This window comes from Pseudomonas sp. HD6515, assembly GCF_024971855.1.
Classification (GTDB): Bacteria; Pseudomonadota; Gammaproteobacteria; order Pseudomonadales; family Pseudomonadaceae; genus Aquipseudomonas; species Aquipseudomonas alloputida.
The window spans coordinates 112,536-223,688 of the sequence record NZ_CP079828.1; the positions used below are offsets into that span (position 1 = coordinate 112,536).

The 111,153-nt window shown below is 55.3% G+C and carries 114 protein-coding genes and 8 pseudogenes (1 of these 122 cut by a window edge); 41 read left to right on the forward strand and 81 right to left on the reverse strand.

All coding sequences use genetic code 11. The features are described 5' to 3' along the window. The 4 genes from KW568_RS29535 to KW568_RS29550 form a co-directional block, all read left to right on the forward strand. Nucleotides 1-290: the 3' portion of a hypothetical protein gene (locus tag KW568_RS29535; RefSeq protein WP_004575525.1), read on the forward strand. The gene continues 10 nt to the left of window position 1, outside the view; only the last 290 of its 300 coding nucleotides appear in the window; its start codon lies off the left edge, out of view; its stop codon occupies nucleotides 288-290. A 96-nt stretch (nucleotides 291-386) separates the two neighbouring features. Then, on the forward strand, nucleotides 387-983 hold the full coding sequence (locus KW568_RS29540; protein ID WP_004575524.1) for a hypothetical protein: 597 nt from the start codon (nucleotides 387-389) through the stop codon (nucleotides 981-983). A gap of 114 nt (nucleotides 984-1,097) precedes the next feature. Beyond that, on the forward strand, nucleotides 1,098-1,337 hold the full coding sequence (locus KW568_RS29545) for a hypothetical protein (protein ID WP_004575523.1): 240 nt from the start codon (nucleotides 1,098-1,100) through the stop codon (nucleotides 1,335-1,337). Continuing rightward, nucleotides 1,334-1,582 (forward strand): hypothetical protein, encoded by a 249-nt coding sequence (locus KW568_RS29550; RefSeq protein WP_004575522.1) that lies wholly within the window; start codon nucleotides 1,334-1,336, stop codon nucleotides 1,580-1,582. Before KW568_RS29545 ends, KW568_RS29550 begins: the two co-directional genes overlap by 4 nt. A 251-nt stretch (nucleotides 1,583-1,833) precedes the next feature. Here the strand turns inward: KW568_RS29550 and KW568_RS29555 are convergent, their stop codons facing one another. After that, complete coding sequence (locus KW568_RS29555) at nucleotides 1,834-2,175, reverse strand: hypothetical protein (protein ID WP_004575521.1); 342 nt, start codon at nucleotides 2,173-2,175, stop codon at nucleotides 1,834-1,836. Between KW568_RS29555 and KW568_RS29560 the strand changes: the two genes are divergently transcribed. Continuing rightward, nucleotides 2,168-2,380, forward strand: a complete 213-nt coding sequence (locus KW568_RS29560) for a hypothetical protein (protein WP_016487018.1) — start codon at nucleotides 2,168-2,170, stop codon at nucleotides 2,378-2,380. The two genes, KW568_RS29555 and KW568_RS29560, sit on opposite strands and share 8 nt — an antisense overlap. A gap of 538 nt (nucleotides 2,381-2,918) precedes the next feature. Here KW568_RS29560 and KW568_RS29565 read toward each other — a convergent pair. Both KW568_RS29565 and KW568_RS29570 read right to left on the reverse strand, forming a co-directional pair. After that, nucleotides 2,919-3,467, reverse strand: coding sequence for an N-acetyltransferase (locus KW568_RS29565; protein ID WP_004575518.1), 549 nt, complete (start codon nucleotides 3,465-3,467; stop codon nucleotides 2,919-2,921). Nucleotides 3,468-3,487: 20 nt separating this feature from the next. Then, a complete protein-coding gene (locus KW568_RS29570; protein WP_004575517.1) occupies nucleotides 3,488-3,844 on the reverse strand; it encodes a hypothetical protein in 357 nt (118 codons plus the stop codon). Nucleotides 3,845-3,967: 123 nt separating this feature from the next. On the opposite strand from KW568_RS29570, the gene KW568_RS29575 reads away from it, so the two are divergent. Further along, nucleotides 3,968-4,507, forward strand: a complete 540-nt coding sequence (locus KW568_RS29575) for a hypothetical protein (RefSeq protein WP_004575516.1) — start codon at nucleotides 3,968-3,970, stop codon at nucleotides 4,505-4,507. 182 nt (nucleotides 4,508-4,689) lie between these two features. Here the strand turns inward: KW568_RS29575 and KW568_RS29580 are convergent, their stop codons facing one another. From KW568_RS29580 to KW568_RS29605, 6 genes and pseudogenes are all read right to left on the reverse strand, one after another. After that, complete coding sequence (locus KW568_RS29580; protein WP_080634931.1) at nucleotides 4,690-5,274, reverse strand: nucleotidyltransferase family protein; 585 nt, start codon at nucleotides 5,272-5,274, stop codon at nucleotides 4,690-4,692. A gap of 22 nt (nucleotides 5,275-5,296) precedes the next feature. Further along, nucleotides 5,297-6,838, reverse strand: a pseudogene (tnpC, locus tag KW568_RS29585) (IS66 family transposase). Nucleotides 6,839-6,901: 63 nt separating this feature from the next. Continuing rightward, the gene (gene tnpB / locus KW568_RS29590) at nucleotides 6,902-7,237 is read right to left on the reverse strand and encodes an IS66 family insertion sequence element accessory protein TnpB (RefSeq protein WP_004575513.1); all 336 of its coding nucleotides are present in this window, start codon (nucleotides 7,235-7,237) and stop codon (nucleotides 6,902-6,904) included. After that, nucleotides 7,234-7,554 carry an IS66-like element accessory protein TnpA gene (tnpA, locus tag KW568_RS29595; protein WP_004575512.1) on the reverse strand — a complete coding sequence of 107 codons (321 nt, stop codon included), beginning with the start codon at nucleotides 7,552-7,554 and terminating at the stop codon, nucleotides 7,234-7,236. Before tnpA ends, tnpB (KW568_RS29590) begins: the two co-directional genes overlap by 4 nt. Before the next feature lie 120 nt (nucleotides 7,555-7,674). Beyond that, nucleotides 7,675-8,643: an HNH endonuclease signature motif containing protein gene (locus KW568_RS29600; RefSeq protein WP_232435431.1), complete on the reverse strand. Its 969-nt coding sequence runs from the start codon at nucleotides 8,641-8,643 to the stop codon at nucleotides 7,675-7,677. A 51-nt stretch (nucleotides 8,644-8,694) separates the two neighbouring features. After that, nucleotides 8,695-8,892, reverse strand: a complete 198-nt coding sequence (locus KW568_RS29605) for a hypothetical protein (protein ID WP_004575510.1) — start codon at nucleotides 8,890-8,892, stop codon at nucleotides 8,695-8,697. A 589-nt stretch (nucleotides 8,893-9,481) separates the two neighbouring features. Here KW568_RS29605 and KW568_RS29610 point away from each other — a divergent pair. Then, complete coding sequence (locus tag KW568_RS29610) at nucleotides 9,482-9,667, forward strand: AbrB/MazE/SpoVT family DNA-binding domain-containing protein (RefSeq protein WP_154670346.1); 186 nt, start codon at nucleotides 9,482-9,484, stop codon at nucleotides 9,665-9,667. A gap of 629 nt (nucleotides 9,668-10,296) precedes the next feature. Here KW568_RS29610 and KW568_RS29615 read toward each other — a convergent pair. Then, nucleotides 10,297-10,698, reverse strand: a complete 402-nt coding sequence (locus tag KW568_RS29615; protein ID WP_004575506.1) for an antitoxin Xre-like helix-turn-helix domain-containing protein — start codon at nucleotides 10,696-10,698, stop codon at nucleotides 10,297-10,299. Between the two features lie 104 nt (nucleotides 10,699-10,802). Beyond that, nucleotides 10,803-12,473 carry a TnsD family Tn7-like transposition protein gene (locus KW568_RS29620; protein ID WP_080634930.1) on the reverse strand — a complete coding sequence of 557 codons (1,671 nt, stop codon included), beginning with the start codon at nucleotides 12,471-12,473 and terminating at the stop codon, nucleotides 10,803-10,805. 628 nt (nucleotides 12,474-13,101) lie between these two features. On the opposite strand from KW568_RS29620, the gene KW568_RS29625 reads away from it, so the two are divergent. Continuing rightward, nucleotides 13,102-13,434 carry a DUF2790 domain-containing protein gene (locus KW568_RS29625; RefSeq protein WP_004575503.1) on the forward strand — a complete coding sequence of 111 codons (333 nt, stop codon included), beginning with the start codon at nucleotides 13,102-13,104 and terminating at the stop codon, nucleotides 13,432-13,434. Here the strand turns inward: KW568_RS29625 and KW568_RS29630 are convergent. Then, a complete protein-coding gene (locus tag KW568_RS29630) occupies nucleotides 13,412-13,651 on the reverse strand; it encodes a co-regulatory protein PtrA N-terminal domain-containing protein (RefSeq protein ID WP_080634929.1) in 240 nt (79 codons plus the stop codon). The two genes, KW568_RS29625 and KW568_RS29630, sit on opposite strands and share 23 nt — an antisense overlap. Before the next feature lie 385 nt (nucleotides 13,652-14,036). On the opposite strand from KW568_RS29630, the gene flgB reads away from it, so the two are divergent. Further along, nucleotides 14,037-14,450 (forward strand): flagellar basal body rod protein FlgB, encoded by a 414-nt coding sequence (gene flgB / locus KW568_RS29635; RefSeq protein ID WP_004575502.1) that lies wholly within the window; start codon nucleotides 14,037-14,039, stop codon nucleotides 14,448-14,450. A gap of 30 nt (nucleotides 14,451-14,480) precedes the next feature. Here the strand turns inward: flgB and KW568_RS29640 are convergent, their stop codons facing one another. From KW568_RS29640 to KW568_RS29655, 4 genes are all read right to left on the reverse strand, one after another. Beyond that, on the reverse strand, nucleotides 14,481-14,681 hold the full coding sequence (locus KW568_RS29640) for a heavy-metal-associated domain-containing protein (protein ID WP_004575501.1): 201 nt from the start codon (nucleotides 14,679-14,681) through the stop codon (nucleotides 14,481-14,483). Between the two features lie 111 nt (nucleotides 14,682-14,792). Next, complete coding sequence (locus KW568_RS29645; RefSeq protein WP_080641049.1) at nucleotides 14,793-17,150, reverse strand: heavy metal translocating P-type ATPase; 2,358 nt, start codon at nucleotides 17,148-17,150, stop codon at nucleotides 14,793-14,795. A gap of 2 nt (nucleotides 17,151-17,152) precedes the next feature. Then, the gene (locus KW568_RS29650) at nucleotides 17,153-17,398 is read right to left on the reverse strand and encodes a DUF2933 domain-containing protein (protein WP_004575499.1); all 246 of its coding nucleotides are present in this window, start codon (nucleotides 17,396-17,398) and stop codon (nucleotides 17,153-17,155) included. Between the two features lie 93 nt (nucleotides 17,399-17,491). Then, on the reverse strand, nucleotides 17,492-18,028 hold the full coding sequence (locus KW568_RS29655) for a plastocyanin/azurin family copper-binding protein (protein WP_004575498.1): 537 nt from the start codon (nucleotides 18,026-18,028) through the stop codon (nucleotides 17,492-17,494). A 102-nt stretch (nucleotides 18,029-18,130) separates the two neighbouring features. On the opposite strand from KW568_RS29655, the gene KW568_RS29660 reads away from it, so the two are divergent. Continuing rightward, nucleotides 18,131-19,111 (forward strand): IS5-like element ISPa41 family transposase, encoded by a 981-nt coding sequence (locus tag KW568_RS29660; RefSeq protein ID WP_003117291.1) that lies wholly within the window; start codon nucleotides 18,131-18,133, stop codon nucleotides 19,109-19,111. Nucleotides 19,112-19,366: 255 nt separating this feature from the next. Here the strand turns inward: KW568_RS29660 and KW568_RS29665 are convergent, their stop codons facing one another. Both KW568_RS29665 and KW568_RS29670 read right to left on the reverse strand, forming a co-directional pair. Beyond that, a complete protein-coding gene (locus tag KW568_RS29665; protein WP_004575497.1) occupies nucleotides 19,367-19,720 on the reverse strand; it encodes a co-regulatory protein PtrA N-terminal domain-containing protein in 354 nt (117 codons plus the stop codon). A gap of 164 nt (nucleotides 19,721-19,884) precedes the next feature. Next, the gene (locus KW568_RS29670) at nucleotides 19,885-20,865 is read right to left on the reverse strand and encodes an IS5-like element ISPa41 family transposase (protein ID WP_014003920.1); all 981 of its coding nucleotides are present in this window, start codon (nucleotides 20,863-20,865) and stop codon (nucleotides 19,885-19,887) included. A 232-nt stretch (nucleotides 20,866-21,097) separates the two neighbouring features. On the opposite strand from KW568_RS29670, the gene KW568_RS29675 reads away from it, so the two are divergent. Together KW568_RS29675 and KW568_RS29680 are read left to right on the forward strand one after the other, a co-directional pair. Beyond that, nucleotides 21,098-21,787 carry a heavy metal response regulator transcription factor gene (locus KW568_RS29675; RefSeq protein WP_004574648.1) on the forward strand — a complete coding sequence of 230 codons (690 nt, stop codon included), beginning with the start codon at nucleotides 21,098-21,100 and terminating at the stop codon, nucleotides 21,785-21,787. A gap of 280 nt (nucleotides 21,788-22,067) precedes the next feature. Then, nucleotides 22,068-22,418: a DUF3147 family protein gene (locus KW568_RS29680; RefSeq protein WP_004574646.1), complete on the forward strand. Its 351-nt coding sequence runs from the start codon at nucleotides 22,068-22,070 to the stop codon at nucleotides 22,416-22,418. Between the two features lie 32 nt (nucleotides 22,419-22,450). Here KW568_RS29680 and KW568_RS29685 read toward each other — a convergent pair whose 3' ends face one another. Then, nucleotides 22,451-22,777 carry a DUF2790 domain-containing protein gene (locus KW568_RS29685; RefSeq protein ID WP_003253458.1) on the reverse strand — a complete coding sequence of 109 codons (327 nt, stop codon included), beginning with the start codon at nucleotides 22,775-22,777 and terminating at the stop codon, nucleotides 22,451-22,453. Between the two features lie 107 nt (nucleotides 22,778-22,884). After that, nucleotides 22,885-23,292, reverse strand: a complete 408-nt coding sequence (gene cadR, locus KW568_RS29690) for a Cd(II)/Pb(II)-responsive transcriptional regulator (protein ID WP_004364961.1) — start codon at nucleotides 23,290-23,292, stop codon at nucleotides 22,885-22,887. Between the two features lie 95 nt (nucleotides 23,293-23,387). On the opposite strand from cadR, the gene KW568_RS29695 reads away from it, so the two are divergent. The 5 genes and pseudogenes from KW568_RS29695 (at nucleotide 23,388) to KW568_RS29715 (ending at nucleotide 28,937) form a co-directional block, all read left to right on the forward strand. Continuing rightward, nucleotides 23,388-24,284, forward strand: coding sequence for a cation transporter (locus KW568_RS29695; protein WP_004574643.1), 897 nt, complete (start codon nucleotides 23,388-23,390; stop codon nucleotides 24,282-24,284). 3 nt (nucleotides 24,285-24,287) lie between these two features. Beyond that, nucleotides 24,288-24,800, forward strand: a complete 513-nt coding sequence (gene lspA / locus KW568_RS29700) for a signal peptidase II (protein WP_004574638.1) — start codon at nucleotides 24,288-24,290, stop codon at nucleotides 24,798-24,800. A gap of 21 nt (nucleotides 24,801-24,821) precedes the next feature. Then, nucleotides 24,822-26,111, forward strand: coding sequence for an ISL3-like element ISPpu12 family transposase (locus KW568_RS29705; protein WP_004574636.1), 1,290 nt, complete (start codon nucleotides 24,822-24,824; stop codon nucleotides 26,109-26,111). Nucleotides 26,112-26,847: 736 nt separating this feature from the next. Then, nucleotides 26,848-27,522 (forward strand): annotated as a pseudogene (locus KW568_RS29710) (heavy metal response regulator transcription factor). Next, a complete protein-coding gene (locus KW568_RS29715; protein WP_004576010.1) occupies nucleotides 27,519-28,937 on the forward strand; it encodes a heavy metal sensor histidine kinase in 1,419 nt (472 codons plus the stop codon). Before KW568_RS29710 ends, KW568_RS29715 begins: the two are co-directional and overlap by 4 nt. A 58-nt stretch (nucleotides 28,938-28,995) precedes the next feature. Here the strand turns inward: KW568_RS29715 and KW568_RS29720 are convergent, their stop codons facing one another. From KW568_RS29720 to KW568_RS29735, 4 genes are all read right to left on the reverse strand, one after another. Further along, nucleotides 28,996-29,583, reverse strand: coding sequence for a hypothetical protein (locus KW568_RS29720; RefSeq protein WP_004576009.1), 588 nt, complete (start codon nucleotides 29,581-29,583; stop codon nucleotides 28,996-28,998). A gap of 166 nt (nucleotides 29,584-29,749) precedes the next feature. After that, nucleotides 29,750-31,204: a glycosyltransferase family 39 protein gene (locus KW568_RS29725; protein WP_004576008.1), complete on the reverse strand. Its 1,455-nt coding sequence runs from the start codon at nucleotides 31,202-31,204 to the stop codon at nucleotides 29,750-29,752. After that, on the reverse strand, nucleotides 31,198-32,181 hold the full coding sequence (locus KW568_RS29730; RefSeq protein WP_024718166.1) for a glycosyltransferase family 2 protein: 984 nt from the start codon (nucleotides 32,179-32,181) through the stop codon (nucleotides 31,198-31,200). Before KW568_RS29730 ends, KW568_RS29725 begins: the two co-directional genes overlap by 7 nt. Continuing rightward, nucleotides 32,147-32,566: a GtrA family protein gene (locus KW568_RS29735; RefSeq protein ID WP_004576006.1), complete on the reverse strand. Its 420-nt coding sequence runs from the start codon at nucleotides 32,564-32,566 to the stop codon at nucleotides 32,147-32,149. The genes KW568_RS29730 and KW568_RS29735 overlap by 35 nt, the downstream gene beginning before the upstream one ends. Nucleotides 32,567-32,886: 320 nt before the next feature. On the opposite strand from KW568_RS29735, the gene KW568_RS29740 reads away from it, so the two are divergent. Next, nucleotides 32,887-33,867, forward strand: coding sequence for an IS5-like element ISPa41 family transposase (locus tag KW568_RS29740; protein ID WP_014003920.1), 981 nt, complete (start codon nucleotides 32,887-32,889; stop codon nucleotides 33,865-33,867). 243 nt (nucleotides 33,868-34,110) lie between these two features. Further along, on the forward strand, nucleotides 34,111-34,785 hold the full coding sequence (locus KW568_RS29745) for a heavy metal response regulator transcription factor (RefSeq protein WP_042132657.1): 675 nt from the start codon (nucleotides 34,111-34,113) through the stop codon (nucleotides 34,783-34,785). 237 nt (nucleotides 34,786-35,022) lie between these two features. Here KW568_RS29745 and KW568_RS30980 read toward each other — a convergent pair. After that, nucleotides 35,023-35,565: pseudogene (locus KW568_RS30980) on the reverse strand (hypothetical protein). Nucleotides 35,566-36,032: 467 nt separating this feature from the next. Here KW568_RS30980 and istB (KW568_RS29755) point away from each other — a divergent pair. From istB (KW568_RS29755) to KW568_RS29765, 3 genes and pseudogenes are all read left to right on the forward strand, one after another. Further along, a pseudogene (gene istB, locus KW568_RS29755) lies at nucleotides 36,033-36,542 on the forward strand (IS21-like element ISPre4 family helper ATPase IstB); the annotation flags it as partial. Nucleotides 36,543-37,199: 657 nt separating this feature from the next. Further along, nucleotides 37,200-37,535 carry a DUF2790 domain-containing protein gene (locus KW568_RS29760; RefSeq protein WP_028700053.1) on the forward strand — a complete coding sequence of 112 codons (336 nt, stop codon included), beginning with the start codon at nucleotides 37,200-37,202 and terminating at the stop codon, nucleotides 37,533-37,535. A 216-nt stretch (nucleotides 37,536-37,751) separates the two neighbouring features. After that, the gene (locus KW568_RS29765; protein ID WP_004576072.1) at nucleotides 37,752-39,077 is read left to right on the forward strand and encodes an OprD family porin; all 1,326 of its coding nucleotides are present in this window, start codon (nucleotides 37,752-37,754) and stop codon (nucleotides 39,075-39,077) included. Between the two features lie 401 nt (nucleotides 39,078-39,478). Here the strand turns inward: KW568_RS29765 and KW568_RS29770 are convergent, their stop codons facing one another. The 5 genes and pseudogenes from KW568_RS29770 to KW568_RS29790 form a co-directional block, all read right to left on the reverse strand. After that, entirely contained in the window at nucleotides 39,479-39,940 is a 462-nt protein-coding gene (locus KW568_RS29770) for a DUF411 domain-containing protein (RefSeq protein WP_259539373.1), read from the reverse strand. Between the two features lie 98 nt (nucleotides 39,941-40,038). Next, nucleotides 40,039-41,019 carry an IS5-like element ISPa41 family transposase gene (locus KW568_RS29775; RefSeq protein WP_003117291.1) on the reverse strand — a complete coding sequence of 327 codons (981 nt, stop codon included), beginning with the start codon at nucleotides 41,017-41,019 and terminating at the stop codon, nucleotides 40,039-40,041. A gap of 199 nt (nucleotides 41,020-41,218) precedes the next feature. After that, nucleotides 41,219-42,259 (reverse strand): copper resistance protein B, encoded by a 1,041-nt coding sequence (locus KW568_RS29780; protein ID WP_028700055.1) that lies wholly within the window; start codon nucleotides 42,257-42,259, stop codon nucleotides 41,219-41,221. Continuing rightward, on the reverse strand, nucleotides 42,231-42,479 hold the full coding sequence (locus KW568_RS29785; RefSeq protein ID WP_146018932.1) for a hypothetical protein: 249 nt from the start codon (nucleotides 42,477-42,479) through the stop codon (nucleotides 42,231-42,233). The genes KW568_RS29780 and KW568_RS29785 overlap by 29 nt, the downstream gene beginning before the upstream one ends. A 12-nt stretch (nucleotides 42,480-42,491) precedes the next feature. After that, nucleotides 42,492-44,144: pseudogene (locus KW568_RS29790) on the reverse strand (copper resistance system multicopper oxidase); the annotation flags it as partial. Between the two features lie 86 nt (nucleotides 44,145-44,230). On the opposite strand from KW568_RS29790, the gene tnpB (KW568_RS29795) reads away from it, so the two are divergent. Next, nucleotides 44,231-44,590: an IS66 family insertion sequence element accessory protein TnpB gene (gene tnpB, locus KW568_RS29795; protein WP_010954006.1), complete on the forward strand. Its 360-nt coding sequence runs from the start codon at nucleotides 44,231-44,233 to the stop codon at nucleotides 44,588-44,590. An 18-nt stretch (nucleotides 44,591-44,608) separates the two neighbouring features. Next, the gene (locus tag KW568_RS29800) at nucleotides 44,609-46,141 is read left to right on the forward strand and encodes an IS66-like element ISPpu13 family transposase (RefSeq protein WP_029885958.1); all 1,533 of its coding nucleotides are present in this window, start codon (nucleotides 44,609-44,611) and stop codon (nucleotides 46,139-46,141) included. A gap of 43 nt (nucleotides 46,142-46,184) precedes the next feature. Here the strand turns inward: KW568_RS29800 and KW568_RS29805 are convergent. From KW568_RS29805 to KW568_RS29870, 14 genes and pseudogenes are all read right to left on the reverse strand, one after another. After that, nucleotides 46,185-46,331 (reverse strand): annotated as a pseudogene (locus KW568_RS29805) (multicopper oxidase domain-containing protein); the annotation flags it as partial. A gap of 189 nt (nucleotides 46,332-46,520) precedes the next feature. Next, nucleotides 46,521-47,322, reverse strand: a pseudogene (istB, locus tag KW568_RS29810) (IS21-like element helper ATPase IstB). Next, nucleotides 47,315-48,805 (reverse strand): IS21 family transposase, encoded by a 1,491-nt coding sequence (gene istA / locus KW568_RS29815; protein ID WP_080574871.1) that lies wholly within the window; start codon nucleotides 48,803-48,805, stop codon nucleotides 47,315-47,317. The pseudogene istB (KW568_RS29810) and the gene istA overlap by 8 nt, the downstream one beginning before the upstream one ends. 101 nt (nucleotides 48,806-48,906) lie before the next feature. After that, the gene (locus KW568_RS29820) at nucleotides 48,907-49,092 is read right to left on the reverse strand and encodes a hypothetical protein (RefSeq protein ID WP_004575968.1); all 186 of its coding nucleotides are present in this window, start codon (nucleotides 49,090-49,092) and stop codon (nucleotides 48,907-48,909) included. A 105-nt stretch (nucleotides 49,093-49,197) separates the two neighbouring features. Further along, nucleotides 49,198-51,084, reverse strand: a complete 1,887-nt coding sequence (locus KW568_RS29825) for a phosphoadenosine phosphosulfate reductase family protein (RefSeq protein WP_004575969.1) — start codon at nucleotides 51,082-51,084, stop codon at nucleotides 49,198-49,200. A gap of 301 nt (nucleotides 51,085-51,385) precedes the next feature. After that, nucleotides 51,386-52,270 carry a hypothetical protein gene (locus KW568_RS29830; protein WP_016487012.1) on the reverse strand — a complete coding sequence of 295 codons (885 nt, stop codon included), beginning with the start codon at nucleotides 52,268-52,270 and terminating at the stop codon, nucleotides 51,386-51,388. A 142-nt stretch (nucleotides 52,271-52,412) separates the two neighbouring features. Next, entirely contained in the window at nucleotides 52,413-52,976 is a 564-nt protein-coding gene (locus tag KW568_RS29835; RefSeq protein WP_169739411.1) for a hypothetical protein, read from the reverse strand. A gap of 415 nt (nucleotides 52,977-53,391) precedes the next feature. Further along, nucleotides 53,392-53,646, reverse strand: coding sequence for a hypothetical protein (locus KW568_RS29840; RefSeq protein ID WP_016487010.1), 255 nt, complete (start codon nucleotides 53,644-53,646; stop codon nucleotides 53,392-53,394). 121 nt (nucleotides 53,647-53,767) lie between these two features. Further along, nucleotides 53,768-55,165 (reverse strand): replicative DNA helicase, encoded by a 1,398-nt coding sequence (dnaB, locus tag KW568_RS29845; RefSeq protein ID WP_004575970.1) that lies wholly within the window; start codon nucleotides 55,163-55,165, stop codon nucleotides 53,768-53,770. A gap of 58 nt (nucleotides 55,166-55,223) precedes the next feature. Next, entirely contained in the window at nucleotides 55,224-56,753 is a 1,530-nt protein-coding gene (dnaB, locus tag KW568_RS29850) for a replicative DNA helicase (protein WP_004575971.1), read from the reverse strand. A gap of 163 nt (nucleotides 56,754-56,916) precedes the next feature. Beyond that, complete coding sequence (locus tag KW568_RS29855; RefSeq protein WP_004575972.1) at nucleotides 56,917-57,171, reverse strand: hypothetical protein; 255 nt, start codon at nucleotides 57,169-57,171, stop codon at nucleotides 56,917-56,919. Between the two features lie 228 nt (nucleotides 57,172-57,399). Then, nucleotides 57,400-57,930, reverse strand: a complete 531-nt coding sequence (locus tag KW568_RS29860; protein ID WP_004575973.1) for a GIY-YIG nuclease family protein — start codon at nucleotides 57,928-57,930, stop codon at nucleotides 57,400-57,402. A gap of 33 nt (nucleotides 57,931-57,963) precedes the next feature. Continuing rightward, the gene (locus KW568_RS29865) at nucleotides 57,964-58,347 is read right to left on the reverse strand and encodes a hypothetical protein (protein WP_004575974.1); all 384 of its coding nucleotides are present in this window, start codon (nucleotides 58,345-58,347) and stop codon (nucleotides 57,964-57,966) included. Between the two features lie 811 nt (nucleotides 58,348-59,158). Continuing rightward, entirely contained in the window at nucleotides 59,159-59,461 is a 303-nt protein-coding gene (locus KW568_RS29870) for a hypothetical protein (protein ID WP_016487007.1), read from the reverse strand. 142 nt (nucleotides 59,462-59,603) lie between these two features. On the opposite strand from KW568_RS29870, the gene KW568_RS29875 reads away from it, so the two are divergent. Then, the gene (locus KW568_RS29875) at nucleotides 59,604-60,005 is read left to right on the forward strand and encodes a hypothetical protein (RefSeq protein ID WP_016487006.1); all 402 of its coding nucleotides are present in this window, start codon (nucleotides 59,604-59,606) and stop codon (nucleotides 60,003-60,005) included. Between the two features lie 148 nt (nucleotides 60,006-60,153). Here KW568_RS29875 and KW568_RS29880 read toward each other — a convergent pair whose 3' ends face one another. Then, nucleotides 60,154-60,921, reverse strand: coding sequence for a hypothetical protein (locus KW568_RS29880; RefSeq protein ID WP_016487005.1), 768 nt, complete (start codon nucleotides 60,919-60,921; stop codon nucleotides 60,154-60,156). A 359-nt stretch (nucleotides 60,922-61,280) separates the two neighbouring features. Here KW568_RS29880 and KW568_RS29885 point away from each other — a divergent pair, with 359 nt between their 5' ends. Further along, nucleotides 61,281-62,660 (forward strand): hypothetical protein, encoded by a 1,380-nt coding sequence (locus KW568_RS29885; RefSeq protein WP_004575976.1) that lies wholly within the window; start codon nucleotides 61,281-61,283, stop codon nucleotides 62,658-62,660. Between the two features lie 299 nt (nucleotides 62,661-62,959). After that, nucleotides 62,960-64,219: a hypothetical protein gene (locus KW568_RS29890; protein ID WP_004575977.1), complete on the forward strand. Its 1,260-nt coding sequence runs from the start codon at nucleotides 62,960-62,962 to the stop codon at nucleotides 64,217-64,219. A 56-nt stretch (nucleotides 64,220-64,275) separates the two neighbouring features. On the opposite strand, the gene KW568_RS29895 is transcribed toward KW568_RS29890, so the two are convergent. Beyond that, complete coding sequence (locus KW568_RS29895; RefSeq protein ID WP_004575978.1) at nucleotides 64,276-64,518, reverse strand: hypothetical protein; 243 nt, start codon at nucleotides 64,516-64,518, stop codon at nucleotides 64,276-64,278. Between the two features lie 346 nt (nucleotides 64,519-64,864). Between KW568_RS29895 and KW568_RS29900 the strand changes: the two genes are divergently transcribed. Next, the gene (locus tag KW568_RS29900; protein WP_231995378.1) at nucleotides 64,865-65,251 is read left to right on the forward strand and encodes a hypothetical protein; all 387 of its coding nucleotides are present in this window, start codon (nucleotides 64,865-64,867) and stop codon (nucleotides 65,249-65,251) included. A gap of 84 nt (nucleotides 65,252-65,335) precedes the next feature. On the opposite strand, the gene KW568_RS29905 is transcribed toward KW568_RS29900, so the two are convergent. The 7 genes from KW568_RS29905 to KW568_RS29935 all read right to left on the reverse strand — a co-directional run bounded on the left by KW568_RS29905 (nucleotide 65,336) and on the right by KW568_RS29935 (nucleotide 69,272). Beyond that, complete coding sequence (locus tag KW568_RS29905; RefSeq protein ID WP_146048268.1) at nucleotides 65,336-65,818, reverse strand: hypothetical protein; 483 nt, start codon at nucleotides 65,816-65,818, stop codon at nucleotides 65,336-65,338. Nucleotides 65,819-65,977: 159 nt separating this feature from the next. Then, entirely contained in the window at nucleotides 65,978-66,958 is a 981-nt protein-coding gene (locus KW568_RS29910; protein ID WP_012315195.1) for an IS5-like element ISPa16 family transposase, read from the reverse strand. Between the two features lie 65 nt (nucleotides 66,959-67,023). Beyond that, nucleotides 67,024-67,281 (reverse strand): hypothetical protein, encoded by a 258-nt coding sequence (locus tag KW568_RS29915; RefSeq protein WP_138985814.1) that lies wholly within the window; start codon nucleotides 67,279-67,281, stop codon nucleotides 67,024-67,026. 6 nt (nucleotides 67,282-67,287) lie between these two features. Beyond that, nucleotides 67,288-67,740 carry a hypothetical protein gene (locus KW568_RS29920; RefSeq protein WP_016487001.1) on the reverse strand — a complete coding sequence of 151 codons (453 nt, stop codon included), beginning with the start codon at nucleotides 67,738-67,740 and terminating at the stop codon, nucleotides 67,288-67,290. Nucleotides 67,741-67,758: 18 nt separating this feature from the next. After that, nucleotides 67,759-68,274: a hypothetical protein gene (locus tag KW568_RS29925; RefSeq protein ID WP_004577598.1), complete on the reverse strand. Its 516-nt coding sequence runs from the start codon at nucleotides 68,272-68,274 to the stop codon at nucleotides 67,759-67,761. A gap of 12 nt (nucleotides 68,275-68,286) precedes the next feature. Next, nucleotides 68,287-68,529, reverse strand: coding sequence for a hypothetical protein (locus KW568_RS29930; RefSeq protein ID WP_004577599.1), 243 nt, complete (start codon nucleotides 68,527-68,529; stop codon nucleotides 68,287-68,289). 11 nt (nucleotides 68,530-68,540) lie between these two features. Further along, on the reverse strand, nucleotides 68,541-69,272 hold the full coding sequence (locus tag KW568_RS29935) for a hypothetical protein (protein ID WP_004577600.1): 732 nt from the start codon (nucleotides 69,270-69,272) through the stop codon (nucleotides 68,541-68,543). A gap of 1,087 nt (nucleotides 69,273-70,359) precedes the next feature. On the opposite strand from KW568_RS29935, the gene KW568_RS29940 reads away from it, so the two are divergent. The 3 genes from KW568_RS29940 to KW568_RS29950 are packed head-to-tail and all read left to right on the forward strand — an operon-like array spanning nucleotide 70,360 to nucleotide 72,525. Beyond that, nucleotides 70,360-71,154 (forward strand): hypothetical protein, encoded by a 795-nt coding sequence (locus KW568_RS29940; RefSeq protein WP_024717476.1) that lies wholly within the window; start codon nucleotides 70,360-70,362, stop codon nucleotides 71,152-71,154. 1 nt (nucleotide 71,155) lies between these two features. Further along, nucleotides 71,156-71,857: a hypothetical protein gene (locus KW568_RS29945; RefSeq protein ID WP_004577602.1), complete on the forward strand. Its 702-nt coding sequence runs from the start codon at nucleotides 71,156-71,158 to the stop codon at nucleotides 71,855-71,857. Continuing rightward, nucleotides 71,854-72,525: a PP2C family serine/threonine-protein phosphatase gene (locus tag KW568_RS29950; RefSeq protein ID WP_004577603.1), complete on the forward strand. Its 672-nt coding sequence runs from the start codon at nucleotides 71,854-71,856 to the stop codon at nucleotides 72,523-72,525. The genes KW568_RS29945 and KW568_RS29950 overlap by 4 nt, the downstream gene beginning before the upstream one ends. 176 nt (nucleotides 72,526-72,701) lie before the next feature. On the opposite strand, the gene KW568_RS29955 is transcribed toward KW568_RS29950, so the two are convergent. The 11 genes and pseudogenes from KW568_RS29955 to KW568_RS30005 all read right to left on the reverse strand — a co-directional run bounded on the left by KW568_RS29955 (nucleotide 72,702) and on the right by KW568_RS30005 (nucleotide 81,043). After that, nucleotides 72,702-73,550: a hypothetical protein gene (locus tag KW568_RS29955; protein WP_004577604.1), complete on the reverse strand. Its 849-nt coding sequence runs from the start codon at nucleotides 73,548-73,550 to the stop codon at nucleotides 72,702-72,704. A gap of 479 nt (nucleotides 73,551-74,029) precedes the next feature. Beyond that, nucleotides 74,030-74,851, reverse strand: coding sequence for a hypothetical protein (locus KW568_RS29960; protein WP_231995376.1), 822 nt, complete (start codon nucleotides 74,849-74,851; stop codon nucleotides 74,030-74,032). A 160-nt stretch (nucleotides 74,852-75,011) separates the two neighbouring features. Next, a complete protein-coding gene (locus tag KW568_RS29965) occupies nucleotides 75,012-75,245 on the reverse strand; it encodes a hypothetical protein (RefSeq protein ID WP_004577606.1) in 234 nt (77 codons plus the stop codon). A 95-nt stretch (nucleotides 75,246-75,340) separates the two neighbouring features. Further along, complete coding sequence (locus KW568_RS29970; protein ID WP_004577607.1) at nucleotides 75,341-75,985, reverse strand: hypothetical protein; 645 nt, start codon at nucleotides 75,983-75,985, stop codon at nucleotides 75,341-75,343. 106 nt (nucleotides 75,986-76,091) lie between these two features. Next, a complete protein-coding gene (locus KW568_RS29975) occupies nucleotides 76,092-76,277 on the reverse strand; it encodes a hypothetical protein (RefSeq protein ID WP_004577608.1) in 186 nt (61 codons plus the stop codon). Between the two features lie 11 nt (nucleotides 76,278-76,288). Then, nucleotides 76,289-76,630: a hypothetical protein gene (locus KW568_RS29980; protein ID WP_004577609.1), complete on the reverse strand. Its 342-nt coding sequence runs from the start codon at nucleotides 76,628-76,630 to the stop codon at nucleotides 76,289-76,291. Nucleotides 76,631-76,828: 198 nt separating this feature from the next. Beyond that, nucleotides 76,829-77,170 (reverse strand): hypothetical protein, encoded by a 342-nt coding sequence (locus KW568_RS29985; protein WP_004577610.1) that lies wholly within the window; start codon nucleotides 77,168-77,170, stop codon nucleotides 76,829-76,831. Between the two features lie 174 nt (nucleotides 77,171-77,344). After that, a pseudogene (locus KW568_RS29990) lies at nucleotides 77,345-78,907 on the reverse strand (DNA cytosine methyltransferase). A gap of 253 nt (nucleotides 78,908-79,160) precedes the next feature. After that, complete coding sequence (locus KW568_RS29995) at nucleotides 79,161-79,478, reverse strand: hypothetical protein (RefSeq protein WP_004577611.1); 318 nt, start codon at nucleotides 79,476-79,478, stop codon at nucleotides 79,161-79,163. Nucleotides 79,479-79,679: 201 nt separating this feature from the next. After that, on the reverse strand, nucleotides 79,680-79,898 hold the full coding sequence (locus KW568_RS30000) for a hypothetical protein (RefSeq protein WP_016486995.1): 219 nt from the start codon (nucleotides 79,896-79,898) through the stop codon (nucleotides 79,680-79,682). 254 nt (nucleotides 79,899-80,152) lie between these two features. Next, nucleotides 80,153-81,043: a hypothetical protein gene (locus tag KW568_RS30005; RefSeq protein ID WP_169739407.1), complete on the reverse strand. Its 891-nt coding sequence runs from the start codon at nucleotides 81,041-81,043 to the stop codon at nucleotides 80,153-80,155. Between the two features lie 1,355 nt (nucleotides 81,044-82,398). On the opposite strand from KW568_RS30005, the gene KW568_RS31280 reads away from it, so the two are divergent. Beyond that, on the forward strand, nucleotides 82,399-82,746 hold the full coding sequence (locus KW568_RS31280) for a DUF5623 domain-containing protein (RefSeq protein WP_169739408.1): 348 nt from the start codon (nucleotides 82,399-82,401) through the stop codon (nucleotides 82,744-82,746). A gap of 108 nt (nucleotides 82,747-82,854) precedes the next feature. On the opposite strand, the gene KW568_RS30010 is transcribed toward KW568_RS31280, so the two are convergent. The 8 genes from KW568_RS30010 to KW568_RS30045 form a co-directional block, all read right to left on the reverse strand. Beyond that, nucleotides 82,855-83,217 (reverse strand): hypothetical protein, encoded by a 363-nt coding sequence (locus tag KW568_RS30010; RefSeq protein ID WP_004577615.1) that lies wholly within the window; start codon nucleotides 83,215-83,217, stop codon nucleotides 82,855-82,857. Between the two features lie 540 nt (nucleotides 83,218-83,757). After that, nucleotides 83,758-84,363 carry a hypothetical protein gene (locus tag KW568_RS30015; RefSeq protein WP_004577617.1) on the reverse strand — a complete coding sequence of 202 codons (606 nt, stop codon included), beginning with the start codon at nucleotides 84,361-84,363 and terminating at the stop codon, nucleotides 83,758-83,760. Then, the gene (locus KW568_RS30020; RefSeq protein ID WP_004577618.1) at nucleotides 84,356-85,018 is read right to left on the reverse strand and encodes a hypothetical protein; all 663 of its coding nucleotides are present in this window, start codon (nucleotides 85,016-85,018) and stop codon (nucleotides 84,356-84,358) included. The genes KW568_RS30015 and KW568_RS30020 overlap by 8 nt, the downstream gene beginning before the upstream one ends. Before the next feature lie 48 nt (nucleotides 85,019-85,066). Then, nucleotides 85,067-85,531, reverse strand: a complete 465-nt coding sequence (locus KW568_RS30025) for a DUF2726 domain-containing protein (RefSeq protein WP_004577619.1) — start codon at nucleotides 85,529-85,531, stop codon at nucleotides 85,067-85,069. Nucleotides 85,532-85,910: 379 nt separating this feature from the next. Next, a complete protein-coding gene (locus KW568_RS30030; RefSeq protein ID WP_004577620.1) occupies nucleotides 85,911-86,312 on the reverse strand; it encodes a hypothetical protein in 402 nt (133 codons plus the stop codon). 33 nt (nucleotides 86,313-86,345) lie between these two features. Then, the gene (locus KW568_RS30035; RefSeq protein ID WP_004577621.1) at nucleotides 86,346-88,217 is read right to left on the reverse strand and encodes a UvrD-helicase domain-containing protein; all 1,872 of its coding nucleotides are present in this window, start codon (nucleotides 88,215-88,217) and stop codon (nucleotides 86,346-86,348) included. Between the two features lie 30 nt (nucleotides 88,218-88,247). Beyond that, the gene (locus tag KW568_RS30040) at nucleotides 88,248-88,538 is read right to left on the reverse strand and encodes a hypothetical protein (protein WP_004577622.1); all 291 of its coding nucleotides are present in this window, start codon (nucleotides 88,536-88,538) and stop codon (nucleotides 88,248-88,250) included. A 1,661-nt stretch (nucleotides 88,539-90,199) separates the two neighbouring features. Then, nucleotides 90,200-90,727 (reverse strand): hypothetical protein, encoded by a 528-nt coding sequence (locus KW568_RS30045; RefSeq protein ID WP_004577623.1) that lies wholly within the window; start codon nucleotides 90,725-90,727, stop codon nucleotides 90,200-90,202. Between the two features lie 223 nt (nucleotides 90,728-90,950). Between KW568_RS30045 and KW568_RS30050 the strand changes: the two genes are divergently transcribed. From KW568_RS30050 to KW568_RS30070, 5 genes are all read left to right on the forward strand, one after another. Next, nucleotides 90,951-91,295: a hypothetical protein gene (locus tag KW568_RS30050; protein WP_259539108.1), complete on the forward strand. Its 345-nt coding sequence runs from the start codon at nucleotides 90,951-90,953 to the stop codon at nucleotides 91,293-91,295. A 309-nt stretch (nucleotides 91,296-91,604) separates the two neighbouring features. Further along, entirely contained in the window at nucleotides 91,605-92,150 is a 546-nt protein-coding gene (locus KW568_RS30055; RefSeq protein ID WP_004577629.1) for a hypothetical protein, read from the forward strand. Between the two features lie 403 nt (nucleotides 92,151-92,553). Continuing rightward, on the forward strand, nucleotides 92,554-92,703 hold the full coding sequence (locus KW568_RS30060) for a hypothetical protein (RefSeq protein WP_154670349.1): 150 nt from the start codon (nucleotides 92,554-92,556) through the stop codon (nucleotides 92,701-92,703). Between the two features lie 162 nt (nucleotides 92,704-92,865). Further along, nucleotides 92,866-93,150, forward strand: a complete 285-nt coding sequence (locus tag KW568_RS30065) for a hypothetical protein (protein WP_004577630.1) — start codon at nucleotides 92,866-92,868, stop codon at nucleotides 93,148-93,150. A 24-nt stretch (nucleotides 93,151-93,174) separates the two neighbouring features. After that, entirely contained in the window at nucleotides 93,175-94,335 is a 1,161-nt protein-coding gene (locus KW568_RS30070) for a hypothetical protein (RefSeq protein ID WP_004577631.1), read from the forward strand. An 86-nt stretch (nucleotides 94,336-94,421) separates the two neighbouring features. On the opposite strand, the gene KW568_RS30075 is transcribed toward KW568_RS30070, so the two are convergent. Next, entirely contained in the window at nucleotides 94,422-94,790 is a 369-nt protein-coding gene (locus KW568_RS30075; RefSeq protein WP_004577632.1) for a histone-like nucleoid-structuring protein, MvaT/MvaU family, read from the reverse strand. A gap of 109 nt (nucleotides 94,791-94,899) precedes the next feature. Between KW568_RS30075 and KW568_RS30080 the strand changes: the two genes are divergently transcribed. Further along, nucleotides 94,900-95,223 carry a hypothetical protein gene (locus KW568_RS30080; protein WP_004577633.1) on the forward strand — a complete coding sequence of 108 codons (324 nt, stop codon included), beginning with the start codon at nucleotides 94,900-94,902 and terminating at the stop codon, nucleotides 95,221-95,223. 39 nt (nucleotides 95,224-95,262) lie between these two features. On the opposite strand, the gene KW568_RS30085 is transcribed toward KW568_RS30080, so the two are convergent. Further along, nucleotides 95,263-95,880, reverse strand: a complete 618-nt coding sequence (locus KW568_RS30085; protein ID WP_004577634.1) for a hypothetical protein — start codon at nucleotides 95,878-95,880, stop codon at nucleotides 95,263-95,265. Between the two features lie 307 nt (nucleotides 95,881-96,187). On the opposite strand from KW568_RS30085, the gene KW568_RS30090 reads away from it, so the two are divergent. The 3 genes from KW568_RS30090 to KW568_RS30100 all read left to right on the forward strand — a co-directional run bounded on the left by KW568_RS30090 (nucleotide 96,188) and on the right by KW568_RS30100 (nucleotide 98,717). Next, nucleotides 96,188-97,003, forward strand: a complete 816-nt coding sequence (locus KW568_RS30090) for an HDOD domain-containing protein (RefSeq protein WP_004577635.1) — start codon at nucleotides 96,188-96,190, stop codon at nucleotides 97,001-97,003. Nucleotides 97,004-97,019: 16 nt separating this feature from the next. Beyond that, nucleotides 97,020-97,676 (forward strand): hypothetical protein, encoded by a 657-nt coding sequence (locus tag KW568_RS30095; RefSeq protein ID WP_004577636.1) that lies wholly within the window; start codon nucleotides 97,020-97,022, stop codon nucleotides 97,674-97,676. Between the two features lie 111 nt (nucleotides 97,677-97,787). Then, nucleotides 97,788-98,717 (forward strand): hypothetical protein, encoded by a 930-nt coding sequence (locus KW568_RS30100; protein WP_004577637.1) that lies wholly within the window; start codon nucleotides 97,788-97,790, stop codon nucleotides 98,715-98,717. Between the two features lie 7 nt (nucleotides 98,718-98,724). Here the strand turns inward: KW568_RS30100 and KW568_RS30105 are convergent, their stop codons facing one another. The 7 genes from KW568_RS30105 to KW568_RS30135 all read right to left on the reverse strand — a co-directional run bounded on the left by KW568_RS30105 (nucleotide 98,725) and on the right by KW568_RS30135 (nucleotide 110,828). Further along, a complete protein-coding gene (locus tag KW568_RS30105) occupies nucleotides 98,725-100,008 on the reverse strand; it encodes a RepB family plasmid replication initiator protein (RefSeq protein WP_004577638.1) in 1,284 nt (427 codons plus the stop codon). A gap of 1,793 nt (nucleotides 100,009-101,801) precedes the next feature. Then, complete coding sequence (gene ltrA / locus KW568_RS30110) at nucleotides 101,802-103,151, reverse strand: group II intron reverse transcriptase/maturase (RefSeq protein WP_020415617.1); 1,350 nt, start codon at nucleotides 103,149-103,151, stop codon at nucleotides 101,802-101,804. A 492-nt stretch (nucleotides 103,152-103,643) separates the two neighbouring features. Then, complete coding sequence (locus tag KW568_RS30115; protein WP_004574778.1) at nucleotides 103,644-104,111, reverse strand: hypothetical protein; 468 nt, start codon at nucleotides 104,109-104,111, stop codon at nucleotides 103,644-103,646. Nucleotides 104,112-106,416: 2,305 nt separating this feature from the next. Next, on the reverse strand, nucleotides 106,417-107,340 hold the full coding sequence (locus KW568_RS30120) for a ParB/RepB/Spo0J family partition protein (RefSeq protein ID WP_169739405.1): 924 nt from the start codon (nucleotides 107,338-107,340) through the stop codon (nucleotides 106,417-106,419). Nucleotides 107,341-107,450: 110 nt separating this feature from the next. Then, nucleotides 107,451-108,572, reverse strand: a complete 1,122-nt coding sequence (locus KW568_RS30125; RefSeq protein ID WP_004574780.1) for a ParA family protein — start codon at nucleotides 108,570-108,572, stop codon at nucleotides 107,451-107,453. A gap of 436 nt (nucleotides 108,573-109,008) precedes the next feature. Further along, on the reverse strand, nucleotides 109,009-110,160 hold the full coding sequence (locus KW568_RS30130; RefSeq protein ID WP_004574781.1) for a tyrosine-type recombinase/integrase: 1,152 nt from the start codon (nucleotides 110,158-110,160) through the stop codon (nucleotides 109,009-109,011). Then, nucleotides 110,157-110,828, reverse strand: coding sequence for a hypothetical protein (locus tag KW568_RS30135; protein ID WP_169739404.1), 672 nt, complete (start codon nucleotides 110,826-110,828; stop codon nucleotides 110,157-110,159). The genes KW568_RS30130 and KW568_RS30135 overlap by 4 nt, the downstream gene beginning before the upstream one ends. Between the last annotated feature and the right edge of the window lie 325 nt (nucleotides 110,829-111,153).

Sequence of the window (111,153 nt, forward strand, 5' to 3'; positions counted from 1 at the left end):
ACAAAAGCGCCATGTCCACCTACCGAGCACTGCTCGAGCAAAACCCAGGTAAAGCGCTGCGCCTCGACAAAGAGGACGGCGGCGAGGCCGTGGCGATCATCGACGGCGACTTGTGCTGCCTGCCGCTCAATCCCGACAACACTGTTGATCCCAACAAGGTCACTGACCTTATGCAAGAGGCATGGTGCGACGGCGGCTGGCACGGGGCTCACGCCGAAACACAGGATGCCATCGACAACCCGATCTTCATCGACATCAGCACCGTGATCTGGGGCGGTTCGGACAGCTGATACCTACCACGGTGAAGATACCATTCAGTGGCCAGGCATCCACTTGCGAAGGCCGGCAGTCCAAACGTGCTTTCAACACCCACTCCGAGGTAAACAATGCCCTTACGTTCACAACAAGCCTGGTGCCTCGTTGTCGCAATCTGCACCGTGGTGTTCTACATTTTGCTGTCTGCCTATACCGCAGACTTGGCGAACCCCCGGCCCATTTTTTGGGGCATTCTTCTTAGCTACGGTTACCGCGTGTATTCCTCCGTGCGCTATGACCTTCACGCGCAGTCAGCCAAGGAAGTGGGCCTACTTTCAATTGCAGCAATGACTGCTGTAGCCCTGGCGATGTTTCTTCGTCCGCTGGCACTCCAAGCGGTGTTTGCCTTCGAACGCGACCCTGAAGCGACAGAGGTCGTCGCTGCGTTCAAGGAGTACTTCGTGGTCGTGCACAACCCTGTATTTGGTATCCCTGCCTTTTTCATCGGGTTCTACATGGCAACGATCAGAGTACTGCGCATGCTTGGGAAGCGATTACCGATTCTCGCCTTCCCGCGAAGTACCTTTGAGATGTATGGGGCCTACTATGCGGCGGCTCATCCGCTGTTATCAGACGAGGCTCAAGACGCCATTCACTCCCGCGCCAGGCGCATCCTGGCGCAGACCGAAGGCTTCTACAAAGGCCCGTCCCCAAACAAGCTCCTCTAGACTGCCGGAAGCCGGCGTTGCGGTTTCAGGAGTGCATGGCAGCCTGTGCTCGCAGCGGCATTTGCAAGTAGCTGCTGCAGCGGTACTTGGCTTTGATTCTGAAGGGTACGAACCATGGCAAACATGAAATGGGTCCGCAAAAACTATGGCGTGCCGGCCAAACGCGGCATGCGGGTCCTGTACACCGGCTGCGGCAAGCGGGAGTACGGTACGATCCGCAGCGCTGCGAGCGGTGGCCACCTCAACATTCAGCTCGACGGTGTGCGCCACACCATGCCGTTTCACCCAACCTGGGAGCTGCACTATCAGCCTGACGAGCTCGCCCAAGCTGCGGGGGCGGGGACGCCGACATGACCGGCCGCACCCTGTTCACTGCAACCGAGGGTGGTGATCAACTGCGCATCGAGTTGCACAATCGAAGCCACTTGCCGTTCACTCTTACCTGCAGCACGCGCCATAACGGCAGCCCCGCCTGGCTGGAATTGCCCCGACGCTACGCCAGCGCTCGCGGTGCCAAACTGGCCGCTACCAGCATCATTGGCAGCGGAATCAACTGGCACGCAGTACCTGCGCAACCAGCAATAGGAGAAGGGAAATGAGGATTCTTGGACGGCCAGTGGATTGGTAGCACTGAAATCTGATTACTGGGAAAACCTGCAGATTCGGCAAGCTTATGCCGAATCCGGGTGCCGTAGACCAGCGGCAGCCCACAATCTGTTACTTCATGACTCACGGGGGAGCACTCAATGTCAGCGCAATTACCTTTTCAAGTTCATATCTCGCTCAACGTGTATGGCACGAGCCCTGAACACGTCCAGCAGGCACTCAAAGAAGCCTGCGACGAACTGCTTCAAGGAAGCACCGAAAGCAACGCCGTAAGGGCTGACCAGAAGGCCGGGTTCACTTTCAAGCCGAATGAATGCCGCGGGACACGCTTGATCTCACGCTTGATCAAGTCTGCTATCTGCTTTTCACACACCACCAGCAACTCGAGGGCTTCGAACGCATCGCAGGCGTCCCAGATCGAATCGAAAGCGGCGAGCCACTGCCAACGGGTTGCGAGCCGATAAGCACCCGACCGTTCAACAGCATTGAGCGCCGCCTGCAGGGCCTGCGGCCAATTCGATGCGGAAGCAAGGGCAGCGTTGAGCGCTGGATTGCGGCGTAGCCGCCAGAGTGGACAAATGACCATGGCAGCTGAGAAGCCAAGGGTACGAGTAGCAATCGCGTTCGCGCCTAACTTTGCGTCAGGCCTGCTCCAGAATACAGAAGCGAGCCATCAACAGCCCGGCACCACCTTGACCGAAGCAGAGATCACGATTGTCCAGGAGGAGTTGGAGCGGATCAGTCAGCGCCTTCAGGCGACGGTCAATCAAGATGCCCTCGCTTTGGCATAGGCAGCTGGCCAGACAATTGCTACTACCGCCTGTTGTGCGATGGGCAAAAACGATGAAAATTGCTGGTACCGCCTAACACCAGGCCATGCGCTGGGCTTATGCGTTAGAAAGGCGCGGCTTTCGCGCCAAGACAAGGAAATAATCAATGGTAGCGAAAAAGGAATGTTACTGGTTGAGACACCAGTGGGTGGACAGTGGCGGGGGCGTGGCGGATGTCTATGAGCGTAACCAACATTGCTCTCGATGCGATACCACACGGGTATACCGTGATGGGGTAACGGTCGATGAGCCCGGCAAGTTGAAGTACGTCGTGCTGATTGGCGGTGCGATCATGTTAGCCATAGGAGCTCTATCCATGGCCTACGGCACGCACTAGCGTGGCCTGGATATGGGCTGCGCCTGGTCAAGGCAAACAACGGCCGCCTCCAGCAGCTGGCCGCGCCGATCAGCATCAGCTGACGCCCGGCTGCACCAGGTGGCGCAGTTCGTAATGATTGCCGAGGGCACTCACCAGATTTGCGTGGGTGCCCGGCCTTAGCTAGTCGCTGTTCAACTGGCCGGCAGATAGCTTAGCGGCCTCCCCTTCCCAGTATTCACGGTTGAGACGCTCTGCGTCGGTCTCCGATACCAGATGCTGCCAGCGCTGCTGTTCGACTTCTTGCTCTCCAGTTCGTAAGTCGCGGGTGAGGGTGACGCCGGCGGCGGCGAAGCGCTTTCGCACTTTGGCCCAGAAGCCGTGCGACCTCATGACCTCGTACAGCGGCGTTAATGGCAGTTGATTCCGTGACCATAAAAGCCACAATGCCACCTGGCCGAAGCCTCGTCCTTGGTACCTCGAATTGATCTCGATATCGTAAATGTAGAGGCGATCCTGCAGCGGGCTGAAGCCATACCAGACCCTCCCAATGTGCTCGCCCTGATGCTGGATGGCCGCGTCGATATCCGGGCCTGGGAAACAGAAATTGCCGCGTACGGGCTCACTGCGATCGATGACCAGTTGCAATGCCCTCGCCTGGACATCCAACAGGGCTCCCTGACGGCGCTGGAAGAAGTCGCGAATCGGGTCGAAGGTCATCTGGTCACTCATGACGAAGGGCCTTTGCAGGGTCAGACCGCGCGGTTGATGTAACGCTCTGGCTCAACATGATCGGAACCAAACCGCTCCACCGCCAAGAACCACCAGTTCCCTTTGCGCTTTCCAGGACCCGATGCCCTGACTTCACCGGCCTCGAGGCCACGGGGCTTCTGATACACCACCTGGTCACCGACTACCAGAACCTTGGCCGGGAGACGCTCCACCAGGTAGCTGTTGCCAGCGGGGTCGCTCATCGCGATCCAAAGCCGTTCGCCGCAGGTCAGGCAGGTCCAAGTGCTCGCGTTGACCGCGCTGCGATCGAGACCGCTCGTAGCGCAGCCGGCACAGCTGTAACTTTGGTCATACAGATCGGCGATGCGAAACGACATAGATTGCCATCCTTGGGTGATTGTAACGGCGAGCACTTTATCAGCTGCGAAAGCCACGGGGCACCTTCAGCACCTAACCTATTGCAGGTAGTATTTGCTGCCCTACTCCACCCCCAGAACCCTATGACTGAAGAACTAAAGGCCACAAACCCAGCCGGTGCCCACCCGCTCCAGGCAGTGATCGATGAGCTGATGGCTGCCGAGGTTCGCGTCACTGGGTGCGAGAACGCCTACAAGCTGCTGTACAAGCTCTGCAAGCTCAAGGGCATGCAGATGAACGGCTCCGCGGGTACGGCCGCGGGGAATGGCGGTATCAGTAAGACAAAGGTGGTGACCCAGGCCCGTCAACTGCTCAAGGAATACCTGTCCACCGGGCTCATCGTTTTGCCCGCCCACATCAAGGGGAAAGGCTCAGAGCACAAGTACAAGCACGATGGGGATCCCGAGGCGGGCAGAAACTTCAACCGTGAGGGATGGCGGGCACCTCTCCCGCCTAAGCCGAAGCGAACGAAGCCCGCAAAGGACCAGTCTCTCGGCGGAATCCAGTCCGGCCAAAAGCAGGCCCGCAAGACCCTCGCCAACGTCCGCAAGATGGCAACCATCGAGGCTTACGCCAAGGAGCACAGCTGCACAATCACCCAGGCGATGATCGCGCTAATGTGATCGGGCGTACCAAGACCGCTAACTAATCGCCGGCAGCGCTTTTGGTTTCAATAGCCTCGTCGATCTCACGCCCCATCTCGTCGACGCTCACTCCCGTCATTTCCGCGACCCTGCCTGCGTAGTAGCCCCAACGCTGCGCATCATAGTAGAGAGCAGAGAGCGCTACAGTCGTAAGCGTCCGGTTAAGTCACCTTGACGCAAGGTCTAGGAGATAGCCCCGAGAGCGTAAGCATTGGCCAAATCTTCAACCAGTTTTTGGACGTGACGCGGTCTTGATAGATAGCATTTTTATCCGTAGCGAACCTTCCTGCTGGCCGGATTATCAAGTCAAAAAGATCATCAAAGCCCAACGGCGCAGCGATTTCATATGTGCCGTCCTCCCGCAGTCTTATCGCTAGTGCTGTGGCAGTTTCTGGCCAGTAACGCATTGCATCGGTCGCCGACTGATAGGGCTCATCGCCGTTCTGAACATGCATTCTCGCTTGGTTTTTCACAGACCACAGTACGTTCGGGTCTAGGTCTCTGAGGGCTGCCTCTAGGGCTTCATCTTGCTCGGGTGTGCAACGTGTGGCATCAAACCAGATGACATCAACGTCTGTTGAGACCGTAGATGAGCTGCGACCGTGCAGATGATCCCAAACCGCGTTTCGGACGAAACCTGCTCCTATCCAGCAGTCGGGCAAGTTCAAGGAGCGCACTATTTCGAGCATCCTACGCCGAATGGGGTCATCCGAAATGATTGCTTGGATTGTCGAGCTATTGTCCACTTGGAAGATCACCCCGTTGAAGCTAGGCCTGCACCCACTGATGCGGCAGCAGCTGCCCAATCTCACTTGCCCGCTGTGTCGGCAGAAGCCGCGTCAGCACATCTTTGAGATAGGCATACGGATCATGCCCGTTCATGCGCGCCGACTGGATCAAACTCATGATCGCAGCCGCTCGTTTACCACTGCGCAGCGACCCGGCAAACAACCAGTTCGAGCGCCCGAGTGCCCATGGCCGTATCTGGTTCTCGACTTGGTTGTTGTCGATGGGCACAGCCCCATCGTCCAGGTAGCGCGTCATCGCTACCCAGCGTTTCAGGCTGTAATCGAGGGCTTTAGCTGTGGCTGAGCCGTTGGGCACCAGGTCGCGCTGAGCCAACATCCAGTCATGCAGTGTTTTGCTGATCGGTACCGCCAGTTCCTGACGTATTCGCCAACGATCTTCATCACTCATGTCCCGCGCCTGGCGTTCGATCTCGTACAAGCCGCTTATCGAGTGCAGCGCTTGTTGGGCCAACTGACTTTTGTTCGCAACATGCAGATCGAAAAACTTGCGGCGGGTGTGGGCCATGCAGCCGATTTCAGTGATGCCTTGCTCAAAACCAGCTTTGTAGCCAGCGAAGTCATCGCAGACCAACTTGCCGTTCCAGTCGCCCAGGAAGTTGCGCGCATGTTCGCCCGCACGGCTTGGGCTGAAGTCGTATACCACGGCTTTGAACGCCGAAAACGGCGTGCTGCTGTAGGCCCAGACGTAGGCCCGATGGGTTTTCTTCTCGCCTGGCGCAAGCATTTGAACCGGTGTTTCGTCAGCGTGAATCACGCCCTGCTTCAGCACCGCTTCTCGCAGAGCATCGACCAGCGGCTGGAGTCGCACTCCGGTCTGTCCGACCCACTGGGCCAAGGTCGAACGAGCAATTGCCAGCCCGGCGCGGCCGAAGATGTTCTCCTGCCGATAGAGCGGCAAGTGATCAGCAAACTTGGCCACCATGACGTGGGCCAGCAAGCCTGCGGTCGGAATACCTTTGTCGATAACCTGCGCCGGCACCGGCGCCTGAGTCAGAGTTTCGCACTGACGGCAGGCCCATTTGCCACGCACATGTTGCTCGACCGTGAACACGCCTGGCGTGTAATCCAGCTTTTCGCTGACATCTTCGCCGATGCGCTGAAGTTGGCAGCCACAGGCACAACACTGGGTGCTTTCTGGCTCGTGACGAATCACCGTGCGTGGAAACTGTGGCGGCAATGGGGCACGTTTCGGCGATTGCCGTGGCTCGGCCTGTGACGAAGCGGGAAGAAGCTGTTTCAGCTCGGCCTCGATCGCTTCAAGGTCTGTATCGAGCAGGTCATCCAGCAAGCTGCCTTGCGCCGGGCTGATTTGCTCGCTGCGCTTGGCAAACTTGTGGCGTTTGAGCAGGGCGATTTCGAACTTGAACTGTTCGATGAGGATCTCATCGTTCTGGATCTTCCTGCTCATCGCCTCGACCTAGGACTGCAACTGCAACGCCTGTGCCGCCAAGGCACGAAGCTGTTCCGGAGTCATCTGGTCGAGGTTGGGCGAGAAAGTCATGCCGCCGATTGTGCCAGAGCAGGCGCAGAACGACGACAAGCAGACCGGCCAAATGGCCGGCGGTTACAGCATGCTGATCACACCGCCTGCGCCGACGCGCTGCCACGGCAGGCCCAGCACCAAAGCCTGGAGTTGTTCGCTGTCGAGTTCGACCTCGCAGCCATGGCGAATGCCGGGCCAGTGGAACTTGCCTTGATTCAGCCGCCGCGCTGCAAGCCAGACGCCCACGCCGTCATGCACCAGCACTTTCATTCGATTAGCCCGGCGATTGGCGAACAGATAAGCGCAGTGCGGCTTCGCCGCACCGAACACCGCGATCACTCGGGCCAATGCCGTTTCGGTGCCGGCGCGCATGTCCATCGGCTCGGTGGCCAGCCAGATCGCATCGATGCGGATCATTGAGCGACAGCCCGAATGAATTGTGCGCAGCCCTCAGGATCCGAGGCTGGCCATTTCACAGTTATCAATTGCCCGGCCATGGGCACCTCAATGATCACTGACGAATCGGCTGGCCGTTTAGGTGCGGCCTTTAACGGAACAAATGCCGGTAGCGAGGTTGCTGCGGGCTGGTCTCGAAAGAGCGGCATCCATTTGCGGATGACGTTGGCATTGATGCCGTGGCTGATGGCGACACTGGACACCGTTGCGCCAGGTTGCAGGCATTCCCGCACGACTTGGGCTTTAAATGGTTTCGGATAAGAGCTTCGTTGGCGCATGGAAATCCTGGCGATAAGGGTGATCGCGTCCGCTTAAAAATACGCGGACACCATCGCCCTTAATGCTGGAGTTCGGAAGGTGAGTTCGCCGGACGCTTACCTACAGTCTGCAGAAGCCGTTCACGCTCGAAACTGGGACGCGTACTCCAGAAGCCGCTGGTTCAGTTCATCTCGATTCTCGCCATAGTGAGCTTCTCGATGACAATTCGGGCATAGCGCTACGCAGTTGTAGAATCGATCCGACACGTCGGCACCTAGCACGTGGTGGACGTCCAGGAAGCCAGGAAATGATCGACTTTCAGTGCATCGCTCACAGCGGTACCGAGCTCGTTCCAGAACCGCCAGTCGTACCTTAGGGTCTCGTTTCACGTGAGACCTAACGGTGCTCACCCTCTCCCCCAAGTCACGGCCTAACGCTGAATAGTCCGGCATCGGGCAATCGTCGAAGGTGTCGTCCGGGTCATGTGATTTCAGGTGGAACCCAACCAGCTTGGCGAGATCGACAACACCTGGCCATTGCCACAACACATCCGCGACCTGGTGGGTATCCGGCATCCGATCATCCTGAAGCCACAGAGTTGGACTTTTCCCGTTCTGGGCATGGTTCTTCGTGATGCTTCCTTTCAGCCCCCTGCGTAGGAGCTCATCGCTCACCTCTCGCTGCCGATTCCAGATCGGATGCAACGCACCTATCGGGATGAGGGCCGCATAAACCACGGTCTCGCCGTCACGCTGAAATAGCAAATTGTGGGTGATGCCCTGGGCGAGGTCTCTGTCCTTCACATATTCCAAGGTGGCGTCCCAGCCACCAGGCCGAAGACTTGCAGTCAACTGCGCCGCAGAATACTTCTGCTCATTCTGGTTGCGACCATCACGCCGCCAGCACAGGCGCACCCGAGCTTTAACGTCATCACCATCAGGGGTGTGGAAAGACACAATCTGCTGGAATGCTGCGCCAGTGGGGATCAGGCGAGCTTCGGTCACCACGAAGCCGCAGGCTTCCAGGAATGGCCGCACAGTTGCGCGGGAGCGCTGTTCAGCCGCGAGGCTTTCTGAGCCTCGGAACTGACGGGGTGATGACTTGGACAACGATACTCTCCAACAGACACCTTGATTGGCACTACTTCATGGTCCGACTTCCTAGCTGCTCGGGCCGTTGGTTGATACAAGCTGCTCCAGGGCAGACCGGGGCCCGCTGGCGAGCACCGACAAACGAAGCGTTGAGCTTGTGTGCGTCTCTTCCATGCCGCGCAGCTTCCCAAGGCGGTAGCCGCAGTTGAACACCATGCACGTCAGCAGCAGGCCACCTACCACATACAGAGTCGTCTCGATTGCCATACCGGTTTCCTATAATTCCAAGCTGCCAGCCAAAAGTGACAGCAGATTGTCTTTTTCGGCAATGTCGTTCGGCTGCGATTTGACGATTTTCTTCAGGACTGCGCGATGCTCGGGCGATCTGCTAACCACTTCTTGAGCATGTTTTCTCGTGTTGCTCAAAACAGCTTCACGCCGAAGCGCTTCACGGCCCCGCGCCCAGCAGGCAAGACGATGTGCCCAGTTCCGATAATGGGTCCTCACCAACGCCATTTTGTATGCAGCTACAGCGCTGCTAACCTCGCCTTCGACTGGATCGGTGGGGGCTCGCAATATAGTTTGACACAGAGCCCACTGAAATTCGCGGCCTCCAGCGATAAGGCCTACCGCTGCGATCGAATCATAGTTTGACACAAGCAGATGCCCCATCGAAAAAAGGCACCCCGTTGCGCGGAATATAGTTTGACACAACCAGCGACAAGCCCGCTCAAAGCGACCTCACCTGTGGCCATGTACCGCACGCCAAGTCGCCCCATCGCCGTTCGGTAGCGTGGTGATCATTGAATAGGCCTGTGGGTGTACGATGGCACAGGTGAACCCTTCGAGACCCCTCATGGCCCAATCAGCGCGCACGACGGTCAAATGTCAGGACCCTGGTGATGGCTCGGGGGATGTGATCGTGGAGTTACCCCCAGACATCCTGAAAGAGCTGAGCCTTGCCGTGGGCGACAAGCTCAGCATCGAGATTGTCGACAGCGTGATCGTGCTGAGGCCAATCCGTGATCCTAATCCAGGCTAACCGCTGACTGTGCCTGACCGGTCTCAGCCAAAGCAGTTTGTGCACGGTCTTCAACCATCTCGACCAATTCAAAGTGTTTGGGGACTCGCGCTTCAGCCAGTCACTCGGCACGAAATGGTGATTCAGGTGCACAATAGTGCTCTGACCATCACCAAATGCACAGAGCATCACGTTCATCTCAGTCTCGTCACCTGCCATCGCCGACGGCACGAACACCCCACCGCCGTCACTTACGCCGAAGGATCGTCGCCACTCGGAGAAACGCTTTCCATCTGAGACCAGTGAGCTCATCGGCCCGGAAAACCTCTCAGGGCTTGGTGTTCGAGCTGACCTTCCAAGAGGCAGACGATGGCGGTGCGTCGAACAAGGTCACCATGCGCTACAGCTATGACCTCAACCGACACCTGGTGCTTGTGGAACAAAAAGTCGCGGCCAAGCGATTCAGCGTTCAATGGGATCGTGCAATCGCCGTCCAAGAGCGGTTGGGCAAGCTTGAAGCACTGCTCTCTGAGCGACTGCCTCAGGAAAGGTCGCCGCGATCCTTTCAACCATGCCCCAAGACTACATGGCGCTCGCTCCTCGCCTGAAGTTAGTCGCCTAACCCGCCTCCCCCTCACTGCGGCTGCTCATCATCCAGCCATGATCTCGCCGCAGTGGATCTGCTCGATGCGCCGATAGGTCTCATACAGAGAGATCAGGTCTCCTTGGGCCATGATCTCCAGAGCAGTTCGCCCTTCAAAGAAAGGGTTGGCATTCCTGAAGCTTGGAAAGCCCCTCACGTTGTCCTGGTTGCTGAATGCAGCCCTCAAAGAACCGTGGATACCGATGACAAGCCCGATCCGCTGCTGCTGATCGAGGTCTAGCCTGCGCCCACACTCCCGTCCCTGCGCAGCGCGACGGAACGTCGACGGGGAAATCCGCAGGATTCTGCAGGCTTGCCCTGGAGTTGCTCGCCAGGATTTGATGATTCGAAGCGCGACCTTCAGACCGACCGAACACTGCTCCCCGGTAAGGCACTGACTGATGACCATGGCCTCAACTCCTACACTTTTTCTTAGCTTACTGCTGAACATGAACCCGATCAAAGTCACGGACTCATGTGCAGAATAGAAAGTGCTCAACTCACGATTTTTAGTTACGCCTTGTCTGGCTTATTGCGGTAGTACGCATTACCACCGAGGACCACATTAAAACCTGGAGGTCCCTGCCAGTCTCGAAATACACCCGTCGACTTGAGTAAGGCCTCAGGATCTACTCCATTCTTTTCGAAAGCATCTAAATCCCATTCAAATAAACTGACGATCGCTTGAAAAGCTGAAAAAGGGACGGTAGAGACAGCTCTAAGACTTCCGCCGCCTATTGGAAGCTTAAGTTTCGTCATATCGTCAATGGCACAAATTATCCTCCTGAGTCGAAAGTGCCAAACAGATTCAAGCAGCGATTCGGCCTGCTGAGCGGCAAGAGGAAATCTGCGCTTACGTATTAGTGCATCCCCCGGCAAGGAAACAGGAAGTAGTTTTTGCAGATTACTAAAATTGACGCGCTTCTGGCCCCTGGAAATTTGATACATGTCCTCCGCCCCCTTCAACAGGATGGCGACAAATGCGCTGTCTCGGGAATCAGTGGCATCCTCGGCCTCAGTGGGTGCTGGGGTTGGCGTGGTGAGCTTGCGCAGCAGCCAAGGTTTATCGTTCTCGTAAAGCCACTTGGTGGCCTTATAGGCGTTGCTCCAGAGGTACTCCAGGCTTGCATGCCCTCGAATTGCCAGCAGGGTTTCGACTTTCTGACGGAACTGCGCCTCTTTGCCGGGTTTTGGCTTTTCATCCAGAGCACGTAGCCTGACACCTGCCACACCCTGAAGAATATGCTCCTTCTTCAGCGCATGCTCAAACTCTTCAGCGCTACCAAACAGGTGCTGCGCAATGATCAAATGCCGAGAAAGGGGCATGTCCACCTGATCTTTGTGCTGAGTAAACCTTATCCACTGGTTGTATTTCCCTGCTGCATAGGCATTATCCATCTGCGAAAGGGATTCATCACCATATTTATCACGAATACTGTCGAACAGCTTCGCGGTGCCTGTAAACTTTCCATGTACGAACCCTCGTTTCTTGCACTGCCTAATATACGTCGAACAAAGAGTCTCACTGCTTTGCGGTGGGATATTGCGCTGGAGGAGTTCATGTGCAAACTCTGCAAATTTCCTTTCGTGATGAGCGCCCTTGCTCACAACCGCCGGACTGAGCACGCTCCAACCGCATACACAGGGCTCTGAGAGAACCGGCAGCAACCGAAGCTTTCGGAAGAACGGCAGGGAGCATTTCGGGCATGCATGCATCAGGGAATCGCCATGACGCCAGCAGACGTACACACCTGGCAAATGGTGTGACCGATGCCAATACGCATACCCCAACTCAAGAAAGTCCTGCTCTACGCACGAGCGGCAAAGCTTTGCCTTGCCATGGACCGTTATCTCTCGGCGAGGAACGCGGGCAACCCCAGAGAAACTGAGCCCTGGATTGCCGGCTTCCGCTCCTTGGCTTACGCCCAGAAACGGCCTATAGGCGGGAAAGGTAGTATTCGTGCTGACGAGATCATCCAGATTCCTCGCCGTTTCACCAGGCAATCTGGCAGCGAGCACGTCAATTTGCTTGGGTAACATGCCTACGTTGAAAGGCTCCGAGCCAAACAGATCGCGGAAAGTCTCCCTAGCGGTTCTGTTACCTGAAAGGAAGTGATAGCGCGTGATGCGGGAATGCAGCATCTCGTCCGGCATAGACATAGGAAAAAACAGAAGATCAGACATCAGTTACCGACTTACAAGGTAGGGCTCGGAAAGGACGCACATCCAGTGATCGGCCTACTTGTAACACACTCAATCCTGTATCAGGGTCAGGACTTTTGAAAATTTACACAAAGAATGACGGCATATAGCCACTACACTTTCACATTTCCTCAACAGATATCTCATCATATATCTATCCGATACTGATCACGTATACATCAGGTATTCCGGGGGCTGGAGGGTGATCCAGCACGTTAGAATACCCTCACACTTTCTCGCAAAAAGTACGCTTCCATAAACGTCCAATTTTCTCCATCTGGCCAGGTCAATTTCCGGCCGGTTTGACGAATGCGAGGGCGGTGGCCACGTCACTTGGTGACGGCCGCTGACGCGCAGCAGCGCCGCCGGCGTCTGGTCTCTCATCCTTCGGTGCCGGCCAACGTGTACCAAAGCCGCGTACCAGGTATCGGTTGGTGCGGTCGAACTCATACTCGCTGTGAAACTCACCTGGGCGGAACGAGACCAGCCGTATGTCATAGAGCCGCGTGACAGCATCACCGATCGGACTTACAAACATGTAATTCCCGGATCACGTGGATGACAGCTCCCAGTCGGTAAGCTTCACTCATGTCTTCATGGAGTAACAGAAATGAACACCGCTAAAAGCATTGCCGCCCTCATGCTCGTAATCGTCTCCTCATCCGCTTTAGCTGAAGGAGGATCTGATCGCTTACACGGAAAGATGATTCAGGCAAATGAGCAAGCAATGCGTGCCTACGCCGCTGCCAATGGAAAAAAACCACCTGAAGTGATCCATTATCGCTACGGAATGAAACTGGATGTGGCGAGAGTTATCAGTATGACTTCGCTCAAAGGTAGCTGCGACGTGATGCCGACACAGATGAATTACGAGGACTCAACAGGTGAGTTGAAAATCCTCGAATATCGCTCTGCTGGAATTAACTGTAGAGGTCAAAACTGACCGAAGGGACAGGGTAAGTCTTGGAGTCCATCGCCTTGGCTTTGCTTTCAGCGACGGGAGGTTGGGCATTTTGCGTTTGAGCTACTCGGTACGATTCCATCGAATTATTCCTGGCCACTTCCATGCGTGCGAAAGTCCGGTCACCACCGCCTTCAGCCATAGCCAAAGAAGAGACGGTCAGAGCCGCGATGACGAACAAGGTTTTGATAGGGTTCATTTGGGGGACCTCGGATGATTATTGGTAACCCCTGAATCCACATCAATCGTTGACTCTTGGGGGGTGAGCTTGAGGCTCAATAGGACTATAAGACTCATCCCCTGTCAGGAAGCTTAGGCCAATATTACAGTTGTGTCAGGTTGCGATATTTCTCTTGACATACAGAGTGATTAGTCCGTAAGGTCTAAGCTATCCAACGACACATAACCTCCATCCACCATCTAAAATTTACCTGTGCGGTGTTGTAAGTTTCCGGTCACTGCACGATGGCGTGGCGTTTTTGAGTTTTCGCTGAAATCATACCTCGACTCGGACGCACTACGTTAAGCACTTGAGTGTTCGATAGGTGGGAATTAAATGGCAGCGTAACTATAGGTGGCCACCGGTGAGTATCAATTTTGAAAAAGCGCTTGGCTCCGCAGAAAGAGCATTACTTTTTCGCAGCCAACGAGCTGAGGTACTTAGCAATAATATCGCTAATGCCGACACTCCTAACTTTAAGGCCAGAGACTTGGACTTTTCTGCTGTACTGGCTAGCCAAACAAAAGGAGGTTTGGCTACTCCGTTCTCTTTAAAAACAACAAACCCAAAACATATTGCCGTAAACGAATTAGTAAGTGATATTCACGGCGGTGCTTTGCTTTACAGTACGCCGAACCAACCTTCCATTGATCAAAATACTGTGGATCAACAGGTCGAGGTCGCAAAGTATACGGAAAATGAAATTCATTTCGAAACCGCCTTTACTAGATTAAATGGAGCATTTAAGGGGCTACTTAAAGCTCTGCGAGGTGAATAATAAACTTTACCCAGCGAGGGAATCAGCGCCTCAGGCGCTGATTTGGGAAGGGAAACCGAGTGCTTCGACAGTTTTACGGACCTGCTCTGGTTTTTCGCTGCTTTCAACGCTTACCTTACCTGCCGCGCGATCCACGGAAATCATAGCCTCGCTGTCCAGTGACTGAATTGCTTTGGTGATTTTGCTGACGCAGCTACCGCAACCAATGCCTGATAAGTTTAAGACGAACATGGTTATTCCTCTTGTGCTGAGCGGTCTATTTTCACCGCAACAACAGGATCAACGTTGACACGACGGTAAGGTCAAGAGTTATGTATAGCGGGCTGCGAGCATCGGTTACGCTCAATCAATTCGGGTATTCCTCAGCCTCAAAGCATTGAAAACTACAGACGCAGAACTGACGCTCATGGCTAACGCAGCAATCATTGGAGACAGAAGGTGCCCCGTCAGTGGATAGAGCAGGCCTGCGGCGAGGGGAATACCCATTGAGTTGTAAAGGAAGGCGAACCCCAAGTTTTGCCGCATGTTTTTTACCGTTGCAACCGAAAGTGCCCGTGCCCGTAAAATCCCCATCAGGTCGCCTTTTACCAGCGTGAGCTGCGCGCTATTCATCGCGACGTCAGTCCCTGTACCCATGGCAATGCCCACATCTGCTCGCGCCAAGGCCGGTGCGTCGTTGATACCGTCGCCGGCCATGGCAACCTTTCGACCGGATTGCTGGAGGTCCGCCACCAGGCGCTCTTTGTCCTGAGGTTTCACTTCACCATGAACCTCTTCAATACCCATCTCCTTGGCGACAGCACGTGCGGTGGTGAGCCCGTCTCCCGTGGCCATGATGATTTTTACGTTATCAGCCTTAAGCTTGGTGACTGCTTCTTTAGAGGTCGGTTTTATCGGGTCTGAGACCGCCAGTAATCCTGCCAAGACCCCGTCAACTGCTAGATAGATGATGCTGATGCCTTCAAGGCGCAACAACTCTGCACGGTCTTGTAAGACCTTTGTGCTCACGCCGGCAGCTTCCATCAGTGCAGTGTTGCCCAGCTGTACTTTCTTGCCATCAACGAGGCCACTGACTCCGATCCCCGATCCGGACTCAAACGATTCAGGCTTGGTGAGCGCAACATTTTCAGTTCGGGCGTGATCGACGATGGCATGAGCTAAAGGATGTTCGCTGCCTTGATCAAGGCTAGCGGCCAGTTGAAGCACATCGTGTGAGTTGAAATCGGGTGTGGCCTCCACACTGTGAAATACCGGCCGTCCCTCTGTCAGGGTCCCCGTTTTATCGACAATCAGTGTGTCGATCTTGCAAAGGTTTTCAATGGCACTGGCATCCCTGAACAGCACACCCATACTGGCGGCTTTACCTGTCGAAACCATGATCGACATGGGCGTTGCGAGACCCAGTGCACAGGGGCAAGCGATGATAAGTACGGCAACAGCGTTTATCAGGCCGAAGACCCAGCTGGGTTCCGGACCGAATAGCCCCCAGCCTAAGAGTGTCAGCAACGCAATCGCGATAACCCCCATCACAAAGTAGCCGGCAATCGAGTCGGCCATTCGTTGCATTGGCGCCTTGGAGCGTTGGGCTAGAGCGACCATTTGTACTATCTGCGACAGCATGGTGTCGGCGCCGACCTTTTGCGCCTTCATCACCAAGCTTCCATGAGTATTAAGCGTGGCGCCGATCAAACTATCCCCTGCTCTTTTCATTACCGGCACAGGTTCACCAGTGAGCATGGATTCATCCACCGCACTTTCTCCCTCGAGTACAGAGCCATCAACTGGCACTTTTTCACCAGGTCTGACCCGCAAATGGTCTCCCAAGTGAACATGGGTAAGAGGAATGTCTTCCTCCTGACCATCAGCGTTGATCTTGCGTGCAGTTTTGGGAGAAAGGCCTAGAAGGGACTTAATGGCGGCGGAGGTTTGTGAACGTGCTTTGAGCTCAAGAATTTGCCCAAGCAAGGTGAGCGAGATGATGACCGCAGCGGCTTCGAAGTAGACGCCGATGCGTCCATCTTGCATGAAGGTGGTGGGAAAACTTTGGGGAAATAGGGTTGCCGCGATGCTGTAAAGATACGCTGCGGCAGTACCCAAACCTATCAGTGTCCACATATTTGGACTGCGATTTCTAACAGCTGCTATGGCCCTTACAAAAAAGGGCCAACCTGCCCATAAGGTGACCGGCGTCGCAAGAGCAAACTCGATCCAGTTTTGAACCGAACCATGGAAGAGTTGTAATGAATGGCCCGCCATGGCTAGAACGGTCACTATCACGGTTAAAGGCAGAGACCACCAAAAGCGGCGCGTGAAATCACGGAGCTCGGTTTTGTCAACGTCATCAAGCGCGGGCATGACCGGCTCTAATGTCATGCCACATTTAGGGCAATTGCCGGGCCCTGGCTGTCTTATTTCCGGGTGCATAGGACAGGTAAACTCAGTGGCTACCTGTAGCGCGGGCTCTATAGCGGCGCTGCTGGGTTCAGCGCTGGGATGATTACCAATGTAGCGTTCTGGATCTGCCCGAAATTTCTCTTGGCATTTCTGGCTACAAAATTGATACGTCTGTCCTTGGTAAGACTCGCCAAATTTACTTGGAGGTGTAACCGCCATACCGCACACCGGGTCACGTAGATCACCGTCATGGGGCGAGGCAGCGTGGGCGGGACCGTGATCGTGGTGGCTCGGTGTAGTGGGCATAGCTATTTCTCTTCCTTGTTGGTTCCTGCCTGATCGCCATGGGCATGTCCGCCATGTCCATGCCCAAAAAAATGCATCAATGGACAGATCAACAGGATGAGGTAGGGCAAATACGGATAAACGTGGGTGAAATGTTCCCGCACCCCGTAAAAGGCACCGATCGCAACGAGCATGATCAGTACAACGCCTGTTTTGCGCCTCCAAAATGGTGGGGAGGTGCCTCCAGCCGGATGCTGATGGTTATCCATGATCTAGACCCGTTTGTGAGCGTGTTGCTCTGATCTCTGCCTCAGAGCATAGCGAACTCTTGCGTCGACGCGGTTTTAACGGTCGGTTCAGGCTTACTTCAAGTCAAATTGACCGACCATCCCCGACTGGTAATGACCTGGCACGTTGCAGGCAAATTGAAGTCCAGTTGTGTTGTTGAAGGTCCAGATCAACTCCTTGGTTGCCCCTGGCTCGATCAGCACGCTATTCGGGTCGTTGTGTTCCATTCCAACCATCTTCATGCCTCCCATGCTATGGCCCATATTGCCCGACATTTTTCCAGTTCCGGTGGGTGTAAGCGTTCCATTCTGGAACATGCTCGCCATTTCTTTTTGGTGCGCCGCGTGAGCAGCGGCTTGGCCGATATTGAACTCGTGCAGCAACGCCCCTTTGTTGTGAAGTACAAAGCGAACCGTTTCACCGGGCTTTACGTCGACGCTTTTAGTTTTGAAGAAAATATCACCCATCTCCACATCAACCGTGCGAGTGACCTCTGAGGCGACTCCAGGCTGACCGATATCCTCTTTCCCATGACCTACGCTGGCCATCGCCGTAGCGCCGAGGAGTAGGGTGATTGCCGCAATAACTGGACTAATGAGCTTAGTTTTCATGGTGACCTCGAGAGCAAGTGGAAAACACTAGCTATGCTAAGGAATCTCCGAACAAGCCTTCAGTTATGCGAGAATCCCCGCAACACCTGATCCGAGCCGCCCATGAGCCAGATGAGCTTTTCCGACTTTGAGTACGCCGGCAAGCGCAAGCAAACCCGCCGAGAGCGCTTCCTCGCCGAAATGGATCAGGTGGTGCCCTGGGCAGGCCTGCTGGAGCTGATCGAACCGTTCTACCCCAAGGCCGGCGGCGGTAGAAAACCCTATCCTCTGGAAACCATGCTGCGCATCCATCTGTTGCAGAACTGGTTCTCCCTGAGCGACCCGGCCATGGAGGAAGCGCTCTACGAAATCACGCCCATGCGCCAGTTCGCACGCCTGACGCTGAGCGCGCCAATCCCCGAAGACACCACGATCATGAACTTCCGGCACTTGCTGGAGAAGCATCAGCTCGCACCGGCAATCCTTGCGGTCATCAATGGTTATCTGCAGGAAAAAGGCCTGTCGCTGCGCCAAGGCACCATCGTCGATGCCACCATTATTCATGCCCCCAGCTCGACCAAAAATAAAGAAGGCAAGCGTGATCCCGAGATGCACCAGACCAAGAAAGGCGGTCAGTATTTCTTCGGGATGAAGGCGCACATCGGTGCCGATGTCGAGTCCGGCCTGGTGCATCACGTCCATGGCACCGCTGCCAATGTGGCCGATGTCACGCAGGTGGCTGAACTGCTGCATGGCGAAGAAAACGCCGTGTATGCAGATGCCGGTTACACCGGTGTCGAAAGGCGCGAAGAGCATGAAAATCGGGGGGTGATCTGGCAGATTGCAGCGCGTCGCAGCACCTATTCCAAGCTGAACCAGCGCAGCGTACTGTACAAAGCCAAGCGCAAGATCGAGTTCTGCAAGGCTCAGACACGGGCCAAGGTCGAGCATCCGTTTCGCGTGATCAAGCGGCAGTTTGGTTACGTGAAAATACGTTTTCGTGGGCTGATGAAAAACACGGCTCAGTTGACCACGCTGTTCGCCCTGGCAAACCTGTGGAGGGTTCGAAAACAGCTCATGGGTATGGGTGAGGTTCGCGTTTAACACGGAGAACCGGTCGAAAAAGCTCTCCGTACATGATTTTTCGGTCACTTTTCGTCCAATGACGCTGTAGGTGCCTGGAAAATTGCAACTTGCCGCGGCTGCACGACAAGTTGATCGGAGCATCCCTAAAGGGATAGAGCTGCCCGTTAACTGACTTGAACACTACATTTCTGTCAGTTTTCCTGAGAAAACACGGCGCCCAGATGACGCCGTGTCTAGCGGAGCGTTTCAAAGAGCCCCGTCGGAGGTATTCGGTTACTGATGGTTCTCAGAAAGCATCAGTTTGTGCTCGCGCTGCATTTGGTTCAAAACGTCATCAACCATGGCGTCGTGTTTTTCCATCCAGGCGAGGTGCTGCTGAGGTGACATTGATGCGTTTGGGTGATCTTGATGGAGCTGGCTCATGATTTCGCCCAGCATTTTCATATGCTCGGCCATGTGTACATGGCGCTGTCCTTCAGGGGCTTTTTCAGCTTGTACCAAGGTTGCTTCTGCTTTGTCGCGCAGGCTCTCCATACGCTCCGCGATCCGGTCTGCGCCACCTTCAGCCAACGCAAAAGACGAGACAAATATCGAGCTCACAAAGAAAAGGACTTTTAGGCGATTCATAGGACAGCTCCTTATGGATTTACTTTCCGGCTCCCTTAGGGATGCTCCGATCAACTTGTCGTGCAGCCGCGGCAAGTTGCAATTTTCCAGGCACCTACAGCGTCATTGGACGAAAAGTGACCGAAAAATCATGTACGGAGAGCTTTTTCGACCGGTTCTCCGTGTTAAACGCGAACCTCACCCATACCCATGAGCTGTTTTCGAACCCTCCACAGGTTTGCCAGGGCGAACAGCGTGGTCAACTGAGCCGTGTTTTTCATCAGCCCACGAAAACGTACTTTCACGTAACCAAACTGCCGCTTGATCACGCGAAACGGATGCTCGACCTTGGCCCGTGTCTGAGCCTTGCAGAACTCGATCTTGCGCTTGGCTTTGTACAGTACGCTGCGCTGGTTCAGCTTGGAATAGGTGCTGCGACGCGCTGCAATCTGCCAGATCACCCCCCGATTTTCATGCTCTTCGCGCCTTTCGACACCGGTGTAACCGGCATCTGCATACACGGCGTTTTCTTCGCCATGCAGCAGTTCAGCCACCTGCGTGACATCGGCCACATTGGCAGCGGTGCCATGGACGTGATGCACCAGGCCGGACTCGACATCGGCACCGATGTGCGCCTTCATCCCGAAGAAATACTGACCGCCTTTCTTGGTCTGGTGCATCTCGGGATCACGCTTGCCTTCTTTATTTTTGGTCGAGCTGGGGGCATGAATAATGGTGGCATCGACGATGGTGCCTTGGCGCAGCGACAGGCCTTTTTCCTGCAGATAACCATTGATGACCGCAAGGATTGCCGGTGCGAGCTGATGCTTCTCCAGCAAGTGCCGGAAGTTCATGATCGTGGTGTCTTCGGGGATTGGCGCGCTCAGCGTCAGGCGTGCGAACTGGCGCATGGGCGTGATTTCGTAGAGCGCTTCTTCCATGGCCGGGTCGCTCAGGGAGAACCAGTTCTGCAACAGATGGATGCGCAGCATGGTTTCCAGAGGATAGGGTTTTCTACCGCCGCCGGCCTTGGGGTAGAACGGTTCGATCAGCTCCAGCAGGCCTGCCCAGGGCACCACCTGATCCATTTCGGCGAGGAAGCGCTCTCGGCGGGTCTGCTTGCGCTTGCCGGCGTACTCAAAGTCGGAAAAGCTCATCTGGCTCATGGGCGGCTCGGATCAGGTGTTGCGGGGATTCTCGCATAACTGAAGGCTTGTTCGGAGATTCCTTAGGTTTCATTCTGAAGAGTCGGTCGAGCACCAGGGCGTACTCATGTTTGAACCCTAGACAGCGCTCGCTGACAACTACCTGAAGCCAATATTACTTTTCTGTCAGTTGCTTGTTGGCAGAAGCATTTCGTTGCAGACTCAGCCTCACAATTATTTGAGAGCCACCCCCATGAGACTTCTGGTTGCGGAAGACGAACCCAAAATAGGTATCTATTTGCAGCAAGGACTCACTGAGGCGGGGTTCAATGTTGATCGCTTTACCAATGGCCAGGACGCGCTTCAGCACGCTTTGAGCGAGGCGTATGGCCTGCTGATTCTTGATGTGATGATGCCTGGGCTGGATGGCTGGGAAGTACTTCAGAAAGTGCGTGCATCCGGGAAAGATGTTCCGGTGCTCTTCCTCACGGCGCGAGACCGCGTTGAGGACCGAGTAAAAGGGCTTGAACTGGGGGCCGACGATTATCTGATTAAACCCTTTGCCTTTCCTGAGCTGCTGGCACGCGTTCGAACGTTGTTGCGTCGCGGCACTAGTGCGCCCTCACAAACCTATATGAAATTGGCTGATCTGGAGGTGGACCTACTTAAGCGTAGGGTTATTCGAGGAGGCAAGCGCATAGATCTGACAGCGAAAGAGTTTGCGTTGCTCGAACTGCTGCTTCGTCGTCGAGGTGAGGTTCTGCCCAAGTCACTTATTGCATCCCAAGTTTGGGACATGAACTTCGACAGTGATACCAACGTTATTGAGGTCGCGGTCAGAAGGCTCAGAGCAAAGATTGATGATGATTTTGAGTTCAAGCTGATCCACACCTCTCGGGGAATGGGTTACATGTTGGACGCACCGGACTCGGGGTCGGAATGAAGCGAATGTCACTGACTACCCGCATGAGCCTAATGTTCATGATTGCTGTAACGGCTGTGCTCTGCACCATCCAGATTGAGCGGGCAGCTTTCCATGAGAGCGTCCCGTCGCCCTCGCACTGATCGGCCGTTGATCAGCAAGCCAACACATCACCCTCATGGCTGAGGGTGGTGTCGTAGAAGACACGCGGTGAGGAATGGCGTAAACGGCAGGAGGCCTTCGATAGGGGGGGGTGAATGACTTCGCCTCCCCATGTCCACAATCTCCAGAAGGTTCAGCGATGGCTTCGATCATCACGAGGTACCTACTCACTGCCGGAATAGTGATTCTCGTATCAGAGCTGGCAAAGCGCAGTGACAAGCTGGGCGGGCTCGCCGCCGCCCTGCCGCTGGTCACGGTCCTGACGCTGGTCTGGCTCTATCCGGACAACCAGAGCATGGAGAAGATCTCCAATCATGCTTGGTACACTTTCTGGTACGTGCTGCCGCCCCTGCCGATGTTCATCGATTTTCCAGTGCTGCTTCCCAAGCTGGGATTCTGGCCAACACTTATCAGCAGCATCGACATCACAATAGCCAGTTTCGGAGGCTTCGCCATACTGCTGCGCCGGTTCGGCATTGAGCTTCTATGATCCGGCGGCCGCAGGCATCATCTTTATACGTCTTAACGGCTGTTAATGCACTCGCCCTTCACTAGGTAGCGAACCATGTGCAGCTCGCCTTTCGAGTCTTCGTAGGTCATCATACTTCTTACATTACCGCAGTACCGCACGCTGGGAGATACATACACTAACTTACCAACGTCAAGGTCCATGCCGTAGGCATAGTCTTCAAGTTGAGGCATGGGCTTTTTTACGCGCTGAGCATAATCCGCAGTAGCCTCTCTAGCAGAGCGCTCAATGCGTTGGTTTATTTCCATACCGCTTTGTGCATTGGCTGTTAGTGATGTGAAGAGCATAAACACGGCGATCGCTGATACAGTAGTGTTCATAAAAAGTCCCTTAATAAAAAGGGTAAGCGGATTAAATGGTTGATCTTACCTTTGCATGAGAGTGAGACAGACCGGCATCTCATCGGATTATCTGGTTGATGCTTCACCTACTGCTGGTGCATGTTTCCTTCGCTAATTCCAGCAAGAACCCCACACGCCTCAACTTCCCGGTCATCGTTGCAACTCGCTCTCAGTGAAACGAGTTGTTTCTCAAGCGCTTGCAGAGCGGTTATCTGCGACCGCACATGAGAGATGTGATCATCGAGCAAGGCGTTGACGGCGGTACAAGGCTGATGAGGGTCGTCCTGATAGCTCTGTAGTTCGTGAATCTCAGCCAGTGACAGGCCCAGGATTCTGCAGCGACGGATGAAAGCCAGCCCCTCACCATGCTTCTCGGTATAGACACGGTAACCGTTGTCCTGCCGATCAGGCGGCGGCAACAAGCCCTGCTGTTCATAGAAGCGGATCGTCTGTGTTTCGACCCCTACCAACTGCGCCAACTGACCAATGCGCATCAGCCTCCTCCCCAACGGATTCTTTACTCTATTGACCTTATAGTAGCTTTATAGTTTTAAATGGTACCACAACATTGTTCAAGTGGAGTCGTATCATGAGCAAATCCTGTGGTGGCGCCTGTGGCGGTGATGCAACGTCCGCAGCGGATACCGATATACAGGCCTCCTCCGAGGCGCCAGGGAGATGGGTCAGTGTTTATGCCGTGCCGAAGATGGACTGTCCATCAGAAGAACGAATGATTCGCCTAGCCCTGAACGGCTTTGAGGAGATTCGGGCGCTGTCCTTCGACTTGTCGAACCGCCGGCTGAAGGTCGTGCATGACGGCGAGGTCGAGCCCGTCACCTCGAAACTGAAGACCTTGGGGCTAGGCGCCTCGCTTCAGGAAACCGTCGCTGCAAATCCGGAGACCATCAAGGCCGCCGAGTTTTCGGCAGCTTCTGCTAAGCAAGAATCCGGGACCCTGCGCTGGTTGCTCGGCATCAATGCACTTCTGTTCGTGGTGGAAATGACTGCCGGTCTGATCGCCCAGTCCACCGGCCTGATTGGAGAATCCCTGGACAATTTTGCCGATGCGGCGGTGTACGGGCTTGCCCTTTATGCGGTTGGACATAGCGTGAAAATGCAGGTACGTGCCGCGCATCTTGCTGGTGTACTGCAACTGATCTTGGCTGTGGGCGTGCTCGTAGAGGTGGTGAGACGCTTTGTATTCGGTAGTGAGCCTGAATCGCTGGTGATGATGGCTATCGCATTCGTCGCATTGATTGCCAATACCAGTTGTCTGCTGCTCATATCCAAACATCGGGAAGGCGGGGCGCACATGAAGGCAAGCTGGATATTCTCGGCCAACGACGTGGTGATCAACCTGGGGGTCATCACCGCCGGCGCCCTGGTCGCGTGGACCGGTTCCAATTATCCGGATCTGATTATCGGCACCATCGCGGGGGGCATTGTACTTAACGGTGCCAGACGCATTTTGGCGTTGAAGGGTTAAATAATGCTCATTATTGGCAAAAAGCTCTCGCCGTATGCCCTATTGTCCATATCGGGCCTGCTGGCAGCGTCTGATCAGGCTGTAAAGTGGCTGGTGCAGCAATCAATGGCCTATGGCGAGTATGTTTCGGTGACCCCGTTCTTTAACTGGGTGCACCTATGGAACACCGGTGCCGCATTCAGTCTTTTTGCGAATGGTGGATGCTGGCAGCGCTACTTTTTTATCGGAATCGCGGTAGTGGTCTCGATTTTTCTGATCAAGCTGATCCTTGAAAATCGTCATAAAGGAGAAGCCATCGCTTACAGTCTTATCCTCGGTGGCGCCATGGGCAACCTGATTGACCGGGTCTTTCGCGGCTATGTTGTGGATTCCTTTGATTTCTATTGGCGAGACTGGCATTGGCCGGCCTTCAACCTGGCTGATATTGCAATTGTCCTCGGTGCCTTACTTTTCGTTTCCAGCAGCTTGTTGGGTAAAAAAGCAAACACCAATGCCGAGCCGGATGGATCTGACTGACACCTACGCCTATACAACACCATGACCGAACTTCCCGACAACATCCTTCACCTGCCGCAATACCAAGTACTGGGCTGCAAATCAACCGACGACGAAATGCACTTCCAGGTGGACGTGCCCGATCCCATCGCCTGCGAGGAATGCGGCGTGCAGGGTGAGTTCGTACGGTTCGGCAAGCGTGACGTTCCCTATCGTGATCTGCCCATCCACGGCAAGCGGGTCACTCTCTGGGTGGTCCGCCGCCGATACACCTGCCGGGCCTGCAAGACAACATTCAGGCCCCAGCTACCGGAGATGGTGGACGGATTCCGTATGACACTGCGGCTGCATGAGTACGTGGAGAAGGAATCCTTCAACCACCCCTACACCTTTGTGGCGGCACAGACCGGCCTGGACGAGAAGACGGTGCGCGACATCTTCAACGCCCGCGCCGAGTTCCTGGGGCGCTGGCACCGCTTCGAGACGCCCCGCATCCTGGGCATTGACGAGCTATACCTGAACAAGCGCTACCGCTGCATTCTGACCAACATTGAGGAGCGAACCCTGCTCGACCTGCTGGCCACCCGCCGCCAGGACGTGGTGACCAACTACCTGATGAAGCTGAAAGACCGGCAGAAGGTCGAGATCGTCAGCATGGACATGTGGAACCCCTACCGGGCAGCGGTCAAGGCTGTGCTGCCCCAGGCCCGTATCGTGGTCGATAAGTTCCATGTGGTGCGCATGGCCAACGATGCCCTAGAGAGAGTGCGCAAGGGCCTCAGAAAGGAGCTGAAACCGTCCCAGAGCCGGACTCTCAAGGGAGACCGGAAAATCCTGCTGAAACGCGCTCACGAAGTCTCAGACCGGGAGCGCCTCATCATGGAGACCTGGACAGGCGCGTTCCCGCAACTGCTGGCCGCCTACGAGCACAAGGAGCGCTTCTACGGCATCTGGGACGCCACCACACGGCTCCAGGCAGAAGCCGCCCTGGACGAGTGGATAGCCACCATCCCGAAGGGCCAAAAGGAAGTCTGGAGCGATCTGGTCAGGGCAGTGGGAAACTGGCGCGAAGAGACCATGACCTACTTCGAGACGGACATGCCCGTCACCAACGCTTACACGGAGTCCATCAACCGACTGGCCAAGGACAAGAACCGTGAAGGGCGCGGTTACTCCTTCGAGGTGATGCGGGCACGAATGCTCTACACCACGAAGCACAAGAAGAAGGCACCGACTGCGAAGGTCTCTCCTTTCTACAAGAAAACCATCGGTTACGGACTGCCGGACTTCGCAGAGGAACTCAACTACGGAGTCGATCTATCAACCATCTGAGGGTGGTATCAGATTGATGGGGTGAAGGTGCCCCATCAACCATTAAATCCGTATACCCAATAAAAAAGCGCCCGTAGGGGGGGCGCTAAAATTCACCTACCAAAGGAGCGTATGGTTTACAGGTGAATGCACTGACGCGAACAACTGCCCGTTGCTCTTGCCAAGCTGCTTTGAAATGAGACAATTTCCAAAGCAGCGATGCCTCTTCCGCTGCCCTTAAACTAGCAAAGTAGGCTAACACCAAGATGATCGCGCAATTACAATTTGGACATGTAATAGATTGTAAGGTAATTATTCGAGAGAATACTGAGCCGCCACGTGAACTAATTCGCAGAAAGGCGCAGCAGTTTGATGCCGAGCATGGGTACTGCCTGCGTGGCGCTCTCTATCCAAGGCCGGTACGAGCCCTGCAAGCTGACGACCGAAATGCTGCCTGTCCTGACCGATTCCACCTGCCAGGCGAATCTGTCGGACACCGCCGCAGGCCCCAGAATCCACTATGCTTAGTGGTGGAGCCTGCATGACTGTCAGAAATCTTGCGGCTACATTACAAATTTGTAGGATTTCGCCGCGGCCAGCTTCTTCGCGTTAAGATTCAAGCGTCCTCAGGTGACCCGGCGTATGGACAGAGGTAGCGACTACCACATGCCATACCCTCAGCCAAACTTTCGAACAGCCTGCAACCATAATCTTGGCGGATTATGGCCAACTCCTTCCTCACACCTTGAGATAAGTTATGCGCGTTCTAGTTGTGGAAGACGAAATTAAAACTGCCGAATATCTTCAGCAGGGCCTATCCGAAAGCGGGTATGTCGTAGATATCGTGCACAACGGTGTAGATGCCCTGCACTTGTTCAACACTAATGTCTATTCGTTGGTCCTTCTGGACGTGAACCTCCCGGGTATCGACGGCTGGGACCTGCTGGAAACCATCCGTAAGACCAGCCGGGTCCGCATCATCATGCTGACCGCCCGCGGACGCATCAATGACAAGCTCAAGGGCTTGGACGGCGGCGCGGATGACTACCTTGTGAAGCCATTCGAATTCCCTGAACTGCTTGCTCGCATCCGTTCGCTGCAACGCCGTGGTGATGAGTTAGTCGAGAAGAGCTCGCTGAAAATTGCCGATCTGGAACTCGACTCCGTCCGCCATCGCGTCTTCCGCGGTGGCACACGCATCGATCTCACCACCAAGGAATTTGCGCTTCTGCACCTGCTCATGAGCCGAACGGGCGAAGCGCTGACTCGCTCTCAGATCATCTCGTTGGTCTGGGATATGAATTTCGATTGCGACACCAATGTCATCGATGTAGCCATACGGCGCTAGCGGTCGAAGATCGATGACCCGTTTGAAACCAAGCTCATTCACACGCTTCGTGGCGTTGGGTACGTTTTTGAGGAACGCGCATGAGGCCATTCAGCCTGGCTGCAAAGCTGGGGTTAAAAGTTGGGTTGATGAGCGCAGCGTTGCTGCTTCTGTTCGCCACCTTCGGCTATATGATGGTAGGCAAGGCTCTGGAAAGAAATGCCAGAGCGGACCTGGAAGTAAAGATGGCGGGGATGGCTCACAACCTGTCCACCATCCCGGACATCTCCGGCGTCAACGCGGATGCGCATCAGCTTGTCGATTTGGTCATGGGCCACAACAACCTGTATGTGAGCATATTCGATACCTCACAGAATCATACTCCCCTGCTCTCGATTGGCTCGAAACAGGTCAATCTGGAGGTGCACAAGTTTCAGCCGGCGGCCCACCCCAAAGAGCACGAATGGCGTGATACGCAGGACCGTCCTCTGCTGAGTGCTTCTCGAATCATGCGCTTGGGCGATGGAACAGAGGTCAGCGTCTACATGACCATGGACCAGTCATCCAGTGAGGCGCTGCTCGATGCGTTGCTGACCTGGGCCCTGATGATGTCCCCCGTCATCCTCGCACTGATCCTGGCCATTGGCTGGTGGACTGTGCGCAGAGGCCTGCTGCCACTGACCAAGTTCCTCAAGATCGCGTCGAAAATCTCAACCGAGAGCCTCGACCATCGCCTTCCAACTGATGGGATGCCGGCAGAACTCAAAATGCTCGCCGACGGCATTAACATCATGCTGGCTCGCCTGGATGATGGGGTTCAGCAGCTATCGCAGTTCTCTGACGACCTTGCTCACGAACTTCGGGCACCGCTCTCCAACCTAATGGGCAAGGCTCAGGTTGCCTTGACCAGAGAACGATCGCTTTCCGAATACCGGGAGGTTCTGGAGTCGTGCACAGAAGAGCTGGACCGCATGAGCCGCATGGTTTCCGACATGCTGTTCTTGGCCCAGGTCAGTCATCCAGCATCCATGGTGGAGTTCGAACCCGTCTCCTTGGTCGACGAGGTCCAGCGCGTGTGCGACCTCTTCAGCATTTCGGCAGAGGAAGGCGAGATCCAGCTGCAGATCTCTGGCAGTGATGATGTGGTACGCGGGAACCGTCTGATGGTTCAACGAGCCGTCTCGAACCTCGTGTCAAATGCGATCCGATACTGCCCTCGCGGCCGCACGGTCTTCGTGAAGGTGCAGCATAGTGCGAGCGGTACGACGTTGAGTGTCGGCAACCCCGGCCGCGGTATTGCCAAGGAACACCACGCGCACTTGTTTGAGCGGTTCTACCGTGTGGACAAGAGCCGAGCACGGAGCGAAGGCGGTACCGGTCTTGGCTTGGCCATCGTTCAGTCGATCATGAGCCTGCACCAGGGGTCGGCGAGCGTCGAGGTGACCGAAGAAAACTTCACCTGGTTCCACCTTCACTTTCCCGCAGCCCAGCAACTGCAGCCGGCAATGAACGCCGCTTAAACCGCGCAGACATGATTAGGCCCGTCAATCGACGGGCCTTTTAGTTTGCCTCAATGCATCAGTGCCGGAGGACCACAGTGTCCATGGGCGACCGCAGAATCACTGACTTAATAATCTTCTGTTCGTCAGGACTGGCGTTCTTCCACAGGTGGGAGAAGTACTGAGCATTCACTTTCTCTTGGGCACTTACGCTGCCGGCGGCATCGATCAGGCGCATGGTCGAGTAGACACAGATCAGCGCCAGGATGAAGAACGCCGTGGCGACCACCATCACATAACGCTTGGCCAGAACCGGTGCACGCTTGAGCTCCTGCATAGAGGCGTCCGCGGCCTTTGTAGCTACTGTAAGCTCCGAGATCAGTGGCTGGATGGCGGTGTCAACTCCGCGGCATGCGGCTGAATACGCTGCTGCAGCGGCGCGCAAGGCAACCTCTTCCGCATTCGACCAAGCCTTCTCTGCCTTTCGCACCTCCTCCTGAATCTGCCGGCCGACAGCGTCCACCTGCTCCACCAGTTCGTTCGACCTCTCCAGAACAGCGCTTGAGGTGAGCGTTTGCGAGGTCAGCTCATCGAGTTGGACAGTGAGTTTTTCAGTGCAGCGGCGAAAGTCACTGATAGCAATTGCCCAGGGTTCTATATCATTCATGGCTATCTCCTAGGGCGGCCAACAACGCCGCGCGGAATTAACGCGCTAGATATCAAAATTGTAATTTTAGAGAAGGTTCTTAGTCGCCCTCGACAGTGTTGTTCAAATGACGAAAGTAATCGACAAAAAAGCCAGGGTAAAAACCTGGCTTTTTTGTGCATGGAATTTAGCCTTCGTTCTTGCGAGGCGTTCCCGCATTGCTTTCTCCAGCCAGACCCTCGGCACCTTGTACGGTACGTTTCCAATGGCAAAGCAGGAGCTGGCTGGCGTTCGCTTCGGTGATCGGGGTGCAAGCCAGATCAGCGGGCAGACCATCCTTGCTGTCTCGCAAGCGTCTGGACAGATAGAACGAGCCATCCTGCGGCCACTGGGCAGGATCCTTGATGTTCTCGGACTTCCCGCTGCTGTAAAACTCCGATGAGTATGAGCGGCGGCCAGGATAGATCAGGGGAGCAGAGTGAGCGGTCTGCACATTCAGCCACGCTTGAACCACATCTCGCTGATTCTGTGGTCGCTCTTCTAGTACTCCGGCGTAGATGATGCCCGCACCGATGATTGGCAACACTAAAGCGCTCGCAGCGGAAGCCCAGGTGGTCTTCGGGCCAACTTCGCTGATCCGTGCGGACAGCAGCAATGCCCAAGCTGGCAGTGCAGGTAGCAGGTAGGTCCACAGAATGTTGCCAGCGAATGTGAAGAAGACCGGTGTCGCCAAGGCCCAGAGCCATAGGTAGGCTTCGAAGCGCTGCATCGATCCACGCTTGCGGATCAGCAGTGGTAGGAACAAGGCCCATGGAAGGAGCGACAATCCGAGCTGGATCCAGATGGTGCCATATGGCTTTGCATGAGCACTGCCATACAGGTCGCCCGCCCAGTTACTGACGACGTAGCGGCTCCAGTGCTCACCAACGAAGAAGTACTCCATGAAGCCGGGCGTTTTCATCTCGGCCGCGACATACCAAGGCACGGATATACCGAACATAAGCACAAGGCCGCTGATCCAGGGAAGCTTCAGTACCCGTCCCCATTCCTTGTAGATAACGAACCAGGCGAATGCCGGCGCCCCCATAAGCACCAGGGTCAGCGGCCCTTTGGCAAGCAAGCCCAGCCCGAGACCTGCGAACATCAGGTAGGCATCCGCCTTGCTGGCGCACTTCATCCAACGCCAGAAACCGTAGCTGGCCAGCAGAATCGAGAACGACAAAACAGGGTCAGTCAGCACAACACCGCTGGAGACCAGGCCAAGGGTGGTGCTGGAAAAGATAATGGCAGCCCAGATTCCGGCGTTACGAGAAATCTGCTGCGTGCCGAGTTTGATGATGATGAAACAGCTTGCCAAGTGCAGTAGCCACGCTGGGAAACGCGCAGCGAACTCGTTAACGCCGAAGACCGTCATGCTCGCGGCCTGGGTCCAGAAGGACAGCGGTGGCTTGCCCCAGAACGGTACCCCGTAATCGAACATAGGCGTGATCCAGTCATTCAACTCGACCATCTTGCGAGCCATTTCAGCGTAGCGAGCCTCCGATGTGTCCATCAATGGGTAGATGCCCAGCCCCACCAAACGCAATAGCAGTATCGAACCCAGGACCCACCACAGCGTCCTCTCGTTCTTCAGGCTCAGCATTTCTTACCCTCGATCGAAGCCATCGAAGGGTGGAGTGACACTGGATCCGCCTTGCTGCTGTGCTTCAGGAAATAGAGAGGCCGGCGCTTCACTTCCGCGAGTGTCACGCCAAGGTACTCCCCCACCATGGCGACACCGACGCACATGAATGAAGCCATTCCGACGAGCAGGTGATGGATGTCGAAACTGCCAGCCACGAGCGACGCAAGCATGTAGCAGATGCTGGAGACGAAAAGTCCGAAACTGATGAGGCTGAAGATGCGCAGCGGTTTGCGAGAGAAGCTGACGATACTCTCGATGGCCAGATTGAACAGGCCAGCTGCATTCCACTTGGTGCTTCCGGCATGGCGAACAGTACGATTGTAGGGTAGTTCGATGGTACGAAAGCCTACCCAGCCAATCATGCCTTTGAGAATCCTGGAGCGCTCGTCCAGCGCCCGCAGTGCTGCCAGCGGAGCAGGTCCAATCAATCGGAAATCACTGACATCGGTCGGCATGTCCACCTTCTCCACCAGGCGATGCATGACCCAGTAGTATGCCCGGGCACTCATGCGCTTAAACCACGAATCACCGATTCTCAGGTTACGCTGCATGTTCACCACGTCGTAGCCGCGTTGCCAGTAGTCCACCATGGCCGCGATGAGCTCTGGTGGGTCCTGCAGGTCGACATCAATGAAGATCAGCGCACTGCCACGGGCATGGTCTATCCCGGCGCTCAGTGCAGCCTCTTTGCCGAAGTTGCGACTCAGAGACAGGTAACGTACAGATGACCCATCCTGATAGTGGCGAAGAATGTCGGCCGTCCGGTCTTTACTGCCGTCGTCGACATAGAGGATTTCGCAGGAGACGGATAATCGCTTCACCACGCGGGTGATGCGCTGGTGGAACTCGGGGATGGTTTCCTCTTCCTCGAAGCAAGGGACCACAATGGTTAACAACGGATCAGGGCGCTCGGGAAAGCGATGTAATGTCTGCATGATTGAATGTCCAAAAACGATGTGCAATGAATCCAAGTGCAGTGAGGCTTAAGGTCACTACGATTTGGGAGATGAGAGGTGACAGATTCGACTTGATGAGGACCCACATACCCACGCCATTGCCGAAGTTTGTGGCTAACACGACCAGTGCAAACCTGACAGGCTGAAACTTACGAGAGCCATCTGCCACAAAACAGAGCGCCCTATTTCCAATAAAGCTTGCAATGGCTCCAACCATGCCGCCACAGATACTGGCCAGCAACGGAGTAGCGAACTCTGTCGTAACCAGCACCAGGAACACCGCATAATGGAATCCCGTTGCTATGAAGCCGATTCCCAGATAACGAATCAGTAAGTTAATAAGAGGTTTGGTTTGATTGTCCATTGCCAAAGCCTATGGAGGCAAAGGTGAAAAAATAGTGAAATAAATGTAAATGCGCAATTAGCTGGATCCATATATGGCAAGAAATAAAGTGGCGCACTACGATAGCACGGCACAATATCAAAGGGATTACTTGAAAATTACGCTTTCGAAATAAAAGGCTTCCGATAACGTATGCATGACCTGTGGATTACAATGTTGAAAGCATAAGGAAATGCTGGGCATCATTGAGATAGATTCCCCGAATTAAGGGGGACCTAAGGAATCTCCGAACAAGCCTTCAGTTATGCGAGAATCCCCGCAACACCTGATCCGAGCCGCCCATGAGCCAGATGAGCTTTTCCGACTTTGAGTACGCCGGCAAGCGCAAGCAGACCCGCCGAGAGCGCTTCCTCGCCGAAATGGATCAGGTGGTGCCCTGGGCAGGCCTGCTGGAGCTGATCGAACCGTTCTACCCCAAGGCCGGCGGCGGTAGAAAACCCTATCCTCTGGAAACCATGCTGCGCATCCATCTGTTGCAGAACTGGTTCTCCCTGAGCGACCCGGCCATGGAAGAAGCGCTCTACGAAATCACGCCCATGCGCCAGTTCGCACGCCTGACGCTGAGCGCGCCAATCCCCGAAGACACCACGATCATGAACTTCCGGCACTTGCTGGAGAAGCATCAGCTCGCACCGGCAATCCTTGCGGTCATCAATGGTTATCTGCAGGAAAAAGGCCTGTCGCTGCGCCAAGGCACCATCGTCGATGCCACCATTATTCATGCCCCCAGCTCGACCAAAAATAAAGAAGGCAAGCGTGATCCCGAGATGCACCAGACCAAGAAAGGCGGTCAGTATTTCTTCGGGATGAAGGCGCACATCGGTGCCGATGTCGAGTCCGGCCTGGTGCATCACGTCCATGGCACCGCTGCCAATGTGGCCGATGTCACGCAGGTGGCTGAACTGCTGCATGGCGAAGAAAACGCCGTGTATGCAGATGCCGGTTACACCGGTGTCGAAAGGCGCGAAGAGCATGAAAATCGGGGGGTGATCTGGCAGATTGCAGCGCGTCGCAGCACCTATTCCAAGCTGAACCAGCGCAGCGTACTGTACAAAGCCAAGCGCAAGATCGAGTTCTGCAAGGCTCAGACACGGGCCAAGGTCGAGCATCCGTTTCGCGTGATCAAGCGGCAGTTTGGTTACGTGAAAGTACGTTTTCGTGGGCTGATGAAAAACACGGCTCAGTTGACCACGCTGTTCGCCCTGGCAAACCTGTGGAGGGTTCGAAAACAGCTCATGGGTATGGGTGAGGTTCGCGTTTAACACGGAGAACCGGTCGAAAAAGCTCTCCGTACATGATTTTTCGGTCACTTTTCGTCCAATGACGCTGTAGGTGCCTGGAAAATTGCAACTTGCCGCGGCTGCACGACAAGTTGATCGGAGCATCCCTAGAAATTACAAATCCGTCATTTGAGCCCCGGCACGCTCATTTTGATTTACCATCCCTTTCAATAATGCCGGCGCGCGTGCGCGGTTAATTGCTCAGTGATATCGAGACAAAATCCCATGCGAATTCTGGTAATTGAGGATGAAGTAAAAACTGCGGAGTATGTGCGTCAAGGTCTGACGGAGTGTGGCTATGTCGTAGATTGCGTCCACACCGGCTCAGATGGATTATTCTTGGCCAAGCAGCACGAATACGAGCTGATTATTCTCGATATAAACCTCCCAGAGATGGATGGTTGGCAGGTTCTTGAGTTATTGCGCCGCAAAAATTGCCCTTCCCGCATCATGATGCTGACGGCGAGAAGCCGGCTGGCGGATAAGGTCCGAGGGCTAGAGAACGGCGCAGATGACTACCTGATCAAACCATTCGAATTCCCTGAGCTGCTGGCCCGGGTTCGCGCTTTGATGCGCAGGTCAGATCACCCCGCATCAGCAGAGGTTATTCGCGTGGCTGACCTGGAGCTTGATCAGAGCCGGCACAGAGCCTTCAGGGATGGCCAGCGCATTGATTTGACTACGAAAGAATTCGCATTATTGCATTATCTGATGCGTAATAGTGGCGTAGTACTGAGCCGTACACAGATTATCTCGCAGGTTTGGGATATGAACTTTGACTGTGATACAAACGTTGTAGAGGTGTCGATTCGAAGACTCAGAGCCAAGATAGATGACCCTTTCGAGACCAAGCTGATACATACGCTTCGGGGCGTAGGGTATGTGCTTGAAAAGCGATAATTGCCAAGCTCTCTAGGTACCGAAAATCGGCTGTATACTCCCGTCGCATGCGCGCTTGGGGTTTCTGTTTGCGATCCGCAGTACTGATTCCTCACCCAACAAATGAGGTAGGCAATCAAGCACGCGGATGCTCGCCTTCTTCATAAAGTCGAAGGCGAGCCTGGCCATTAACGGCTACGTATGCATGGGTAAGAGTTCAGCAGATCGAGCGTCTACTGAGCGCCAGAGGCGGAATAGTCACAGCCTAGTGGTTGAACGCGGTACTGCTGGTGTACGCAGAGCTGGACTCATTGTTTTTTGAATGGCGCATTGCAGCACATAGAAATATAAAATCCCGGAAGAAAATACGATTGCGGACAGGGAAACCATTTCTGAATCTAAAACCCCAGAAATCATATACTGCTTAAACGTGACAGATCACAGGATGATTCCAGTGCAGTACATGACCCCTGTGAACTGGTTTCCCAAAAAACTCAGGATACCGCTGAAAGCATTATTCGCACTCAGTAGAACTGCTTTCAGAATTGTCCACCCAAGAAGTGGCAGAAAAGCCTTAATAATGAAGGCGAATAACATTGATTATGCGAATAGTTTTATCGGCGTTTCTGCCCACGGCTTGATGGTGCCGTCTATTTCAACGCCGGTATACAAGATCGCATTCAGAACAAGTGCCATGACGGTGCATATGCCGAGGCGTATCATTTCCCGCTTTAGTAGGGCCATCATTATCACGGCGTGAATCTTGCCTCCGATGAATCGGTTTAGTCCTTGGGTCGACATTTCTCTTCCTATGCTTTCGAGGATGACACTGTTGTAACGTTGTAAGAAGGTCACTCTTTTACCCGAAGAGAGCTGACGCTTCAACGGTTGTGGATTGCGCAGGGGGCTCATGTCCTTCCCTTACTGGGTAGCTTGCTGAGTAATCCTCATCTACCTGCGTGGCAAAGATGCATCCACCCCGTCGCCGTCAGAGCTCGGGAGGACTGGCTGCTGTCAGTAACTCATCAAGTGACGGAACCTTAGCGTTAGCACTCAGGACGAGTGTCCTGGATCGGAGTATTGATACATCATAGAAAGATTCGCACTCGACTCTTCCATTCACTTCTCTCCAGTGGGTGACTTCTGGTATCAGCTCGTTAGGCACCGGATGTAGTGCCATAGGGTTATGGAAGACCTCCACTTCAGCAGACCACGGCTCGTAGCCATACTGCGGCCAGAGCTGACCGTAATCGCTGGACGCTACATCCAACAAGGCGCTGATCCTGCAACTGGGCAGCGGCCAGTGGCTGCGCGACGGCCTGAACCTGATCATCGGCGGCCCAACCGGCGTAGGCAAAACCTGGCTCGCCTGCGCGCTGGCCCACAAGGCCTGCCGCGACGGCTACAGCGTGCGCTATCTGCGCCTGCCGCGCTTGATGGAAGAGCTGGGCCTAGCCCACGGCGATGGGCGCTTCGCGAAACTGATGGCGGGTTATGCCAAGACCGACTTGCTGATCCTGGACGACTGGGGCCTGGCGCCGTTTACCGCCGCACAACGGCGCGACATGCTCGAACTGCTGGACGACCGCTACGGCAACCGCTCGACGCTGGTGACCAGCCAGATGCCGGTAGACAAGTGGCACGCACTGATCGGCGATCCGACCTTGGGCGACGCGATCCTCGATCGGCTGGTGCACAACGCTTACCGGATCGAACTGAAGGGCGAATCGATGCGCAGGCGCGCAACGAAATTGACGACGACAGGGACTTCAGACTAACAATGCAAACCTGCGTCGCTGCGCTCCGACTGCCTGTCCAAGTGGACGTGGATTAGGTGTCCAAGTGAGCGTGGAACGAGTGTCCAAATGATCGTGGGCTGAGTGTCCAAGTGTCGTGGAATCCGCAATTTGTTTTGGATGGTCCTCGCAAACCTTTCTGCAGCCGCTCCAAAGAAGCGCTCATGTCGGTCAGCTGGTGGGGGGCTACTCAGCTTTTGTGAGATGTGGGTAGGGTCTTCTCAGCTTTTTTGTGAAAAACCCCCCTTCACTTCACAAAAAAATGGCCAAGCTTCCCATTTCACGAGGCCTGGCCTATCACCTATTTTGTGAACCTACAGCTCGATACCGATACCTCGGAAGGCTGGCCTCCCACTTCCAGGCGTGCCAGGTTCGATCACAATGAACAGCGAAGGCAACACGAACAATACGCCGGCAATCACTCCCCAGCTGCTGTTTCACCAGCGCCTTGGCAGGCCTGGTAGTCCACGTAGCGTGTTTAAAAGCAACTGCAGGTTTCGCAAAGCCCCCAAACCCGCTATCTACATGACCTCAGAATCTCTTGAGATTCCTGACGAACAAGTAATCTCCATGGCAGCTTTCTGAAAGGTGTATAACGCTACCCTATAGCTAGGAATGAGTAAGCTTTTGGAGAAAATCATGAATGTAATTAAGGCATTTGCCGTTTTTTCAGTTTTGAGTGCCATCTCATCTTTAGCAGTTGCAGAGGGTGGAGGAGATCGTGTATACGGCCGAATGATTCAGGAAAACCAAAGGGCCATGGAGCAGTACGCTGTAAGAAATGGCAAGGCCGCTCCTGAAGTCGTTCACTATAAGTACGGCATGGATCTTGATATCAAAAAAATTGTTAGCGTCACACAAGCCAATAAGAACTGTAGCGTCGCTCCCTCTCGCATGACTTATGAAGACTCAAGCGGCAAGCTCAATACAGTAGAGTATCGGGTTATGGGTAGCGATTGCCCGCACGGAGGCTAGCCCGTAAAAGCACAACTGACTCTTTGTTATTTTAGCCCTACGAGGAAAGCTTTCATTATACTGACATAAAAGTAATTTTCAGGTCACTCCGGGGTTATGCTTCATGCGAAATCATGGCTGCCGACACGTTAGCACTTGCTGCGTGCCTGTGATTTCTATAATGACAAGAAAGCAATTCACATTGAAGCTCTGCCAAGCTGAAGCCTGGAGTGTTAAATGAATAATAAAAGTATTTATGGCCTTTCTTTGATTGCCCTTGGAATGAGCATCGGGCAAGTCGCAGTGGCGGCGGAGCAAAAACCGGATGGATTTATCGAGGGGAGCTCTATCAATGTGCTCAACCGAAACTTCTATATCAATCGAGATTATCGTAAGGGGCATTCCAGCCCTACCGGAAACGGCTATGCCGAAGAATGGGCTCACGCCATAATTGGGCGATTCGAGTCAGGGTTCACTCAAGGCACCGTAGGTTTAGGTGTCGACTTGTTTGCAATGCAGGGAATCAAGCTAGACTCTGGTGATGGGCGCTCCGGAGCTCGTAGTTCGATAGATGTAATGCCCTATAATAGCAAAGGCCAGCCAGAAGATACCTACTCGAAAGTAGGCGGGGCCGCAAAGGCTAGTTTTCTGGATACAATTGTCAGGGTCGGCGATGTGTTCCCGTCTACACCTGTTGTTGCATACGGAGACTCTCGATTGCTACCGGAAAGCTTTCGAGGTATAACGTTTACAAATACCAGCATCAAAGACCTCAGCCTTCAGGGTGGGCGTCTACATGCTATGAGCCAACCCAACTCCAGTAGTATGCGTGACGGCTTCGCAACCTTCTATGCCGGGGCAGTTGATGCGCCTTGGATTGCCTACTTGGGCGGTGATTACACTGTCAACGAGCATCTCGGCGTAAGCCTTTACACTAGCCAATTCAAAGATGTCTGGAACCAGTACTACGCGGGCACCACTTTGAGCTATCCGCTCTCGGAAAACATGACGCTGATAGGTGGGTTGAATTACTACCGGGCTGTCGATGAGGGGAAAAAGCTACTGGGTAGTTTCGATAACAATATCTGGAGTGGTAAGGCCGGAATCAAGTTTGGCGCTCACACAGTGAGCGTTGGATATCAACGGAACAATGGTAATGATGATTTTGATTACTTACGTCAGTCAGACTCCATTTTTCTGGATAACTCCATCCAGTACAGCGACTTTAACTCCCCTAAAGAGCAATCGCTGCAGCTACGTTATGACTTGGACATGCAAGCTTTCGGCATACCTGGCCTGAGTTTCATGACTCGCTACGCTAAGGGCTGGGATGCGGACTATTCGAATGCAAACAGTATCTATATGCGAAGGGGCGAAGATGGTGATCCTCTGCGAGATCAAAAGCGCTGGGAGCGAGACATTGAAGCGAAGTACGTCGTTCAATCAGGTTCTTTGAAGGACATGTCATTCCGTGTTCGCCAGGCAACGACTCGGGCAACAGACTTCGAGTCAGATTTGAATGAGGTCCGTCTAATCATCGAATATCCATTGCAGCTGCTATAGTAGCCATCGGTTACCGATCTTCGGCGTTTGTTTTTCAAGTACACCCGTCCCCTTGTTACTCCTTTAGTTTGGAGACGGTTTAGGCGCCCTTAAGGCGCCTTTTTTATCCGGCTTAAGAATCAGCTAGCAATTGCTTGCCATTTACAATCGACATAGCACGTTGCGACTAGAATACTGAGCAATTTAGCTGGCGATTCATATCGAGAAAATGACACTGATTACAAATAGCATAGACATACGAGCTGAAAGATGTGTTGAGTTTTTTCTGAGCCTAGAGCATTATGAATGCGCCCTAACTAAAAGAAATCTGCTCATTAAGCATCACAGGAATTTGAATTTAACGTGCTGATGAAATACGAGCGCCCTACGCCATGGCTTTACGAGGGCGCAGCTCACAATATTCAAATAGCTGGGTAGTCCATAATCACCTCATCGATTCCTGTCTTGGTCAAACCAATAATCTGATAGGCGTCTCGCTTCCCACCAACTTCCATCCCAGGAGAACCTGCCGGCATGCCCGGCGCTGCAATCCCCATTAGATCATCGCGATTGCTGATCGTGAAAATCTGCTCGACTGGCACATGGCCCTCAACAAACTTCCCATTAATGACTGCGGTATGGCACGACGAAAGCCTGGGGGGAACGCCAAACTTCTGCTTAGTCGAACTCATATCCATTTCGACATGATCGACTACGGTAAGTCCGCTGTCTTTCAAGTATTGAACCCATTTTTTGCAGCAACCGCAGTTTGCATCACGATAAACATCAATTTTCATGGGGTCTGTAGCATACGCTGCGGTGCCAATAAACAAGGCTGCAAATGTCGCAATGCCTAAGGATGCTCCGATCAACTTGTCGTGCAGCCGCGGCAAGTTGCAATTTTCCAGGCACCTACAGCGTCATTGGACGAAAAGTGACCGAAAAATCATGTACGGAGAGCTTTTTCGACCGGTTCTCCGTGTTAAACGCGAACCTCACCCATACCCATGAGCTGTTTTCGAACCCTCCACAGGTTTGCCAGGGCGAACAGCGTGGTCAACTGAGCCGTGTTTTTCATCAGCCCACGAAAACGTATTTTCACGTAACCAAACTGCCGCTTGATCACGCGAAACGGATGCTCGACCTTGGCCCGTGTCTGAGCCTTGCAGAACTCGATCTTGCGCTTGGCTTTGTACAGTACGCTGCGCTGGTTCAGCTTGGAATAGGTGCTGCGACGCGCTGCAATCTGCCAGATCACCCCCCGATTTTCATGCTCTTCGCGCCTTTCGACACCGGTGTAACCGGCATCTGCATACACGGCGTTTTCTTCGCCATGCAGCAGTTCAGCCACCTGCGTGACATCGGCCACATTGGCAGCGGTGCCATGGACGTGATGCACCAGGCCGGACTCGACATCGGCACCGATGTGCGCCTTCATCCCGAAGAAATACTGACCGCCTTTCTTGGTCTGGTGCATCTCGGGATCACGCTTGCCTTCTTTATTTTTGGTCGAGCTGGGGGCATGAATAATGGTGGCATCGACGATGGTGCCTTGGCGCAGCGACAGGCCTTTTTCCTGCAGATAACCATTGATGACCGCAAGGATTGCCGGTGCGAGCTGATGCTTCTCCAGCAAGTGCCGGAAGTTCATGATCGTGGTGTCTTCGGGGATTGGCGCGCTCAGCGTCAGGCGTGCGAACTGGCGCATGGGCGTGATTTCGTAGAGCGCTTCCTCCATGGCCGGGTCGCTCAGGGAGAACCAGTTCTGCAACAGATGGATGCGCAGCATGGTTTCCAGAGGATAGGGTTTTCTACCGCCGCCGGCCTTGGGGTAGAACGGTTCGATCAGCTCCAGCAGGCCTGCCCAGGGCACCACCTGATCCATTTCGGCGAGGAAGCGCTCTCGGCGGGTTTGCTTGCGCTTGCCGGCGTACTCAAAGTCGGAAAAGCTCATCTGGCTCATGGGCGGCTCGGATCAGGTGTTGCGGGGATTCTCGCATAACTGAAGGCTTGTTCGGAGATTCCCTAAGGTTCGCAGTTTTACTCTGTTTTGCATGATCAGCTCTCTTACCGTAAAGGGGCTTCGTGGTTCTGCGAACTCTTTACGAAGCCTCACTTTTGAACCAAGTATTAAGTAGATTGGAACAAGCTATATCTTTGGCTCAAAACCACATTCTAACACCAACTACAAATCTAGCTTCATTGGTATTTTCTCCTTCATCACTGGCCAAATCGGCAGTCTTCCCGTAAGAACGATTCCAGGAGATGCCAATATAGGGGGCGAATTCACGGATAAGTTCGTAGCGCAATCGTAGGCCTACTTCGGTGTTAGCTAACCCGGAACCAATACCGCGCTGTGGGTCGTTCTTCCCATAGAGGTTCGCTTCAAACGTTGGTTGCAAGATTAGGCGGTTGGTGAGCAGAATGTCATAATCACCTTCAAACCGAGCCGCGGTTTGGCCATTTTCGCCGATGAAAGCTGTTGCTTCGGCTTCAAAGTTATAGAGAGCCATACCCTGAATACCCAGGGCTCCCCAGGTCTGCGGCGAGCCAGGTTTGAAATCTTGGCGAACGCCAGTGACGACATCCCACCACGGACTGATCGCATGCCCCCAGAGCGCCTGGAGTTCAGCACTTTCTGTTACGCCATTGGTGCGCTCGCCTTCGGAGCGCAGCCATAAACGATCAATATCACCACCAACCCACCCCTTGGCATCCCAAGCCAAAGCGCTTCCATTGTCCGCATCCTGATACTCAAGCTTATCAAGCAAAATAAACGAGTTTAAGCTCTTATCGTGAACGCCATGCCCGGCCACCGGTGGAAAGGCTGCGGCGCGATCAGTATCGGTAAGCACCGGGATAGGGGTTCGACTGGTCGTGGCAGCCCCTCCGCCCATACTCTCCATCCCGTCCATTTGTCCGTCGCCCATGTTCATCATGCTGTGATCCATGGTGCCCATTGAACCGTGATCCATCTTGGAGTGATCCATAGGACTGTCTTTAGATTTGGTTGGCTCAATCTGTGACATTGTCGATGGATTTGAGTCCTTAGCTGATGGCATTGCCTTCGAATGCTCCATTTCTTCGGCCGCATGTGCAATGCCCAAGAATGCAGGACTGACAGAAACAGCCAGCGCCACAAGGGTCGGCCGTAAAAATTTGTTGGTCATGATCTCAATCTGCCCTTTTGATTTTTGGGTCATGATCCACCGACTCATGGCTCATTTTCCTGTGATCCATAGAACCGTGAACAGGTTCATATCCGCTTGTTTTGGTTCCCGGCTCGCTGGTTGCGACCGCATTTGCCGTAAGAATGCTATCGCCAATCACCTCTGCCGCCAGTACCACAGACGAAACAGCACCCAACAAGCCGATGGCTAAGGCGTAACTCACCAAGGATTTACGATTCGGGTATTTGCTCACAGATCGTCTCCTTTACTCATCGACCCGAACTTCACGGAACATGCCCATTTCCATATGGAAAAGCAGGTGGCAGTGGTAAGCCCAGCGTCCTAGGGCATCGGCCGTGACGCGATAGCTGCGTTTGGTTCCTGGTGGCATATCGATCGTGTGCTTGCGCACCATAAACTGACCGTTCTCATCCTCCAAGTCACTCCACATACCGTGGAGGTGGATGGGGTGGGTCATCATAGTGTCATTCACCAGTGTGATACGAAGGCGCTCACCGTACTTGAGGCGAAGCGGCTCGGCATCAGAGAATTTGATACCGTTAAAAGACCACGAAAACTTCTCCATGTGGCCGGTCAAATGCAACTCGATGGTGCGATTAGGCTCGCGACCATCAGGATCTTGGAACGTACTCCGCAAGTCAGAATAAGTAAGCACACGACGACCATTATTCCGCAACCCGATTCCAGGATCGTTTAACTTCGGTGCTGGAGTCATGGCTTGCATATCAACCAATGGGTTGTTGGTTTCTGACGATGGGTGACTCTGCATCTCCGCCCCCATGCCAGCCATTCCTGGCATGCCACTATGGTCCATCCCAGCCATCTTGCTGTGATCCATGCCGGCCATCGTGGGCATGTCAGCTTTGTCCATGCCTGCCATCTTGCTATGGTCCATACCGGCCATGTTAGGCATGTCGCCACCGCCCATGCCGGTCATATCGCTTGAGGACATACCCGTCATCTTGCTGTGATCCATGCCGGCCATACCAGACATGCCATCACCTCCCATGCCAGCCATGCCCCCATGGTCCATGCCTGCCATACCGCCCATCCCCATGTCATCCATAGTGATGATAGGTCGTGGGTCAATTGCTGGAATTGATGACTTCAGTCCTTCGCGTACGGCCAAAGTCCCGCGGGCATAGCCGGTTCGGTCCATGGATTGAGCGAAAATTGTGTAAGCTTCCTCAGTGGCTGGCTCCACAATTACGTCATAAGTTTCTGCCACTGCTATGCGGAATTCATCGACGCTGACTGGCTTGACATACTGACCATCGGCAGCCACTACCGTCATTTTCAGGCCTGGGATGCGAACATCGAAATAGCTCATGGCAGAGCCGTTGATGAAGCGCAATCGCAGCTTCTCTCCTGGCTTGAAAATACCAGTCCAGTTGCTATTAGGAGCCTGGCCATTCATAAGGTAAGTGTATGTATCTGCGCTGACATCACCGAGGTCAGTTGGGCTCATGTTCATTTCAGCCCACATCTTCCTATCAGCTATTGTCGCGGCCCAGCCTTTGTCGCTGACGTCGTTGATGAAGTCACCAACGGTACGTTTATGATGATTGTAGTAGCCGGACTGCTTCTTGAGCTTGGCCATTACACGACTAGGGGCTTCATCCGTCCAGTCAGTTAGCATCACCACATAATCGCGGTCGTACTTGAAAGGCTCTGGCTCTTTCGAGTCGATTACGATTGGTCCGTAAACACCCGCTTGCTCCTGCAGGCCTGAGTGGCTGTGGTACCAGTACGTCCCGTTCTGGTGAACCTTAAATTTGTACTCGTACATGCCATCAGGAGCAATACCGTGAAAACTCAGTCCCGGCACCCCATCCATATTGGCCGGCAGGATGATTCCATGCCAATGGATAGAGGTGTCTTCATCGAGACGGTTTTTCGTAAGCGCTCCATGAACCCCACATTCAAAGCGCTTACCTGATCCTCGATGCTGTGCTCCCGATTTCTTTCTGGAGCTCGCCGACCATGATGCGACCCGACGCCAAAGTCGAAAAAGTGTACCTCTACCCCAAGCCTGTCGACTTTCGAAAATCCATCGATGGCCTGGCCGCATTGGTCGAACTCGATATCAAAGTGGCGGTGTTCGACCCAGTGCTTTTCGTCTTCCTCAACAAGCCGCGCAACCGCGTGAAGATCCTGTATTGGGAACGCAACGGCTTCTGCCTCTGGCTCAAACGCCTGGAGTCCGAACGTTTCAAAACTTCACCTGATCCGACTGACGTCGCCATTGTCCTGACCGTTCAGGAACTGAACTGGCTACTCGATGGCTTCGACCTCTGGCGCAACCGTCCGCATCAGGTTTTGACGCCTCGATACGTCGCCTGATTCGGTATAATCCGCGGCATGATTTCCATGCCCGAAAACCTCCCTGACGATCCTGTTCTGCTCAAGCAACTGCTTGAGCAGATGATCCACGAGCGCGCGTCCGACAAGGGCAAGATCGTTCATCTCGAAGAGGAAGTTGCGCTGTTGCGCCAGCGCTTGTTCGGGCGCAAGACCGAGCAGACTGGCGATACGGCGACACCACAGTTGCCACTCTTCGACGAAGCGGAAAGCCTGGCCGAGCCCTTGGATGAGGCTGACGACGAAGAAGTCGTTGCGCCAACCAAACGCCGTGGCAAGCGCAAGCCGCTGCCAGCTGATTTGCCGCGTATCGAAGTTGTCCACGAACTGCCCGAGCATGAACTGACCTGCGCTTGTGGCTGCCGTAAACATGCCATCGGTGAAGAAGTCAGCGAACAACTTGAAATCGTCCCGATGCAGATTCGCGTCATCAAACATGTTCGCAAGGTGTACGGCTGCCGGGACTGCGAGTCAGCGCCCGTAACGGCGGACAAGCCCGCCCAGATGATCGAGAAAAGCATGGCCAGCCCGAGTGTGCTGGCCATGCTGCTGACCACCAAATACGTAGACGGCTTGCCGCTTCACCGCTTCGAAAAAGTGCTGGGGCGTCACGGTATCGATATCCCGCGCCAGACCCTGGCACGCTGGGTGATTCAATGCAGCGAGCACTTTCAGCCGCTGCTGAATCTGATGCGCGAAAGCCTGTTGAACAGTCGGATCATCCACTGTGATGAAACACGTGTGCAGGTGTTGAAAGAGCCTGGTCGTGAGCCCAGCAGCCAATCCTGGATGTGGGTGCAAACCGGCGGCCCACCTGATCGCCCGGTGATCCTTTTCGACTACGCCACCAGCCGAGCGCAGGAGGTGCCGGTGCGCCTGCTGGACGGCTATCGCGGCTATGTCATGACCGACGACTACGCCGGTTACAACGCGCTGGCCGCACAGGACGGGCTGGAGCGATTGGGCTGCTGGGCGCACGCGCGCCGCAAGTTCGTCGAAGCGCAGAAAGTACAGCCCAAGGGCAAAACAGGACGCGCTGACATCGCATTGAACCTGATCAATAAGCTCTATGGCGTCGAGCGCGACTTGAAGGACAGTGACGACGAAGATCGTAAGGTTGCCCGCATGGAGCGCAGCCTGCCATTGCTGACTCAGCTGAAAAACTGGGTAGAGAAAACGCAACCTCAGGTCACGACGCAGAATGCCTTGGGCAAGGCCATCGGTTACTTGGCCAGCAACTGGAGCAAATTGGAACGCTACGTCGAGCACGGCTACTTGCCGATGGACAACAACGCGGCCGAGCGTGCGATCCGCCCGTTTGTCATCGGGAGAAAGAACTGGTTGTTCAGTGACACGCCCAAAGGTGCCACTGCCAGCGCACAACTTTACAGCTTGGTAGAAACGGCCAAAGCCAACGGCCAAGAACCCTATGCGTGGCTGCGCCACGCACTGGAACGCCTGCCGCAGGCGTGCTCAGTCGAAGACTACGAAGCGCTACTGCCATGGAATTGCACACCTCACATACACAGCTAGGTGCGCTGCCCATCTTTGGTTAGGTGGGGTTTATGGAGCGCTTACGGTTTTTCACACGCAGCGTAACGGTCTCCCCTTCACGCCAGCGAAGCAGCGGCCCCGGCAATGTGCCATTAATGGTCATTGCGGTACGTGCTGAGCCAGTGATGTTTACAGGGGTTTCACCAATAAACAGATCAAACTCGTTGCCAGTTAGCACGCTTGGAAAGCCCGGGCTTGCCACGGTGTCGGCGCTGATTGAAAATTGACCCACCCTGCCGATTGAAAAATGACCCAGGGCTGCTTGCCGATTTAGACCCCGGCAATTGTGGATAAGCCTAGCAGTCGACAGCGTCGTAAAAGTGCTGACCCTGCACTCAGCAAGGCCAGCCCAAAGAGGTCAAAACGGGTCGTCCTCCGCCTCCTCGATATCCTGTCGCCTGCGCTCCCTCGCCTGGATCTTGGTCTTGGCCACTAAGGTGCTGTTTTGCAGGCGGTACGATTCATTCCCCGTCTCGACGATGTGGCAGTGGTGGGTCAATCGGTCGAGCAAGGCCGTGGTCATCTTGGCGTCGCCAAATACGCTCGACCATTCGGCGAAGCTGAGGTTGGTGGTGATGATCACACTGGTGTGCTCGTAAAGCTTAGAGAGCAAAGTGGAACAGCAAGGCCCCGCCGCTCTGGCTGAAAGGTAGGTAGCCAAGCTCATCAAGGATTACCAGATCTGCACGCAGTAGTCCTCGGGCGATACGCCCTGTCTTACCCTCGTGCTTCTCACGCTCCAGCAGGTTGACCAGATCGACCGTGGAGTGGAAGCGTACACGCTTGTTGTGTTGGGTGATGCTGGCCACCGCCAGGGCGGTGGCGAGGTGCGTTTTACCGGTGCCAGGGCCGCCGATGAACACCACATTTTGAGCTGTGTCGGTGAAGGTCAGAGTGGACAGTTCCTTGATCAGCCGGGCATCAGCGCTGGATACACCGAAGTCGAAGCCAGCCAGATCGCGGTGTATGGGCAGTTTCGCCATATTCATCTGATGATGTACCGAGCGCACTGCCCGGTCGGCGTGTTCCTGATCGAGGAGATGCTCGATCAGCCATTTCGATGAGGCGGTGGTGGATTCACCTTGTGCGGCCAGATCTGCCCAGGCAGTGGCCATGCCGTGCAGGCGTAAGTCTTTGAGTTCCTCTGTAAGATCACGCATTGCGCACCTCCTCATCTGTGCTGCGCAACCGGTCATAGCGCGCGGTATTGGCGATAGGGGTAACTTTCAGTTGCAGGTTGGTTTCGACCGAGGGTGGTGCTTCACGGGTGGTCAGACGGGCCACGATATTGAGGATGTGGTCAGCGCTCAGGCTGCCAGATTCCAAAACCAGCTCAACCGCTACGAGGACAGCATCCAGGCCAGCGACGGGCACGGCGGCCAAGACCTGGGTCATGACCCGATCACCCTGTAGATGCCGCCGCAGCCCGCGCCTGAGCAGGCGTAGTGGCTTGGGTAGGTCGGCAAACGGGGCACCATTGCGTAGGGCTCCCGGTTTACGCTCAATGAGGGGGATATAGTGTTGCCAGTCGTAGCTGACCTGATCGCGATCAAACAGGCGCTCGTGGCTGGCAATCACACCATCATCGGCAATCACGACGATTCGCGAGGGATAGAGCCGACTGCTGACCCACTGGCCAACACGCTCACAGGGTACTGAATAGCGGTTGCGGGCCACGTTGATCAGACAGGTGCTGGAAACGCGAACCGTGCGCTCTACATAACCGTCGAAAGGCGTCGGCATCGGCATCATTTCGACGCGCTCCAGTTCTAAGACTTCTGCAACGGTGAGGCCGTTGTACTGCGGATGGATCAGCTCGTGCCACAGAGCCCGACAGCGCTGGGCAAGCCAGGCATTCAACTCTTCGAAGCTATGGAAAGTATTGTCGCAGGCAGACAGCCAGATGCGGCGCCGACTATCTTGGACATTCTTTTCGACGATACCTTTTTCCCAGCCGGACGCTACGTTGCAGAAGTCCGGGTCGAACAGGTAGTGCGAGCACATCACCATGAAGCGAGCGTTGACCGTGCGGCCTTTACCCTTGGAGACCTTGTCGACCGCCGTTTTCATGTTGTCGTAGATGCCGCGACGCGGCACGCCGCCCATGGCGGCGAATGAGCGGGTATGGGCATCGAACAGCATTTCATGCCCTTGGCTGGGATAGGCCACTAGCCAGAAGGCTCGGCTGGCACATAGCTTCATGTGCGCGACCTGGACACGTCGGAAAACACCGCCAATCAGCAGGCCTTCCTCGCTCCAATCGAACTGGAAGGCCTCGCCCAATGCGAACGCCAACGGCACAAATGCCCGTACCGCCTTGCCTTGCTCTCCGCGCCAATGACGAACGAAGGCAGTGAGCTGGCTGTAGCCGCCGTCATAGCCTTCAGCGCGGATCATGGCCAGCAGCGCCTTGGCACTGCGACGATGTTGCTTGGCCCTCAAGGCATCAGCCCGCAGCGCCTGCTCCAACATCTCGTGAAAGGGACTGAGCTTGTTGAACACGGCTCGACGCTGATAAACCGGCTGCTTGGACTCCGACGCTCTGACCCATTTTCGGATGGTGTTGCGCGACAGGCCGGTGCGCTTGGCTATCTCATGCAACGACAGCTTGTCGCGGAAATACATCCGCCGAATTTTGCCCATCATTTCCATGCTGATCACCCTGTGTTCTCCTGCTCAAAAATTGAGCAGGTACAGTGGAACACCTGGGTCAGTTTTCAGTCAGCACAATGGGCGAAACTGGGTCAGTTTTCGGTCAGCGGCAACACAGGAAGGCCCTCTACCAATGCCAAGGCAGCCTTATACTTCTCCTGATATTTCTGCTTCAGCAAGGAATACATTAAAGTATTAACGCCCTTAGCCTTAAGCGTATCTAACTCAAGTTTCAACCCTGCCAAGTCGGCTATTAAACCTTCTGATTTTTTGTCCATGGCCACACGATCCTAGTGTGCAGATTCTGAAAGCTCCGCCCAAGATAGGGTTAGGTCAGCGACGTCAAAAAAAAAGCTACCTCTTGAGAGGTAGCCTTTGATGAGTTAAGCAAATAGATCCGAGATCGCCAGATTTTGAACCGCAGAATCAACCTTCATCGACTCCAGGACCTGTTCGTGCTCGGCGTTACTGATCGAATGATGGCGTATGTAGGAACGCAGATCGGTACCCGCTAGATCGCGCGCCATGCGTTGCCAGAATTGCGCTCGGCGAGCCATTGCATCGTACTCAGCAGCCTTGCCCTTGGCCAATTTGACCATGCCGTTGTTCAGGTAGAACTTGGCACTATCAGTCGGAGCCAGGCTTTTTGCCAAGGTGTAGAACGCATCATCGAACTCGTCTACGAAACACATTGCATCTGCCGGGTCGATCTCCATCTCGGCGGCTTCTTCGTAGTAGACGATGTTGCGATCCTTACCCTCAAAGCGGTCACGGATCGTTCGCATTGCCGGACGTCCAGGGTAGCGGTGCTTGTTGGTGGCTTCGAGGTAGGCATCCTGCAAGCCCATCTCCTGCGCCGGACTCTGCCAGTCATCGAACTTGAACCAGCGCTGCTCTGGGATGATGCCCTTCTCTACGGGAGTGACATCGTCGATCAGGTAGCGCTTCCCCAAGACACGGATCTCATACCACTCCGACAAGGCCGGGAAGGCATGGTCGAAGCCGTAGCTCAGTGACCAGGCAAAGTCGATGGCCAGCAGATTCTTCGCCGTGATGAATTGGAAGGTGACTCCACGAAGGATCTCGTTGGATTCCGTCCTTTCCAGCTCGCCGCGGAACATCCGCGCATCGTGCTCCTCTGCCCGCTCCTCCTCCAACACATCCAGGGTCAGCAGGTACCGCAACAGTTCACGGCGCATTTCTGCGTTGTAAGCTGTTCCTGTGACGTTGATGTAGCCGGCGTCCGAGTGTGTTCGCCCGATCCAGTCTCGACGCCCCATATCCCAGCGGGTGTTGATGAGATGGTTCCGGAAGCGATTTATCCCGGACATGTGCCCGTGTTTCTCGGGCGCAGACGCAATCATTGCCTCCATGGACTTGTCACGCTCACCGGTGACCGTGCACCAGGCACAGCCAAAGCGAGATCCGCACGCCGCCTTGTTACCACCGTCGCCGGTAATGATCGCGCACGTGCCTTCATTGGCTTCCTTGTAGAGCTCCAGGCACCAATCGAAGTTATCGACGAAGGTCCGATAAGGACCGCCACGCTTCGCCTCGCACGCCATGAGGAACTCCCACACCTCCTCCATCTCCCAGTCAGCGATGATCGAGCAGTTGTACGAGCCGTGCTCATTGAGCACCAGCCGGCCAGCCTCCTCCTCACCCCGTTCGCGCATATTGGCCGCACGGGTTGCCGACTCTGACAAACGGGTGCCCACGAAGGTCACTAGCTCACCTGGAGACTGCAGCGTCGAAAGCAGCTGCTTGAGGGCCTTCTGCTGCGGGCGCAGCTTCCAGTCGATCGAGCAGCTTCGAGAGGCGCCAGCAAAGACCGGCAGTTTTCCACGGCCAAGGGTGGCGTAGGCAAACGTCGAGGTCATCGAGGGCTGCACTTTGACCACTGTGATTGGCAATCTCTGCTTGGTGCAATACATCTCCAGCTCAGTGATCATCGCCTCGGCATAGATGTCCATGCCTGGGTTTTCAGTGCCGGTGTTGGCGTTTGTGACAAAAGCCGCCGGCACGTACAACCCGGCCTCGACACGGCGCCGGATAGCCTCCAGCATCAGTACCAGCACAACCGTGCTGTCCTTACCGAACGAGGTAGCAGAGCTGCAGGTGAATCCTTGATCGATGATCTGGTCGATGCGCGCAATGCAGGCTTCCGCTCGCGCAACGATCCGGGCAAAGCGACCAGCACTGTCCAGGGCTGGAATAGCGTGGGTGTAGTCGTTTAAGGCGATCAGTTCGGGTACAAGCATCTGATTCATGTTGGCATCTCCAGAAGGAAGTAGGCTTCGTATCGTGGGGATGCTCAACAGCGAGCATGAATCTTCTGAACTTGACGACATCGGCTGTCCAATCAATCCGGCTCAGGCTATCGCCATTAACTACTCTTCATCGTCGAAGCAGCACATGCCAGGCGCCTGGTTATCTGAGTCATCAGGTAGCACCTGGCGACCTCTCATAATGCCTTCACATACAAGCACCCACGCGATGTCGAACGTTGGGGACGTGATGGGCGAGAGGCATGGGGAAGGCGCAGACTGGCCAGGTCCTGCGCCAACCAGGTCAGAGCGTTTCGATCATGAGTTGTAGCGGCGCAGCGCTGGCGCCGAGTAGAGCTAGGTGCTGTAGGTTTGATGCGCTGAAAAACGCATTTCCCGCTGCCACAACTGCCTGAGCTCTGGCTAGGTGCATTGGCACCTCGCCAACCCACTTGGCGGTGGCGCCCAATGCCCGCGGCTTCATCGTGAGCACGTCCGCCGGCGAAGTTGTGGCCAAGTTGCGGATCGGAGTGATCAGGTTGCTGATCATCAAAGTCTTCGTGTCACCCTTGAAGAAGTCGAGTCCATCGATCCTGGCGAGTACCACGGTGTTCGTGGGCCATCCAAGGCCGTCATCTGGCCTGCGATTGCTCGTCGCGAAGAACGCCTCTGCTTCTCGCTCGGTCATGGGCACTTCCTTCTCGATCGCCGCATAACCGCGCTCCGCTCTGCCTTTAAGGCGCTGGTAGGTCACGGTACCGATAGCGCCCATGAGGCGCTGCTTCAGTTGGACCAAGGCCTGATAGTCACGGTCCAGCTGCTCGATGAGGGGCATCATTGCGCCAAGGCCTTCAATCATCGCAGTGATGGTGTCGATCCGCCGGCGCCGATCAATGAGTGCATCAATGCGTTTTCGTTCCCGATTGAACGAGACCCCAAAGTGAGTCCTGCCACAGTCACCGCCGATCGCCGTCTCTTTCCCGTCGCTGGTAGAAATCAGGTACCCAGTGAGGTGCGGTTGGCGGCAGCTGGCAATCCCGCAACTGACTCTATCCTGAAAGCGGTATGGAGCCAGGACAGCGCCAAAACGCCGCTGGTCGTGAGGGAAGAATGCCAAAGCCTCTTCAAAATCCGGCCTGGCCCGCAGATCGTCGTAGCTTGAAATGAGCTCCGGTTCTTCAGTCAACAACTGGTCAATCTCCAAGTCAATTGGTGATGGCAGGGTGCTAACTGTATTTAATCACAGTGTCAGGCTGTGTGGTGATCAACGGGCGCTGGATCTGTCACCAGCGGTTAACTGGGCGCGCAGGAGAAACCCCTGAGGTATGAGATCAGTCTGCCTCAGAGGGGCGCGGACCGGCGGCAGCCGCCCATTGTTCCAGCATGTCTCCATGCTTCGCCCAAAACTCCTCGTGCTTGGCGTCCTGCTCAGCGAGCGCCTCGAACACCCGCGTCGGCCAACCCATGAAGGTGACATTCCTCATTTCGTTGTTGAATGCGTAGATGCTGGCGCAGGTCGCTCGGTTGGCGCCGCCTGGATACAGCGAGTAGCGGAAGCGGTCACGGATCTCGATCACCTCCATAACCCGGACCTGCGCTATGATCGCGAGGACTATCAGAACAGCCTGGGTCATTTCACCTGCATTCTTGCCGACCTTGCGCAAGTAGGCTGGACGTTGACTTACAGGTTTGGCTAACAGCTCCCGGATGAAGCCTTCTGATTCCGTTTCGAACACGTGGAGTTGATCAACTGAAAGGGCATCGAAGGTCTCTTTTACCTGTACCAGGTCGAAGGACTGCTTCAACCAAGTCGCCAACGCCAGTGCATCCTGCCAGGCAAATTGCTCGTAGCTAGCCATATGCGCATCACGCGGATCTGCTTTTTGCCGCCTCATACCCCAGAATCCCCACATTCAAGCTGATTAATTTGTCTCATCACATGCACGTCAACTGCAGATTACGGGCGGGGCAGAGCCTAATAGGCTGGCGGGGCAGCCACAAGGGTGGAGGGGATGCCACTAGATCGGTAAGGCACTTGACTGCTAACGCCCGCAGCCGGCCGATACGCGTAGTACCTTGGGCGAGTATACGAATCAAACAGATTTGCCGGGCCAGTGGTGAGACCTGATGGACCGCCAAACGGTAAAACCCCCAGCCTTGGCCGGGGTGTGTAAAGCGTTTACTGAAAGCTGACCACGCAGCAAGCGCACTCGTCAGAGCTGCGTGCGGTGATGGCTAACCGGAAAAGACCCTGAATATCAGTCAGCCGGGGTTTTCCTTTGATCAAGACCAGGACCAGCAGCCGCGGCCTCACTGGCGAGAGGCCAGTTCAGCAGCCCGGGCGGCGGGCGATGGAGTTTCTTTGATTAGGCGGGCAAGGAAGGCGGTGTAACTGGCCTGCTCGTTGATGTGCATGATGCAGGCGAGGAAGTCTTTGCGCTTGCGCTCAAGCCAATGCTCGGCCTTGGCGGAGCCCTCAATGGGCAGGCGTTGGGTAAAAAGGGTGTAGTCGTTTAGGGCGACCTGTTGTGGCCAGGTGAGTTCGGATACGAGCAGCTGATTCATATTGGCATCTCCAGGAGGATGTAGGCTTCGTATCCTGGAGATGCTCAACACCGAGCATGAAATCTGCTCGGCAAAACGACATCGACAGCCCAGTCCTACCGGCGCAGGCTATCGCTACTCACTACTCATCATCGTCGAAGTTGTACATGCCCGGCGCGAGGTTCTCGAAGCGGGTGTACTTGCCGATGAACGCCAGGCGCACAAAACCGATGGGGCCGTTACGCTGCTTGCCGATGATGATTTCAGCCACACCCTTGTGCTCGGTCTCGGGGTGGTACACCTCGTCGCGGTACACGAACATGATCACGTCGGCGTCCTGCTCGATCGCACCGGATTCACGCAAGTCGGAGTTCACCGGGCGCTTGTTCGGCCGCTGCTCCAGGGAACGGTTCAGCTGCGACAGGGCGATTACCGGGCAGTTGAACTCCTTGGCCAGGGCCTTGAGGGAACGAGAGATCTCGGAAATCTCATTGGTCCGGTTGTCGCCGGCGGAGCCCGGGATCTGCATCAACTGCAGGTAGTCAACCATGATCATGCCAATCTCGCCGTGCTCGCGGGCGAGCCGCCGGGTCCGTGCACGCATCTCCGAGGGACTGATACCGGCGGTGTCGTCGATGAACAGTTTGCGGTTGTTGAGCAGATTCACCGCCGAGGTCAATCGCGGCCAGTCATCGTCATCCAGCTGGCCGGAACGCACCTTGGTTTGGTCGATGCGGCCGAGCGATGACAGCATACGCATGATCAGCGACTCACCTGGCATTTCGAGCGAGAACACGAGCACCGCTTTCTCGGACCGCAGCACAGCGTTTTCCACCAGGTTCATGGCGAAGGTCGTCTTACCCATCGACGGCCGGCCGGCCACAATGATGAGGTCGGCCGCCTGCAGGCCGCTGGTCTTCTCGTCCAGGTCGGTGAAGCCGGTCGAAACGCCAGTGATGTCGCTGTCAGAGTTGAATAACGTGTCGATGCGATCGATGGCCATCGTCAGGAGATCTTTGACACCCACCGGCCCGCCGGTTTTGGGCCGGGCTTCAGCAATCTGGAAAATCTGCCGTTCGGCCTCGTCGAGGATCTCCGAAGCGTTCCGGCCTTCAGGGTTGAAGGCACTGTCTGCGATGTCCGTGCTGATGCTGATCAGCTGGCGCAGGGTCGCCCGCTCCCTGATGATCGCAGCATAGGCTTTGATGTTGGCCACCGAAGGGGTGTTCTTGGCCAGCTCTGCCAGATATGCCAGCCCGCCAACCTGGCTGCTCAGCCCTTCCTTGTCCAGGCGCTCATGCAGCGTGACGATATCGAATGGCTCGTTCAGGTCCGCCAGCTTGTGAATGGCGCGGAAAATAAGCCGGTGATCGTGCCGGTAGAAATCGCCGTCGGAGACCTGATCGAGCACGCGCTCCCAGGCATTGTTATCGAGCATGAGACCACCGAGCACGGATTGCTCTGCCTCGATAGAGTGCGGTGGCACCTTCAGCGAGGAAGTCTGTAGGTCGAGCTGCTCTGAAGCGTAGTCTTCGTTCATGTGGGCATCTTGTTCAGTAAGTTGAGGGCGCTTGCGAGTGGAGAGGCGTCAACGGGCTTTATGGCGGCTTTCTCGCGCCTTTTCGGCGCCGCCCCCTACCCTTGCTCTCGACTTTGTTCGCCGCCCCTTCTGCGAGCTTCTGGACGGGCATGCGGCCAAGGCGTGGGTTAGGGTCAATCCTCTCTACCCCCATCTCTTGTTCAGTGAAGTCGTGCGTACCCGGCTCCAAATTAACGAAGCGTGTGTATCGACCCTCGAAACCAAGCCGGACGAAACCGGTCGGGCCTTCTCGCTGCTTGCCGATGATGATCTCTGCGGTACCAGCAAAACGGGAGTCGGGGTTGTACACCTCATCTCGATACACAAACATGATCACGTCTGCGTCTTGCTCGATAGCACCGGACTCGCGCAGGTCGGAATTCACAGGTCGCTTGTCCTTGCGCTGCTCCACCGAGCGATTGAGCTGCGAGAGAGCAATCACGGGGCAATTGAACTCCTTCGCCAAAGCCTTGAGCGACCTGGAGATAGCCGATATCTCGTTGGTCCGATTCAGGCCGCCGTACCCGGGGATCTGCATCAGCTGCAGGTAGTCCACCATGATCAAGCCAATCTCGCCGTGCACGCGCCGAAGCCTACGTGTGCGGCTGCGCATATCCGAGGGACTCAAGGCCGGGGTGTCATCAATGAAGAAGCGCTCATTCTTGTTGAGCGCGTTGGCAGCCTTGGTCAGCTTGGTCCAGTCCTCATTCAAGAGCTTCCCTGAGCGGACCCGCGACTGGTCAATGCTTCCCATTGAGGAGAGCATGCGAGTCAGCAGGGCATCGCCCGGCATCTCCATGGAGTAGACCACGACCACTTTTTCCGATCGCAGAACGGCCTCTTCCACGATGTTCATGGCAAACGTGGTTTTGCCCATGGATGGCCGGCCGGCCACAATCACGAGGTCGGCCGGGCGCAACAGGCTCAGCTTGCTGTCGAGGTCGGTGAAGCCCGTCGATTGGCCAAGCGACTCAAGGCCAGACTCATGGGCGGTCTCAATCTTCTCGACGGCTTTTCTGAGCAGAGCCTCGATACCTACCGGCCCGCCCTCTTTCGGCCGTTGACCGGCCACGGACAGCATCTTTGCTTCGGCATCATGCACAAGATCTTCCGCGGTACGGCCGTCCGGGGCGCTGGCGCTTTGCTCGATCTCCGTGCAAACGCCGATGATCTTCCGGAACTGAGACCGCTCGCTGACGACGCGTGCAAAAGACGCGATGTTGGCGACAGACGGGGTGTTATCGGAAAGCTCTTTCAGATAGGCCAAGCCACCTGCATTCGAGAGCTCACCCGTTCTTTCCAGCGCCTCTTGCGCTGTGACGACATCAAGCGCATTCCCCTCTTCAAGCAGCTTGGCAATAGCCTTGAAAATGAGCCTGTGGTCTGCGCGGAAAAAATCAGATTCGACGACCAGGTCAGAGACTCGCACCCACGCCCGTGGGTCGTTCAGCAACCCGCCTAGAATGGCCTGTTCGGCTTCAACAGAATGCGGCAGCTCCCGGCTCGGGGTCTGTTCGTATTCAGCCGCTAGATGGATATGGTCGTTCAAACCTCAGGCCTTACTCATGGAAATGCTGGGGGTGGATCGGGCCGAAAGCTGCGAGCAGTACCTTATTGAGGCCCTGGTGCGAGCTGACAGCTGGGTTTCGGGCACGATGTTCCTTGTTTGGGTGCCTTGAACGCAACTACCTTGCGCTGGGTGGCCATCCTGGTTAGAACTTGACCTCAATCAACGCAGCCCGCCCACTGCGGGTTTGAAAGTCGCAAAGGCCCAACTGAACCACCCGTGGCTGCCGGTGAGCTATGCAGGTAGCGACCTGGGCGCGGAATGCTTTGAGTTCAAGTGGCAGCACTGAACGGCCAGTAGCGGCCTGGATCTTGTCGCTGAACTCCTGCAACGCGGCCTTCAGACCAGCATCATCGAAGGTCTGGTCTGCGGGTTCGGCATTCGTTGTTGGGTTCAACATTGAAAATCTCCAGAGAGGGACTCGGGGCGACTGCGGCTGAACTCACATCCTTAGCGGCGGGATACAGCCAAAAAATCGTAACACGTACCTATAATCCTGAAAGCCGTATCGAATGTCAATCAAATGCCCAAGGCACGAAAACGACACATAACTAACTGAAATTTCTATTATTCCTGCGGAACCATGAGGTGGGTCGGAAACGCTGGAATACAGAACAAGGGGTAAGCACTAAAGCTCTTCCGCCAGCTCAGTATCGAACTCTTCCGCCGGATTGCTTTGCAGCGCCTGGATGGCAGTTGTACCGCCGGCTTCATTCTCGGAGGTGGATGCTGCAGGAACAACCCAATTGTATTGGTGCCCAACGAGCAGCCGTGATGTCACCTTATTCCACAGACTAGAGCGCCAGCGCAAGATCAGGTACTCCTCGACTTCCTTGCGACCTAATGGAATTGCGCAGAAGGACAGTTCGTAGTTACTCGAATACACTTTGACTAGACCCTCTTTGTCGCTGGCATCAATACCGAAGCGATCACAGGTGCCCTTCGCAAATGAGTGGTTTTTAACGGAGGTAAGGTCACGCATTCGGGCGCGTAATGCCGATGTCTCACCGACGTATCGTGCAACACCGGCTTCCCAGATCACGTAAACGCCAGCGTCACGTGTGATGTCCTTTTTCCAGTCATGTTTACCGGCCAAAATTCGCCGCGGGGCCGCTTTGAGTGCAGCTTCGTAGTGACGCAATTTTTCCTGGACGTTCATGTAGCCTAAATTCCTCGGTGATGCTTAATGGAGCTATCGGTCCCTTGATTTCACTGACTGGGCATTACTATTTAAATCATACTCAGCGAATATCGTAACACGCCTTCTATCCTGGGATGCAATGCACGCTTTCCTGTATGCGCCCTGAGCTTGAATGCTCACGACATCGCCCTTAGCCCCCGAGACTGCCCCTTCAAGCTGATACCAGCCGTCCGTTGTTTCCAGGGTCGTAATGGTCGAGAAAGCAGAGTCATGCAGCACAAGAGACTTCACCTCTCCAGCAGGCCGCGTAACTTTATCCGGAGAGTAATGGTAGTCACCCAATATAACCAAGGCCACCAACATTAGCGCTATAGGTACGGCGATAAGATAATCTCTAACTGTCGGATCAATGGCTTTCCATTTTTTGACAAGCATAAGAAATGTTCCTTATTCCTAAAATTGAGTTCGATTTATGAGCAGCCCAAGAAATCAGCTCATTTTAATTTCATTGCGACTCCGCCGCTGCCGCCACTTCCGAAAGGCAGTGAATGAATCACACACCAGTCCATGCCAAATCAGGCCCATAATTGTCAGTACAAAATAGTCTCGCGGCCCATCCAGGACCGCACGACTTTGAGCGTCCAATAGCTCAAGAGGAGTGAATAATTTTCCAACCAAGGAGACTAGCAGGGCAACCAGTACTAAAACCGCTGCTGAGCGCAATAAGCTCAGAATCGTGAATACAACGATCATTGCGAGCGCTTTGAGTGTGTGGATTGTGAAAAACCGAGGTCGCTCACAAACTCCGAGCCAGTTTGTCTTCCAGCCAGAATCACCATTCTTGAATTTTCGTTTCATCTCGATTCGACCTGTACTGATTACTGGGACTGGACGGACGGTGAACGCGAGATTGCCGGCCCGGTATGCGGAGCACCGTCAGCTTGCTCCTGGGAAGCCTCCTCACCCTCGCGTTGAGCATCACAGCGCTCGTGGACATCTACGCAAGCGCCGCCGCAAGGTGCTGCCCGTTTCTTCTTGAAGCCGAACCCATGCCCTGTAGCCAGGTGTACAAACGGCAGTGCCGCCCAGTACCCAACCACAAAGGAAGCGGCCTTAGCGGTAAGGCCTGGCAATTGATATGCGAACGACGAAGCGAGAAACGCGAGAAGGCAGACGGCGCCCACCACATATTTGCGCCGAATCTGAATTTTGGAGGTCCGCCGGCAGGCCGCGGTTTTGGAGCTACTCATTGTGCCGTTCCCTCGAACGCCGCTGCCTGGCGCTCAACTAATGCACAGCGCTCCTTGACCCAATCCAGATCCCTGACCCGGATGTCTTGCGCACTCCGATTGGCATCCACCAGGAGCCGAGTCGCGCATTTGGAATCACGGGCCGCCGCCTGAATTTCCTCGCTCGTCGCCGAGGAAAAACTGGTCCTCAGATTGTTCAACCCAAGGCCCTTATAAGCCAACGGCCCGCCGACCAGGGCCAGCAAAGCTACCCCCCAATAAACCGCACGTCTGCGGGTGTGTTTTGCTGAAGTCACCATTGATCTCCCGACATGGTTTGCATGGCGAGAAAATAACACATAACGCGTACAGATAATTCATGTAGTATCGAAATCGAGCATCAAGGCCCATTGCCTTACATTTCTACAGCCCTCAGGCCCCTGCATAAGGACACTAAACAGAATGAAATGGGACGATTTGGACAAGCGACAGCAATGGTGGGTTACAGGCTTTATGGCCTTAAAGCTGTGGAATCAGTGGCTCCTTGTGGCTATCTGCGCACTGGTCACGTCAGCTGTGTTCTTTTACCCGATGCTTCAGATCCGTGAGCTGTACGGGAAGACCGCGTCAGCCATTTTCTACGCCGCAACCTATTTCCTCAGCGCCAAGCACATTGGCTTTTGGATCATCAATCCTATCTGCGGGCTCGTCAGCCTCAACAAAATCCAGCGATCGTATGGCCCCCTCACCCGCCGGCAGGTCCAGGAATGGTTCGTCGAGTGGTGTTACACGCCGATCGACCTCTACGATGGGTCGGCACTGGACATTGCGCAGTTCGCCCGGGCAAACGGCGAAGGTAAGTAAAACCGTATCATCTGCTCGGCCTAGTCCCAGCCTGTAAGTCGAGGCCGAGCGTCATTGAAGCCATTGCCCCTCAAGTAGCTGCCAGGCCTAGCCTAGGCCCTAGACCTCAACTTCACGGCGCAACCGCCCTGAGTCGAAGGTGACGGGCTCAATCATCGTCCTTGGCAAGGCCGTACTCACTAAGTGCAGGCCCAGGCCCACCACCAATGTCGTAGAGCTCCTCCGGCGTATAGAGGCTGTCATTGCCCTCAAACAGCTCATCACCACCACGATTTCCAGCTCCAGCGCCCGACTTCGATCTGCGGCACCACACTGCGACATCTCGAATGAAGAAGCCCGCGGAGATGACTGCGAAAGCAAAGAATGTGAGCAGGACGCCCTTCGTCACGAGGATCAAGGCACCGGCTCCAAGGAACGCCAGCAACCCCTTCTGAATAGAGTGATCTGGGTCGCGGAGATGGCTCAGGCTGCAGCCGAAAGACAGCATCACCAGGGCCGCAGCAATCGCCACGCCTACATCCGCTTCTGCACTACTATCGATGGTTCCCCAGATACCCGCTGCCACAGGCCCTACAATCGCGGCCAGATGGCGCACCACGGCCAGCGGGGTGCGACGAATCCAATCCTCAATAGCCCAGAGGGTACGAGTTGAAGGCTTCATTTGAGGTGCCCGAACCAGGTCGGCCAATCGGTCCACTGCGGTCACCATGTTGCGTGTCGCAGATTGACTCACCACCGGCATGGCAGCGAGATCCTGGATGACCTGCACACAACGCTTGAACTCTGGAGTTACCCGCTTGAGTGAGGCTGCGTTGAAGTAGGCCAGGTCAATGCTGCCTGCGTACAAACCAAGGTAACCAGCAATCAGAGCCTCGGCTCGCGCTAGTTCTCGCTCAACAATTTTATACTGATTCATCGCTCATCCTTTCGAGTGCCGTCACTTCCTAGTACTACAACCATTCAGGGGATTCCTACGCCGCTTTGTGCTCTGGGGGAGCCACCGCCATCCAGCAATCAATCCCAAAGCGGTTCACATACCCCTCTCGGAGAAGTGCGAAGGCGACGCCCGCAGGGGAATACTACTAACTATCAAGTATAGATACGCCAGTGGAATCTATAAAATCAAAATATTAAAACACGCCCGTGAGTGGATAGGCATAGCTCAGTGACCGGTTCTTAGCGAAGTGGCAGAATTCAATTATTGGTGTAACATAAACCGTAATCCATGAGCTGAAACTTTACAGCTCAAGCCGGAAATATTTAAGTGCCATCCAGATGGCTGACATGCTCACTCATCATTTCACCATAGTTCAGCATAAATATCTTTTCGTGAGCGAAGAGCGTGAAGCGTTCTGGGTAAGTGAAGGCCTAAACCCTTCAGAAGCTGAAGACCTTGCATTGATTCCCGTAATTGCACTGACATTGAATGTTCCGGGCCTCGACCTCTATCACCAGAGGTTCTTCAAACGCAATGATAAAATCTCGATAGCTAATTTTCTATACGAAGCTTGGGCATCAAACCCATTCCTCAAAGGCATCCCAGACCAATTATGCATTGACGAAGAGCTACTGAGTATCGTCCCCCTGAAGGGAATCCTTCAGCTAATTGATCCTGATGGCCAGCTCAAGGAAATTGTGACCGATGCTGGCGCCACTTTCGGCGCTAGCAAGGCTCAGGCGCACGAGCAATCCGTAATTTACTGGGAAGATTTCGAACTATTGAGAAAGCCAGCGTCAGTAGACTCCCTACTGAACCTTATAGGCAAGAAGGTTTCTGAACGCCAAAGCATCTTTGTAGAATCCTCCCGTCATGACAAAAGAAAAGATCATCTACTTGAACAACACCGGGCAATATCACCCTCATTACCATCAATCTCTTTAAGACCAGACGAATATTTTCGTCTTGATACCGACTGGGTAACCAAAGAAAGCTCGCAAGTACCTATGCCGGCCACAGGCAAAGCATACTGCTATAGCGAGGAAAATGACGATCATCGCTGGATACATTGGCTGTTCCTCCAGGACGAAGATGAGGAGCCAAATGGCGATGGCGATGGCGAGGCGGGTGATCAATATAAACTTATTGACGAAACCAGACATTATTGGTCACCAGAAGCCAAGGGCTTAATTGCCACGCTAAACGCCTTGGCGTACCCCATCGCAGAGTATTTGCCTGAGCACATTTCAAGTCAGGCACTCAGGTCATTCATGAAGGGGCGGGTACCACTATCGATAACCATGACCAAAGACCTCCTGCGCTTAGTTAAAACACTACCAATTGTCATTTATCCAAAAACAATTGAGGAGTGCACAGCCGCCTTCGGACATATAACTCGCCATGGGCACTGCAAGTATATGTTCGAGCTAACAGGAGGTGAACACGCAAGCCATGAATTCCGTTTTTTTGCCGGCAACGCACCTACTTCAGGACCTTTTTTTATAGTTATCCAGGTTGGCAGCATGGCTGATGACCCAATGCTGAAGAGCGCGCTTTTCTGTAAAGAGGATGACCTTGACATTGGTCACGCGGGTTTTGCAGCACTGTCTTATTGGGTTGAGAAACTGCCTGAGTTCAACATAAAAGGTATCTGCACCCTAGTTTTAGATATGGTTGAAAAAATGCTGCACGCCTCGATGAAGGGCCGTAAGAACTGACTCTAATAGCTACATAAACTAGCAGGTGAGTGGCGGGCGCGGATCTCGGCGTGGAAGCGTCACCCCAATGACCCGCCTCGCGTACGTGCCCCAGCAAAAAGTGCGCCAGTGGAATGCCGGGGTGTGCCTATGCGTGGCGTCCCCGGTTACGTCTCTCAGCTCGCCGTAGGCCCACCGTCGTGGCCCATTGCTCTTCACTCTCCAAGCGCTTCCTCTTAAAGTGGTCGCTCAACTGCGTTATGGGGCAGGTGCCACGGTGCGCATCGGTTGTACGCAGAACTCCATCATTTGGAAACGCAATGGGTCAGAACCCCTACAGTGCGCAGTACGAAGCTGCTGTCGCCGCCCTTGCTGCGGCTGAAGTGGGCTTGCAGGAGCAATACGAACTCTACGGCCACCTGCATCGCTTTGATGAAGGCCATGCCAAGTTGGCGCTCAAAAATGCCGAGATGAAACTAGAGGAGCTCGAACGAGAGCGTTCCCAACTGGGTGGATTAACCCTGATCGATCGTGCAACAGTCCACGATGCCGTCTATCGACTGAACCGCTCGTTGCTCGGGCAAGCATTCGATGCTTTGACCGGACGGGTTCCTAAACCCCCCAAAATGTCCGAGGCAGAGGAAGCCAAGTTAGCCGAAAAAGCTGCACGGTTGGATGCATTGACTTGCGAGAATGGAGAGATAGCCACCCAGCAGCATCTGGTGCAGAGGCTTCGATACGATCTTCAGTTCCACTCTACCCTGGACTGGCTCGAAACCGATTCCGACTACGCCACCTACAGTTCGCAAATCGCAAGACTGCAGCCAGCCGTTGAAAGTCTTTCAGCCAAAATTTCTAGGTTTGAAGAGCATATTCGTGTGCCGCAGGCACAGTGCCTCAAATATCGCGAGCGTCTGGTTGTGGCCAAGGAGAAGCTGGCCCAAGCGGTCGATTTCCGAGATCGCCACCGAAACGCACCACCACGTTCAGTGGAGGCCGCGAAAGTTAAGGGGGCTTGCAGTAACTACTTCGGAACAGATGACATTGCCCAAGTCGTCAGGCACAAAACCAGTGATGTTGAAGACCTTGAACGTGAGCTCGCAAAATGGGAGCAGCAAATGGCGTCGCTCCGGCAGCGCGATAGTCGAGTAATCGAGCGGCTGATCATTGACGGGAACAACCTATGCAATCGTGGCCGGGGCAAGAATCAACAGTTCATCGGACTGAACGCTTTGAGTGCACTCGTTCCGGCACTGCTTTCAAACTGGCCTGGCAGTGAGATCATTCTGGTCTTTGATCCAGGCATCACGAGAAAGCTTCAGGTTTCGTGGGAGGACATTCAACGCACCTTCCCAGCGTCAGTAGAGACGTACCGCGTCGACAAAGGCCGCAGCGCCGATGAAATGATCATCGAATTGGCATATTCCCCGAACGCTTACATCATCAGCAACGATCGTTTCGGAGAGTTCAGCTACCGACCTGCCATCAAGGAAAACAGAGTCTTTCGCCATGACATTACCAGGGCAAACATCTTGGTGAATGAGCTGTGGATCTCGGTGGAATATTGCTCTCCAGGCTGAGGCGGGTAGGCCTCCCCGCCCTCCATGCCACCCTATGAGCCGGGCAGCACGGAGCCCTAGAAGCCCCGACAGTTCGACATGCTGGAGTGTTCGACCAAAAGCCTGTCAACCGCCGTGGCCAGGTCGAATTCAGCTCGCTGTAGCGCCAGAAACAATTCTGCGCTGGTAACCGTCTCATCGTGCGCATACTTCAAGTGCTCCGCACGTGCGGCCCTGAAGCGCTCGATCGCGTCAAGGGTGTTCTGATCCAGGTGCAAGCTGAGAGGCAGCTTCAGATCGCTGGTGGTTGGTATAGCCATTTTCCTGTCCATTGCTCGGTAAAAACCAGACCTTCCCCTGCTGAGTCATGGGTGTCGATCAGATGGTTCCGTTACGGCTGTAGGAAAAGTCAGCAGGCCAAGCCATGGCGGCTGAAACGCCCAGTATGCGCTTCACACTGTGCAGTGCGCAGCGCATACTGAGATGCGCGCTGCATCGGTTGCAGAGAGGCGGCGAGCGTCCTGAACCCATTTTCTATCGGTTCCAAAAGCCTACAGATCCCTCCTACCCCGTGATGATCGAGCTATTCTCGCGGGCGCCGGAAGGCCTGGAGCACGAAGAAAACGCAACGCTGACCCCATCCCAACAGACGAATCGGTTTCGAGCTTGAGCGCCATTTTGCTGAACGAGGACTATTACCAGTTCCTACTGTCCGGCCGCCAGCAGGGTGAGGAGCTGACTTATATCGGCGCCGATCGCCTTATCCCCTTCAAGGCTAAAGCCTGGCTCGACTTGTCTCAGCGCAAAGAAAACGGTGAAGGCGGGGCAGACAGTAAGGACATCAGAAAGCACCGGAACGATGTCCTGGCCCTGACCAGTCTGCTGACCGGCGAAGTGATCGAGCTGCCCGAAAGCATCACCGCGGACATGCAGCTGTTCCTGGACCGCCTGGCTACCGAGGATCTCGACTTCAAAGCACTCAAGATCCAGGGTGACCTCCCGACCATTGTCGGCCGTATTGCAGAGTCCTTCGGCCTTCAGATGACCGCTTAAAGCGAATCGCCCCGCACCATTCGCGCCCGACGTTCAAGTCGGGCGCCGTCGCCCTCCCCTAGTTCGATCAATCCGTGATCGTCATTACTTCACGGAAACGGATTCGGTCACCACGAACGAGACCACACCGCCCAACGCAACGCCGTCCAGGCCTTCCTTCCCATCTTTGTCGACCACATAGCCTTTCAGCTCTCGCTGCTCAACTCCGTCACACGACAGTGTGGCGGTCGCAGCCACATGCTTCTTCATGCTGTTGTTCCATTCGAGGGGGATGCCCAGAGCGCAGTCGCCGCCGGCCAGGACCTGAGAAAAATCATAATCCACCTTGCCAGCCCCACCTGCCCGGTACTCGGTCGGCAGAACAGTGCCAAGCGCAGGATCACCGAGGTGATAGAGTTTTGCGTAGAGGACAGCGCCCATTGGGATGGTCACGTTGATTTTTTTGTCATTGCACCCTGCCAGCGACAGAGCGATACAACCGAACACGGCAAGATTTCGAAGTGGTGACATGCTTTTTCCAGTTTGAGAATGGGTGTCAAAAGTCAGCAGTGCTAAGCCAGCGGCCATGCGATTCCGCTAAGGAAGGTCTGAAGTAACCCTGTATTTCCGGTCGACTTCAGCCCTCGCTGCTTTTGAAAGCGGGCCGTCGATCAAAATCGACCAGGTAACCCGCTCAGTTCTCCGTTTTTGGCCGCCGCGAGCACCTCGCAGCAGCCATTTTCCGCATTACAGGTGCACCTTTCCTGCGGTAGTCAGCAAATGTCGGCGCGCCATCCATAGGTTCGACAGCGCGAACAGCGTCACCAGCTGAGCGGTGTTCTTGGCCAGGCCACGGAAGCGCACCTTCACGTAACCGAACTGGCGCTTGATCACTCGAAACGGGTGCTCGACCTTCGCTCGCACTTGTGACTTGGCCTTCTCGATCTTGCGCTTGGCTTTGTACAGGGCGCTGCGTTTATCGAGCTTCTTGTAGGTGCTGCGGCGTGCTGCGACCTGCCAGATCACTTCGCGGCCAGCATGTTCGGGGCGCTTTTCGACGCCGGTGTAGCCGGCATCGGCGCAGACGACGTTCTCGTCACCGTGCAGCAGTTTGTCGACCTGGGTGATATCCGCCACGTTGGCTGCCGTGCCTACCACGCTGTGTACCAGCCCCGACTCATCATCTACGCCGATGTGCGCCTTCATGCCAAAGTAATACTGGTTCCCTTTCTTGCTCTGGTGCATTTCCGGGTCGCGCTTGCCGTCCTGGTTCTTGGTCGAGCTGGGCGCGTGGATCAGTGTGGCATCGACGATAGTGCCCTGGCGCAGCGACAGGCCGCGATCCCCCAGGTAGCCATTGATTACGCCGAGGATGCCGGCTGCCAGTTCATGTTTCTCCAGCAAGCGACGGAAGTTGAGGATGGTGGTTTCGTCGGGAATGCGCTCCAGGCTCAACCCGGCGAACTGGCGCAGGATGGTCGTCTCGTACAGCGCTTCCTCCATTGCCGGATCACTGTAGCCAAACCAGTTCTGCATCAGGTGAATACGCAGCATGGCCAGCAGAGGATAGGCGGGCCGACCACCTTCGCCCTTGGGGTAATGCGGCTCGATCAAGGCAATCAGTCCTTTCCACGGCACCACCTGATCCATCTCGATCAGGAACAGCTCTTTACGGGTCTGCTTGCGCTTGCCGGCGTACTCGGCGTCGGCGAAGGTCATCTGCTTCATGGAAAAACTCGGCTGGCGGGATCGGCGTATTTCACCAGATTCGGGAAGTCTTTTTCAGACCTTCCCTAACAGTTCAGTTGCCAGCGGCCCATGGGCCAGGTCTTGTCGACGTGGGCCATGGCAGCTTCCTTGGTTTTGAAGCGCCGGCGCATCACCTGATCGGGATGGCCTGGGTCACTTCGATCACCTGTTATGTACGGCGCCCAAGCCAGCCAATAAGCCGCCTCGGGCTGGTCGTCTGCGCCGTGCGGTTGCGAGACACCGGCCAGGTCACTGCGAGTCCAACTACTTGGGCGAAACTCGCGCCATTGGGGCTCGGTCACGGGCATTTAATCCGGCTCGGCCGGGTGCGGATCTGGTTGGAACTGGGCGACGTAGCCAAGCACGGCCGCGACCCGCCGGCCGGTCGCGCTCCCTTTGTCGGTGCACTCGCGGTAGGCTTGGCCGCTCTGGACAATTTCCTCAAGCAGCTCGGCGGCCTTGTCCAGGTGCTGCTCGGTTTCGTTGGTGTGCTCGATAAGCTGTTGGTAAGCCTTTTGCGACTCACCATGGCGCCGGTCCATGGCCTGGACGATTTCGAGCAAGCGGTCTGTGCCGATTTCGTCGGTATCACCCAAGCAGAGCCGGTCGCCCTCATCCTGGGTGCATTGGCAATCGTCGGTCAGCACTTCCGAACTCCCGACCCAACCGCAAAGCTTGCACTCGACGGTGTAGTAGTTTCCCACCAGTGGTTCCTGGCCGATGCAGACCGGCATGCGTACCATCTTCTCAACGGTTCTCATCGTGACCTTCCTTGAATCTCACACCGGTTTCAGGTGAGGCGTTTTTGAGTCGGCAATCTGCACTTGCATCGCCGGTTGCATGGTCATCACATCGAAGCCCATTGACTCAAACCACTCGCGATTCATCAGCGAACGGGCTTCGGTTGGTACGTCGAAGAAACCGTTGTCCTCTGACCAGAAGCGGCAACTGACCGGGTGCAACAGATCGAGGTCGAATGAGCCGCCTGGATAGATGCACACGATCAGCTCCCAAGACGCATCAGGTGGCGTTGGCCACTGATACCCTGCTGGCGCTTTGCGTTCACGTTGCCCGCCTTCAAAGCGCCCTGAAAGGCCGTATACGAACGCACGCACCTGCCACATCGCCACCACGCGGCCTTGTGCTTTCTGATCGGCACAGACGCGCTGGAAAGCCTGACGCACCAATGGCTTTGGTAGGCCCCATACAAAGCAGGAAATGCCTTGCTGGTAGAAGGCCTCAAACCCCATTACCGGATACCCCGCTTCGTCGGTCGCTCGATCCAGATAGTTCATGGCTCATTTTCCCTAGTACGCGACCTGGGCGGCTTTGGCCAGGTCATTAAGTTGCTTGGACAGCGCCTCGCCGGCTGCCGTCAGGTCGTAGTCACCGTGCGAGAATGACACCAGCCCTCGCTTTCGCAGCGCTTCGCAGGTACGCACCCGCGCAGCGTAGGACAATGGGCCATGCACGCCGAAGTCATCCCAGCCCCAGCCGGTCCCCAGCTTCATCAGTACGGTTTTCATCGGCTCACTGAGCTTGGTGGTCATGATCGATATCCCTACCAGAATGGGGTCATAGGAACCCGCTCGGTCATGAGCTTGTCATTGCCATGCTCAGCACTGAATGCCTCGTATTTGGCGATATTTGCCTTGCAGAACGCTTCCAGCCCATCGGCTGCTAGGCGTGGCGAATAGGCATGGACAGGTTCCGCCGAATCATCCAAAAACTGCTCTGTGCCATCCGCATGGATCACTACGGGTACGCCCCCCAGCAGCACTTCAACATCGGTGATGAAGGGCGCAGTCTCGGCGCCACGGGGATCAAAAATCACCTGCCCCCCGGCCTTCATAGCTTCAAGCAGCAAATTGCGCCGGCCTTTGGATCGCTCGTATTCGATCACAATCACGCGACCATCGGCGTACACCTCAAAATCATTGCCGCATGCGTCGCAGGTGTCTGGCCTGCTAGGCCCATCCATCTGCCGGACCACAGCAATCTGGGTCGTGACCGTGTGCTGGCAGGCCGGACACGCAACGTCGAGCGTGCGGCCCGCTGGCCAAGGGTTTACCGCCGCAGTGAGCTTGAAACGGAAATCAGTGCGGCAGCCTGCACAGGTCACGCCGTAGGCGCGAATCGGCGCCAACGAAAAATGCCCCTGTGGGTCTTGCTGTCGCCAGGTCGAGGCATGGAACTCTTCGGTGGTATGGCAGTGCGGACAGGTCACATCAACGCTTGTCGCGTCGGGGTTGATTGGCTGGTGCACTTCGAGCAAATCGGACTCAGATGGCATGGTAGCTCATTTCCTTAGTACCACTAGATATTGTGTTGTGAGCAGCTGAAGAGGACACAAGATGTAGTGTCACAGCGTCATTTCCTTCATCGGATCAGAGGGAATGGAGTAGTTCACAGTCCAGCGACAAACGTGACTACTGATCAGACGCAGTGCCCCCTGCCGATCGTTTTGACCTGGGGCCGGCGCGAGCCCTGCTTCTTCAGTGGCGAAGTACGAAGCATGCGCAGCCGAATTACATTTTGGGCAGGGGATGTCACCGCCATGGCGCAAGGCGCCACCTGGTTCGTCGCAACTGTCCTCATCCCAAAGAAACCCATCAACACACTGCGCGTCGGGATAGGACGCACCGAAATGCCGACCTTGGTAATCGCAACCCAGAGCTATGCCAGTGATCACACACCCTCCTTAGCAATACCAAGCAAACCGATACATAACACGTATGCGTAATAAGATGATACCACATGTCGAGTGCTGGGGCAGACCAGGAAAGAGGGGGCAGATCATTTCAGGCCGGCAGTGCAGGCGTTGTAGCTTCACAGAAAAGCTGGCTTCACAAATAGTTGACCGGCCGGGCTCCAAACTAGGTCCCAGCGGTCACCATCAAGCCCGCCTCCGCGGGCTTTTTTTTGACTGGAACTCCTGCAGAAGCGCCCTCCTCCGCTAAGTAGGAAAAGGGCCGCCAATGGAGAGGCGTGGAGGATGGGGGCGGTGATGCGCTCCTGCGCACCTCATTCTTCGCTCATGCACTCAACCTAGCGCCACCGATAGGCGGCCTCTGCAGGGCTCACGCATGGGCCCCAGGCCCCTTTGTCGCTGACCCCAGCAGCAGCACCAAGCGACAGGGTATAGTTGACAAGACGAAATCTTATAAAAAACAAACGTCCACGATTCATGGAATGTGGACGAATGACATTTATTTTATTCCGGCACGTCAATATTTTTTTGACCATTTCTGATCGGCGGAGGAAATTTCTCAACCAGAATGCATTGAGCCCTTCCACGGATGCCGGCCTCTAGCCTGGCAACGAAGAATTTTCTTGACTATTTAATTAGTGCCAAGAGAATGTTGTCCACGATTCATGGAATGTGGACACGCGGAGAAAAGCCAGTTATGAAGAGTCAAGACATTTTGTTGCTTTTCAAAATGACTAGCCTGCACGCTCAAGAGGAAAACCTGTTTGGCCGTATGGAATTGGAATCTACCTCTGAGCATGTGAGAAACATTCTCAACCCAGAGCCCCGTTGGTTGGCGTCAGTTAGCGGCCCGGTAGGTGAGGTGCTGTCTCAGTTGCTGCCGAATGACGAAGACACGGTATTTCGGCCACAAGAACTCGATTCACCGATGGGCGATTCTGACCGATGGGAGGGCTGGTCGGATGTGGTGCCGTCGACCCCAGTAACGAGCTGGAGCGAAAACTATTCCTTGCGGGCGCTCTCTGCGTCGCTTGGCCTCAGTAAAAGTGAAGTCTCCAACGCCATGGCGCGTTGTCGCAATGCCGGCCTTCTTACCAGCGATTTCGACACCGGTCTTCCAAAGGTGAATCGACGTGAGTTGCTGAAGGTTGCCGAGCACGCTCTGAAGTACTTTTTTCCAGTAAAGCCAGGTGCAATCGTCCGTGGCATCCCTACCGGCTTTGCTGCGCCAGCCCTTTCGAAAAGCCTAAAAAGTGCTGGCGGACTGATACCTGTCTGGCCCGACCCACTGGGCAGCGAGCGAGGCCAGTCAATCGAGCCCCTCTACAAGACGGTGCCCGAAGCGGTAAAAATAGATAGGACCCTTTATCATTACCTCGCGCTTGTAGACGCGATCCGCGTTGGCGGCCCAAGGGAGTGTGGCGTGGCTGTCAACATACTGAAAGCAGGGATGGGGGTGAAGTAATATGGCATCGAATGCGGACCACAACTACGAGCTTATCTCGTTTGTGGCTGATGGTTTGGGCGACGAGTTTTTGGCTGAGTGTGCCTTTGTCGGTGGATGCACAACCGCTATGTTGGTCACCGATAGCGCAGTGCTGGACGACATCCGATTCACCGACGATGTCGACCTGGTGATCGAGCTAGCAGGCATTTCTGCCTGGGAAAAGCTTACAGTGCGTCTTGCAGCGAAAGGCTTCAAGATCACTGGGGAAGATGATGTGAACTGCCGGTTCAGGTTCAATGATGTCATCGTCGATGTGATGCCAAGCGACGCGTCTATTCTCGGCTACGCTAACCGCTGGTATGTAGAGGGACTGGCTCAAGCGGTACCATTTGAGCTACCTAGCGGTCGGGCAATTCGAATCTTCAAACCAGCATTCTTCTTGGCAACTAAGCTCGAAGCCTTCAGTGGTCGGGGTAACGGCGATCCGTACCATAAGGACGTCGAGGATATCATCATCCTCCTAGACGGACGCCCAGAGCTATTGGCAGAGGTCCGTGAAGCCGGCGAAGAGCTCAGGCAATACGTTGCCGAGTGTATTGGCGCTCTGGCAAAACTTAACGGCATCGATTATGCAGTTGAGAGCTCAGGCTCTGTTCGAGCCAACCCTGGGCGTGCCAAGCTCATTCATCAACGAATGAAAGACCTGAGCGCGCTCGCATGAGATATCAAACTAGGTCCGTAAAAGGGCATGACCGAGCAGCGAACCACGACTTTGCAGCCGCCGAGATCCATGGGGCACGAGGCCTTTTTGTCATTATGGATGGCACCTCGAAACCAGGCAGCGGTCAGCTTGCGCAAGGCTTGGCACAAGGCGTGATTAGAGCCTATCTGAGCAATGTAGCTCAGGGCGCAGATGACTCCAGCCCAGAACAAGTTCAACAATTGCTCAACGGTATCTTGGTGGATATGCACCGTCAGCTATTCACAAACCAGACTGGCACCACCAGCTATCTGATCGGTGTCGCATCCCAGGGCCTACTCACCGTTGCTTATGAGGGTGATTGCGCCTGTGGGATGGCTGGAAACGACGGCAATATCGAATGGTTTACTCCTCCACACTGCCAAGCAAACTGGAAGCGCGACAGATCGCACCGCGAATTGGCGTTGGATCCTGCACGCAATCTGGTTACCCGCAGCCTCAGAGCAACACGCGCTCCGAATCCTGATTTTTTACGCCAGCCGGCACCGGCGGGAACTCGTTTTGTCTTCGCCACAGATGGGTTCTGGGCCGAGCTCACTGAATCGCAGCAAGCTGCTGCGATCAATGAGCCAGCTGGGGACATTGCTGTCGTGAGTGATGATGTCACTTGGATTGACGTGAGAATGTGAGTCCTGCCGAGCCAACTATTGGGTGGATCAGATAGGCCTTTCTCATCTGATCTTTGAAAACTGATGGGGGCTATCGCCAAAGAATGACCTTGAGGCAGCTTTTGCTGAGCCTGCAGAGTCACCATTTTCGTGGCTCTACAGGCGTGCCTCCCCTGCCCTTTGCTTCAAGCCCCTGGTTAAATGCCTTGCGAGTTACGAAACGCACGGAATCGCTCGCAGGCTTCCTGCGACGAATCACCCAGGTGCCACAGCGTGCCTTCTGACGCTAGATAGGCCGAAGTCTCCTCTTCCCATAGCACGGCAAAGGCAGTCGTCGAGATGAGAAATCCATCGCATTTGCCGTCCATGACAGCATTCTGCAGCACGTTTCTGTGACTCTCAATAAACTCTGAATTGAACGCGCTCAGTACGCCTCTCGCATCAGCTTTGTTAGGACCACTCACGACTTTCCCGACAGGGACCAAATCGTCCAAATTGAGGGCAATGATTCCGCCATTGTTGAACGGTGCCAGCTGCCTAGCAGCATGGCTGACACGCTTCTCAACCCCGAGCGTTGACCAGATCTTCTTGCATGCGATCGGGTAATCGCCCATGCCGAAGTCAACCAGGATATCTGGCTCTGCAGCTTTGGCCGTAAGCCCACGGTTCTTCAAGTCGGAAAGCAGCACCAGCTCCCACAGAGCGTCTTTCCCTTGGTGAGAGTTGCTCCGATCGTGAGGCTGCATTACTCCGCCGGCCATGCGCTTGAGCGCCTCTTGAATCCCTGGTTCATCTGGCAAATTGGTGACTGCATCAGCGAGACGATTCACGTACGCCGCTTCCCACACCACCCGGTCATCCGGCTTCACCTGGTCAGCCCATGCCCGGCTCAGCTTGTCGGCCTGACTGAGCAACTGACAAAGCGCGCTCCCGGACCGAAGCCTGATGTTGCGCTGCACCAGCAAGGCCCTGACTTGCTGGGCTTTAGCAGCAATCTCTTCGTAGGTGTCTACCCAAGCCTTGCTCATAAGATCGACGGGCTTCACTTCACAGCTCCTTTGGAGATGGCTCATGGATTCACTGGAACAATGGCGGTGATAACTGATTCGAGCGCTGCTTTCACCAGTGGCAGAATGAGCTTTCGCCCATCAGCACTGTGCCAGACCGGTTGCCAACTCGCACCTTCAATGGAAGGGAGAACGAATTTGCCCGGCCTGCGCTAGCCGAGTACCTGTCGGTGCAGGCCGGCGGATGGCCTCAGGGCAGCTGGAGCGCCCCATTACCTGCATGGCTGGGCTGGATGTCTTTGAACCCGGGATGCTCCAGGTCGACAGTCAAGCTGCTCTCAGCGAAATCCTTTCCCACATACTTCTGTGCCCAGGACCGGCGCTGATCCGGCGTTCTGCATGCACACGCACGCTCGTGGCGGCTGAGCCAGGCCTTGCAGAGCCTCTGCATGTCGCGCTTGAAATCGGAGACCAGTCGATACTCAGCCCCACAGTACGAGCACTGAGCAGTTCCAGTGTTATGTGCCATAAATCATTTCCGAGTGACGGGCGCCCGAAGGCCCGCCCTGCTTCTGGTGATATGCATCTTGGCGCAGGACCGCCCGTACTGCACGAGTTCGCGAGGACTCAAACGGGTTGTCCGGTGGCGCTTGCCGCAAGTCCTTTGCAGCCAGGCTGATTTGCCTGATGCGGGATCGCAGCCAGTTGGCATCTGCCGTGTAAATGGCATCGGGATTGTTGGCCAACAGGGCGCGCAGTTTATCGCCTAATTCGGCGTTGATCACCACTCGTCCCAGCAGGTGAAAGTCGTGATGGTGCAGGGTTGCACAATCCTCAGCACTCATGGCCGCTAGATTGGATGGAATCCCCGCGCAGAACTGATCTGTTTGAAAGATACGCTTGGCATGCGCCAGCATCACACCCGCGGAGAGCTCCCCACACTGCAAGGGAATAATCACACGAGCGCCGGCCGTGATCCACGTGCGCACTCGCTCTGCATGCACAGCCCACAAGTCGAGGGTTGCCGATTGGTCACCAATGATGTCCGGCGCCACGATGCTAAGAGACCCCGGGAAGTCTGTCCGCGCCAGCACGCATTCGTACGTGAAAAACACTTTCCCCCAGCTCACGAGCTCGCCCTTCTGGAAGGCTGAAAAGGCTCCGGAGTCGATGAACACGGCACCTCCTGCATTCAGGTGCCGGGGAAGCGTGCCAAAGATTTTCAGGCTATCCAGCAACGTTGCAACTACCCCTACCGGGACACCCTCATCAACCGCAGCTCGCAGGTCCTGAGAACTGGACATTCCAGAATGAAAGGCAACGCTCCAGGTCAATGGCATGATCTTGCTTCCCCCTGCTGCGCACGCGAACCCCGCGGCGCTTACACGGCATCGACCCAGCTCGATGGCTGGGGATGCGTGGTTCAGGGAGATCTAGATGTGCACCGCAGTTTGATCGTTCGTGATGCGGACCTGGCCTGCTACAGAACAAGGTGGATGATCAATCCAGCCCCCGTAGGCTGCTAAGTCCATAGTCATCGCGCAAGATCCGCAGCTGCTCCTTGTCCATTTCGTCCAGGGCCGAGCAATTTGCGTCGGCTAGGCCCTGCCGCCGCAGCAGATCAGCTGCATCACCTCTGTCATAGATGTAGCGCGACAGGTCCGCGGCGGCGAGGAGAATACCGACCTGCAGCTGAGTCGGTTTGTTGCGAGGCTTGCGCTTGGCGACAGCCATGAGGATGTCCTCGATCGTGGTGTGAGCCGGTCAGGCCCTGGGTGGATGTACCGGACAAGGCCGGCGCGGGCCGTACTGAGGCGGGCAAGTGCAGCTCATGCCTTCGCGAGCGCCTCGACCAGAAGCGCATCGAACTCGTCCACCGCCAGCGGCACCCAGCGATCTTCGATCAGCTGGTCGTGGTACCACTTGAGACCCACGTAGGACACCCGCACACAAACGCCGCCCAGTATTACCAGTGGCACCTGGCGTACAGACGCTGGCAGGATTACCGGGGGAATGTCAGCAGCAGAGGCCTTCACAGCGAGGTTTTCCATCGCCTCACGCAGGGCGACGGCGCTGACCTTCTGGGCCTGAGAGTTGCCAGATAGGGCAGTACGCAGAGTCTCGACGGCGGAGCAGGACCCGCGGTCATCGCCATTGCACCGCGCCACAAAGTCGTCAAGCCACAGCAGCGCCTCTTCAACATCGCCAGCACAGGCCGCCGTTTGAGTGTCATCACCAGGCTGGCTCTGAGCGGACTGCGACGCCCCTTGCTCGGTGAGCCATGCCGCTACGTGGTCGGCGCTCATTACTGCCAAGGTTTCCGAACAATTATCACAGCCCAGAACCAGCTGGCAGCGAATGTCGCTGGTGCGCAGTCGCCCGTGCTGCGCATCACTGATGTTCTGGTTGTATGTCTGCCAGCTCAGGGCCTTGCTTCCGCACTCGCGGCATTCGGTAATCTTAGTGATGCTCATGCTGTGCCTCCTGCAGGCGTTCGACATCTGGCAGCAACTGCGCCAGCGGGTCAGTGATGAAACTGTCTTATCGCGGGTACCGGACCGGCGAACCGGGTCGATGTGATTAGGCTGGGCCGCGTGGCACTTCGTAGTACGAGCTGCGCAGCCGGTTCACGGTATAGCCGCGGCGGCGCAGCGCCTCGACAACCGAAGGGCCGTTGCCGGTGTTGCGGCCAGTTGCAAAGCGCAGAGTGACCCCATGTGCCTTGCAGTGCTTGAACTCTTCAATCAGGCGCTCAGTGTTGGTCATGATTCGTCCTCCTACGCCGCCGCCAGGCAGTCGTTCCAAAGTTGTGGGTCCGCGTACATGAAGTAACCGGGCTTGTCCGGATTGGCCACGCAACGCCCACCCTTCTGCCGGTACGTTTGGTAAGCCCGGGCAACGCGAGACTTCTGCACCTGATCTAGCCGGCGTATCTCCGCCTTAATCTCCAGGTCGAGCGTGAAGCCCTTCGCTGGCGCCATGGCGCAGGTTGTGCCGAAGTGACGTATCTCGTTGGTTTCGCAGTCCTCGATCCAAACCACACGCTTGAGGCCTTGCTTGCCGCAACATTCGCAGTGCGATTTGTCGTCGTTGATCCCGAGAAATTTGAAGCGGCTCATGGCGTGCCCTGATGAGTGACTGAGCCAAAAAGTTAAACTATAGGTCAACAAATAGCAATAAAGATTAAACTATATGGCAACCTTTTTCTTCCACGCGAAGCCTTGCTCAAATCGCCGGTTTCACATCAGTCCGTGAGAAAAGCTCAACATTTCACAGTGAAAAGCCCTGAACGCAGTCCAGGGCCTCAAACGGCTGCCTTACCGGCCAAACACACGGTCAAGCACAGGCCTTGACTCGATGATCGCGGTACCCAGCTCATCGACGGTCGTAGCGCCCGTCAGGCGGTTCTCGACTGCGGACAGGTCGGTAAGCAGCTCGTCGTTGCCACCCTCCTTGTAGAGCGTGCTCTGCACAGCTTCGAAGGTCCGCAGCAGATCGCGGTGGGTGTCCTGGAAGTTGCTTTCACTGCCAGAGACGGTTGCCTGGGCCCAGCTGGTGAGCGGGTGGTGGCGAGCCTCCACCTTACCGGGGCCGAACATGCGGTCGTAGGAGCCCTGCACCAGGCCTTCAATCAAAAGGCCGTTGTTTCTGTCATCCATTCGTATGCTTCTCATCGTGATGACGTGATCGTCACGTCGTGGTGATGATGCCAGGCGCACCCGGCATCGGTTTCGCCGATCAGCGGCAGCTCTGTATCGGCGGTCTCTAAAGGGTCTTCAGCATGGGGCACCGGCTGAGCTGGCGCCCAAGCCGTAGGCCTAGGTCGATCAGCCTCATTCTGTCGCCAGCTGCGACACGCTCAGGCCTACCGCGACGGGCCGTACCCAGACGGGCATGCTGCTGAGCATGAAGGTTTCCCCTTGGGCTGCCAGCAGCAATGTCGTGCCCATGACATGCCCAATCGCCTCCGCCGCCGCCGGCGGAACGGCGTTGCCAATCCGCTCGCGCCAGGCCTGATCGCTCAAACCGTCCAACTCCAACTGCTCCTCGGGCTCGACAAGGCTTTGCAGCGCTGCCAGTTCCAGAGTCGTGAAGGGGCGGTGCCAGGTCCCGTCGAGCGACTCGATAATGCAAGTGAGCCTGTCGTTGGCCTCTGGGAGCCGGGGATCGGCTACGCTCCAACGGCCGTTGTCATGCTTGGCGCTTGCAGAGACGGCTCCCGCTGAGCCCTGCCACGGCACCACGCCGTAATGCCCGCCAGTCAGGTAAGCGTCGCCCTTTGTGCGTTTCATGGCCGGTCGGGGATCGGCGACGCTGAATGTGCCTTGTCCTGGGCTTTTAACTCCAATGACGGCACCGCTGGTGTCCTGCCATCGGCGAACACCATACTGCTGGTACTGCAGGGCGCCAGCTTTGGCTCGCGGATCTGCAACCGAGAACGCTCCGTTTGTTGGGTTCGATCGGCCAGCCACCGTGCCCATGCTGTCATTCCAGCCATGTACTCCCATGTATCCCGATCGGTACCCTGGAACAATGATCAAGTCGCGCAGGTAACCATCCTGGATCGCGAGATCATTCAGGCTGCGCCAGTCTTTTCCGGCTTCGACCAAGGCCAGGCGGACCCAAGTTTTCCATTGCAGAGCCGGCACCCGGTGCATAGGGCCAGCCTGCTCGATATCGCCGGCCAGAGGCATGCGACCGAGGATGTCACCTACAGCACGAAGGCTCTTCTTCTCTGGCTCATACAGGAACGACGGCACCTTCTCGACGTGGCGAGCCACCAGCAGGAATCGCTTGCGGCTTTGAGCCAATCCGCCGATGACCCCACAGTCATGGGTGGTTTCGGCGACGGCATATCCATAGTGGCTTAGCAGAGCGCCGATCTGGTCCAGCAGATGGCGGCCACGATTGGCCAGGCGTGGGACATTCTCGAATACCAGCATTGGTACAGGGTCATCCCGCCACGCCTCCGCCATCAGCCAGATACAGCGCAGAGTCAGCTCGTTCAAGGCCTGGTACTTCGGGGTCAGGCTCATCTTCTCCGACAACAACCCGCTGGCGCCCTTGCATGGGGGGCTGATGAAAACGGTGTCGGGCCGGCGGTTCTGGGCCGCACGGCGGATGTCCTCTGGGAGTGCCTCCCGCCATCCGGCTGGCGGCTCCTTTCCGTGGAAGCGGATCTACTGATCACGTGTGAAGAGATCCAACAGCGTGCCTTCAACACCGGACAATCGCTTGAAATCGGCGAGGCCGGCCGGGTCAACGTCAACGCCTCCCAAGCACTCCCATTCAGCTTGCACGTTACCGACGATGGGCTTTGCCCGGTTGAAGCCCTTGGCGCCCCCCCCCAAGCCGCAGCAGAAGTGGAAATGGGTGAGGATTTTTTTGATCAGCATGCAATGTCCTACGAGAGTTGAGTGGCGCCCGCCAGGTAGACTGGCTCCCCTGGTTTACCTACGGACCGGACCAAAAAATTAAACTATAGGGCAACCTTTATCAATATTTATTAAACTATATGGCAACTTTTATCTTCGTCCAAAACGATCTCCGTGGGTTATGCTCTCCCCTGGAGGCCAAAAAAAATCCGGCCAGTAATGGCCGGATTGGGTGTAGCGTTCGTGAGCTCAGCGCGGTGCAACGAAGCGCAGGCTAAAAGGGCGGGTTCCTAAGATAGTCGCAGTATTGCGCGTCCAGCAGAGCCGCTGGTGAAGGCTCGATCGCAATCAAGGTCCATTTACCATCGATACACCGGCCTACCTCCCCATAATTGAGACCGGGCAAGTCGTAGCTTCGCTCGATCGTTGCCCAGTCCTCGGGGTACTGTGCTTTGAAGGCCTTCCGGAAAGACTCGTTGCCGTAACTGCCCATGATGGTTACGACAGCAGAGAACTTCTCATCTCGATCGCTGATCAGCTCTATTGAGCTGGCCATCAGTTTGGGTGCCGCCTGTTCGTTGGGTGTGCGCATGCCATGATCTCCATTGGCAAATATCTGCCAAAAGCAGCCTTGTATCGGTGCGATGTCGACAGCCCCATCGCATTCTCTGGTCAACTCGAAATGGGCAACACCAGCCGATAACGAAACCTGGCGCCACAGTGCACACTGAACAAGAAGGGGTCGGCACCTATCGCGAGCTCCGATCCTTGGCCGTTGGGCCTCTGCAGTTCCCTATTCCTCCCGGTCGAGCTCAGGCGTTCTGTACGTTTTCCACTGCAGCAGCGTGTACCGCCCGAGCTTCACCTTCGTCTCGGTTACCACCTGGCCAAAGGCGTAGTTACCGACCTCGGTCACCCAGACCGAGATCAAGTTCTGCCCCAGGCCGGCCCCGAATAGCCGCTGCAGCAGTGTGCGCCGGGTAGGCGCTTCTGCGAGTGGGGTATTGCTCATAGTCCACCTCAGTAAGCCGTTGTCCCGATGACGCCGAAATGTGCCATCGCTAGTGTCAGTTGCCAGCCCCGTATCCCTCCCGCGGAAACGCTGGGCTGGCGCACATTCGAAATGTGCCATCGTTAGTTTCTGGTGGTTCGTATGGCACATTTGGTCAAGTCAGTAGCAGAAGGGCCCGCCAAACTGCCACGTGCACGACTAGAGTACATTTGTTCTCCTAGCGCCAGCAGCTGATCCTTCAGCCGCCCGATCGTTCAAAGGAAGACAGTGGGAGCATGCGCCTTGGCCTTCCCCCTTCTTGGCCGCGGGGAGCTCTTATTCTGTTCGGTCTTGCGCCCGTTCCCAGAGCTGCTCAAGTTCACGCCGTAGAGCTCACACAAGCTCGCGAGCTGCTCGGCCGGTATCAACCGGTGCATCTTGCTGAGCCGCAGCAAGATGGCCTTCGGGGTGCGCTTGTGTGCGGTGGCAAGCGTGTCGATCGCTTCGCCATTCCGGTATCCCGCAATGAGCCGCTGGTCTTCGTCATCGGTCCACTTGCTGCCCTGGGCCGTCGACTCGGTGCTCCCACTGGCAGTGCGGCTTGCTTTTGCCGGCTGCTGCACAGGCTCGGCTTCCCGTGCTGGCGCCTGCGCCAGCTGCACTGGAGCGGCAGGAAGTTCTGAATCAAGTACCGTCGACAGCATGGCCAACCACCTGGTGCGATCGGTGTCCCGTGAGTGGTGGAAGCCAACGCTGCCGATCACCACCATGGGGTTCACGTTCAGCGCTGCAGCGATCTGCCACGCGTGATAGTTGTCCAAGAGATCCTTGCCGGTGCGCCAGCGGGAGAACTGGGTCTGGCTGACACCGAGAAACTCTGCAGCCGAGACATCGCCATGAAACCCTTTGACCACCTTCAGCTGGTCGAGCCAGTTAGCAGCGGTCTTGACCAACTTCACATGTGGACTATTCGTCTGGTTCGAGAATGGCGTCGACCGCTTGGCTCGCTGCGACAACGCTGCGGCTCCCGCAGCTGCGGCCAGGCGTAAGTTTGCAGTGATCGGTACACGCTCATCACCGCACTCAATCCCGGCTTCGTCCAAGCCGGCCGACAGGTTGATCAGGATCGCGATGGATCGATTCGTCATCTCATCTTGTTTGGCCATGCCCCCTCCCCTGGATCCGCTGAGGATCGCTACATGCTGCCCCGGGATACCGAGGGCCGCCGCCTGAAAATGAATCATAACGGCAAAAATGATTCTTCACACGTACCTATATGCTAACAGATGCAAATCAATCTCATCAGAGATTGTCAGATCCGCGTGTGGAGGGGCGGATCGCGGTGACGATCTGCAAGTGACTCACTAGCCCATCTGATCCGTTCATGTGTTTGGTCTAGTCAAAGACTCAATACGCAGCTTAGAATCTGCTGTGGCGCCCAGCAGACGCCCGCTACCCGTCCTCGCGAAGCTGCACGAGCAGCACTGCCAACTAATCAAACTTCGGACCATGACTTTGGCCCTGGTGCATAGCGGTGGACGGGTGACGCTGCAACAAGTAGGGCCGGAGAGAACTCGTGGCCACCGAAAACACTCGACCTACCACCCTTGCGGGTATCAAGCGCGTAGCCAAACTCATCAAGTAAAAGGAGAGCATCCCGCATCATGCTGCTCTTGATGAAGCGGCGCATAAAGCTGGATTTCACAACCTGCGACATGCCCAGTCAGTTCTAGGCAGACCCGCCCAGCTACACCAAGCTTTTGTCACTTTCTACTGGAAAGAGCACGGCAAAAGTCCAGAGCCCTTTCAGGATGGCCCAGTCCTGCGATCAGGGCGGACCACCCTTTCATTCCGGCTGCCCTCCCCGTTGAGGGAACTCCTGCCCCGACGGTCAATTGAAAGGACAACCTACTTGTCCAGTTTTCGGTTGGAGGCGGACGACCATCTCGAACGTAGAATGGATTCAGTGGACTGGTACGAGGGCCTGAAGATGGCACAACGGGCCGCACGCGCACTTAATTTCATGGCTGTGACAGGGCTACGAGCCCCTTCTGCTAACGAGATGGCAGGACCAAGCCTGGTTCTCTCCGAGTATGCAGACCACCGCTCTCACTGGTACGACGATGAGTCAAAGTGCATTGTCATTCTGGATGAGCCGTACCCGCACTTGCTCCAAGATGAAATCGACTGGGCAGAAGAGCACGGGTTTCATACGGTAGGTGTACGTTGGAGGGGCGTCTATTCCGCCAGCAACACACCACGCCTACATTCGGTATCGAAAACTCTGATCTCACGCTTGGCCAAGAAGCTCAAAGCCTTGGAGACCAGGTTAAAGGTTGAGGAATGGACACACGAGACCCAGCCATACGAAAGCTCATTCATCAGCCCGGCTAGAACTCTCAGCGGAAAGCGGAAGCTACCAAGGATGATGCCAGCCCCTGAAGGTGTAGAGCGGGCCGGAGCTGTGCCATGTGGCCCCGGTGAGCCAGGTTATCGCTCACGTTGGCGACCTGCTCGTCGCATGGACCTAGATAAGCACTTACAGATTGGCCCTATCCTGGAGAGACTCACGTTATCAACGGGCTTGGGCTTAGAGTCTGGACTAACCCGTATCCGCCTGACCCTGAACAAATGGTTTGAGGAGGAGTACAAGGATGCAGACCTTCCCGACAAGCAGATGCGACAGGACTACTACTCACCTGCCCCTACCGCCATCAAAGGAGCTGCAGATGCCCTGGCAGAGCTCGCGGTGGTCAGACAGATCGTTGTAGTAGGGTACCAAGACTGCAAACCCAAGAGAGATCTCTTGGACCGCATTGGTAGGTGCGAACAGCAAGTCCAGCGGTCCGATTCCCGTAGAAACCCGTAGCCTCCTGCTTCACAGCCGGCCTCCAACAACGAAGCCCGCCAAGGCGGGCTTTGCGAGCTATGTGAGGCATCAATGATGCCGGGGCTTGGGTGTACCTGGTACGAATTTTTAGACCTTTGGGGCAAAGCCGCCTAGTTCGAGCACATGCCCGGCCTTCGACACATCAACACTTTCGGTGCGCCCGTCTTGGAATCGAAAATCAACGTGCTGCGGTGGGACTTGAGCATCGTCGGCCAGCTCAATGTCGAAAATGGCCTTGGCTGGTTCATCCCAAACCAGCGCGAAGGCTTCGATGATCTTCTGCCGGAACGCTTCAAGCACTGCCTGGCGATTTTCAGGTGCCAGGGCATCGAGGTCGATTAAGAAATCGCCCGCCGCATGGATTTCTGCACCTTCGCCATCGAGGCCGACTGAACGGTCCCCTTCAGTCGAAACGAGCACGGACGCGACCTTGCCACCTAAAATACCCATTGCCTATCTCCATGAATTGAGCCGCAAAACGCGCCCTCTGGTACTGCCGAAGCCCGCTCTCGGCGGGCTGGCGGGGCAGGTAGCTTCCCCTTACCTCGTGGCTTCCACATAGGTTCCAATAGTGGCCTCGTTCTTCCATTTTTGCACCATCTGAGCCGAGTCCCCCCAGAGCCACATAACCCCCACTGCCATCGGGAGAAGTAAGGTTGCATTTAGCTTCTTATGAAAAAGGATGAGGTCAAGCATCAGACCGAGGGCGACGGCGAATGCGGCAATAGCCCAAACGCGGTCAACGAAGAAATCTATTACTGCCATTCCAATGCCTCTCTCCACTTGCCCGTGTTTCGCGAGCGCTATAATCGGTTCTTCTTCTGCGTTCTCGGCCCCGGTTTTAGGCCAGAGCTTGGATGCAGCTGAGCGTTTACATGTCTCGTCTTCATGCCTGATGCTAAGCGCATCCTGTAAGTGCTATCAGAGCCCCCCTGTTCGGTGAGGCCCGTGGCTGGTCCTTGTTGGCCGGAGCCGGCCAACCTATCGGTACTACTCGGCGTAGGCGTCTAGTTGCTTCTTCATCTCAAGACGTTGCGCATCGAGCATCTGATTGAGCTGATCCGCTTTGAACACATCGAAGGGAGCTCGTACGAAGGCCAGCACCTCGATCGGCGCCGAGGACTGGCGCACGACCTTGCTCGACTGACCGGAGCTCGCGCTGTCTGGCAGCCCCAGCATCTCGGTACAGGCCCGGCTGGTGTAGTCGTAACACCCCACCTTCGCCTCACCTGCCAAAACAGCGCTCCGGAAAGAGACGCTCGGGAAGATGGTGGTACCACTCACAACCCCAGCCATGATCAGTACCAGGCCGAAGGCACTGCCCGCAAATGCGCGAAATGCCCCTACCAGGAATGCGAACAAGCTGACACCGGACGCAATGAACGAAATGGCTGGGGGATTTACTAACCAAGAGGCATGTTTCAGATCATCGGGGCTCACAGGAACCTTGAAGTTCAGGACGGCGGTGCTGATGGCAGCAAACACGACGTACAACACCAACGCTGCCAGGAAGACGCTCGCGAAGATCAGTGATCCCTCGCCTGCCTTACCCGGCGTGTGATCGAAGTAGTCATTGGAAGAATCGTGGTCACTCATGATGCTCACCTGCTTGGTTCGTAGTTGGGGGTGTGGGGAGGGTGTCGGTCTGGATTACCAAACCCTTGCGGATCTCTTCTTTCAGTTCCAGGCGCTGCGTATCGAGCATCTGGTTGAGTTGATCCGCTTTGAAAACATCGAATGGCGCCCGAAGGAAGGCCATCGCTTGGACAGGGATGAATTGGTGGACACTCGGCTGGGCCGACTGATCTGGGTTGGCTGCTCGACTGGGCAGCCCCAACATCTCGGTACATGCGCGAGAGGTGTACTCGTAACAGCCGATTTTGGCCTCCCCTGCCAGAACAGCGCTGCGTAAAGAGGCGCTCGGAGAAATGCCCCCAGTAAAACTGGCCATGAGTACGGCAACGCTGATAGTCATAGGGCTGATTAGTTGCAGCGCGAGCATGATGCTCAGCACCAACAACACCCCGTAGATAATGGGGAGAATCGAGGGGGCAGTTACCATCCAGGATGCATGCTGTAAATCCTCACCACTGACCGGTACCTTGAAGTACAGGGCGAAGATGCTGACTGCCGCAAAAATGCCGTACAGCCCTAGCAAGGCAACGAACAGCCCCCTGAAAGTCAGCTTCCCCTCGCCGGCCGTAGCACCGGCGCGAGCGAAGTATTCGCTGGATGAATCGAAGTCACTCATATTGCTCACCTACTGTGTTCGAATTCCGGGTTGGAAAGGTCCTGAGCTCTACAGCTTCAGGTCCCTGCGGATCTCTCGGGCCGACGGCATTCCGCGGTACCGGTGCACGGAAACCCCTACTGCTTTCATCAACTCGTCGCGGCGCCGGTCCTTTGCTTTGGCCTTCGAGCTGTTGTGCGTGGAGTCGTCGACCTCGACCAGCGCCACCGGCTTGAGCTTCTTGTCGCAGAGCAGGAAGTCGCAGCGGTTGTGGGCGACCATATGCCTTGCATGGTTCTTGTCGGTCATGGCGGTGGCCTTCACCTTGATGAAGGCACCGAACACCACCTGGGGAGCGATGACCAGGTCGTTGCCAACTGCCTCCCTGAGTCGCCAGAAGAAGTCCTGCTCGCGCTCGGTGAGCAGGGGGATGCACTGGTAGTGCTTGGTTGAATAGCCTTTGCGCCGCTTCAAGACCGCGACGACGAAAAACGCAAATGCAAAGGTGCAGATCAGCAGGATCGGGCCATTCATGCGCGAGGCATCCACAAGTGACATACATACCCCTATTCAGATTCTTAACGCGTACCAATACGCATAGTAGTTAAAAAAAGACGGATAGTCCGCCGGTGATATTGGTCAAGTTAATGTGATTTCAATCCAGATCGGGAGGTGCACCGCCGCCCTGTTTCTTCAACAAGCCTGCCCAGGGTATTGCTCGTTGGGTGTGGAAACGTTAGGGTGAGTCATCTCCTCCTAGCGACACGCTCGTGTCGTGCAACACCTCTCTACAAACCTCCCGTAGCCAAAGCAAGTCACCGTCCTGCAATCATGCGCGCCGACTTGACCAATCCCACAAACGAACTATTCGAAGCATGCCCGCCTGGCGCGATCATGAGCGCCAGCAACGCCGCTAGATGTGATCCTCCGAGAGGTGCCCGGTGACCGCCGGCAGCTGATGAGAGGGTTCGACACCCACCGCCCGCTTGCCCCGTCGAGAACCCCGGCCTTTCACCTCGCCCGCGGCCGCCGCCTCTTTCACCGCCCGGGCTGCCATGCCCTCATTGACCATGTCCAGAATTTCCTGAGACATCCGCTGCTGCACAATGCGAGAGTTCCCCATGCGGTTGTTCGCATCGGTACGCTCGGCATCCGCAGCCTTTGCCCATTCCCTCAGAACGTCCCGGGCCTCGCCGATGCTCCCCTTGATCTTGACGAAGATCTCGAACATCAGCGGGTCAATGGATACGGATGACTTCCTGGACACGCCTCCCGCTTCACGGCGGTAGAAGATCCGGATGAAATCGTCAGCCATGCCAGCCCCCAGCACTGATCAGTAGGTAGTCCATCAGGCCACATCCAGGTGAAGGTCACTGACCAGGCGCCAGGTGATATCTGGGCAACCGATGAACAAGCCGCCATGCAGGCGGCCCTGGCGAACCATCGAAGCCACGGTGTCGGCCGCCTCGGATACGGAGACACCGACAACGCCAGCGATCGCCACCGCGGTCAGTGCGGCATGCCGCAGGATGGCCAGCTCGATGCGCGACTCAACCACATCGCCTTCGAACAACAGAGCGGCATCGGCGCCGACAAGCTCGACCACTTTGGAGTGCGCCCCCGCGCCGGTGGTAGCAGCGAAGGAATCGGCCTCTTGTTCAGGGCTCACAACCAGCACGAGCCCCCCTGCTTGTTCGGTGTGCTTCGCCACAGGTCGTACCGCTTCACCCACAACCCCAGCGGCCTCGCAGTAACGCAGCACTGCCTGGATCTGCTCATTCACCTCAATGGATTCCATCGCACGGGTCAGTGCCACGTACAGCAGGTGGAGTTCTTGGCGTAACTCAGGGGTATCCAGCACCAGCGGCAGGCCGGCATCGGTGATCAGGTTGAGGAAGTCGCTCAGCAGTACGACCTGCGGGAACTCCAACCCTTTCGAACGGTGGGCAGTGCACAGAGTGACGGTCGTATCCTTGATGTCGCTGACGCAGGCATCCTTGATGCGCTGTACCAGGCTAGGGATTTGATCGCCGTACTGCTTGGCAACACTGATGAGGGCGTGGATCTCTTTGTCATCGGTGTCGTTGGCATAAGCTTCCAGATCCTGGAGCGAGCGGAACGCACTGAGCAAAGGATCGCGTAGACGGACACCCGTGTTGGCGCGCAGGTGGTGCACTTCAACCAGCTTGTCGAACGGGTACTCGTTGACGCCACCCACGAAGTGAAGACGCTGGCCTTCCAGCAACTGGACCGCACTGGCGAACAGCTTCGCATTGGTGCGCCCGATGATCGCGTAAGGCTTGGTGCGGTCGACGGCGAATCGGGTAGTCAGCTCATGGCGCGAACTGCGCACTGGGTCCTGCTCGCCGGCGAACTGACGCAACAGCATGGTGGCGAGCTCGGCAATGCCGGCGCCATAACGGTGGCTCTCGCTCAGCGTTACGACTTGATCGAACTGCGACGGCTCGAAGGTGTTGTAAGCACCTCGGAAGCCGAAGATGGCTTGGAAGTCATCACCGGCCAAGCGCAGTGGGCAGCTCTGGCGCAGGATCACCGCTGCAAAGACAGGATTGGTGTCCTGGTACTCGTCCAGCAGGATCTGGTCGTAGCGGTGGCTCAGGTCCGGGTCACCCAAGCTCCACAGTTTCAGGTAGCCGTCGTGCGGCATACGCAGGGGGGTGGATTCCAGAAACTCTGCTCGCTCGGCTTGGCTTTCGCCGCACCCACGAGACCACTGACGCAAGCGCTGCAGATCCGCCCAAACATGCTTCGCCCATTCCGCAGCCTTCTGACGGTCATCGCCAACGATCTTTGTAGGCACGTGCGCAGCCAGGATCTCCCGATCTGCCGAGACCATGAAGTTGTGCAGAGTGACGTACAGGTGGCGAGCAAAGGCCATGGGGATCTTGTACTGCTTGGCCAGTTGGGACGGATGGAGATCATCCTGCTTGCCAGTCTTCTTGAACTGGCCACCAACTTCCCAAGCAAGCCCATGACTGGTCCTGGTGGTGACGTTGGAAGGGAAGCGAGCAGCTGCGTCCTCCTTGTTGGCCTTGCCAAAGGTGACATACAGCAGGCGCTGGTCAGGGAAACGCAGGGCGTGCGCGATGAGCAGCGAGGTCTTGCCGCCCCCCGCCTTGGCGCGGATTAGCAATCGCTTGGCAGTGCTGCCCAGGGCCACAGCCTGGTCTGTGTTTGGGGTGAAAGCTTTCGCGGCCATTGCCGGCCTCCTTGAGGTGCGAGTGGTTGATCAGTCGTCTTTGTTTCTGGAGAAGTAGTTGAAGCTGTCTTTGAACATGTCGTGGCTCTCTTCCTGATCCATCAGCGGAACCTTCTTGCTGCGCTTCGCGTTTGGATCTGCAAACAGGTTGAAGAACACGACCATTGGGATGCTGGCTGCGACCACCAGGAGCAATGAGCCCGCGAACACCCAGCCACCAAAAGCGCGGCGGGCGTATGCAGCAAACAGACAAGCCGCTACAGCCAGAGCAATCGCTCCAACGCCCTTTCCAACCTGTTTCATCACACCGTACTTGCTCATTGCGGCGGCTCCTAAGCACAACCATTTATGGCTCAACGATACCTATAGATTTGCATGGATGCAAGACAAATTATAGTTCCGCGTTACGAATGCGGGCATAAGCATTTATGGATACTGGCAAGGCAAAGCTCCGGGTGCGAGCACAACCATTTATGACCAGGGGCAGGAAAAGCGTGGCTCAGGTGCATAACCATTTATACCCATACCAGCCCATAAAAGCCGGCCCCGGGGGCACCCACACTCCGACCAGGGATGGGAAGGAAGCCTGCAGGCAGAGTGCTGGCATGTAGGGAGCTGAGAGACATGAAGGGAATGAAGCTCCCTCCCCAGCGAGAGACAGATCAGAGAAAAGCAGCTCCAAGCAACCCGAGCTGAGACGGACCTGACCGGGTCACACACCGCACCAGATGAGCAGCCAGGCCCAGCATCGCCAGACAGGTCCTGTATCGCCACCACCGCCAGCCAAGCGTCACACGCCGCGAGCCGGATCACACACAGCCTGCTCAGATCCAACACCACCCGCCACCGGGCGCCACCCATCGCACTCTGCCAACCTGGTCAAACAGCAGCACCGGGCAAGCCAATGGTCGCGAACCGCCGCACAGATCCCACGGTACCCACCACCGACTGCTAGCGATCATCAGAGGCCAGCTGCAGGATCAGCACCGAGCTTCTGCACGGCGGCCGCAGCCCCCGTCGCATCCTTCTCAGCCCGTCGCTCTCCTCCCCCGTCAGATCCTTCTTGGGGTCGCCACCGACAGCTGGTGGACTGTATTGCTAGGCGCAACCGCAAGGTCTCCCGGCAGGGCCGGCCTGCTGAGACAGAGAGGCACAAATGGTTATGCTGTCGAAGGAAGCAAAAGCGTCAAGCACGCACCGGCAGCACAGACATCGGAATAATGAAATGCCAATGCGACAGCGCAACAAGAAGAACCCAAACTAGCGATGGCACAATTCACCAAATAGAACTGGCGCGAGAACAACAGGGCGGCACCTCACAGATTCGCACGAGCATGAGAAGACGTAGAAGTCGCAGTGGAATAATGGAGATGAAGAAGAGAAGAGAGAAAAGAGAATCTACAGCGGCAGAATGAGCTCAACGCCTCGCAGGCAGAAGGAGCCGGTCGGCGCAGAGTCACAAGCGGCACAGACAGAACTGGCAGGCAAACAACAGACAGCAGCACGGACGGACACCCAAACCAAACTTGCACAATGGGGCGTGGCACAACGGGCAGCTGCAAAAGAGGCTCTGACACAAGTGCCGGAGCCAGAACGAGATCTATGGTGCGACCGGAATAAGAGAAAATGAATGAAGGAAATAAAATTAGATTAAGGGGATGGGCGCGAGGCGGCTCGGATCCAACACCGCCCGGCCCAGGTAGAATTCGGCCCACCACCGAATGCGAATGCAAGTCTCCGCAACCAGATCACACTGCGCCCAGCAAGCCCGGGTTCTACTTGGCCAAACCACCGGTAGGCTTCTGGCCCGCTTAACCATAGCCGCGGGTCTCACTGCGCATAAAACCGGTTTGCTTCTAGTCCGCTTTGCCCATAGCCCGGTTCCTACTTGGCCTGACACCGCAATGTTTCCGGTTCCGCTCAGCCACAAAAAAGGCCCTGCCGACGTTAATCGACAAGGCCTTCGTGAATCAGATTAAGGCTTACTCGTCCACGTCGAGCTCTCCTTCAAACTTGGTTTCGATCTGGTCCAGCATGCTGCCCACCAATGTCTCAAGAGAAGACAAATCATCCTCGCGTGCTTTGAGCGTTAGCTTTACGCCATGACTCATATTTCGTACTCGTTCGTGCATTTCCGCTCTAAGGTCAAAGAGCTTGGAAACCCTCTCGCACAGGATCAGTACCAGCTTGTGGTTCGGCTCGAACTCCCGTGCACGCTTCACTCTCTTCGTCAGCCCTTTATGACTCACGTTCGTGGACATCCATTTTCCCTTGCCGGCCTTGAGCTTGCGGTACACCCGCACGAATGGCCTGGATTGACCTCGGTGCTGGTTGAAATCGATCCCTATGCGCCCCGTCTGAAACGGCTGCATGACGTAGAGCAATTCGCCCATGCGCACCAGGAGCTGATCGATGCGGATCAGGTAGTCGACGGCGGTGTCGACCGACTCTTTGCCTTTGCGCCGCAGCTCTTCGAAATCGTCGATGGAGGGGGGGTTGTGTATAGCCATTGTTTAAGCGTTCGCCGGGGGGTTGTGTATAGCCGCGCCGAGGGGCGCGTTCTGGAGAATTTTCTTTGTGCTTATCCAGTATTGTCAATACGTGTTATGTATCTTGGACTCGCCTCAATGCATACAGGGCAGTAGCTACTGCGTACTGATCTGTAGGTACTGCACACTGTGCAGTGCGCATCATTAACCCCTCTAAGTCACTGGTTTATATAGGTTTAATTCCATGAAAGGTCGCGTAGCAATCGGTTTGGATGCGGGTCGTAGCGCCATTAAGGTGGTCGCGTATCACGAAGGTAAGCGCACTGAGGTCATGTACCCCACCCTGGCGGTTCCTGCCGTCGAACTCACCGACCCAACGACTGCCGCTCGCGCCAAAGCCGAGACCGAGATTGTCGACGGGAAGGCATACTTCACCGGCGATACCGCTCGCCTCCAGGGCAACCTCACCTCCTCTATTGGCTTGAACGACAATTGGACGGACACCCCGGCCGCAAACGACATCAAAGTGATGGTGTTTCTGTTCTGCTTTCCGCACGTAAAGGGAAGGTCGACTGGCGTGCCTTGCTAAGGGCACACGGTGTAACGCTGACTGAAAGCCAAATTGATGCCTACAGGAACCCCTCTGTAGAGAGTGTGATTGTTCGGGATCAGTTGGGTGCCCCCCTGAGTATCCCTGCGCTACCGGCGGTGAAGAACCCACACACTGTTCCTCCAACCGCACACTCTGGCCAGCCAGCATCTCAACCAACGACTCAAGACCTGAAGAGGGATTTCATCTTCTAACGCCACACAGCCCCCGGAAACGGGGTTTTTTTTGCCTTCTGTTTGCACAGCCATGTGCAGCATCACCTTTCATAAGGTAAACCCAGGAGAGCGAATGAAACGTATCAATAGGCATGTATCCACCTGGTTTGTCACAGTCTTTATTTACATTGTGTTAGTGGCAATGACAGATGTGGCGAACAAGCTAACGCTGTTTGGTTTGACAGTCCTTATATGTTTTCCGGTAATTGCCTGGTGGAAAACAGGGGATTTTACATACTGGCCAGCACTCCAGCCTCAGTCAAACCCCTCGGAATTTAGACCTCGCAAAACATACGAACAAAGAGATACAGAGCAACCTCAGCGCAAGCGGGATACGCCTAAGCCCTATGACCTGAGCGACATTCCATACCCCCCCAAAAGAAGCAGCGCCTCAAGCCTCAAGAGCCTCCCCCAAAGCAACGGCATAAGCCCACGCCCGACAGTAAAGCAGCCTAATGTTGCTCAGTGTGCCATCCTGACAAAAAGGACCACGCAACCGAGCAAAGTAAAGGCTGTACCTGTAATTGGATCTACCGGAGACCTGTTCGAGAGCGAAACCAGCATGGTAGACACCTCAGACGACATTCTCATTGTTCCTGATGGCGATGTCTTTCTCTAACTGCACCACATAAACCAGCGCCTTATTTAAGGTGCTGGTTTTTTTATTCCACAAATAAACTACACTTTCGATACGCCATTCCTTAACCGCATTTTTGCAGACGTAAAATCGTGCATACCAAATTTTGCACGCATTAAAGTTAGCTTGCTACGGAACTTTTCTGGCGCCGATTCGTTGACCCCTCCGACATCACGTCCCTATAATTTGACAAACAGCGCCAATCAACGGACTGCCAATCAACGGACTAGATAGGGAATAGGGATACTGTATGTCTTTCAGCTTTGACACATACCAGGGAGCTACGGAAATTGGTCTTTCGTCGCTCGGATGCCTTTCAACAGATGGCAAGCCACATTGCCCGAGATTCAATAAAAGCTGCTCCAACAAGTGCGCGTCGAAGTGCATGCGCAAAGCGATGACAGACTTCCCAGAAGCTAAGACGGAAATTTTGCTTGCAGGTGTCGTCATCGCGTCAACTTTTGCATCTGATGTCACAGAGGTTCGTGCGGCACTGTTCGGCTTCGAACAGGCAATCCAGCTGACCTGTATCTGACCCCTCCTGCCTCACCAATCTCATGCCTGCGTAATGCACAGTACAACGATTGAAACCTGCCAATCTTCCACATACGCGTTATGGATTTGATTGACGTTATCTGTCACGTACGTATAATCAATAAAGGCGACCCTATGTGGCCGCTACCAGAGGTAATGCTTCATGATTCACGAGTACTCCCCAATCGAGATCGGCCTGGACGCCCTTGGTGTTGAGCCTGGTCAGAACCCCAGCACAGTGTTTGGGGTGGATGACCTCAACAGAGCGGACCAGATGCGGATAGTAGGTGAGCGGATCGAGCAAGCGATGAGTGCCTACCCTGAGATCAAGACTGAGATCTTGGCTGCCGGCATCAATGTCCTCCTTGATGTCTCCAGTTCTCTGGCGCAATTCAGGAGTGTCGCTCTCCCTCAACTGGATCGATCTGTGGATACCGTGGCTGCGTAGGATTGATAAATCAACGAGCCCTTTATGGCAGTAGAAAAGTTTGATGCCCTGGAGCAAGAAACTGCTTCAGGGCTTGCACTAGGCACCGACATCGAGCATCTCCCCTCCTCCGAGCCTTCCGGCCCTCCCTCGACCTTCGAAAAGCTGTGCGGGACTTACATCTCGAACACGGACCGATCGCGCACCTTTGTAAACCGCTTGGCCTACGAGATGGACCGCGATGAGCGCGTCCGCAAAATCTGCAGGGTGAAGCTTCGGCAGAACAAGTGCGAACTCACAGATTTTGATGAGGTCATGCAAAGGACGCTTGAGGTCTTCTTTGGCTCGATGCTGGCAAAAATCGAAGATCAAGACGCTGTGTATGCCGTTGTCTACGCAGTAGCGCATAACGTAAGTAGAGAAGTCCTCCGGGACCGCCAGAAGCTACTGATCAATCATCGCTCCATCGAGGACATGGAGGAAAAGGGTGAAGAGCTGGAGCAGGTCGGTCTTGCCGACCAGGTAGAAGTAGACCACGATCGAGATATCGATACAGAAGCTGCCACCATCAAAATGGCCGCAGCACTTAAACGAGTGATCAACGGAGAACAAACAGTGGCCAGTTCCGGCATTTATGCCATGGATCAAGATCCAATGGTGCGCCTTGTACAACCTAAGCCTTCGGACGAAGAGCACGAGACGGACACTACGTCACAAACCAAACCAGCTGACGCTAGCAGCAAGCGTCCTCGCGGCGGCAGCCGTGCCGAGCTTTCGGCAGATCAGCAAGAATTGGTCAAGATTGGCTCTGACCTGGGCTTGCGCAATCAAGATTATGCCTTTGCCCTGGGTATCGGTCTCCCTCGCCTATCCTCCTACATTTATGGTCGTACAGCGTCGGTGCCGGATGAAGTAATGGAAAAGGCTCGGGGACTTCTGGCAGAAGAACCGCACCGCAGGGAACGCCTTAAGCGTTTCGACCGAGACATGAGCGTCATTCTGACCGATTGGATGAAACGCCTCGGTACCAATGACGACGAAGACATGGGCACCACACTTGGGGTGACCAAAATGACGATTTACCGGTGGCGCAACAACGAGACCAAGCCCGATGCCACGGCTCTAGCCCGGTATGAGCAGCGGATTGACTACGAAATTCGTATGAGAAAAGCTGTAGAGCAGCGGCTTCAAGGTAAGCGCTCTTAAATATAAACCCGCACATATGCGGGTTTTTTTATGGCCCAAAAAAACCGGCCTCTGCGGCCGGTCTTCAGCTGAGGAGCTAGGCTTGCTTAGTTCTTCCATCCTTCAACGACATCACCGCCCCACTGCGCTTTCCACTCTTTCAGCTGCCGGTGATTGCCACCTTTGGTCTCGATAGTCTCACCGGTGTGTGGGTTCTTGTAGACTTTGACTTCACGTGGCTTGCGCTGCTGGCGATTGCTATCAGGGCTTGTAAACGATTTGCGCTGGACCGAAGCCGGATCGAGAATAGCGATTACCTTGCCCAAATTCGCATCGTACTCTTGCATCAAGCTCTTGAGCTTCTCTTCGAATTCAATTTCGCGCTGCAGACCAGAATCATTCTTCAGCGCTTCCAGGGCAGAAAGTTGCTCTTGCAGAGCTTTTTCAGCAGCGCGAAACTCAGCCAGCTTGCTCATGTGTAACCCTCAATGATGTAAGATTCGGAAAAGTAAATATAATTAATCTGTATAAAAAATTACTATACCTTAGGTACAGCGCATTTTCTACTGACTCAACGGAATTTCTATGATTTGCAACGCTGAAACCTATGCGGCAAGCGGCCATCACCACCACATAGCAACACTTCTAGCTGGCCGGAGCTTTGAGGGTGTTTACTTGATTGCAGAACCACCCGAAACCACATGCATTGATGGGGAAATGGGGTTGATCTTCATCGCATCCGATCTGACTGGCAGTATCAAATGTCTTGTTGATCCTGTGCGGGCGGGATGGGTGCAGGGTGAACACTTTGCGAGTATTCGAGTGCTACTGAAAGGCCAGGTGATTCTCATCGAGGATCAGCTGTGTGCGCGCATCAGCGAGTTACACCAACTGAAAATGCAGTGGTAAAAAAAAAGGACCTTCTGGAGAGTGTCCAGAAGGTCCTTTTTAAACCAAGGCCCGAATGCAGGCCTTGCTCAGTGCAACACGGGTGATGCTCGCCATAGTCAGTACTTGATATGCGGCAGCAGCCCTCCCTTCCTCCAGTGCCGCAGTCGCCAGCACCAGCAGTGCATCGGCCGGTACGAGCGCAAACTCGGCGGAACTGGAATCTTCGAAATCAAGGGTGATTTCCTCATCATCTGCCACCGTAGCGCCTGAACATAAACCGTCAAACGTATGAGGGGCTTCGGATAGGATGAGGTCGAAGAACTCAACAAAGGCGCTCAACTCGCTGGCAGAACCAGCAGAGAAGATACGGCCTTTGTCGAGGGATTTTTGAACGGTGTGGATCACATACTCGACAGCTTCAACTTCACTGAGGAGGTCCTGGCCAGCCGACAGAAGTGCGTCCTGAACAGACGAACCAGTCGCAGCATCCGCGAGCCCGGTGACATCTAGGTCTCCCCCAAAATCGCTGTAGCGACACTGGGCAAGCACCTTGATCTGGGCTTCGTAGGATGAGTCGGCATGGACCTCATGTGAGAACAGCTCCCCGTTGGGGAACAGCCCGGAAATCAGCAGGGATCGAGTTTGCGCTTGAGTGTGTTGAGGGTGCGAAATCATGTGGGGTCTCCTGAAAGAGTGTGCTGTTAAGGCTTCTCGCCTAACGGCCTTGCTTCAAGGGATGTGTCACATGCGTTTATAAAGTGAAATCACGAACACATAACGCAAAATACTAAATCATGCCATAGCGATACTGTAGGCGTATTTGTACGAGATAGAAGTTAGAGTAATTACTTCACTATGGCATTTTATCCCATCTGCGTTGAGCCTCACTCCTTGAATGATTAATGAACCATCCCCCCCTCAAGACGTTACAATTTGACTTTCTACCTCTGGATAGCTGACTCATATTCTCATTGAGATTTTTATGAAACCCCTGGCAAAAATTTTTCAGAATCCTGCAGCCTTACCAACGATCTCCTCGGTGGTAATGGAACTGCTAGCGATGTCGAGGGACCCTTCAGTACCGCTGGCCAACATTGTGAAAGCCGTGAGCCTTGACCAGGCTCTCGCGGCGAAGGTGCTACGCACGGCAAATTCTGCTTATTTCGGCAGGAGCGGTACTATTTCCCGTCTTGAGGACGCCATATCGACCATTGGCATTCACAATTTCCGAACCACCATCATTACCACCGGCCTATTGAAGGCGCTGCCTGACGCCCCAGGCATTGATATGCCGACCTACTGGAAGATGGGTTTGCATACCGCATTCATGGCTTCCTTTCTGGCCGAGAGCATCGGAGCTGACCGAGATGTCGCATTCACGACTGGTTTGATGCAAGGCATTGGCGCCCTGCTCATTCACCTCGTAATCCCAGAAGAAGCTTGTGTCGTAGTAGAGTCCGTAGATCCATTCGACTTCGCGGGCCGACGTCCCGTAGAGCAGATTCAGCTAGGATTTGACAATGCTGAGGTTGGTGCAGAGCTGCTGAAACGCTGGAAATTCCCGGCCCCAATTCAAAAAGCGTTGCAAACGTATTCCAATAGATCACCGCTACCCGATATCCTTGGCCAATTGCTATCAGTATCCTCGACCTATGCTTACGGCGTGGTTATGGGGTTGGATAGATCGTCACTCGCAGATCAGATGGACACCGAGATCATAAATTCCTTAGGTCTCACTCATGATTTGTTGGATACCTGCCGACAACGTGTGTCTGAATCTGTGCTGATGATCGGTTAAGAGAGAAGGATTTGTAGTGAACCCAGGGCTCCGCCTTTATCAGGCCATAATCGATAGATCTGAACTGCTATCGCTCCCTTTCCAAGAAGCCAGCAAAGCTTGTGGTTTCACCGCTGACACGTTAGCGAGTTGCTTTGGGGATGAGTCAAAAGCCAAGCCGCGTGCCCTCCACGACGAACTGGATCGAAAACGAATAGACCTAATCGCTGCATTTCTTGACTGTTCTGGTTTTCGAGTCCTGCAGATGGCGGACGTTTTCCGCTGGTCGGATTACTGCCTTATCCAGCAGTCCGCGATGTTCAATGCGAAAGCAGTCAGCGAGAGCCATGAGACTGCAGCCTATTTCGAGGACGTCACAAAGGCAGGCGTCGCCTCTTCTCCAACTTTCATCCTGGATGAACTGATCGCAGCCACCTGGTCTGAGAACCTAAAGGAGGCGGCCGAAAAAATTCATGTCCCTTTTGAAAAGCTCAACTCATGGCGCACTGGGCGCCCAAAACCCTCACTGCGTGATCTTTCAGCGATCAGGGTCGTGGCGAAGCATATTGATATCGGAACCCCACTGATCATGATGGCACTGGGCGTCCTGGAGAAATCTGATTTCTTGCTGGGTGGTTGCTCAGTCGACATAGAAGATGAGCTGAACAAAGCCTTAGACATAGAAATACTATAGAGCAATCCGAATATACCAATAGGACATATAACACGTATTGATAAGAATTGGCTGTATTGCTAGTATCCGTTAGCCAAGTAACGGTATTTTCTGAGCCAAGGGTTTTCTTATATGCGTTTTGATGCCCAGTCTGCATCCGCCAAGCTCTCTAGTTTGCGAATCCCAATACCGTCCAGCGATGTGCTCGATGAGGTTTACCAATCAGAGGGAGATGCACTTAGTGACGCGATCGAAAGGGCGCAAGCTGGCGACCACACTGCCCTGCACTACCTCAAAGGGATTTTCTTCACGATTCTCCCGGGGTGTGTCGAACGCATCCGCATAGCCAATCTGCCACAACCGTCTCTGTCTGTGCTGATCAACATCGGGAAGGTCGAAGGGCCGAAATTTTCTCAGCAGCTCAAGCAGTGGTCGGATAGCGGGTGTGCGGACTCAGATATTGGCAGGTATCTCTGTGACACCTACAGAAGCTTACATCAGCAGTTCTCCTGCCTTGAGGAACAAGAGGTGTTGATAGAGGCCGCCGAAATCCAGACTAGTGAAGAACCAGTAACCTCTGAGCTATCGAGCGAGTCTGCAGACAAGAAGACCTTCGTCACTCGGCATGTTTACGGGGCGAAGGTGGCCTTGTGCTTCCAATCTGATACAACCAGAAGCGGAGAGCATACGATTCGGATCGAAGCTGCCGAAGCAACCGCATCCCGGACGTTCAACTGGGCCGAAAAGATCAGTATTCAGCTTTCTGGCCGCGAGCTGCCTGGTGTACTAGCCACCTTCATGCAGATGCAGACGAAATTCGATGGCAAAGGCCACGGCGCGCAGAACGAAAAATGGTTCACCATCGAGAATCAGCCAGGGAAAGTGTTCATCTCGGTGAACACGAAAGGCCGTGCACCAAGATCGGTACCCATAGGTCCAGGCGACTGCTTCGGGGTTGTGACCTTGCTCATTGAGCAAATGCTAAAGAATGCCCCTTACCTTTCAGCCGATACCCTATTGAACCTTGTGCAGCGGACCGCGCAAATGGCTGAGCCCGCGTAACAAAGCGTCAGATCTTGCCGCCACTAAGCAAGAATTGAAGGAGCGTTTCCGGGGTCGGAGTCTCAGGGAAGCGTTCCTGGAACAAGATTGCCACCAAGCAATTGGTCACCATAGGAGTCAATCCTTTGGTCCGGTACTGCCCGTAAGCGAAGTCATCCTTCCTCAGCTCGGCGTCATATTTCTCAGCCAGCTCGTTCTTTTCTTCATCCGACAACCCCTGGAACTCGCCACGGATAGTCTCGCGTTGAGCAGCTCCCCACTGCTCCAAAAGGTCAGCCATTTGATTCGTTGGTGCTGCTTTCGGCGCTGGCTTTGCTTTCGCAGCTGGCTTAGTAGCGTTAGCCGCTGGCTTCTGGGATTTGGCAGCTTCCGCTCCCTTCTTCTGGGTTGGCGCCTTGGCGTAGTTGTTGGCGACCGCAGCCTTGAAATATGCCGCGGGACTTGCAACGTTGGCCCCCTCCTTGCGCATTTGCGCTTCTGTGTAGTCAGCTTGAGCTAAGAGGTATTCTTCATCATGAGTCATCCCGAGCTCATCGATGTCCTTTTTGCTCAAGGACAGTGCCTTCAGGCGCTTGGATACGTCCTGGCTAACCAGCTCGGGGGATGGTCCCAGGTCTAAGCCTGGTTGAACCAAGGTCTCCAATTTGAACCAGAGCTTATCCATCTTCCGGTTGGCCTTGGTCACGTGCGGAGTGATGCGGAATCTTCGCTCGATGCTGTTGACCTGGTCGATAGCACGACCAAGCATCTTGTTGAAATCGCGAAACTCGGCGTGCGGAGTGGCTGATCCAGACAACACAACGCTCCACTCAGACCAGTGCGCACGGTAGGTCTCACCCATGGGTGAGCCAAAATAGCGTGACGTGATCTCGTGGAGCGTAAGCGCTGAAAAGCTTGAAAAGTGGTACTGCATCCGCAGATCGATCAAATTGAAGATCGCTGGGTCGAGCAGCCGGCGTTTCAGATCTGGTGGGAACGAGAAGCGCAGGGTTTGCCCATCCTCAAGGATGTAGGCTTCAGCAATTAGGTTTGCGATACCCCACTCGCTTTTTCGGCCAGGGCTCTCACCCTTGTAGTCAAACTCAACCTGCGTCTGCGACATGCTCACGAGCACCTTTTTGAGGTAGTCGCGGCTATTGGACGTGGTATGTCCAATGTTGTCTTCGACGTCTCGAATCGGGATCTCGTGAACCATCTCCTCCCGTGGCCGTTGCTGGGCGAACTGCAGGAGTGTGTTGTAGAGTTTTCGCTGTAGGAAGGTGAAGTCACTAGTGGCGGAGACGTTTCGCATTGACAGGGCTTCGGTCGCCTTCCTCAGCTCAACGGCTTTGGATGGTTCGACATCTCGAACGACCTGGAGCTTTGGTGCTCTCTTGCGTTTCGCTGGACTAGTTTCCGTTGTTGCTCCGGTTGTACGCTTTGCTCGCGGAGCTCTCGGTGTGGGGGTTTCTGAGTCCATTGTGAATTGTGCCATCAGTGACTGTGGTGGCACATTACTCGATCAATTGTCGTCCGGTCAACGAAATTACGGTTCCACCGTCAGTGGTCAATTGTGCCATGCCTAGAGGGTGCTTTTTGCTCTTCGCTTTTGACTCAAAATTGCGAAAGCAAAAAACCTACAACAGCTTGTTTCTGTTTTCACTGCTTTTTTAAAGCTTTGTTAGTGAAGACTCCAAACCCTTACGCCACAAGGGCTACAGCCATTTTTCTGTGCCATCCCCAGGGACAACAGTGCCATCTTTCTAGGCTTATGTGCCGGGGCTAGATGTCGCCAGTGCCATCCTTAGAGCTATGTGCCACGTTTAGTACCTTCCTGTGCCATTGCTAGAGGATCTCCTGAATTGTGCCGTCCCTAGGAATTTGGCTTCCCAGGCATGGCACAATTTGCTGGAGCCCAATAAATACGGTGCCTCCAGCTTATCTGCGGCTCATAACTGGGCATATGCACCAGCCCTAACGATGGCACTCTTCCTCAAGATTCGCGGCACCCAAACGCGCTAATCCTCAGCAATTGCTTTAGCAATGCTCTAACGATGGCACATTTCGATTCTTGAGCCTTATCAGACACCTACAGAGCCTCCAGTGCCCCTGACGATGGCACAATTGAGGGGGCAAGGGTAGTAAGCCCCCCCTTGGACCCCCTCTCTTACCTGATAGACTCGACGCACATTGCCTCCGTCTCTTTGTACTAGTTGAACGGAGCTCGTAAACGGCATCGTTGATATAGTTTTCACTGTGAAAAGTGGCATAAGCCAGATGAGCTACTGCACTAAGCGTGGCACATCTGGAGTGGACGCTATCTCCAGGACCATCATCTAACGATGGCACATTTGGTGGGCGGATCCTGCTTTAGGCTCTAGGCGTGGCACATTTGGCAATCTAGGCGCTCTCGATCCTCTAGCGATGGCACAATTCGCTGCTTTAGCTCGTATATCGGCCGGCGGATCCAGGGGGACGGGCCGTTGAGGGGGCGTTCATCTAGCAATGGCACAATTGGACGGCGCCAGGTTTTCACGTGAAAACCAATGAGCACAGCGATGGCAGGTCAACAATCTGCCGTTGAGCGGGCGTGCTGGAGCCCTGGTGCCGGATGGATGTGGCAGGGGCTTAACCCGCGATGGGCGATCGAGTCGACCAGAGCAAACCGAACAAGGGGGCAGGCTTGGGTGGTCACGTTGCTCGTTAACCGTAGATCCCATCATCTCTGCCGGCGAAATCACTGCGGTTAGTGGTAACGAGGTTGTGGTGCGTTCAGCGGTAGATCAACTGGCAACGGAATCGGGTCAGTCATGGCCGGTGACCTGCTCTGCAGCGGCTCTCTGGCTTGATGTGTGCAGCAAGTTTGCTGCGAAGGGGCCGGCTGGTGCTAGACAACCGCTCCGGCGCTCATGTTAGCCGCCCTCCTACAGCACTCTGCCACTCAGTCACTCCGCATACTGCAGTAGCTTCCTGCCAAGCTGTTGTTAGAGCCCTTACGTCAGCGTGGGTGGTGCCTGGCCAATTCGACAGGATCGAGTAGGGTGAGGGATTTTTTTTCCCTCAGCCCTCTCACACCACCGTACGTGCGGTTCCGCATACGGCGGTTCAACTAATACGCTGGAGTCCCTGCACAGTGCTGCGCAGCGAGACCAGCCCCATTTTGGCGAAGTACAACGTCGGTACTGCCTGATTCATGTGTTTGGATGCCGAGTTCCACCAAGGCCCTCGCCCGTTTACACTCGACTTCCACGCCCGCTCAGGCCTAAGCCCAAGCAAGATGAGTCGTCGTTCGCGGGTCTTCGGGGTTTTCCACTGTCGCCAGAGCAGGCAACGTAGTTTTCGACGCAGCCACCAATCGAGTTCCTCCAGCATCCGCATGTTCGCGGTAAGCCGAAAGTAGTTTGCCCAACCCCGCAACACGGGATTTAGCATCTCTATAGTGTGAGACAAGGACCGTCCTCGCCCCTTGCGCAGCAACTCACGAACTCGATCCATCAGTCTTCGCAGGCTTTCGGGGGCAGGTCGCACCCGTGTCTCTTGGCGATAGATCGTAATCGCGTAGCCCAGAAACTTTCGCTTCCAAGGCCGTGCTACTGCGCTTTTCTGCTCGTTGATACGTAGCTTCAGATGACCCTCCAGGAAGGCTCTGATGTTCGCCATCGCCCGTTGCCCTGCGCCTTCACTGCCGATGTAGATATTGCAGTCGTCAGCATATCGGCAGAACTTCAACTGCCGCCTTTCCAGCTCTCGATCAAGATCGGTCAGCAGGATATTCGACAGTAATGGGGACAGCGGCCCACCCTGAGGCGTACCCTCGCTGCGGGGTTGAATCACGCCATTAGCCATCATCCCCGCCTCTAAGAAGCGCCGGATCAGCTTGAGTACGCGACCATCCCTCACTCGATAGGCGAGTCGAGCCATCAACACGTCGTGGTTGACCCGGTCGAAGAATTTCTCCAGGTCGATGTCCACTACCCAGTGCTTTCCTTCGGCCACATACTCTTTCGCCTTGACGACCGCATCGAGCGCACTTCTCTGCGGACGAAAGCCGTAGCTGCCATCGGAGAAGGTTGGCTCGAAGATCGGTTGCAGTACTTGATGGAGCGCCTGCTGGATAAGCCGATCCACCACCGTGGGTACGCCGAGTGTTCTAACCCCGCCATTAGGCTTGGGAATGTCCACTCGGCGCACCGCCCGTGGCAGGTACCGATCCTCCAGCAGTGCCGCCTTCACACTTGGCCAGTGCACCAACAGCCAGTCCTTCAGTTCCTCAACCGTCAAGCGATCAACGCCTGGCGCGCCTCGGTTCTTCAGGACGCGCTTGTACGCTCGTCGCATGTTGCTGGGTTCGACCACCTGCTCCATGAGCCGGTAGTCCTCCGATTTCGTTCGCCCAGCCGTCGCCGCAACCCCCTCAGCACCTTGCGGGCTTCTTTCCGGATTCCGTCCGGCCATGGCAGGCAGGCCTCCCGTGTCGGGAGCTTCTGCGTCATCGTGGGTTGTCGAGATCAGCTGTTCTACTCTCGGTATTAATCGTTCAGGCCTTCAGTCTCGCGACCTACTATGCCCTCTGCTGACTTCTGCACAGTCATTCCAGCACCTCGCGGTGCCGGTAGCCCTGACGGGCAACCGTGCAGATCTCCCCGGGTATTGCGCACCCACTTTCACGCTTATGCCTGTCGGATCTACGTCATGGCGTTCTGTGCAAGTATTGGGTTTCGCAGATTTCGGACTGCTTACCCCGCCATGCCGCCTCGTATCCGCTTCCTGTTCGTCAGGCCAGCGATTTGCCTCGGGCTTCCTTCAGACTCGCAGTCGCCCGCGAAACCCTTGCCTCTAGCTAGCACTTCCCCTTGCCGGGTGTGCGGGGGACTTCCACCCCTGAGTGAGCGCGCCCTGCCGGGCGCACCAAAAAAAAACCCCGCTAAGGCGGGGTCGTGGGGTTTATCAGAATCGGAACATTGGATCACCTGTATCCACTGCACCATTCGGCGTTTGGCTGTTTGGCGTTGCAGCATCAGCTGATGGCATTTGCTGGCTAGCTGGCTTTACTTTGGGTGAAACCGAGAGGCTGATGAATGGTGCTCCACCGTCAACGCCTTCCTTACGCCATCCCGCGATCCGCATTTCGTGGTTGAAGCCGAAGCTCCCCGCGTAGTCGGGACCCTTTTCCTTCTTGTCGGCCTCCTTGAAGAGGCTCGCGTTGATGCCACCCACCGACAGCGAATAGAACTTATCGTTCGTACCCTGCTTCTGCTTGACCCAGACGGCTACCTCAAGCTTGAGCTTCTGGTTGCGCTCCTTGTTCAGCGGGAACTCCATGTAGCCGACCATCACAGGTGCTGCGTCAGACGTGCGGTTCTTGTTTTCAAAGATGGTTCCAGAGCCTTCACTCAATACCAGTGCAATAGACATGCGTTTCTCCAGATCTGATTTGGGGGCGTTTACGCCATAGGTTGTACTGCTGATATGCAGCACATGGTTGTGTATCCGCTATGTAACACGTAAACGTACGCTATATGAATCTAATGATAGCAGGTTGTGGTTTGGCTCCGTGAACCTAAAGCACGCGAAGGATAGGACGGTACTCCATTGTGGTGGTACAGGACCTACCTAGGACCTGCTAGCACAAACCGTGGGAATGGGTACTGGCCTATATCCGCTAATCGAGTCAGCCGTGCTCGCTCCCTAGTCAGCCCGGATGATGCCTGTCGGCTTTCCACAACCAGAGCTGACCGTTGGGTTTTGCCGCTAAAGGTTGAGTCGCTTGGGCAGCATCAAACCAGGATCTATGGCCTAGCATGAGACATCCCTTTTCACTGTGAAATGACAGGGACCAACCAGGCAGAGACACACGCCCTGGAACAGCGATCGAGGCGCCCTAGTTTTCACAGTGAAAAGTCTCAACCTTCTCGTGTTTCAAGCCTTGGCATGTGGCTCTGTACCTGGGAAACCTTTTCACTGTGAAAAGCCCGCGAGATGTTGATCGGCCTGCTCGTGTAAATCAGGTCTGGTCAGGCGACGCTTCGTTGATGCTCCGAATGATTGAGTCGCTTGGGAAGCATCAAGCTGTTCCCCCTTGGGGCAGCTCAGGTCTACCTTTTCACGGTGAAATGGTTGGAGCCACTCAAGTGGAGTCATCTACTGGAAAGTAGGTACATGCGTTAACAGCAAAAGCTGAGAGTCGTGGTACTTGGAACTTAGAATCTGGTGACCAGGTTTTCACAGTGAAAACCTGGCATGTCTCGTTCTAGCTGCTCTCGGCCAGTGGCTCTAAGCCGGGGATGCCTTTTCACTGTGAAAAGCTATCCATGATGAGGGTCGATCTGCCGGTGTGCATCAGGTGGGGGCGGAGCGACCGTACTAGCGTTACCCAAACAAGGGCTAAGGCGCTGGGTAGCATCAGCCCAGCAGCTCGGGACTGTTCCTTTTCACTGTGAAATGCAAGGCCCCCTCCGGCAAGACAGCTCTTAAGGTGCAACTGCATCCCATGGCCGGTAGATGGTTTGAGTCACACAGCCTGGATCGGAAAATGAGGCGCGATTTTCACAGTGAAAAAATCAGGCAGGTCGCGTGCTTGCGCCCTTGGCCAGTTGCTCAAGATCAGGGAGAGATCTTTTCACAGTGAAAAGCCCAGCGGGATGCGTATCAGCCTGCCCGTGATAACCGGCTCGCCTCACGACCAAGAACCTGGTTGTACCCAGTGAAAGGCTGCAGCTCTTGGACTGCATCAGGTCCCATTGAGTCGACGTTTGGGTATTCCCTTTCACTGTGAAAGGGCGGCTTAAGCCTATTTGAGGGCGTGGGGGCCTATCCTCGTCATCCCCAATGCTTGCCACTATATGTGGATCGTTCGAGCGCAGATGACGTCCAGGAAAGCTCATGATTTCACTGTGAAAGGGTGGTGATTAAAACCCTCGCCATGGGGTTGGTGTGCTTGCAGTTGATGCGTGGTCATTCACAGTGAAAAGACAGGCAGGCCGAGTGTAGGACTGCCCAGACCAGTCTGAGCAGCTGGTTCGTTCGCCGGCTCATGTTGAGGTGCTTTTCACTGTGAAAGGGTGAGCGGATCTGATCGGCACCGACATCAGCCTGTGGGAGATGCCAGTGATATCGCTCTCGTTGATCTTAGAGCTCAGTTCTGGAGCGCAGCCTGTAGCCGGCAGTCAGGACGGGGCTCCAGTCTCATTGGGAAGTGTGTATGAGAGCTACAAATTCCCCCAGTCGACGCGCAGTGGCTGGAGGCGAGGAGTCGGCCTGGGCGAGGGGCAAGCTCGATGGACCTTTTCACAGTGAAACGGTCTCCACGCGGGCATCTTCGTTGCTGCCCAAGCAGGTAGGACGATGTGCACAGTGGTAACTGTGCAGTGTGCAGTTATCACTGTGCAGTATGCAGTGAATGGTGCGTTGTGCGTGTTGGTTTGAGCAGCAAGATCTTCTCACCAGGCTAATGCCGACTGTTAAGTCAGACGCCTGGTCGCGACACCCTCGATGATGAGTGAAATTTTCACTGAGAAAAGATGCGAGCGATCTGATTTTCACAGTGAAAACTAGCCAACGGAACCTAGAATTTCACTGTGAAAAATAGGAGCTAAAAGGAGAAAACGCAGGATGAGATTTTCACAGTGAAAACGTGAAAAGCCAGAAATATCAGAGGATTAACCGGGGGAGGGCGTAGACGCCACGCCGCCGGAGGACCCGGCGGCGGAGTGGCAGCGAATTAGCTACGAGCTTTGAGCATCTCCTCGATGTAGGCGAGGACCTCCGCTGGATCAATGCCTTTGGGAGGGGTGAGGATCAACTTGCGCCCATCAATACGAGCATCCAATTGGGTGCGCTCTTTATAGTCGATCTGCCGTGGAGGGATTGGTGCTTGAGGAGAAGTCTTGCGCCGGACCTCGCCCTTGGCCCAGTTGATTGCGCTGTCCTGGGACGCACCTTCTTTAATTCGGTTGGCGGCTGCCAGTACGGTTTCAGTATGTCCCTTGTCAGCTAGAGCAACCATCTCCGAGACAACCCTATTACCAATCAGGTCAGGATCTTCTTCCAGCAGTGAAATGACACCCTCAGGCAGCTTGAAATAAGCAAGGCAGCGGCTGATCGTGGCCATGCTACGGCCGACACGGCGGGAAAGCTCTGCCTGGGATTGCACAACCTTGTCATCGAGAAGCTTCTTGTAACTCGCACCTCGCTCGAATTCAGTAAGGTCTTCCCGGGCGTCGTTGTCCGTAACCGACAAGATAGCCGCTTCAGCATCCGACAGATTACGGATGAGCGCGTAGATGTGGTCTTTGCGGAGCAGCTCATGGGCTAGGAACCGGCGCTCACCGGCAATCAGCTCGTAAGTACCGTCCGCGAGAGGGCGAACGATAATCGCGTTGTTGAGGCCTTTATCTTCAATCGTGTTTGCGAGAAGACCCAGCTTCTCAGGGTCGAACTTGCGGCGTGGCTGATACGTGCCTCGGCGTATGAGCGCCAAAGGCAAGAACGTCGCCTCGCCTGGCAAGCGCTCCCCGCTCAAGACTATGTCATCCAGGCTCGGCTCATGTACGTGGTCCGCCTGAGCAACTGGTGCACGCTCAAGCGGCTCTTTTGAGCTGCTGGTTTCCGCATCAAGGTCCATCTCACTCAGCACATCGCTCATCGGCCGGAGGTTGGCCTCCGGAATCACTTTAGGTACGTGAACACCTTGAATGCTGCTCGTACCCTCAGCCGTCGGGATTACGGTTGGTTTGCCAATTGGGCTAGAACTCCTCATTTACCCTTCTCCAAAACCGTTTTGATTCTGCCAACCATTTCCTCAAATACGCTGCGGAACGCCCCCAGAGAGTTTTCGCTACCTTGCTTCCAAAGTGAGAGAGGAACACCGTCTTCCAAGCTTTTCGAGTAGTCCTCGGAGTGGAACAACTGTTGCTCGGTAACCTTGCCGGGGAACAAGCTGGACAAGCGAGCGAGGTTAGCTTGTAGACGTGGGCGGTTGCGCATGTACATGGTGGGAATTGCAACGATCTCTGGGGCCCGGCCGAAATCGGAGCTCATTTCATTGATCTTGTGCGCCAGACGGGAAAGTGCACGGAAGGAGAATTTGTCCATACGGATAGGACACAGCAGGAAATCAGCAGCGGCAAGGCTGTTACGGGAAAGCATAGTTCCAGAGGGTGCGTTATCCATGATGATCACATCATAGCTCGACAGGTCGCAGTGCGGCAGAAGGCCTTTGCGGGCTCGCTCGATGAAGAGTGAATACCGGAAGTCGGCGCCCTGGGCATTCCGTAGCACAACGTCCATGTCGTCCAGAGAATCAAACGCTGGGATGAGGTGAGGGCCATGCTCGCCGAAAGGTTTCTTGATTACCTGGTCAAGCGTCATCTCTGTGAAGTTACCGAGGCGGATCAAGTTGCCGAGATGACCCTCAACAGCTCTATCAGCAGGGAGGCCAAGCTCTACAAGCTCTTCGGTTGTTTGGTCAGGATCATAGCCCAGCATGCTGGACACGTCGGCTTGAGGATCGTTGTCGATGATCAGGGTTTTGAATCCCGCCAAAGCGAACTCGATGCCGATGTTGCAGGTCGTGGTGGTTTTCGCGGTGCCACCCTTCTGTACGTACGTAGAGCAGGTGATGGGGCGGGAAAAGCCTTTAGTGTTTCCATTCCCGCGACGAATCGAGGCGATCAAAAACATGTCAGCGAGCGTGTAGCTACGAACCTCAACGGATCCACGAGCTACACGAGCGATGTTGAGGTCGTTTTCCTTCTCTATGGCCTTGAGGGTCTGAGTGCTTATCATCAAGCGTTCAGCCACAAATTGTGGGGTGAAGGTTAACTGAGTGAAATCAGTGAAAGTGTACTGATCGAGGGGAGTAGCAGCTGCAGTCATGTGATTTACCAGTGCCAAGTAGGTAGGATGACCGCATTCTCATACGAATCCATACGGTCAGACAAGCATAAATGCGTTTCTACCAGATAGAGATAGACCATAAACCGAAGTTTGTCATTAGGTCATATCTCGAAGAACCAGCTGTCAACCGCATGACTGAATTGATAGTTAGACCGTTTTGCGGCATGAAATGTCGAGGGTAGGGCGCTCAGGATTAGGTAAGGGAGAGGCACAAAACAAAGGACAACTAGGCAGGGGGCCTAGAGCGAGCCCCGCGGTTGGCCGGGCATCGAGCGAGGTGAAGTAGGTCACGGAGCTCATAGGTGTGTCGGAGCTCAGGGCTCAGCAGACCTGTGCAGCGCTTGGCGCGACCTCATTCTGCGGCAGCGGCCAGCCGCTCGACCTCGATGCCGGCGGCCTTTGGCCTGCGGCAACACTACCGGTGTAGTCGCGGTGTGCTTAGTGTTTGGACGACCCCTGCATGCAAAGCGTCGTCTTCTGTGTGCAGATATCGGCTGGTTGTTTCGATTTTGCTGTGACCAGCCAGCGCCTTGATCATCACCAGGTCGCCGGTAGCTTTAGCCAGGTGGCTAAAGCACGAGTGGCGGAGCCAGTGTGTTGAGGCCTCTTCAAGCCGGTCGGCTAAATCAAATAAGCTGCGCTCAACAGCGAGGGCTGCAGCGCGATGCATGATGTCTTTGATCGATTTCAGGATGGTGTCGTTATGGGCGCGTTTGAGCTTTGAGTTCGAGGCTAGGAGGAGGGGGGTTGTGTCCTTAACTGGAACCTCACGTGGCAAACCGAACGCTTCGCGATACTGCAGTAGGTCCTCATAGAGATCATCGGATATCGGTACATCTCGAATTTTGTTCCGCTTGCCCAGGACCTCCAACCACAGAACCCCGCTAGCAGAGCGCCTGATCTTGCCCATGGTTGCCCCAGTCGCTTCGAACGTCCGCACACCGGTCATGTAAAACAGGCTCAGCATGAAATGGTCACGGGCCCGTTTGCGTGGGCTTTTGGTCGCTGCAATAGCCTCGAATGCCAAGGCGATGGCAGCCTCGGGCAGCAGTCGCTTGATTGTTAAGTCCACTTCGACCTGTGGCTTTGCCACGAGCGATACGGGGTTCGCTTTCAGGCGTCCACCCTTGATCATCCATTTGTACATGCTGCCAATCTGGATCAAGGCATACTGCTGGGATGCTTTGCTAAGAGGTCCTGCAAATGGTCTCCAGTCTGGGTTCGAGCGCTTGTGCTTTGTAGGCGATACCCAAACCTCAGTCGGCTGGGGGTTATCCATAAAGTCGATGTACTGGTTGATGTCCATCACCGTGATCTGTGAGAGCTGCTTACCCAGGGTGTGCATTGCCCAGAGAATGAACCTCTCCACTTCCTTTTGCATAACGCGCCTGGTCTTCGGATTTTTTCCTTTGGCATGGAGCCACATCCAGGCTGCTTCGATGTCGCTATCCGCTTGGATTACATCGACCTGATCAAAGTCGTCAGCTGACTCGCGATCGAGCAGAGCAACTTCTGACTTGGCCTGGAGGTAAGGAATTCCGTGTACGGCTGGAGAGTTCGTGCTCATCGTATGTCTCGCGTTTTGCCGTTGTAGACAAGGCAGTCGTCAATCTCATCGGGCTCGAACCAGCGCTGCGCCCCTGATGGTGCTTCGCACTGGTACTCTTCCTGTGCACCTCCAGCCGAATCGACGCCTTCCCGTGTGGCGATCACCACCAGGATGGCCCCATACGCTGCAAAGTTGTCGATCTCCCTGTCGACGACAAGCTCGGCGCCGCGGGTTAGGTACCGTCTCCAACGATAGCCGTCGGTATAGGCACCGGCGAAATCGTCGTCATCATCGTCATCATCATCATGATCCCAATTGAAAGGCTTGGGTGTCGCAGCAGGGGGCGCTATCGCTTGAGGCATTTCAGGCGATGCTTCATGGACTGCATTTGTCTTGCGCGGCCGTTTTGTTGGTGGCGCCAGCACTAGTCGAGCTGCCTTAACGGCGGCCTGTTCGTTAGGGCTCAGTGTAGGTAGAGCTCGCGCCAGATCGTCCCATTTACAGTCTCGGTCGTCGTCTGCTGCGATGCGACTCATGTGCTCAGGGCGAATTGACCATCGGCAAGCCACATCTGCCATGCGCCATCCCTTCTGAACGATCAGTTGCTTGAAGTCATCTCGGGACAGTTTCCCCGGGCGCAAGAGCAGCAGCCCACGAGAAATCTTTGCATTTTTGGCTTGATCCACAGCGCAAGTCTTTTGTGGTGAAAGCCCTGATTTTAGGGCCTTTCATGGTGAAATCAAGTGGCTGGATGAGCTAGGTGGACTATGTCCGGTAAGCCCTGAAATGAGCCCAAATAACCGGATCCTCACGCGCTCCTGTGTGAAATCTGACGACGTTAGCCCCTGCGAGTTGATCAGAATCGACGTAGGAGCGGCATTCGAGGGCGGTTCAAACAAACCCTGGACGGCGCTGCGGCTCATGAGCAAGGTGAAGCTGTGCTTTTACTATGTCCTCGGAAGTAATTCTTAGGATGCTTGCGGAACTAATTCCCAGACCATGGCGTTTTTC

What these genes read in the sequence shown, in the direction of transcription:
- KW568_RS29980 (WP_004577609.1), bottom strand. Translation starts at nt 76,630, where the DNA reads ATGAGCCGCTTCAAATTTCTCGGGATCAACGACGACAAATCGCACTGC.
- KW568_RS29555 (WP_004575521.1), bottom strand. Translation starts at nt 2,175, where the DNA reads ATGGTCATTTGTCCACTCTGGCGGCTACGCCGCAATCCAGCGCTCAAC.
- KW568_RS29870 (WP_016487007.1), bottom strand. Translation starts at nt 59,461, where the DNA reads ATGGTGACTTCAGCAAAACACACCCGCAGACGTGCGGTTTATTGGGGG.
- KW568_RS29865 (WP_004575974.1), bottom strand. Translation starts at nt 58,347, where the DNA reads ATGCTTGTCAAAAAATGGAAAGCCATTGATCCGACAGTTAGAGATTAT.
- KW568_RS29975 (WP_004577608.1), bottom strand. Translation starts at nt 76,277, where the DNA reads ATGACCAACACTGAGCGCCTGATTGAAGAGTTCAAGCACTGCAAGGCA.
- KW568_RS29730 (WP_024718166.1), bottom strand. Translation starts at nt 32,181, where the DNA reads ATGCAGACATTACATCGCTTTCCCGAGCGCCCTGATCCGTTGTTAACC.
- KW568_RS30035 (WP_004577621.1), bottom strand. Translation starts at nt 88,217, where the DNA reads ATGGCCGCGAAAGCTTTCACCCCAAACACAGACCAGGCTGTGGCCCTG.
- KW568_RS29905 (WP_146048268.1), bottom strand. Translation starts at nt 65,818, where the DNA reads ATGGCCGCTGGCTTAGCACTGCTGACTTTTGACACCCATTCTCAAACT.
- KW568_RS29945 (WP_004577602.1), top strand. Translation starts at nt 71,156, where the DNA reads ATGGCATCGAATGCGGACCACAACTACGAGCTTATCTCGTTTGTGGCT.
- KW568_RS29570 (WP_004575517.1), bottom strand. Translation starts at nt 3,844, where the DNA reads ATGTCGTTTCGCATCGCCGATCTGTATGACCAAAGTTACAGCTGTGCC.
- KW568_RS29545 (WP_004575523.1), top strand. Translation starts at nt 1,098, where the DNA reads ATGGCAAACATGAAATGGGTCCGCAAAAACTATGGCGTGCCGGCCAAA.
- KW568_RS29835 (WP_169739411.1), bottom strand. Translation starts at nt 52,976, where the DNA reads ATGAGGCGGCAAAAAGCAGATCCGCGTGATGCGCATATGGCTAGCTAC.
- KW568_RS29820 (WP_004575968.1), bottom strand. Translation starts at nt 49,092, where the DNA reads ATGGACAAAAAATCAGAAGGTTTAATAGCCGACTTGGCAGGGTTGAAA.
- KW568_RS29705 (WP_004574636.1), top strand. Translation starts at nt 24,822, where the DNA reads ATGACCGAACTTCCCGACAACATCCTTCACCTGCCGCAATACCAAGTA.
- KW568_RS30025 (WP_004577619.1), bottom strand. Translation starts at nt 85,531, where the DNA reads ATGAATGGCCCGATCCTGCTGATCTGCACCTTTGCATTTGCGTTTTTC.
- KW568_RS29860 (WP_004575973.1), bottom strand. Translation starts at nt 57,930, where the DNA reads ATGAACGTCCAGGAAAAATTGCGTCACTACGAAGCTGCACTCAAAGCG.
- KW568_RS29605 (WP_004575510.1), bottom strand. Translation starts at nt 8,892, where the DNA reads ATGGCAATCGAGACGACTCTGTATGTGGTAGGTGGCCTGCTGCTGACG.
- KW568_RS29680 (WP_004574646.1), top strand. Translation starts at nt 22,068, where the DNA reads ATGGCTTCGATCATCACGAGGTACCTACTCACTGCCGGAATAGTGATT.
- KW568_RS30085 (WP_004577634.1), bottom strand. Translation starts at nt 95,880, where the DNA reads ATGATTTCGCACCCTCAACACACTCAAGCGCAAACTCGATCCCTGCTG.
- KW568_RS29735 (WP_004576006.1), bottom strand. Translation starts at nt 32,566, where the DNA reads ATGGACAATCAAACCAAACCTCTTATTAACTTACTGATTCGTTATCTG.
- KW568_RS30010 (WP_004577615.1), bottom strand. Translation starts at nt 83,217, where the DNA reads ATGGGTATTTTAGGTGGCAAGGTCGCGTCCGTGCTCGTTTCGACTGAA.
- KW568_RS29765 (WP_004576072.1), top strand. Translation starts at nt 37,752, where the DNA reads ATGAATAATAAAAGTATTTATGGCCTTTCTTTGATTGCCCTTGGAATG.
- tnpA (WP_004575512.1), bottom strand. Translation starts at nt 7,554, where the DNA reads ATGCGCCAACGAAGCTCTTATCCGAAACCATTTAAAGCCCAAGTCGTG.
- KW568_RS29825 (WP_004575969.1), bottom strand. Translation starts at nt 51,084, where the DNA reads ATGAATCAGATGCTTGTACCCGAACTGATCGCCTTAAACGACTACACC.
- KW568_RS30080 (WP_004577633.1), top strand. Translation starts at nt 94,900, where the DNA reads ATGATTTGCAACGCTGAAACCTATGCGGCAAGCGGCCATCACCACCAC.
- lspA (WP_004574638.1), top strand. Translation starts at nt 24,288, where the DNA reads ATGCTCATTATTGGCAAAAAGCTCTCGCCGTATGCCCTATTGTCCATA.
- KW568_RS29630 (WP_080634929.1), bottom strand. Translation starts at nt 13,651, where the DNA reads ATGAACCCTATCAAAACCTTGTTCGTCATCGCGGCTCTGACCGTCTCT.
- KW568_RS29675 (WP_004574648.1), top strand. Translation starts at nt 21,098, where the DNA reads ATGAGACTTCTGGTTGCGGAAGACGAACCCAAAATAGGTATCTATTTG.
- KW568_RS29985 (WP_004577610.1), bottom strand. Translation starts at nt 77,170, where the DNA reads ATGGATGACAGAAACAACGGCCTTTTGATTGAAGGCCTGGTGCAGGGC.
- KW568_RS29840 (WP_016487010.1), bottom strand. Translation starts at nt 53,646, where the DNA reads ATGAATCAGCTGCTCGTATCCGAACTCACCTGGCCACAACAGGTCGCC.
- KW568_RS29540 (WP_004575524.1), top strand. Translation starts at nt 387, where the DNA reads ATGCCCTTACGTTCACAACAAGCCTGGTGCCTCGTTGTCGCAATCTGC.
- KW568_RS30005 (WP_169739407.1), bottom strand. Translation starts at nt 81,043, where the DNA reads ATGGCCAAACAAGATGAGATGACGAATCGATCCATCGCGATCCTGATC.
- KW568_RS29970 (WP_004577607.1), bottom strand. Translation starts at nt 75,985, where the DNA reads ATGAGCATCACTAAGATTACCGAATGCCGCGAGTGCGGAAGCAAGGCC.
- KW568_RS30055 (WP_004577629.1), top strand. Translation starts at nt 91,605, where the DNA reads ATGAAACGTATCAATAGGCATGTATCCACCTGGTTTGTCACAGTCTTT.
- KW568_RS29745 (WP_042132657.1), top strand. Translation starts at nt 34,111, where the DNA reads ATGCGAATTCTGGTAATTGAGGATGAAGTAAAAACTGCGGAGTATGTG.
- KW568_RS29575 (WP_004575516.1), top strand. Translation starts at nt 3,968, where the DNA reads ATGACTGAAGAACTAAAGGCCACAAACCCAGCCGGTGCCCACCCGCTC.
- KW568_RS29560 (WP_016487018.1), top strand. Translation starts at nt 2,168, where the DNA reads ATGACCATGGCAGCTGAGAAGCCAAGGGTACGAGTAGCAATCGCGTTC.
- KW568_RS30125 (WP_004574780.1), bottom strand. Translation starts at nt 108,572, where the DNA reads ATGACTGCAGCTGCTACTCCCCTCGATCAGTACACTTTCACTGATTTC.
- KW568_RS30070 (WP_004577631.1), top strand. Translation starts at nt 93,175, where the DNA reads ATGGCAGTAGAAAAGTTTGATGCCCTGGAGCAAGAAACTGCTTCAGGG.
- KW568_RS29935 (WP_004577600.1), bottom strand. Translation starts at nt 69,272, where the DNA reads ATGCCATCTGAGTCCGATTTGCTCGAAGTGCACCAGCCAATCAACCCC.
- KW568_RS30065 (WP_004577630.1), top strand. Translation starts at nt 92,866, where the DNA reads ATGATTCACGAGTACTCCCCAATCGAGATCGGCCTGGACGCCCTTGGT.
- KW568_RS30130 (WP_004574781.1), bottom strand. Translation starts at nt 110,160, where the DNA reads ATGAGCACGAACTCTCCAGCCGTACACGGAATTCCTTACCTCCAGGCC.
- KW568_RS29660 (WP_003117291.1), top strand. Translation starts at nt 18,131, where the DNA reads ATGAGCCAGATGAGCTTTTCCGACTTTGAGTACGCCGGCAAGCGCAAG.
- KW568_RS29925 (WP_004577598.1), bottom strand. Translation starts at nt 68,274, where the DNA reads ATGAACTATCTGGATCGAGCGACCGACGAAGCGGGGTATCCGGTAATG.
- KW568_RS31280 (WP_169739408.1), top strand. Translation starts at nt 82,399, where the DNA reads ATGGACCTAGATAAGCACTTACAGATTGGCCCTATCCTGGAGAGACTC.
- KW568_RS29855 (WP_004575972.1), bottom strand. Translation starts at nt 57,171, where the DNA reads ATGTTGAACCCAACAACGAATGCCGAACCCGCAGACCAGACCTTCGAT.
- KW568_RS29715 (WP_004576010.1), top strand. Translation starts at nt 27,519, where the DNA reads ATGAGGCCATTCAGCCTGGCTGCAAAGCTGGGGTTAAAAGTTGGGTTG.
- KW568_RS29625 (WP_004575503.1), top strand. Translation starts at nt 13,102, where the DNA reads ATGAACACCGCTAAAAGCATTGCCGCCCTCATGCTCGTAATCGTCTCC.
- KW568_RS29780 (WP_028700055.1), bottom strand. Translation starts at nt 42,259, where the DNA reads ATGACCCAAAAATCAAAAGGGCAGATTGAGATCATGACCAACAAATTT.
- KW568_RS29685 (WP_003253458.1), bottom strand. Translation starts at nt 22,777, where the DNA reads ATGAACACTACTGTATCAGCGATCGCCGTGTTTATGCTCTTCACATCA.
- KW568_RS29550 (WP_004575522.1), top strand. Translation starts at nt 1,334, where the DNA reads ATGACCGGCCGCACCCTGTTCACTGCAACCGAGGGTGGTGATCAACTG.
- tnpB (WP_004575513.1), bottom strand. Translation starts at nt 7,237, where the DNA reads ATGATCCGCATCGATGCGATCTGGCTGGCCACCGAGCCGATGGACATG.
- KW568_RS29615 (WP_004575506.1), bottom strand. Translation starts at nt 10,698, where the DNA reads ATGGTCATCAGTCAGTGCCTTACCGGGGAGCAGTGTTCGGTCGGTCTG.
- KW568_RS30000 (WP_016486995.1), bottom strand. Translation starts at nt 79,898, where the DNA reads ATGAGCAATACCCCACTCGCAGAAGCGCCTACCCGGCGCACACTGCTG.
- KW568_RS29800 (WP_029885958.1), top strand. Translation starts at nt 44,609, where the DNA reads ATGATTTCCATGCCCGAAAACCTCCCTGACGATCCTGTTCTGCTCAAG.
- KW568_RS30090 (WP_004577635.1), top strand. Translation starts at nt 96,188, where the DNA reads ATGAAACCCCTGGCAAAAATTTTTCAGAATCCTGCAGCCTTACCAACG.
- dnaB (WP_004575970.1), bottom strand. Translation starts at nt 55,165, where the DNA reads ATGAACGAAGACTACGCTTCAGAGCAGCTCGACCTACAGACTTCCTCG.
- KW568_RS29895 (WP_004575978.1), bottom strand. Translation starts at nt 64,518, where the DNA reads ATGGCTATACCAACCACCAGCGATCTGAAGCTGCCTCTCAGCTTGCAC.
- KW568_RS29875 (WP_016487006.1), top strand. Translation starts at nt 59,604, where the DNA reads ATGAAATGGGACGATTTGGACAAGCGACAGCAATGGTGGGTTACAGGC.
- KW568_RS30105 (WP_004577638.1), bottom strand. Translation starts at nt 100,008, where the DNA reads ATGCGAAACGTCTCCGCCACTAGTGACTTCACCTTCCTACAGCGAAAA.
- KW568_RS29720 (WP_004576009.1), bottom strand. Translation starts at nt 29,583, where the DNA reads ATGAATGATATAGAACCCTGGGCAATTGCTATCAGTGACTTTCGCCGC.
- KW568_RS29620 (WP_080634930.1), bottom strand. Translation starts at nt 12,473, where the DNA reads ATGTCTGATCTTCTGTTTTTTCCTATGTCTATGCCGGACGAGATGCTG.
- KW568_RS29960 (WP_231995376.1), bottom strand. Translation starts at nt 74,851, where the DNA reads ATGCCATTGACCTGGAGCGTTGCCTTTCATTCTGGAATGTCCAGTTCT.
- KW568_RS29650 (WP_004575499.1), bottom strand. Translation starts at nt 17,398, where the DNA reads ATGGATAACCATCAGCATCCGGCTGGAGGCACCTCCCCACCATTTTGG.
- KW568_RS29645 (WP_080641049.1), bottom strand. Translation starts at nt 17,150, where the DNA reads ATGCCCACTACACCGAGCCACCACGATCACGGTCCCGCCCACGCTGCC.
- istA (WP_080574871.1), bottom strand. Translation starts at nt 48,805, where the DNA reads ATGGGCAAAATTCGGCGGATGTATTTCCGCGACAAGCTGTCGTTGCAT.
- KW568_RS29610 (WP_154670346.1), top strand. Translation starts at nt 9,482, where the DNA reads ATGGCCCAATCAGCGCGCACGACGGTCAAATGTCAGGACCCTGGTGAT.
- KW568_RS30050 (WP_259539108.1), top strand. Translation starts at nt 90,951, where the DNA reads ATGAAAGGTCGCGTAGCAATCGGTTTGGATGCGGGTCGTAGCGCCATT.
- KW568_RS30075 (WP_004577632.1), bottom strand. Translation starts at nt 94,790, where the DNA reads ATGAGCAAGCTGGCTGAGTTTCGCGCTGCTGAAAAAGCTCTGCAAGAG.
- KW568_RS29665 (WP_004575497.1), bottom strand. Translation starts at nt 19,720, where the DNA reads ATGAATCGCCTAAAAGTCCTTTTCTTTGTGAGCTCGATATTTGTCTCG.
- KW568_RS29640 (WP_004575501.1), bottom strand. Translation starts at nt 14,681, where the DNA reads ATGTTCGTCTTAAACTTATCAGGCATTGGTTGCGGTAGCTGCGTCAGC.
- KW568_RS30040 (WP_004577622.1), bottom strand. Translation starts at nt 88,538, where the DNA reads ATGAGCAAGTACGGTGTGATGAAACAGGTTGGAAAGGGCGTTGGAGCG.
- KW568_RS30100 (WP_004577637.1), top strand. Translation starts at nt 97,788, where the DNA reads ATGCGTTTTGATGCCCAGTCTGCATCCGCCAAGCTCTCTAGTTTGCGA.
- KW568_RS29880 (WP_016487005.1), bottom strand. Translation starts at nt 60,921, where the DNA reads ATGAATCAGTATAAAATTGTTGAGCGAGAACTAGCGCGAGCCGAGGCT.
- KW568_RS30115 (WP_004574778.1), bottom strand. Translation starts at nt 104,111, where the DNA reads ATGTCTATTGCACTGGTATTGAGTGAAGGCTCTGGAACCATCTTTGAA.
- KW568_RS29760 (WP_028700053.1), top strand. Translation starts at nt 37,200, where the DNA reads ATGAATGTAATTAAGGCATTTGCCGTTTTTTCAGTTTTGAGTGCCATC.
- KW568_RS30060 (WP_154670349.1), top strand. Translation starts at nt 92,554, where the DNA reads ATGCGCAAAGCGATGACAGACTTCCCAGAAGCTAAGACGGAAATTTTG.
- KW568_RS30030 (WP_004577620.1), bottom strand. Translation starts at nt 86,312, where the DNA reads ATGGCTGACGATTTCATCCGGATCTTCTACCGCCGTGAAGCGGGAGGC.
- KW568_RS29920 (WP_016487001.1), bottom strand. Translation starts at nt 67,740, where the DNA reads ATGAGAACCGTTGAGAAGATGGTACGCATGCCGGTCTGCATCGGCCAG.
- KW568_RS30015 (WP_004577617.1), bottom strand. Translation starts at nt 84,363, where the DNA reads ATGAGTGACCACGATTCTTCCAATGACTACTTCGATCACACGCCGGGT.
- KW568_RS29775 (WP_003117291.1), bottom strand. Translation starts at nt 41,019, where the DNA reads ATGAGCCAGATGAGCTTTTCCGACTTTGAGTACGCCGGCAAGCGCAAG.
- tnpB (WP_010954006.1), top strand. Translation starts at nt 44,231, where the DNA reads ATGATGCGACCCGACGCCAAAGTCGAAAAAGTGTACCTCTACCCCAAG.
- cadR (WP_004364961.1), bottom strand. Translation starts at nt 23,292, where the DNA reads ATGCGCATTGGTCAGTTGGCGCAGTTGGTAGGGGTCGAAACACAGACG.
- KW568_RS29670 (WP_014003920.1), bottom strand. Translation starts at nt 20,865, where the DNA reads ATGAGCCAGATGAGCTTTTCCGACTTTGAGTACGCCGGCAAGCGCAAG.
- KW568_RS29930 (WP_004577599.1), bottom strand. Translation starts at nt 68,529, where the DNA reads ATGACCACCAAGCTCAGTGAGCCGATGAAAACCGTACTGATGAAGCTG.
- KW568_RS29965 (WP_004577606.1), bottom strand. Translation starts at nt 75,245, where the DNA reads ATGGCTGTCGCCAAGCGCAAGCCTCGCAACAAACCGACTCAGCTGCAG.
- KW568_RS29695 (WP_004574643.1), top strand. Translation starts at nt 23,388, where the DNA reads ATGAGCAAATCCTGTGGTGGCGCCTGTGGCGGTGATGCAACGTCCGCA.
- KW568_RS29655 (WP_004575498.1), bottom strand. Translation starts at nt 18,028, where the DNA reads ATGAAAACTAAGCTCATTAGTCCAGTTATTGCGGCAATCACCCTACTC.
- KW568_RS29940 (WP_024717476.1), top strand. Translation starts at nt 70,360, where the DNA reads ATGTGGACACGCGGAGAAAAGCCAGTTATGAAGAGTCAAGACATTTTG.
- KW568_RS29995 (WP_004577611.1), bottom strand. Translation starts at nt 79,478, where the DNA reads ATGCGCACACCCAACGAACAGGCGGCACCCAAACTGATGGCCAGCTCA.
- KW568_RS29725 (WP_004576008.1), bottom strand. Translation starts at nt 31,204, where the DNA reads ATGCTGAGCCTGAAGAACGAGAGGACGCTGTGGTGGGTCCTGGGTTCG.
- KW568_RS30020 (WP_004577618.1), bottom strand. Translation starts at nt 85,018, where the DNA reads ATGAGTGACTTCGATTCATCCAGCGAATACTTCGCTCGCGCCGGTGCT.
- KW568_RS29950 (WP_004577603.1), top strand. Translation starts at nt 71,854, where the DNA reads ATGAGATATCAAACTAGGTCCGTAAAAGGGCATGACCGAGCAGCGAAC.
- KW568_RS30120 (WP_169739405.1), bottom strand. Translation starts at nt 107,340, where the DNA reads ATGAGCGATGTGCTGAGTGAGATGGACCTTGATGCGGAAACCAGCAGC.
- KW568_RS29740 (WP_014003920.1), top strand. Translation starts at nt 32,887, where the DNA reads ATGAGCCAGATGAGCTTTTCCGACTTTGAGTACGCCGGCAAGCGCAAG.
- KW568_RS29910 (WP_012315195.1), bottom strand. Translation starts at nt 66,958, where the DNA reads ATGAAGCAGATGACCTTCGCCGACGCCGAGTACGCCGGCAAGCGCAAG.
- KW568_RS29885 (WP_004575976.1), top strand. Translation starts at nt 61,281, where the DNA reads ATGGCTGACATGCTCACTCATCATTTCACCATAGTTCAGCATAAATAT.
- KW568_RS29565 (WP_004575518.1), bottom strand. Translation starts at nt 3,467, where the DNA reads ATGAGTGACCAGATGACCTTCGACCCGATTCGCGACTTCTTCCAGCGC.
- KW568_RS29890 (WP_004575977.1), top strand. Translation starts at nt 62,960, where the DNA reads ATGGGTCAGAACCCCTACAGTGCGCAGTACGAAGCTGCTGTCGCCGCC.
- ltrA (WP_020415617.1), bottom strand. Translation starts at nt 103,151, where the DNA reads ATGGCCGGACGGAATCCGGAAAGAAGCCCGCAAGGTGCTGAGGGGGTT.
- KW568_RS30045 (WP_004577623.1), bottom strand. Translation starts at nt 90,727, where the DNA reads ATGGCTATACACAACCCCCCCTCCATCGACGATTTCGAAGAGCTGCGG.